This is a genomic window from Pseudomonas sp. 1L-E-NC-VB-C3 (genome assembly GCF_057291535.1).
The window spans coordinates 624436-737831 of record NZ_JBXAWD010000001.1; the positions used below are offsets into that span (position 1 = coordinate 624436).

The 113396-nt window shown below is 60.2% G+C and carries 107 protein-coding genes (2 of these 107 only partly in view); 45 read left to right on the plus strand and 62 right to left on the minus strand.

Features of this window, described 5'->3' with window-relative positions; genetic code table 11:
* The 7 genes in view from gmd to AC0Z5Z_RS02840 are tightly spaced (at most 3 nt apart) and all read left to right on the plus strand, a layout consistent with a single transcriptional unit that may run on beyond the window.
* Positions 1-298, plus strand: the end of a protein-coding gene (gene gmd / locus AC0Z5Z_RS02810; protein ID WP_105704732.1) for a GDP-mannose 4,6-dehydratase. The gene continues 674 nt to the left of window position 1, outside the view; the window shows 298 of its 972 coding nt (coding positions 675-972); the start codon falls outside the window, past its left edge; its stop codon occupies positions 296-298.
* Positions 299-301: 3 nt separating this feature from the next.
* Positions 302-1744, plus strand: coding sequence for a mannose-1-phosphate guanylyltransferase/mannose-6-phosphate isomerase (locus tag AC0Z5Z_RS02815; RefSeq protein ID WP_485610673.1), 1443 nt, complete (start codon positions 302-304; stop codon positions 1742-1744).
* Positions 1745-2542, plus strand: a complete 798-nt coding sequence (locus tag AC0Z5Z_RS02820; RefSeq protein WP_236167826.1) for an ABC transporter permease — start codon at positions 1745-1747, stop codon at positions 2540-2542. It abuts the gene before it with no gap.
* Positions 2542-3795 (plus strand): ABC transporter ATP-binding protein, encoded by a 1254-nt coding sequence (locus tag AC0Z5Z_RS02825; protein ID WP_485610674.1) that lies wholly within the window; start codon positions 2542-2544, stop codon positions 3793-3795. The genes AC0Z5Z_RS02820 and AC0Z5Z_RS02825 overlap by 1 nt, the downstream gene beginning before the upstream one ends.
* A complete protein-coding gene (locus tag AC0Z5Z_RS02830; protein WP_485610675.1) occupies positions 3792-5159 on the plus strand; it encodes a glycosyltransferase family 4 protein in 1368 nt (455 codons plus the stop codon). The genes AC0Z5Z_RS02825 and AC0Z5Z_RS02830 overlap by 4 nt, the downstream gene beginning before the upstream one ends.
* Positions 5143-6273 (plus strand): glycosyltransferase family 4 protein, encoded by a 1131-nt coding sequence (locus AC0Z5Z_RS02835; protein ID WP_252868515.1) that lies wholly within the window; start codon positions 5143-5145, stop codon positions 6271-6273. The genes AC0Z5Z_RS02830 and AC0Z5Z_RS02835 overlap by 17 nt, the downstream gene beginning before the upstream one ends.
* A complete protein-coding gene (locus tag AC0Z5Z_RS02840; RefSeq protein WP_476250028.1) occupies positions 6274-7404 on the plus strand; it encodes a glycosyltransferase in 1131 nt (376 codons plus the stop codon).
* Between the two features lie 7 nt (positions 7405-7411).
* On the opposite strand, the gene AC0Z5Z_RS02845 is transcribed toward AC0Z5Z_RS02840, so the two are convergent.
* The 23 genes from AC0Z5Z_RS02845 to rpmH form a co-directional block, all read right to left on the minus strand.
* Positions 7412-8038, minus strand: a complete 627-nt coding sequence (locus tag AC0Z5Z_RS02845; protein WP_076564722.1) for a glutathione S-transferase family protein — start codon at positions 8036-8038, stop codon at positions 7412-7414.
* A gap of 104 nt (positions 8039-8142) precedes the next feature.
* Positions 8143-9069 carry a LysR family transcriptional regulator gene (locus AC0Z5Z_RS02850; RefSeq protein ID WP_041476539.1) on the minus strand — a complete coding sequence of 309 codons (927 nt, stop codon included), beginning with the start codon at positions 9067-9069 and terminating at the stop codon, positions 8143-8145.
* 75 nt (positions 9070-9144) lie between these two features.
* Complete coding sequence (gene glmS, locus AC0Z5Z_RS02855) at positions 9145-10977, minus strand: glutamine--fructose-6-phosphate transaminase (isomerizing) (RefSeq protein ID WP_485610676.1); 1833 nt, start codon at positions 10975-10977, stop codon at positions 9145-9147.
* 2 nt (positions 10978-10979) lie between these two features.
* Positions 10980-11756 (minus strand): DeoR/GlpR family DNA-binding transcription regulator, encoded by a 777-nt coding sequence (locus AC0Z5Z_RS02860; protein WP_016772409.1) that lies wholly within the window; start codon positions 11754-11756, stop codon positions 10980-10982.
* 206 nt (positions 11757-11962) lie between these two features.
* The gene (gene glmU / locus AC0Z5Z_RS02865) at positions 11963-13330 is read right to left on the minus strand and encodes a bifunctional UDP-N-acetylglucosamine diphosphorylase/glucosamine-1-phosphate N-acetyltransferase GlmU (protein WP_056791096.1); all 1368 of its coding nucleotides are present in this window, start codon (positions 13328-13330) and stop codon (positions 11963-11965) included.
* Positions 13331-13446: 116 nt separating this feature from the next.
* Complete coding sequence (locus AC0Z5Z_RS02870) at positions 13447-13872, minus strand: F0F1 ATP synthase subunit epsilon (RefSeq protein ID WP_016772407.1); 426 nt, start codon at positions 13870-13872, stop codon at positions 13447-13449.
* Between the two features lie 45 nt (positions 13873-13917).
* On the minus strand, positions 13918-15297 hold the full coding sequence (gene atpD / locus AC0Z5Z_RS02875; RefSeq protein ID WP_016772406.1) for a F0F1 ATP synthase subunit beta: 1380 nt from the start codon (positions 15295-15297) through the stop codon (positions 13918-13920).
* Positions 15298-15324: 27 nt separating this feature from the next.
* On the minus strand, positions 15325-16185 hold the full coding sequence (gene atpG / locus AC0Z5Z_RS02880) for a F0F1 ATP synthase subunit gamma (protein WP_007911960.1): 861 nt from the start codon (positions 16183-16185) through the stop codon (positions 15325-15327).
* A 50-nt stretch (positions 16186-16235) separates the two neighbouring features.
* On the minus strand, positions 16236-17780 hold the full coding sequence (gene atpA, locus AC0Z5Z_RS02885) for a F0F1 ATP synthase subunit alpha (RefSeq protein ID WP_016772405.1): 1545 nt from the start codon (positions 17778-17780) through the stop codon (positions 16236-16238).
* Positions 17781-17801: 21 nt separating this feature from the next.
* The gene (locus AC0Z5Z_RS02890; protein ID WP_016772404.1) at positions 17802-18338 is read right to left on the minus strand and encodes a F0F1 ATP synthase subunit delta; all 537 of its coding nucleotides are present in this window, start codon (positions 18336-18338) and stop codon (positions 17802-17804) included.
* A gap of 12 nt (positions 18339-18350) precedes the next feature.
* Positions 18351-18821: a F0F1 ATP synthase subunit B gene (locus AC0Z5Z_RS02895; RefSeq protein ID WP_016772403.1), complete on the minus strand. Its 471-nt coding sequence runs from the start codon at positions 18819-18821 to the stop codon at positions 18351-18353.
* Positions 18822-18879: 58 nt separating this feature from the next.
* On the minus strand, positions 18880-19137 hold the full coding sequence (atpE, locus tag AC0Z5Z_RS02900) for a F0F1 ATP synthase subunit C (protein WP_003097235.1): 258 nt from the start codon (positions 19135-19137) through the stop codon (positions 18880-18882).
* Between the two features lie 133 nt (positions 19138-19270).
* Entirely contained in the window at positions 19271-20140 is an 870-nt protein-coding gene (gene atpB, locus AC0Z5Z_RS02905; RefSeq protein ID WP_016772402.1) for a F0F1 ATP synthase subunit A, read from the minus strand.
* Between the two features lie 16 nt (positions 20141-20156).
* The gene (locus AC0Z5Z_RS02910; protein WP_016772401.1) at positions 20157-20564 is read right to left on the minus strand and encodes a F0F1 ATP synthase subunit I; all 408 of its coding nucleotides are present in this window, start codon (positions 20562-20564) and stop codon (positions 20157-20159) included.
* 148 nt (positions 20565-20712) lie between these two features.
* Positions 20713-21585, minus strand: a complete 873-nt coding sequence (locus AC0Z5Z_RS02915; RefSeq protein ID WP_007960777.1) for a ParB/RepB/Spo0J family partition protein — start codon at positions 21583-21585, stop codon at positions 20713-20715.
* A gap of 9 nt (positions 21586-21594) precedes the next feature.
* Positions 21595-22392 carry a ParA family protein gene (locus tag AC0Z5Z_RS02920; RefSeq protein ID WP_016772400.1) on the minus strand — a complete coding sequence of 266 codons (798 nt, stop codon included), beginning with the start codon at positions 22390-22392 and terminating at the stop codon, positions 21595-21597.
* Positions 22393-22410: 18 nt separating this feature from the next.
* Complete coding sequence (gene rsmG, locus AC0Z5Z_RS02925; protein WP_095182341.1) at positions 22411-23055, minus strand: 16S rRNA (guanine(527)-N(7))-methyltransferase RsmG; 645 nt, start codon at positions 23053-23055, stop codon at positions 22411-22413.
* Positions 23052-24950 (minus strand): tRNA uridine-5-carboxymethylaminomethyl(34) synthesis enzyme MnmG, encoded by a 1899-nt coding sequence (gene mnmG / locus AC0Z5Z_RS02930; RefSeq protein ID WP_252877167.1) that lies wholly within the window; start codon positions 24948-24950, stop codon positions 23052-23054. Before mnmG ends, rsmG begins: the two co-directional genes overlap by 4 nt.
* Positions 24951-25501: 551 nt before the next feature.
* Positions 25502-26869 (minus strand): tRNA uridine-5-carboxymethylaminomethyl(34) synthesis GTPase MnmE, encoded by a 1368-nt coding sequence (gene mnmE, locus AC0Z5Z_RS02935; protein WP_041476524.1) that lies wholly within the window; start codon positions 26867-26869, stop codon positions 25502-25504.
* Positions 26870-26950: 81 nt separating this feature from the next.
* Positions 26951-28630 carry a membrane protein insertase YidC gene (gene yidC, locus AC0Z5Z_RS02940; protein ID WP_041476523.1) on the minus strand — a complete coding sequence of 560 codons (1680 nt, stop codon included), beginning with the start codon at positions 28628-28630 and terminating at the stop codon, positions 26951-26953.
* Between the two features lie 2 nt (positions 28631-28632).
* Positions 28633-28878, minus strand: a complete 246-nt coding sequence (yidD, locus tag AC0Z5Z_RS02945; RefSeq protein ID WP_027901580.1) for a membrane protein insertion efficiency factor YidD — start codon at positions 28876-28878, stop codon at positions 28633-28635.
* Entirely contained in the window at positions 28871-29272 is a 402-nt protein-coding gene (rnpA, locus tag AC0Z5Z_RS02950; RefSeq protein ID WP_024014946.1) for a ribonuclease P protein component, read from the minus strand. Before rnpA ends, yidD begins: the two co-directional genes overlap by 8 nt.
* A gap of 16 nt (positions 29273-29288) precedes the next feature.
* The gene (gene rpmH / locus AC0Z5Z_RS02955) at positions 29289-29423 is read right to left on the minus strand and encodes a 50S ribosomal protein L34 (protein ID WP_003213577.1); all 135 of its coding nucleotides are present in this window, start codon (positions 29421-29423) and stop codon (positions 29289-29291) included.
* A gap of 566 nt (positions 29424-29989) precedes the next feature.
* Between rpmH and dnaA the strand changes: the two genes are divergently transcribed.
* Genes dnaA through gyrB form a run of 4 tightly spaced genes read left to right on the plus strand, consistent with a single transcriptional unit; the run spans position 29990 to position 36197 of the window.
* A complete protein-coding gene (gene dnaA / locus AC0Z5Z_RS02960; protein WP_485610677.1) occupies positions 29990-31513 on the plus strand; it encodes a chromosomal replication initiator protein DnaA in 1524 nt (507 codons plus the stop codon).
* 39 nt (positions 31514-31552) lie between these two features.
* Positions 31553-32656, plus strand: coding sequence for a DNA polymerase III subunit beta (dnaN, locus tag AC0Z5Z_RS02965; protein ID WP_016772390.1), 1104 nt, complete (start codon positions 31553-31555; stop codon positions 32654-32656).
* Between the two features lie 14 nt (positions 32657-32670).
* Positions 32671-33774, plus strand: a complete 1104-nt coding sequence (gene recF / locus AC0Z5Z_RS02970; RefSeq protein ID WP_056791117.1) for a DNA replication/repair protein RecF — start codon at positions 32671-32673, stop codon at positions 33772-33774.
* Between the two features lie 5 nt (positions 33775-33779).
* Positions 33780-36197 (plus strand): DNA topoisomerase (ATP-hydrolyzing) subunit B, encoded by a 2418-nt coding sequence (gene gyrB, locus AC0Z5Z_RS02975; protein WP_024014948.1) that lies wholly within the window; start codon positions 33780-33782, stop codon positions 36195-36197.
* Between the two features lie 58 nt (positions 36198-36255).
* Here the strand turns inward: gyrB and AC0Z5Z_RS02980 are convergent, their stop codons facing one another.
* Positions 36256-36975: a response regulator transcription factor gene (locus tag AC0Z5Z_RS02980; RefSeq protein WP_073470814.1), complete on the minus strand. Its 720-nt coding sequence runs from the start codon at positions 36973-36975 to the stop codon at positions 36256-36258.
* 164 nt (positions 36976-37139) lie between these two features.
* Between AC0Z5Z_RS02980 and AC0Z5Z_RS02985 the strand changes: the two genes are divergently transcribed.
* Entirely contained in the window at positions 37140-38675 is a 1536-nt protein-coding gene (locus tag AC0Z5Z_RS02985) for a sensor histidine kinase (protein WP_485610678.1), read from the plus strand.
* 170 nt (positions 38676-38845) lie between these two features.
* Here the strand turns inward: AC0Z5Z_RS02985 and AC0Z5Z_RS02990 are convergent, their stop codons facing one another.
* The 4 genes from AC0Z5Z_RS02990 to glyQ form a co-directional block, all read right to left on the minus strand.
* On the minus strand, positions 38846-39625 hold the full coding sequence (locus AC0Z5Z_RS02990) for a lysophospholipid acyltransferase family protein (protein ID WP_041476517.1): 780 nt from the start codon (positions 39623-39625) through the stop codon (positions 38846-38848).
* An 84-nt stretch (positions 39626-39709) separates the two neighbouring features.
* The gene (gene gmhB, locus AC0Z5Z_RS02995; protein ID WP_177434238.1) at positions 39710-40249 is read right to left on the minus strand and encodes a D-glycero-beta-D-manno-heptose 1,7-bisphosphate 7-phosphatase; all 540 of its coding nucleotides are present in this window, start codon (positions 40247-40249) and stop codon (positions 39710-39712) included.
* A gap of 4 nt (positions 40250-40253) precedes the next feature.
* Positions 40254-42308 carry a glycine--tRNA ligase subunit beta gene (glyS, locus tag AC0Z5Z_RS03000; protein ID WP_485610679.1) on the minus strand — a complete coding sequence of 685 codons (2055 nt, stop codon included), beginning with the start codon at positions 42306-42308 and terminating at the stop codon, positions 40254-40256.
* Positions 42305-43258 carry a glycine--tRNA ligase subunit alpha gene (glyQ, locus tag AC0Z5Z_RS03005; RefSeq protein WP_003187265.1) on the minus strand — a complete coding sequence of 318 codons (954 nt, stop codon included), beginning with the start codon at positions 43256-43258 and terminating at the stop codon, positions 42305-42307. Before glyQ ends, glyS begins: the two co-directional genes overlap by 4 nt.
* An 81-nt stretch (positions 43259-43339) precedes the next feature.
* Between glyQ and AC0Z5Z_RS03010 the strand changes: the two genes are divergently transcribed.
* Entirely contained in the window at positions 43340-43897 is a 558-nt protein-coding gene (locus tag AC0Z5Z_RS03010; protein WP_095182325.1) for a DNA-3-methyladenine glycosylase I, read from the plus strand.
* 41 nt (positions 43898-43938) lie between these two features.
* The gene (locus AC0Z5Z_RS03015) at positions 43939-44826 is read left to right on the plus strand and encodes a lysophospholipid acyltransferase (protein ID WP_039757181.1); all 888 of its coding nucleotides are present in this window, start codon (positions 43939-43941) and stop codon (positions 44824-44826) included.
* A 51-nt stretch (positions 44827-44877) separates the two neighbouring features.
* Here AC0Z5Z_RS03015 and AC0Z5Z_RS03020 read toward each other — a convergent pair whose 3' ends face one another.
* The 5 genes from AC0Z5Z_RS03020 to def form a co-directional block, all read right to left on the minus strand.
* On the minus strand, positions 44878-45192 hold the full coding sequence (locus AC0Z5Z_RS03020) for a tetratricopeptide repeat protein (RefSeq protein WP_041476513.1): 315 nt from the start codon (positions 45190-45192) through the stop codon (positions 44878-44880).
* Positions 45193-45341: 149 nt separating this feature from the next.
* Positions 45342-46718 (minus strand): Trk system potassium transporter TrkA, encoded by a 1377-nt coding sequence (gene trkA, locus AC0Z5Z_RS03025; protein WP_041476512.1) that lies wholly within the window; start codon positions 46716-46718, stop codon positions 45342-45344.
* Positions 46719-46739: 21 nt separating this feature from the next.
* Positions 46740-48050: a 16S rRNA (cytosine(967)-C(5))-methyltransferase RsmB gene (gene rsmB, locus AC0Z5Z_RS03030; RefSeq protein ID WP_305381886.1), complete on the minus strand. Its 1311-nt coding sequence runs from the start codon at positions 48048-48050 to the stop codon at positions 46740-46742.
* Positions 48047-49006 carry a methionyl-tRNA formyltransferase gene (gene fmt, locus AC0Z5Z_RS03035; protein ID WP_252887063.1) on the minus strand — a complete coding sequence of 320 codons (960 nt, stop codon included), beginning with the start codon at positions 49004-49006 and terminating at the stop codon, positions 48047-48049. Before fmt ends, rsmB begins: the two co-directional genes overlap by 4 nt.
* Before the next feature lie 57 nt (positions 49007-49063).
* Positions 49064-49570: a peptide deformylase gene (gene def / locus AC0Z5Z_RS03040; protein WP_041476509.1), complete on the minus strand. Its 507-nt coding sequence runs from the start codon at positions 49568-49570 to the stop codon at positions 49064-49066.
* A gap of 159 nt (positions 49571-49729) precedes the next feature.
* On the opposite strand from def, the gene AC0Z5Z_RS03045 reads away from it, so the two are divergent.
* From AC0Z5Z_RS03045 to AC0Z5Z_RS03060, 4 genes are all read left to right on the plus strand, one after another.
* Positions 49730-50755, plus strand: a complete 1026-nt coding sequence (locus AC0Z5Z_RS03045) for a LysM peptidoglycan-binding domain-containing protein (protein ID WP_150743208.1) — start codon at positions 49730-49732, stop codon at positions 50753-50755.
* 84 nt (positions 50756-50839) lie between these two features.
* Positions 50840-51937: a DNA-processing protein DprA gene (dprA, locus tag AC0Z5Z_RS03050; protein ID WP_056791151.1), complete on the plus strand. Its 1098-nt coding sequence runs from the start codon at positions 50840-50842 to the stop codon at positions 51935-51937.
* Between the two features lie 54 nt (positions 51938-51991).
* Positions 51992-52549, plus strand: coding sequence for an L-threonylcarbamoyladenylate synthase type 1 TsaC (gene tsaC, locus AC0Z5Z_RS03055; protein ID WP_039757175.1), 558 nt, complete (start codon positions 51992-51994; stop codon positions 52547-52549).
* Between the two features lie 261 nt (positions 52550-52810).
* Positions 52811-53479, plus strand: coding sequence for a hypothetical protein (locus tag AC0Z5Z_RS03060; protein WP_052392118.1), 669 nt, complete (start codon positions 52811-52813; stop codon positions 53477-53479).
* Between the two features lie 179 nt (positions 53480-53658).
* Here the strand turns inward: AC0Z5Z_RS03060 and AC0Z5Z_RS03065 are convergent, their stop codons facing one another.
* Positions 53659-54636: a quinone oxidoreductase family protein gene (locus AC0Z5Z_RS03065; RefSeq protein ID WP_485610680.1), complete on the minus strand. Its 978-nt coding sequence runs from the start codon at positions 54634-54636 to the stop codon at positions 53659-53661.
* 150 nt (positions 54637-54786) lie between these two features.
* On the opposite strand from AC0Z5Z_RS03065, the gene hemF reads away from it, so the two are divergent.
* Positions 54787-55701 carry an oxygen-dependent coproporphyrinogen oxidase gene (gene hemF, locus AC0Z5Z_RS03070; protein ID WP_485610681.1) on the plus strand — a complete coding sequence of 305 codons (915 nt, stop codon included), beginning with the start codon at positions 54787-54789 and terminating at the stop codon, positions 55699-55701.
* Positions 55702-55710: 9 nt separating this feature from the next.
* Positions 55711-56532 (plus strand): shikimate dehydrogenase, encoded by an 822-nt coding sequence (aroE, locus tag AC0Z5Z_RS03075; protein WP_460059726.1) that lies wholly within the window; start codon positions 55711-55713, stop codon positions 56530-56532.
* Positions 56533-56609: 77 nt separating this feature from the next.
* Here the strand turns inward: aroE and AC0Z5Z_RS03080 are convergent, their stop codons facing one another.
* The 3 genes from AC0Z5Z_RS03080 to betC form a co-directional block, all read right to left on the minus strand.
* Positions 56610-58178, minus strand: coding sequence for a SulP family inorganic anion transporter (locus AC0Z5Z_RS03080; RefSeq protein ID WP_485610682.1), 1569 nt, complete (start codon positions 58176-58178; stop codon positions 56610-56612).
* A 256-nt stretch (positions 58179-58434) separates the two neighbouring features.
* On the minus strand, positions 58435-59355 hold the full coding sequence (choX, locus tag AC0Z5Z_RS03085; protein ID WP_041476503.1) for a choline ABC transporter substrate-binding protein: 921 nt from the start codon (positions 59353-59355) through the stop codon (positions 58435-58437).
* A 16-nt stretch (positions 59356-59371) separates the two neighbouring features.
* The gene (gene betC / locus AC0Z5Z_RS03090) at positions 59372-60886 is read right to left on the minus strand and encodes a choline-sulfatase (RefSeq protein WP_485610683.1); all 1515 of its coding nucleotides are present in this window, start codon (positions 60884-60886) and stop codon (positions 59372-59374) included.
* Positions 60887-61000: 114 nt separating this feature from the next.
* Between betC and AC0Z5Z_RS03095 the strand changes: the two genes are divergently transcribed.
* Positions 61001-61951 (plus strand): choline sulfate utilization transcriptional regulator, encoded by a 951-nt coding sequence (locus tag AC0Z5Z_RS03095; RefSeq protein WP_252877180.1) that lies wholly within the window; start codon positions 61001-61003, stop codon positions 61949-61951.
* A 23-nt stretch (positions 61952-61974) separates the two neighbouring features.
* Here AC0Z5Z_RS03095 and AC0Z5Z_RS03100 read toward each other — a convergent pair whose 3' ends face one another.
* Positions 61975-62640, minus strand: a complete 666-nt coding sequence (locus tag AC0Z5Z_RS03100; RefSeq protein ID WP_041476500.1) for an NAD(P)-dependent oxidoreductase — start codon at positions 62638-62640, stop codon at positions 61975-61977.
* Positions 62641-62721: 81 nt separating this feature from the next.
* Here AC0Z5Z_RS03100 and AC0Z5Z_RS03105 point away from each other — a divergent pair, with 81 nt between their 5' ends.
* The 10 genes from AC0Z5Z_RS03105 to AC0Z5Z_RS03150 all read left to right on the plus strand — a co-directional run bounded on the left by AC0Z5Z_RS03105 (position 62722) and on the right by AC0Z5Z_RS03150 (position 74080).
* Positions 62722-63048: a DOPA 4,5-dioxygenase family protein gene (locus tag AC0Z5Z_RS03105; RefSeq protein ID WP_252877181.1), complete on the plus strand. Its 327-nt coding sequence runs from the start codon at positions 62722-62724 to the stop codon at positions 63046-63048.
* Between the two features lie 403 nt (positions 63049-63451).
* Entirely contained in the window at positions 63452-64759 is a 1308-nt protein-coding gene (locus tag AC0Z5Z_RS03110) for a CitMHS family transporter (protein WP_056791180.1), read from the plus strand.
* A gap of 85 nt (positions 64760-64844) precedes the next feature.
* Positions 64845-65612 carry a TerC family protein gene (locus AC0Z5Z_RS03115; RefSeq protein WP_056791183.1) on the plus strand — a complete coding sequence of 256 codons (768 nt, stop codon included), beginning with the start codon at positions 64845-64847 and terminating at the stop codon, positions 65610-65612.
* A gap of 432 nt (positions 65613-66044) precedes the next feature.
* Positions 66045-67703: a Na/Pi cotransporter family protein gene (locus tag AC0Z5Z_RS03120; RefSeq protein ID WP_485610684.1), complete on the plus strand. Its 1659-nt coding sequence runs from the start codon at positions 66045-66047 to the stop codon at positions 67701-67703.
* A 176-nt stretch (positions 67704-67879) separates the two neighbouring features.
* The gene (locus tag AC0Z5Z_RS03125) at positions 67880-69274 is read left to right on the plus strand and encodes a M16 family metallopeptidase (RefSeq protein WP_252882932.1); all 1395 of its coding nucleotides are present in this window, start codon (positions 67880-67882) and stop codon (positions 69272-69274) included.
* A 211-nt stretch (positions 69275-69485) separates the two neighbouring features.
* Positions 69486-70514 (plus strand): DUF5924 family protein, encoded by a 1029-nt coding sequence (locus AC0Z5Z_RS03130; RefSeq protein WP_041476494.1) that lies wholly within the window; start codon positions 69486-69488, stop codon positions 70512-70514.
* A 54-nt stretch (positions 70515-70568) separates the two neighbouring features.
* Positions 70569-71717, plus strand: coding sequence for an ABC transporter permease (locus AC0Z5Z_RS03135; RefSeq protein WP_076564805.1), 1149 nt, complete (start codon positions 70569-70571; stop codon positions 71715-71717).
* Entirely contained in the window at positions 71714-72517 is an 804-nt protein-coding gene (locus tag AC0Z5Z_RS03140; protein ID WP_071173945.1) for an ABC transporter ATP-binding protein, read from the plus strand. The genes AC0Z5Z_RS03135 and AC0Z5Z_RS03140 overlap by 4 nt, the downstream gene beginning before the upstream one ends.
* Position 72518: 1 nt before the next feature.
* Complete coding sequence (locus AC0Z5Z_RS03145) at positions 72519-73457, plus strand: MlaD family protein (protein WP_016772359.1); 939 nt, start codon at positions 72519-72521, stop codon at positions 73455-73457.
* Entirely contained in the window at positions 73454-74080 is a 627-nt protein-coding gene (locus AC0Z5Z_RS03150) for an ABC-type transport auxiliary lipoprotein family protein (protein WP_485610685.1), read from the plus strand. Before AC0Z5Z_RS03145 ends, AC0Z5Z_RS03150 begins: the two co-directional genes overlap by 4 nt.
* A 115-nt stretch (positions 74081-74195) precedes the next feature.
* On the opposite strand, the gene AC0Z5Z_RS03155 is transcribed toward AC0Z5Z_RS03150, so the two are convergent.
* The 5 genes from AC0Z5Z_RS03155 to AC0Z5Z_RS03175 all read right to left on the minus strand — a co-directional run bounded on the left by AC0Z5Z_RS03155 (position 74196) and on the right by AC0Z5Z_RS03175 (position 78680).
* Positions 74196-75425 carry a nucleoside recognition domain-containing protein gene (locus AC0Z5Z_RS03155; protein WP_041476489.1) on the minus strand — a complete coding sequence of 410 codons (1230 nt, stop codon included), beginning with the start codon at positions 75423-75425 and terminating at the stop codon, positions 74196-74198.
* Positions 75426-75641: 216 nt separating this feature from the next.
* A complete protein-coding gene (gene gltP, locus AC0Z5Z_RS03160) occupies positions 75642-76973 on the minus strand; it encodes a glutamate/aspartate:proton symporter GltP (RefSeq protein ID WP_039757150.1) in 1332 nt (443 codons plus the stop codon).
* 716 nt (positions 76974-77689) lie between these two features.
* Entirely contained in the window at positions 77690-78154 is a 465-nt protein-coding gene (locus AC0Z5Z_RS03165) for an inhibitor of vertebrate lysozyme family protein (RefSeq protein WP_016772356.1), read from the minus strand.
* Between the two features lie 2 nt (positions 78155-78156).
* The gene (locus AC0Z5Z_RS03170; RefSeq protein ID WP_003177151.1) at positions 78157-78321 is read right to left on the minus strand and encodes a DUF1328 domain-containing protein; all 165 of its coding nucleotides are present in this window, start codon (positions 78319-78321) and stop codon (positions 78157-78159) included.
* Positions 78322-78395: 74 nt separating this feature from the next.
* Positions 78396-78680 carry a hypothetical protein gene (locus AC0Z5Z_RS03175; RefSeq protein WP_024014979.1) on the minus strand — a complete coding sequence of 95 codons (285 nt, stop codon included), beginning with the start codon at positions 78678-78680 and terminating at the stop codon, positions 78396-78398.
* A gap of 428 nt (positions 78681-79108) precedes the next feature.
* On the opposite strand from AC0Z5Z_RS03175, the gene algB reads away from it, so the two are divergent.
* Together algB and AC0Z5Z_RS03185 are read left to right on the plus strand one after the other, a co-directional pair.
* Positions 79109-80455, plus strand: a complete 1347-nt coding sequence (algB, locus tag AC0Z5Z_RS03180) for a sigma-54-dependent response regulator transcription factor AlgB (protein ID WP_024014980.1) — start codon at positions 79109-79111, stop codon at positions 80453-80455.
* Between the two features lie 10 nt (positions 80456-80465).
* A complete protein-coding gene (locus tag AC0Z5Z_RS03185; protein ID WP_056791205.1) occupies positions 80466-82256 on the plus strand; it encodes an ATP-binding protein in 1791 nt (596 codons plus the stop codon).
* Here the strand turns inward: AC0Z5Z_RS03185 and AC0Z5Z_RS03190 are convergent.
* The 7 genes from AC0Z5Z_RS03190 to AC0Z5Z_RS03220 form a co-directional block, all read right to left on the minus strand.
* Positions 82253-83866, minus strand: a complete 1614-nt coding sequence (locus AC0Z5Z_RS03190) for an EAL domain-containing protein (RefSeq protein ID WP_252868539.1) — start codon at positions 83864-83866, stop codon at positions 82253-82255. The two genes, AC0Z5Z_RS03185 and AC0Z5Z_RS03190, sit on opposite strands and share 4 nt — an antisense overlap.
* 75 nt (positions 83867-83941) lie before the next feature.
* Positions 83942-84724 (minus strand): N-acetylmuramoyl-L-alanine amidase, encoded by a 783-nt coding sequence (locus AC0Z5Z_RS03195; protein ID WP_150743221.1) that lies wholly within the window; start codon positions 84722-84724, stop codon positions 83942-83944.
* Between the two features lie 101 nt (positions 84725-84825).
* Complete coding sequence (locus tag AC0Z5Z_RS03200) at positions 84826-86841, minus strand: GGDEF domain-containing protein (protein WP_485610686.1); 2016 nt, start codon at positions 86839-86841, stop codon at positions 84826-84828.
* Positions 86838-87716, minus strand: a complete 879-nt coding sequence (locus tag AC0Z5Z_RS03205) for an endonuclease/exonuclease/phosphatase family protein (RefSeq protein ID WP_024014985.1) — start codon at positions 87714-87716, stop codon at positions 86838-86840. Before AC0Z5Z_RS03205 ends, AC0Z5Z_RS03200 begins: the two co-directional genes overlap by 4 nt.
* Before the next feature lie 14 nt (positions 87717-87730).
* Positions 87731-88372 (minus strand): thiol:disulfide interchange protein DsbA/DsbL, encoded by a 642-nt coding sequence (locus AC0Z5Z_RS03210; protein ID WP_016772349.1) that lies wholly within the window; start codon positions 88370-88372, stop codon positions 87731-87733.
* Positions 88373-88571: 199 nt separating this feature from the next.
* Positions 88572-89183 (minus strand): c-type cytochrome, encoded by a 612-nt coding sequence (locus AC0Z5Z_RS03215; protein ID WP_122506337.1) that lies wholly within the window; start codon positions 89181-89183, stop codon positions 88572-88574.
* 30 nt (positions 89184-89213) lie between these two features.
* Positions 89214-89519 carry a c-type cytochrome gene (locus tag AC0Z5Z_RS03220; RefSeq protein WP_016772347.1) on the minus strand — a complete coding sequence of 102 codons (306 nt, stop codon included), beginning with the start codon at positions 89517-89519 and terminating at the stop codon, positions 89214-89216.
* Between the two features lie 191 nt (positions 89520-89710).
* Here AC0Z5Z_RS03220 and yihA point away from each other — a divergent pair, with 191 nt between their 5' ends.
* On the plus strand, positions 89711-90355 hold the full coding sequence (gene yihA, locus AC0Z5Z_RS03225) for a ribosome biogenesis GTP-binding protein YihA/YsxC (protein ID WP_150637305.1): 645 nt from the start codon (positions 89711-89713) through the stop codon (positions 90353-90355).
* Between the two features lie 400 nt (positions 90356-90755).
* Here the strand turns inward: yihA and polA are convergent, their stop codons facing one another.
* Entirely contained in the window at positions 90756-93560 is a 2805-nt protein-coding gene (polA, locus tag AC0Z5Z_RS03230; RefSeq protein WP_252877188.1) for a DNA polymerase I, read from the minus strand.
* A 74-nt stretch (positions 93561-93634) separates the two neighbouring features.
* Here polA and AC0Z5Z_RS03235 point away from each other — a divergent pair, with 74 nt between their 5' ends.
* Both AC0Z5Z_RS03235 and AC0Z5Z_RS03240 read left to right on the plus strand, forming a co-directional pair.
* A complete protein-coding gene (locus AC0Z5Z_RS03235) occupies positions 93635-93925 on the plus strand; it encodes a DUF2782 domain-containing protein (protein ID WP_041476480.1) in 291 nt (96 codons plus the stop codon).
* Between the two features lie 55 nt (positions 93926-93980).
* Complete coding sequence (locus AC0Z5Z_RS03240) at positions 93981-94934, plus strand: homoserine kinase (RefSeq protein ID WP_252877189.1); 954 nt, start codon at positions 93981-93983, stop codon at positions 94932-94934.
* Positions 94935-95025: 91 nt separating this feature from the next.
* Here the strand turns inward: AC0Z5Z_RS03240 and AC0Z5Z_RS03245 are convergent, their stop codons facing one another.
* Positions 95026-95946: a zinc ABC transporter substrate-binding protein gene (locus AC0Z5Z_RS03245; RefSeq protein ID WP_252877190.1), complete on the minus strand. Its 921-nt coding sequence runs from the start codon at positions 95944-95946 to the stop codon at positions 95026-95028.
* A gap of 66 nt (positions 95947-96012) precedes the next feature.
* On the opposite strand from AC0Z5Z_RS03245, the gene AC0Z5Z_RS03250 reads away from it, so the two are divergent.
* From AC0Z5Z_RS03250 to AC0Z5Z_RS03265, 4 genes are read left to right on the plus strand one after another with little or no spacing between them, the layout of a single operon-like run.
* The gene (locus AC0Z5Z_RS03250; RefSeq protein WP_024014990.1) at positions 96013-96495 is read left to right on the plus strand and encodes a Fur family transcriptional regulator; all 483 of its coding nucleotides are present in this window, start codon (positions 96013-96015) and stop codon (positions 96493-96495) included.
* A complete protein-coding gene (znuC, locus tag AC0Z5Z_RS03255; RefSeq protein ID WP_024014991.1) occupies positions 96495-97280 on the plus strand; it encodes a zinc ABC transporter ATP-binding protein ZnuC in 786 nt (261 codons plus the stop codon). Before AC0Z5Z_RS03250 ends, znuC begins: the two co-directional genes overlap by 1 nt.
* Entirely contained in the window at positions 97273-98061 is a 789-nt protein-coding gene (gene znuB / locus AC0Z5Z_RS03260; RefSeq protein ID WP_056791234.1) for a zinc ABC transporter permease subunit ZnuB, read from the plus strand. Before znuC ends, znuB begins: the two co-directional genes overlap by 8 nt.
* A gap of 37 nt (positions 98062-98098) precedes the next feature.
* Positions 98099-98812: a PA5502 family lipoprotein gene (locus AC0Z5Z_RS03265; RefSeq protein ID WP_016772339.1), complete on the plus strand. Its 714-nt coding sequence runs from the start codon at positions 98099-98101 to the stop codon at positions 98810-98812.
* A gap of 94 nt (positions 98813-98906) precedes the next feature.
* Here AC0Z5Z_RS03265 and katE read toward each other — a convergent pair whose 3' ends face one another.
* Complete coding sequence (gene katE, locus AC0Z5Z_RS03270) at positions 98907-101048, minus strand: catalase HPII (RefSeq protein ID WP_024014993.1); 2142 nt, start codon at positions 101046-101048, stop codon at positions 98907-98909.
* A gap of 263 nt (positions 101049-101311) precedes the next feature.
* On the opposite strand from katE, the gene AC0Z5Z_RS03275 reads away from it, so the two are divergent.
* The 3 genes from AC0Z5Z_RS03275 to AC0Z5Z_RS03285 all read left to right on the plus strand — a co-directional run bounded on the left by AC0Z5Z_RS03275 (position 101312) and on the right by AC0Z5Z_RS03285 (position 103828).
* The gene (locus AC0Z5Z_RS03275) at positions 101312-102319 is read left to right on the plus strand and encodes a methionine ABC transporter ATP-binding protein (protein ID WP_016772338.1); all 1008 of its coding nucleotides are present in this window, start codon (positions 101312-101314) and stop codon (positions 102317-102319) included.
* Complete coding sequence (locus AC0Z5Z_RS03280) at positions 102319-102993, plus strand: methionine ABC transporter permease (protein ID WP_016772337.1); 675 nt, start codon at positions 102319-102321, stop codon at positions 102991-102993. The genes AC0Z5Z_RS03275 and AC0Z5Z_RS03280 overlap by 1 nt, the downstream gene beginning before the upstream one ends.
* A gap of 64 nt (positions 102994-103057) precedes the next feature.
* A complete protein-coding gene (locus tag AC0Z5Z_RS03285) occupies positions 103058-103828 on the plus strand; it encodes a MetQ/NlpA family ABC transporter substrate-binding protein (RefSeq protein ID WP_095182290.1) in 771 nt (256 codons plus the stop codon).
* Positions 103829-104109: 281 nt separating this feature from the next.
* Here AC0Z5Z_RS03285 and AC0Z5Z_RS03290 read toward each other — a convergent pair whose 3' ends face one another.
* Genes AC0Z5Z_RS03290 through AC0Z5Z_RS03310 form a run of 5 tightly spaced genes read right to left on the minus strand, consistent with a single transcriptional unit; the run spans position 104110 to position 108018 of the window.
* On the minus strand, positions 104110-104745 hold the full coding sequence (locus AC0Z5Z_RS03290; RefSeq protein WP_252877191.1) for an SCO family protein: 636 nt from the start codon (positions 104743-104745) through the stop codon (positions 104110-104112).
* Complete coding sequence (gene cyoE, locus AC0Z5Z_RS03295; protein ID WP_252877192.1) at positions 104742-105641, minus strand: heme o synthase; 900 nt, start codon at positions 105639-105641, stop codon at positions 104742-104744. The genes AC0Z5Z_RS03290 and cyoE overlap by 4 nt, the downstream gene beginning before the upstream one ends.
* Positions 105629-106708 carry a COX15/CtaA family protein gene (locus AC0Z5Z_RS03300; RefSeq protein WP_056791248.1) on the minus strand — a complete coding sequence of 360 codons (1080 nt, stop codon included), beginning with the start codon at positions 106706-106708 and terminating at the stop codon, positions 105629-105631. Before AC0Z5Z_RS03300 ends, cyoE begins: the two co-directional genes overlap by 13 nt.
* 10 nt (positions 106709-106718) lie before the next feature.
* A complete protein-coding gene (locus AC0Z5Z_RS03305) occupies positions 106719-107312 on the minus strand; it encodes a hypothetical protein (RefSeq protein ID WP_236167896.1) in 594 nt (197 codons plus the stop codon).
* On the minus strand, positions 107278-108018 hold the full coding sequence (locus tag AC0Z5Z_RS03310) for an SURF1 family protein (protein ID WP_252877193.1): 741 nt from the start codon (positions 108016-108018) through the stop codon (positions 107278-107280). The genes AC0Z5Z_RS03305 and AC0Z5Z_RS03310 overlap by 35 nt, the downstream gene beginning before the upstream one ends.
* Before the next feature lie 70 nt (positions 108019-108088).
* Here AC0Z5Z_RS03310 and AC0Z5Z_RS03315 point away from each other — a divergent pair, with 70 nt between their 5' ends.
* Entirely contained in the window at positions 108089-108292 is a 204-nt protein-coding gene (locus AC0Z5Z_RS03315) for a twin transmembrane helix small protein (protein WP_016772330.1), read from the plus strand.
* A gap of 9 nt (positions 108293-108301) precedes the next feature.
* Here the strand turns inward: AC0Z5Z_RS03315 and AC0Z5Z_RS03320 are convergent, their stop codons facing one another.
* The 4 genes from AC0Z5Z_RS03320 to coxB form a co-directional block, all read right to left on the minus strand.
* Positions 108302-109189, minus strand: a complete 888-nt coding sequence (locus tag AC0Z5Z_RS03320) for a cytochrome c oxidase subunit 3 (protein WP_095182286.1) — start codon at positions 109187-109189, stop codon at positions 108302-108304.
* Positions 109190-109214: 25 nt separating this feature from the next.
* Positions 109215-109766 (minus strand): cytochrome c oxidase assembly protein, encoded by a 552-nt coding sequence (locus tag AC0Z5Z_RS03325; RefSeq protein WP_252877194.1) that lies wholly within the window; start codon positions 109764-109766, stop codon positions 109215-109217.
* A gap of 258 nt (positions 109767-110024) precedes the next feature.
* Entirely contained in the window at positions 110025-111611 is a 1587-nt protein-coding gene (ctaD, locus tag AC0Z5Z_RS03330) for a cytochrome c oxidase subunit I (protein ID WP_016772327.1), read from the minus strand.
* 82 nt (positions 111612-111693) lie between these two features.
* Complete coding sequence (gene coxB, locus AC0Z5Z_RS03335) at positions 111694-112821, minus strand: cytochrome c oxidase subunit II (RefSeq protein WP_016772326.1); 1128 nt, start codon at positions 112819-112821, stop codon at positions 111694-111696.
* A gap of 370 nt (positions 112822-113191) precedes the next feature.
* Between coxB and AC0Z5Z_RS03340 the strand changes: the two genes are divergently transcribed.
* On the plus strand, positions 113192-113396 hold the beginning of the coding sequence (locus AC0Z5Z_RS03340) for a hypothetical protein (protein WP_041476468.1). The gene runs 446 nt beyond the window's last position; only the first 205 of its 651 coding nucleotides appear in the window; its start codon is at positions 113192-113194; the stop codon falls past the right edge of the window.

Sequence of the window (113396 nt, forward strand, 5' to 3'; positions counted from 1 at the left end):
TTACGTCGAAGCCATGTGGTTGATGCTGCAACAGGACAAACCCGACGATTTTGTGGTCGCCACGGGCGTCACCACCACCGTGCGCGAGATGTGCCGCATTGCCTTCGATCACGTCGGCCTGAACTACCGCGATTACGTGAAGATCGACCCGGCGTTCTTCCGCCCGGCCGAAGTCGAAGTGCTGCTCGGCAACCCGGCCAAGGCCCAGCGTGTGCTGGGCTGGAAACCGAAAACCGACCTGGATACCTTGATCCGCATGATGATGGATGCGGACATGAAACGCGTCGCCAAGGAGTAGGCCATGCTGATTCCGGTGATTCTGTCCGGCGGTGCCGGCACCCGTTTGTGGCCGGTGTCCCGTGAGGGCCACCCCAAGCCGTTCATGACCCTGCCCGACGGCCAGTCGCTGCTGGGCAAGACCTACCAGCGAGCGGCGGCGTTGCTGGACGGCTGGGGCGACATCGTCACGGTGACCAACCGCGAGTATTACTTCCAGAGCAAGGATCACTATTGCGCGGCGCAGGTGTCGCGCCATCGCGGGCACTTTCTGCTGGAGCCGAGCGGGCGCAATACCGCACCGGCGATCGCAGCGGCAGCGCTGTCATTGCAGGCGCTGCATGGTGACGACGCAATCATGGTGGTGATGCCGGCGGATCATTTGATCGTCAATCAGGACGCCTTGAAGTGTGCGGTCGAGCACGCAGTGAATCTGGCGAAGGACGGTTATCTGGTGACCTTCGGCGTGGTCCCTACCGCGCCGGAAACCGGCTTCGGCTATATCGAAACCGGTGCGCCGCTGGACGCCAGAGGCGCGGCCAAGGTGCAGCGCTTCGTCGAGAAACCCGACCTGCAGACCGCCACGCATTACCTGGAGAGCGGCAACTTCCTGTGGAATTCGGGGATGTTCTGCTTCACCACCGCGACGCTCATTGCCGAACTGCAACTGCACGCACCCGAGTTGCTGGAACAGACCCGCGCCTGCATGGCCGTCAGCGCACCGGTCGAAACGGTCGGCTGCCTGCAACAGGAGTTGTCGTCGACCCTGTTTGCCGAGATCACTGACATCTCCATCGATTACGTATTGATGGAGCGCTCGGAAAAAGTCGTGGTAGTGCCCGCCGGTTTCGATTGGAGCGACATCGGTTCGTGGAACGCGGTCGCCGCGCTGATTCCCGCCGATGCTGATAACAACCGCGCCAGCGGCGAAGCGATCTTCATCGACAGCCACAACAACTTCGTGCAGAGCGAAGGCCGGCTGGTGGCGACCGTCGGTGTGGATAACCTGATCATCGTCGACACCGCCGACGCGGTGCTCGTGGCCCATGCCGACCGCGCTCAGGATGTGCGGCGCGTCGCCAAGCAGCTCAAGGACAAATCCCACGAAGCCTATCGCCTGCACCGCACCGTCAGCCGGCCCTGGGGCACCTACACCGTTCTTGAAGAAGGCCCGCGCTTCAAGATCAAGCGCATCGTGGTCAAACCCGGTGGCAAATTGTCGTTGCAGATGCACCATCACCGCAACGAGCACTGGGTGGTGGTCGAAGGCATGGCCAAGGTCACCAACAACGGTTCCGGCACGACTCTGGTCGCCAAGAACGAATCGACGTTCATTGCCGCCGGCCACAAGCATCGCCTGGAGAACCCCGGGGTGATAGATCTGGTCATCATTGAAGTGCAAAGCGGCGAGTACCTGGGCGAGGACGATATCGTTCGCTTCGAAGATCAATACGGCAGGACGGTCTGAATGCTGCTTTCCCTGTACCGCTCGCTGCACAGCTACCGTGGATTCATCCTCGGCAGCGTGCAGCGCGAGTTTCAAGCGCGTTATCGCAATTCGCTGTTCGGCGCGCTATGGCCGATTTTCAATCCGCTGTCGATGATCATTGTCTACACGGTGATCTTTTCCCAGATCATGCGCGCGCGTTTACCGGGTGTGGACGACAGCATGGCCTACAGCGTCTACCTGTGCGCTGGTCTGCTGGCCTGGGGACTGTTTTCCGAAATAACCCTGCGCAGTCAGAACATGTTTCTGGAAAACGCCAACCTGCTGAAGAAAATCAGCTTCCCGAGGATCTGCCTGCCGGTGATTGTATTGATCAATGCCGGGATCAATTTCGCCATCATCATCAGTCTGTTTCTCGGTTTTCTGCTGATCACCGGGCGCTGGCCGGGAATGGCTTTGCTGGCGCTGATTCCGCTGATTGCTCTGCAAATGATGTTCTGCGCCGGGCTGGGTATGGTCCTTGGCGTGTTGAACGTGTTCTTTCGCGATGTCGGCCAGTTGTTCGGCATCTGCCTGCAGTTCTGGTTCTGGCTGACACCGATCGTCTACCCGATCACGATCCTGCCGGAATGGGTGCAGCGCCTGCTGCAACTCAACCCGCTGACCAAGCTGTTCAGCAGTTATCAGAACCTGTTTCTCTACGGTCAGTGGCCGGTATGGAGTTCGCTGCTGCCGGTATTCATTACTGGCGTGGTGTTCTGTCTGATCGGTCTGCGGCTGTTTCGCCAGCGCGTCGGCGAAATGGTGGATGAACTCTGATGGGACATATTCGCGTCACCGGCCTGGGCAAGGCCTATAAGCAATACCCAAACCGCTGGGCACGGCTGGCCGAGTGGCTGATTCCGTTTTCGCCGCTTCGGCATCAACAGCACTGGGTACTGCAAGATGTCGAATTCGAGATTGCTCCGGGTGAAGCGGTGGGTATCGTCGGCGCCAACGGAGCAGGCAAAAGCACCTTGCTGAAAATGATCACCGGCACCACTCAACCCACCCAAGGCAAGATTGAATTGCAAGGGCGCGTCGCAGCGCTGCTGGAGCTGGGCATGGGTTTCCATCCGGACTTTACCGGTCGGCAGAACGCAATCATGGCCGGTCAGTTACTGGGCATGCAGCTCGAGGAAATCGAAGCGCTGATGCCCGATATCGAGCACTTCGCTGAAATTGGCGATGCGATCGACCACCCGGTCCGCACTTACTCCAGCGGCATGCAGATGCGTTTAGCGTTCAGTGTCGCCACCGCCCGGCGCCCGGACATCCTGATCGTCGACGAAGCGCTGTCGGTGGGCGATGCCTATTTCCAGCACAAGAGCTTCGAACGCATCCGCAGCTTTCGCAAATCCGGCACGACGTTATTGATCGTGTCCCATGATCGCTTCGCGATTCAGTCGATTTGCGACTCGGCGATCCTGCTCAAGGATGGGTGCGTGGCCATGCGCGGCAAACCGGAGCCGGTTCTCGATTATTACAATGCGCTGATGGCCGAACGTGAGGGTCAGGTCGTTCGCCAGGAAACGCTCGCCGGCGGCGAGGTGCAAACGGTCTCCGGCACCGGCGAGGCAGCGATTCTGAGCGTACGCCTGCTCGATGAAAACCAGCGCAGCATTGAGGCTGTCGAAGTCGGCCAACCGGTGGTGCTCGAAGTGCAGGTCGAAGTGCGCAAGGACATCGAACGGCTGGTGCTGGGCTTCATTCTCAAGGATCGCCTCGGCCAGATGATGTACGGCATCAACACCCACCGGCTGAACAAGGCATTGACCGATCTGCGCGCCGGTGAACGCTTCACCTATCGCTTCGCCTTCATCATGGGCCTGGGCAAAGGCAACTATTCGGTGTCGCTGAGCCTGTCGCGTCTGGACTCACATCTGGATCGCAATTTCGAGTGGCGTGACTACGGGATGGTGTTCCAGGTGATCAACAGCCGTCGGGAAGACTTCGTCGGCTGTACCTGGCTGGACGCCAAAACCACCATCAGCCGCGACACCGAGGCCCTGTCTGTCGAGCGCGCGCCATGACCCGCCTGCTGGTCGAATGCACTCACGTATTCAAACACCCCAAGGTCAATTCCGGAATCCAGCGCGTGGTGCGCAACGTCATCAAGCAGCTGCCCGCCAGCGCTGAAGGCGTCGAGTGCATGCCGGTGGTGGTGATCAATAGCCAGCTCTACCGCGTGCTGCAACTGGCGCCACTCGATACACCGTTCTGGAACAGCCTCGAAACCTTCGGTGAACGCCTGGAGCGCCTCGCCCATCGTTTCTGGCAGTGGCATCAGCGCCGCGATGCGCTATGCACTTCGAAACTGGCGCGGCGGCTCCTTTACGCCAGCTATCGGTTGACCCAGTTTGCCGTGCTCGGCCTGCCGATTCGGCTCGTCAGACGGATCAATCGCAGGCAGCTGCTTAAACGTTGCTCGCCGCTTCAACACCACCCGGGCGATCAACTGGTGCTGCTGGATTCATCCTGGCACTCGGACTTTTTCGCCCATGTCGAGCAGCTCAAACGCGACGGCGTCGGCATGATCGCGGTGATCTACGACCTTATTCCGCTGACGCATCCGCAGTTTTACGACACGCGGCTGGTCGAAGTTTTCAATGAGTGGTTCGACTGGATCACCCGCACGGCCGATGGCTACATGGCGATTTCCGCCACAGTGCGTGATCAGGTGCGTGGTGAATTGCAACGCAGAGTCGGTGCCGAGCAGACTGAAAAGCGCTGGTTCGATTACTTTTATCTGGGGTCCGAGCTCGATCTGCAGCACAGCGAAGCCACGGTCGAACCGCGCCTGAGTGACCTGTTCACTGCGACCGAAGCGGTTTTTCTGATGGTCAGCACCATCGAGCCGCGCAAGAACCATGGGTACCTGCTCGACGCCTTCGAACGCGCCTGGGCTGCCGGTTCGACCGCACGCTTGTGCATCGCCGGGCGTATCGGCTGGAAATGCGAGGCGCTGCTTGAGCGAATCCGCAATCATCCGGAACTGAATCGGCGCCTGTTCATGTTCAATGACCTGAGCGACACCAGCCTCGAATACGCCTATGCGCAGGCCAGCGCGTTGGTGTTTCCTTCGGTTGTCGAAGGCTTCGGCCTGCCACTGGTAGAAGCCATGCAGCGCGGTTTGCCAGCGATGGGCAGCGACGTCGCGGTATTCCGCGAAATCGGTGGCGAGTTCATGGCGTATTTCGATCTGCTGGATCCACAAAGCCTTGCCGATCTGATCGAAACCTATCAGCGCAGCGGACAGTTTCCCGCCGCCCGCGACGTCGCTGACTGGCGCTGGATCGGCTGGCGCGAGGCCAGTGAGCAGTTGGCGACACGCAGCCTTGCCCATGTTCAGCAGGCCCTGCGCGTGCAAGCGAGGCCGCATGCGCATTGCTCTTAACGCCCGCATCCTGCAAGCGCCGCGCACCGGCATTGGCCACTACGTCGCCGAACTGGTCAACGCCTTGCGCAGCGAACCCGATGTGGACGTAAGCCTGTTTCACGGATGGGGCTGGAGTTCGGCCCTGCCGGACGCGGCCATGCCCGGCTACTCGCGCATGACGCCATTGCTGCGAAAAATTCCCGGGGCTTATCAGGCACGCCGCTGGCTGGAGCAGAAACGTTTCGATCAGGTGCGTGCACAAAAGATTGATCTTTATCACGAGCCAAGCCTGTGGCCGCTGGCCTTCGACGGTCCGACCGTGATCACCCTGCATGATCTGACGCACCTGCATTTTCCAGAGACCCAGCCACCAGCACGTTTGAGGGAAATCGAACGTCGTCTGGCCGCCGGCGTGGAGCAGGCGCGGGTCATTCTGACCGATTCGCAGGCGATCGCTGACGAGGCGCAGGCCTACTTTAATCTCCCTGCACAGCGATTCGTGGTGGCGCCGTTGGGTGTGTCCGAGCGCTTCCGTCCCCGGCCACTTGAGGAAATCGACAGTGTGCTCAAGGCTCACGCCGTCCAGGCACGGGAATATTTCCTCTGTGTCGGGACTCTGGAGCCGCGCAAGAACCTGAGCCTGGCGTTGCAGGCCCACGCCCTGCTGCCAGACGCCGTGCGCCAGCGCTTTCCCTTGTTGATTGCAGGCATGGCCGGATGGCAGCGCGAACAGTTCAACGAGCCACTGCGCCAGGCACTGGCCAGCGGCCACGTGTGCCTGCTCGGCTATCTGCCCGATGAGCAATTGGCGCAACTGCTGGCCGGCGCCCGGGCGCTGATATTTCCGTCGTTGTATGAGGGCTTTGGCTTGCCGGTGCTGGAAGCCATGGCCAGTGGCACGCCGGTGGTGACCACCCGTTCTTCGGCGATGCCGGAAGTGGCTGGCGCGGCTGGCAACTATATTGAAGCGGACGATGCCGAGGGTCTGCGTGATGCAATGGGCCGGTTGATCGACGACTCGCTGCATTGGCAGGCCTGCCGCGAAGCGGGATTGCAGCAGGCGGCACTTTTTTCCTGGCAACGTTGTGCACAGGCTACGGCTGGTGCCTACCGCCAGGCCATGGGAGGTTGAATGCGCGTTCTTCATTTCTTCAAGACGTACCTGCCCGATTCGGTCGGCGGCATCGAACAAGTCATCTTTCAGTTGTGCGAAAGCGGCGCTCAGCATGGCATCGATGGGCAAGTGCTGACCCTCAGCACCAATCCGACACCGCCCGTGGTGCAACTGGGTCAGCACGAAGTACATCGGGCGAAGCTGGATGTCCAGTTCGCCTCCACTGGCTTTTCCTGGAGTGTGTTCAAGCAGTTCCGTGAGCTGGCCGCCGAAGCCGACGTGATCAACTATCACTTCCCGTGGCCATTCATGGACCTGGTGCATTTCGCCAGCGCTGTGAACAAGCCGAGCGTAGTTACTTATCACTCGGACATCATTCGCCAGAAGCATCTGCTCAAGCTCTATCGGCCACTGATGAATCGCTTCCTCGCCAGCGCCGACCGCATCGTTGCTGCATCGCCGAACTATCTGCACACCAGCGATGTGCTGCAGCAGTTTCAGGACAAGACCCGCGTTATCCCCTACGGCCTGAATAAAGCAGGTTATCCACAGCCCGATATCGAACGCATGAACCGCTGGCGCCAACAGCTTGGGGATAAGTTTTTTCTGTTCGTCGGGGTAATGCGTTATTACAAGGGCCTGCACATCCTGCTCGACGCGCTCAAAGACATCGATTATCCCGTGGTGATTGTCGGTGCCGGTCCGCTGGAGCAGGAACTGCATGCACAGGCCGCCGCGCTGGGCCTGCGCAATATTCATTTCCTCGGCCGTCTGAGTGACGAGGACAAAGTGGCGTTGCTGCAATTGAGCTATGCGATTGTCTTTCCTTCGCACCTGCGCTCCGAGGCTTTCGGGATTTCGTTGCTCGAAGGCGCGATGTACGGCAAACCGATGATCTCCAGCGAAATCGGCACCGGCACCAGTTTCATCAATATCCACAACGAAACCGGACTGGTGGTGCCGCCGAGCAATCCACAGGCCTTTCGGGAAGCCATGCGTACGCTATGGGACAACCCTGAGCGTGCTGCCGAGATGGGGGTCAAAGCGGAAGCGCGCTATCGGCAGCTGTTCACCGCCGATGAGATGGGTCGCAAGTGGACAGAGCTGTATCAGGAACTGCTGGCTGAAAAGGCTCTGTCCTACGCTTGAGTGGAGGTCACGCGGTTTTCTGCAACCCGGCCACCGTGCGCGGCATAGCGACAAAACCCGGCAATGCTTCGATCCGTGCCAGCCAGGCGCGAACGTTGGCGTAGTCGTCCAGCGAGACATTGCCCTCCGGGGCATGCGCAATGTAGCTGTAGGCAGACACGTCAGCGATGGTCGGCTCTTCGCCCGCCAGATACGCAGTTTTACCCAACTCCAGCTCCATGACCTTGAGCAGGTTGTGCGCACGGCCAATGACTTCCTCGGCATTCAGTTGCGCACCAAACACCGTGATCAGGCGTGCCGCCGCCGGGCCAAATGCAATCGGTCCCGCCGCTGCCGACAGCCAGCGCTGCACATGCGCTGCGCCCACCGGGTCGGCCGGCAGCCAGCGTCCGTTGCCATATTTCTGCGCCAGATAAACCAGAATCGCGTTGGAATCGGCCAGCACCACGCCGTTGTCATCAATCGCCGGCACTTGGCCAAAGCTGTTGATCGCCAGGTACTGCGGCTGCTTGTGCTCACCTTTGGCCAAATCGACGAAGATCAGCTCGGTCGGCAGTTGCAGCAGCGACAGCATCAACTCGACGCGGTGGGCGTGACCGGAACGGGGAAAGTTGTAGAGTTTGATCGCTTGCATGGTCGACTCCGCTGAAAAGTGACGTCGCTACGGGAATGAGCGCGCCGATGGAGTCATCATCTATGGGTTGCCGGAACAACAGAATAACCAGCCGCTGCAATCGATTATTTCATCTCGTGCAATAACGCCGCTGCGCTCAAGGCCGGATGCTCGCGTAGCGCCTTCACGGCGAAGTCGACAAAACTGCGGATCCGCGCCGGTGCCTTGCGCCCGCCTTGATACACCACATGGATCGGCAACGGCGGCAATTCAAACTCGGCGAGGACGATTTCCAACTCCCCCGCCGCGACTTTGTCCGCCACTTGATAGGACAGCACTCGCGTCAGGCCCAGGCCTTTGCGCGCAGCGGTGATCGCCGACTGATTGGCCGTGACGGTCAGGCGCGGTTCGGTGCGCACACTGAGTGCTTCACCGCCGTCGAGAAACGGCCAGTTGCGTTGCTGACCGATCGCCGACGTCGCCACCACCGGCAGCCCGGCCAAGGCCTGCGGATGCTCCGGGCGGCCATGTTCAGCCAGAAACCCCGGCGAAGCGCAGATTACCCGCCGCACTTCCCCGACGCGAATCGCATGCTGATTGCTGTCCGGCAGCTCACCGATGCGTACCGCGACATCAATGCCCTCCTCGACCATGTTGACGACCCGGTCCAGCAACAGCGCGTTGATCGACACATCCGGATAACGACAAAGGTAATCGGCCATCACTGGCGTCACGAACAGATCGCCAAACAGCACCGGCGCAGTAATCGTCAACTGCCCGCGCGGCAAGGCATGGCTGCCTGCCGCCGAATCCTCGGCCTCCTGCACCTCGGCAAGAATCCGCCGGCAGTCATCGAAATAACGCTGCCCGGCTTCGGTGAGATGCACGGTGCGCGTGGTACGCACCAGCAGCTGCGTACCGATATGCTGCTCCAGCGCCGCCACCGCCCGGGTGACACTCGCCGCCGACAGACCCAGACGCCGCGACGCCGCCGAAAAGCCTTGCTCCTGGGCGACGACAACGAAGATCTGCATTTCCTGAAAGCGGTCCATGGGATTCCTCGGCGGCGGATACGACAATCGCAGCCGAGGCTGCGATTGTGGGAGCGTAGATCAACGGTGGATAACTTATTCCACGGTGACCGATTTCGCCAGGTTGCGCGGCTGATCAACGTCGGTGCCCTTGAGCACGGCGACGTAATACGACAGCAGTTGCAGCGGGATCGTATAAAGGATCGGCGAGAGAATGTCGTGGATGTGCGGCATTTGCACCACGTGGGTACCTTCGCCGTTGGTCATCGCAGCCTTCTCATCCGCGAACACGATCAACTCGCCGCCGCGAGCGCGGACTTCCTGCAGGTTGGATTTGAGCTTCTCCAGCAACTCGTTGTTCGGCGCGACGGTCACCACTGGCATGTCGTTATCCACAAGTGCCAGCGGCCCGTGTTTGAGCTCGCCGGCCGGGTAGGCTTCGGCATGGATGTAGGAGATCTCCTTGAGCTTCAAGGCACCTTCCATTGCTACCGGGAATTGCGCGCCGCGGCCGAGGAACAGGGTGTGGTTTTTCTCGGCAAACAGCTCGGCGATTTTTTCCACGGTGCTGTCCATCGCCAGCGCTTCGCCGAGGCGGGTCGGCAGGCGACGCAGTTCTTCGACGAGTGTGGCTTCGACGCCATTAGCCAGAGTGCCGCGCACCTGACCCAGCGATAGAGTCAGCAGCAACAGGCCAACCAGTTGCGTGGTGAAGGCTTTGGTCGAGGCCACGCCGATTTCGCGGCCGGCCTGGGTCAACAGGGTCAGATCGGATTCGCGCACCAGCGAGCTGATGCCGACGTTGCAGATCGCCAGGCTGGCGAGGAAGCCCAGCACCTTGGCATTGCGCAGGGCCGCGAGGGTGTCAGCGGTTTCGCCGGACTGCGAGATGGTCACAAACAGCGTGTCCGGCTGCACCACCACTTTGCGATAACGGAATTCGCTGGCGACTTCCACCTGGCACGGAATACCGGCCAGTTCTTCGAGCCAGTAACGCGCGACCATGCCGGCGTGATAGCTGGTGCCGCAGGCGACGATCTGCACGTTGCGTACTTTGGCAAACAGCTCGGCAGCTTGTGGACCGAAGGCCTCAACCAGCACTTGATTGTTGCCCAGGCGACCTTCGAGGGTGCGCTGGACCACGGCCGGCTGCTCGTGGATTTCCTTGAGCATGTAATGGCGGAACTCACCCTTGTCGGCGGCTTCGGCACCATCGGTGTACTGCACGGTCTGGCGCTCGACAGCGTTGCCGTTCACGTCCCAGATCTGCACGCTGTCGCGACGGATTTCAGCGATGTCGCCTTCTTCCAGGTACATGAAGCGGTCAGTGACCTGACGCAGAGCGAGTTGGTCGGAAGCGAGGAAGTTCTCGCCCAGACCCAGGCCGATCACCAATGGACTGCCACTGCGCGCGGCGACCAGACGATCCGGTTGCTGTGCGTTGATCACTGCGAGACCGTAGGCGCCATGCAGTTCCTTGACGGTCGCTTTGAGCGCGGCAGTCAGGTCCGGTTGTTCCTTGAGCTTGTGGGTCAGCAGGTGCGCGATGACTTCAGTGTCGGTGTCCGAGCTGAAAGAGTAACCCAAGGCTTTGAGTTGTTCGCGCAGAGCTTCGTGGTTCTCGATGATGCCGTTGTGCACCACTGCAATGTCACCGGAAAAATGCGGGTGAGCGTTGCGCTCGCACGGCGCGCCATGGGTCGCCCAACGGGTGTGGGCGATACCGAGACGACCGGACAGCGGCTGTTCGGTCAGGGCGGTTTCCAGCTCACTGACCTTGCCCGGACGGCGCATGCGTTCCAGGGTCTGGTCATTGGTATAAACCGCCACACCGGCGCTGTCATAGCCCCGGTATTCGAGGCGCTTCAGGCCTTCGAGAAGGATGGCGGTGATATTACGTTCAGCTACAGCGCCGACAATGCCACACATGGTTATTTCTCCTGACTGACAGCCGCACAGATCAAAGTGATCCCGCGGGCCTGAAGCTGATCGCGTGCCTCGACAGACAGGCGATCATCGGTAATGAGGGTATGGATGCTGCTCCAGGGCAGCTCCAGGTTGGGAATCTTGCGACCGATCTTGTCGGCCTCGACCATGACGATCACTTCTCGCGCAACGTCGGCCATCACCCGGCTGAGGCCGAGCAACTCGTTAAAGGTTGTGGTGCCGCGAACCAGATCGATACCGTCGGCGCCGATGAACAGTTGGTCGAAGTCGTAAGAGCGTAGTACCTGCTCGGCGACCTGGCCCTGAAAGGATTCCGAGTGCGGATCCCAGGTGCCACCGGTCATCAGCAGCACCGGCTCGTGTTCCAGTTCGCTCAAGGCGTTGGCAACATGCAGCGAGTTGGTCATCACCACCAGACCCGGTTGCTGGCCCAGCTCGGGAATCATCGCGGCGGTGGTGCTGCCGCTGTCGATGATGATGCGCGCGTGCTCGCGGATGCGTTTTACCGCCGCGCGAGCGATCGCCTGTTTGTATTTGGAAATACTCTGCGCCGTTTCTGCGACCAGCTCTTGCGGCATGGTGATCGCACCGCCGTAACGACGCAGCAATAGACCATGGGTTTCCAGCGCGGCGAGATCCTTGCGAATCGTAACTTCCGAAGTTTCGAAACGCTTGGCCAGCTCGTCGACACTGACTTCGCCCTGCTCATTGAGCAAGGCGAGGATGTTATGGCGACGTTGAGGAGTATTGCGCTTGGACATGGCAGCTTAAGTTTCGATTCGAAAGATAACGCAAGCAATGAAACTCTATCGAAAGGTTGCCGTCAAGACGCGGGGAGAAAAATTCAGAAAAATTGAAATGACTGTGGGGCGAGCCCGCTCGCGAAAGGGGAGTCCTAGCCACTCAAGACGTGACTGAGAGACCGCATTCGCGAGCAGGCTCGCTCCTACAGGGGATTGTGGATAAATCAGGATTTTTTGATTTTTTCCGGCCGCTTCCAGCCGTCGATGTTCTTCTGGCGGGCTCGGCCTACCGCCAACTGAGCGTTATCCACATTTTGCGTGATAGTCGATCCGGCCGCAGTGGTTGCACCGTTGGAGATATCCACAGGGGCGACCAGCGAGTTGTTGGAGCCGATGAAAACGTCAGCGCCCAACACGGTTTTCCACTTGTTCGCGCCATCGTAATTGCAGGTGATGGTGCCGGCGCCGATGTTGGTGCGTGCGCCGATTTCTGCATCGCCCAGATAGGTCAGGTGGCCAGCCTTGGCACCTTCGCCCATGTGTGCATTTTTCAGCTCAACGAAGTTACCCACATGGGCGCGCGCTTCGAGCACAGTGCCCGGGCGTAACCGCGCGAAGGGACCAGCGTCACTGCCTTCACCGAGAATGGCGCCTTCTATATGACTGTTGGCCTTGATTACCACGCCTTTGCGCAGGGTGCTGTCCTTGATCACGCAGTTCGGGCCGATCTGTACGTCGTCTTCGATGATGACCTTGCCTTCGAGGATCACGTTGATGTCGATCAGCACATCGCGACCGACGCTGACTTCGCCGCGTACGTCGAAGCGGGCCGGGTCACGCAGGGTCACGCCCTCAGCCATCAGGCGGCGGCCGGCGCGCAACTGGTAATGACGCTCCAGTTCAGAGAGCTGCTTGCGATCGTTGGCGCCCTGCACTTCCATCGGGTCGTGCGGCTGTTCGGTGGCAACCACCAGACCATCGCTGACCGCCATTTCGATCACGTCGGTAAGGTAGTACTCGCCCTGCGCGTTATTGTTCGACAGGCGACTCATCCAGTCCGCCAGGCGATTGGCCGGCACAGCGAGGATGCCGGTGTTGCCTTCGGTGATCGCACGTTGCGCTTCGCTGGCGTCTTTGTGCTCGACGATTGCCGCGACCTTGCCGTCAGCATCACGCACGATGCGGCCGTAACCGGTCGGGTCATCCAGCTCGACAGTGAGCAAACCCATCTGGCCCGGCACGACATGCTTGAGCAGACGTTGCAGGGTTTCGACTTCAATCAGCGGCACATCGCCGTAAAGAATCAGCACAGTGTCGGCATCAATGAACGGCACCGCCTGGGCGGTGGCATGGCCAGTGCCCAGTTGCTTGTCCTGCAACACGAAATTCAGGTCATCAGCTGCCAGACGCTCACGCACCACATCGGCACCGTGCCCGATCACTACGTGGATGCGCTGTGGATCAAGTTGCCGGGCGCTGTGGATAACATGGCCGAGCATGGAGTTGCCGGCAATCGGGTGCAGCACTTTGGGCAGCGCCGAGCGCATGCGAGTGCCTTGACCGGCCGCGAGGATAACGATTTCGAGAGACATGACTGGCTACCAATCCTGGGTGGTCAGCAACTGCGACCGGGTTTGAAATTCGGAAAAGAAAAAAGGGTAGCCGAGGCTACCCTTTTTTATCAATCGCACAACAAGCGGATGACGGATTAACCGCCAAACTTCTTGCGGATCTGCTGGACGGTGCGCAGCTGGGCTGCAGCCTCGGCCAGACGAGTGGCAGCGGCGCCGTAATCGAAGTCCGCGCCTTTTTCGTTCAGGGCATTCTCGGCAGCCTTGAGAGCTGCCTGAGCCTGAGCTTCATCCAGGTCGGCGGCACGTTGCACGGTATCGGCAAGTACCTTGACCATGTTCGGCTGAACCTCGAGGAAACCACCGGAGATGTAGAACACCTCGGCTTCCCCGCCTTGCTTGATCAGGCGGATCGGACCCGGCTTGAGATTAGTGATCAGCGGCGCGTGACCCAGAGCGATACCAAGATCACCCAGTGCACCGTGCGCAATCACCATCTCGACCAGGCCGGAAAAGATTTCCCCTTCCGCGCTGACGATATCGCAATGGACTGTCATAGCCATCTGATTGCCTCAACCTAAATTAGCGCCCGTTGCCGGGCGCCGGGATTACAGTTTCTTGGCTTTCTCGATCGCTTCTTCGATGCCGCCAACCATGTAGAACGCTTGTTCTGGCAGGTGGTCGTAGTCACCGTTGAGGATGCCTTTGAAGCCAGCAATGGTGTCTTTCAGGGAAACGTATTTACCCGAAGCACCGGTGAAGACTTCAGCCACGAAGAACGGCTGCGACAAGAAGCGCTGGATCTTACGAGCACGGTTAACCAACTGTTTGTCGGCTTCCGACAGCTCGTCCATACCCAGGATCGCGATGATGTCTTTCAGCTCTTTGTAACGCTGCAGAACATACTGAACGCCGCGAGCGGTGTCGTAGTGGTCCTGACCGATCACGTTCGGGTCCAGCTGGCGCGAAGTCGAATCCAGTGGATCTACCGCCGGGTAGATACCCAGGGAAGCGATGTCACGAGACAGAACGACGGTGGCGTCCAAGTGGGCGAAGGTGGTCGCTGGCGACGGGTCGGTCAAGTCGTCCGCAGGTACGTATACCGCCTGGATCGAGGTGATCGAACCTTCCTTGGTCGAAGTGATACGTTCCTGCAGAACGCCCATCTCTTCAGCCAGGGTCGGCTGGTAACCTACTGCCGAAGGCATACGGCCCAGCAGTGCGGATACTTCAGTACCGGCCAGGGTGTAACGATAGATGTTGTCGACGAACAGCAGAACGTCGTTACCTTCGTCACGGAACTTCTCGGCCATGGTCAGGCCAGTCAGAGCTACGCGCAGACGGTTTCCCGGCGGCTCGTTCATCTGACCGTAAACCAGTGCCACTTTGTCCAGAACGTTGGAGTCCTTCATCTCGTGGTAGAAGTCGTTACCCTCACGAGTACGCTCACCCACACCGGCGAACACGGAATAACCGCTGTGCTCGATGGCGATGTTACGGATCAGTTCCATCATGTTTACGGTTTTGCCTACACCGGCACCACCGAACAGACCGACTTTACCGCCCTTGGCGAACGGGCAGACCAGGTCGATAACCTTGATGCCGGTTTCCAGCAGGTCGTTGCCGCCTGCTTGCTCGGCGAACGAAGGTGCTGCGCGGTGAATGCCCCAGCGCTCTTCGGTGTCGATCGGGCCAGCTTCGTCGATCGGGTTACCGAGGACGTCCATGATCCGGCCCAGGGTCGCTTTACCGACCGGTACGGAGATGGCTGCGCCAGAGTCGGTGACTTCCAGACCGCGCTTCAAGCCCTCGGTGGAACCCATCGCAATGGTACGCACCACGCCGTCGCCCAGCTGCTGCTGAACTTCCAGGGTGGTTGCGGCCGCGCTTTGTACAGTCAGCGCGTTGTAGATGCTCGGTACGCTGTCGCGTGGAAATTCCACGTCGATAACGGCGCCGATGATTTGAACGATACGTCCGCTACTCATAGCTGGATCCTCTGAATATTTGAACCGTTAAACCGCGGCAGCGCCGCCGACGATTTCCGAGATCTCTTGGGTGATCGCAGCCTGACGCGCCTTGTTGTAGATCAGCTGCAAATCGCTGATCAAATCACCGGCGTTGTCGGTAGCGTTCTTCATCGCGATCATCCGCGCAGCCTGTTCAGCCGCGTTGTTCTCGACCACCGCCTGGTAGACCTGCGACTCGACGTAACGGACCATCAAGCCGTCAAGCAGCTCTTTGGCGTCCGGTTCGTAGAGATAGTCCCAGTGGTGCTTGAGATCCTGATCCGGGGTTGCCACCAGTGGAATCAACTGCTCCACGGTAGGCTGTTGTGTCATGGTGTTGATGAACTTGTTGGACACCACGGACAGGCGGTCGATACGGCCGTCCAGGTAGGCATCCAGCATCACCTTGACGCTGCCGATCAGATCATTGATCGACGGCTCTTCACCCAGGTGGCTGATAGCTGCAACGACGTTACCGCCGAAGTTGCGGAAAAAGGCCGCACCCTTGCTACCGACTACACACAGATCAATCTCGACGCCGTTTTCGCGGTTTACCGCCATGTCCTTGACCAGGGCCTTGAACAGGTTGGTGTTCAAGCCGCCGCACAGACCACGGTCACTGCTCACGACGACATAACCGACGCGCTTGATTTCGCGGTCGATCATGAACGGGTGGCGGTATTCCGGGTTGGCGTTGGCCAGATGCCCAATTACCTGGCGGATACGCTCCGCATAAGGACGGCTAGCAGCCATGCGCATTTGTGCCTTGCGCATTTTGCTGACCGCCACTTTTTCCATGGCGCTGGTAATCTTTTGCGTGCTTTTGATGCTCGCAATCTTACTGCGAATCTCTTTTGCGCCTGCCATGTAACACCTATCAGGTTAGCAAGCGGGAGCCTCGCGGCTCCCGCTGCGGCTTACCAGGTTTGGGTGGCCTTGAACTTCTCGATACCGGCTTTCATGCCAGCATCGATTTCGTCATTGAAGTCACCTTTAACGTTGATCTTGGCCATCAAATCGGCGTGATCGCGGTTGAAGAAAGCAATCAGCGCTTGTTCGAAGCTGCCGACCTTGGCGATTTCAATGTCAGTCAGGAACCCACGCTCAGCGGCATACAGCGACAGCGCCATGTCAGCGATCGACATTGGTGCGTATTGCTTCTGCTTCATCAGCTCGGTAACGCGCTGACCATGCTCAAGTTGCTTGCGGGTCGCTTCGTCCAGGTCAGAAGCGAACTGGGCGAATGCCGCCAGTTCACGGTACTGAGCCAGAGCGGTACGGATGCCACCGGAGAGCTTCTTGATGATCTTGGTCTGAGCGGCACCACCCACACGGGATACCGAAACACCGGCGTTCACTGCAGGGCGGATGCCCGAGTTGAACATGGCCGATTCCAGGAAGATCTGACCGTCGGTGATGGAAATCACGTTGGTCGGAACGAACGCGGAAACGTCGCCAGCCTGGGTTTCGATGATCGGCAGTGCGGTCAGGGAACCGGTTTTTCCGGTCACTGCGCCGTTGGTGAACTTCTCTACGTATTCTTCCGAAACGCGGGATGCGCGCTCCAGCAGACGGGAGTGGAGATAGAACACGTCGCCTGGGTAAGCTTCACGGCCTGGTGGACGGCGCAGCAGCAGGGAAATCTGGCGGTAAGCCACTGCCTGCTTGGACAGATCGTCATAAACGATCAGCGCGTCTTCACCGCGGTCGCGGAAGAATTCACCCATGGTGCAACCGGAGTACGGTGCCAGGAATTGCAGCGCAGGAGATTCCGAAGCACTGGCAGCCACGATGATCGTGTTGGCCAGGGCGCCGTTTTCTTCCAGCTTGCGAACCACGTTGGCGATGGTCGATTGCTTCTGACCGATGGCTACGTAGACGCAGAAAATGCCGCTGTCTTTCTGGTTGATGATCGCGTCGATCGCCAGAGCGGTTTTACCGATCTGACGGTCACCGATGATCAGCTCACGCTGGCCACGGCCGACAGGGATCATGGCATCGACAGCCTTGTAGCCAGTCTGTACAGGCTGGTCTACCGACTTACGCCAGATCACGCCTGGAGCAACTTTCTCGACCGCGTCGGTCTCGGTGTTGCCCAGTGGACCTTTGCCGTCAACAGGGTTACCCAGAGCATCGACGACGCGGCCCAGCAATTCCTTACCAACAGGAACTTCGAGGATGCGGCCGGTGCACTTGGCGCTCATGCCTTCAGCCAGCGACTGGTAGGAGCCCAATACCACGGCACCTACGGAGTCCTGCTCCAGGTTGAGAGCCATACCGTAGACGCCGCCCGGAAACTCGATCATCTCGCCGTACATGACGTCGGCCAGACCGTGAATCCGCACGATGCCGTCAGATACGCTGACGACAGTGCCTTCGTTACGGGCTTGGGAGGTCACATCGAGCTTGTCGATGCGGCCCTTGATAATTTCACTTATTTCGGAAGGATTGAGTTGCTGCATTGCTCTGCTGCCCCTTCAAACTCAAGATTTCAATGCTTCGGCAAGTTTCGCGATTTTGCCGCGAATCGAGCCATCGATAACCAGGTCGCCGGCGCGGATCACGACACCACCAATCAAGGCAGCGTCCTCCGCAACTTGCAGGCGCACTTCCCGGTTGAGTCGTGCACTGAGAACCTTGGCGAGTTTGTCTTGCTGTTCTTGGTTCAATGCAAATGCACTGGTCACTTCAACGTCTACCGATTTCTCTTGTTCGGCCTTGTACAGGTCGAACAGAGCGGCGATCTCCGGCAGAAGCAGGAGACGGTCGTTCTCGGCAACGACGTTGATGAAATTGCGTGCCTTTTCATCAAACTTGTCGCCGCACACGTCAATGAACGTGGCGGCCTTTTCTGCGCTCGTCAGTCGCGGGGCCTTGAGCACGCGCTGCAGGGTGTCGTCTTGCGACACCGCTGCTGCCAGGCCGAGCATGGCTGACCAATTGGCCAGTTGCTGGTGGGCCTGAGCGTGCTCGAAGGCCGCCTTAGCGTAAGGTCGGGCCAACGTGGTCAGTTCTGCCATGATCGCCCTCGCTTAGATTTCAGCAGCCAGTTGGTTAACCAGCTCTGCGTGCGCGTTTTGATCGATTGTGGCACCCAGGATCTTCTCGGCGCCGCCAACAGCCAGCAAGCCCACTTGGGCACGCAGCTTGTCTTTGACGCTGTTCAGTTCCTGTTCGATCTCGGCTTGAGCCTGAACCTTCACACGGTCAGCGTCGATACGGGCTTTTTCAACAGCCTCTTCGACGATCTGGTTACCGCGTTTCTTGGCTTGCTCGATGATTTCAGCTGCCTGAGCTTTCGCTTCGCGCAGTTGCTGACCCGCTTTCTCTTGGGCCAACTCCAGGTCGCGAGCTGCACGGCTGGCAGCGTCCAGACCATCAGCGATCTTCTTTTGACGTTCGTGCAGAGCAGCGATGACCGGAGGCCATACATACTTCATGCAGAACAGTACAAAAATCAGGAACGCAACGGACTGGCCAATCAGGGTCGCATTAATGTTCACGCCAACACCTCGCAGTTACGTTGTCCATCACACCAAATTACCCGGAAGATCCGAGTAATCAGCCAGCGATCTGACCAACGAACGGGTTCGCAAAGGTGAAGAACAGAGCGATACCAACACCGATCATGGTTACGGCGTCGAGCAGACCGGCAACGATGAACATTTTCACTTGCAGCATTGGAACCATTTCTGGCTGACGCGCTGCGCCTTCCAGGAACTTGCCGCCCAGCAGGCCGAAACCAATTGCGGTACCCAGTGCGCCCAGGCCGATCAACAGTGCAACAGCGATAGCGGTTAGACCAACTACAGTTTCCATCTTTCCTCCCGACTTTTACGTCGTATGGTTTAGGTTTTTTAGATTAAAGCGGTAAAACAAATCGTTTCAGCTGCCCCGCAAGGAGCTCCCTCCCGTTTGACCGGGAGGAACATCAGACTAGTCGAGACTGGTCTTAATGGTTTTCTTCGTGCGCCATCGACAGGTAGACGATGGTCAGCATCATGAAGATGAACGCCTGCAGGGTGATGATCAGGATGTGGAATACAGCCCACGCCCACTGCAGAACTACGCCCAGGCCGCTGAGCCAGAGCAGGCCGCTGCCGAACATCACAGCGATCAGAATGAACACCAGCTCGCCGGCATACATGTTGCCGAACAGACGCAGAGCCAGAGAGATCGGCTTGGCGATCAGGGTGACGAATTCCAGCAGGAAGTTCACCGGGATCAGCAGGGCCTGAACGAAGATGTTCTTGCTGCCGAACGGGTGCAGGGTCAGTTCGCCGATGAAGCCGCCGATGCCCTTGACCTTGATGCTGTAGAAAATGATCAGTGCGAACACCGAGAACGCCATGCCCAGAGTCGCGTTCGGGTCGGTAGTCGACACGGCGCGGAACGGGATGTGGGCATCGCCGGAGATCAGGATGGCCAGCTGAGGAATCCAGTCGACCGGTACCAGGTCGACGGCGTTCATCAGGAACACCCAGACGAAGATGGTCAGTGCCAGCGGTGCAATCACCGGGCTACGGCCATGGAAGCTGTCTTTCACGCTGCCATCGACGAATTCGACCAATACTTCAACGAAGTTCTGCAAGGCACCCGGCTGACCCGAAGTCGCTTTCTTTGCCGCCATGCGGAAAAGAAGAACGAAGATCAGACCCAGCGCGACCGACCAGCCGAGGGTATCGACGTGGAAAGCCCAGAAGCCCATTTCCTTGGCTTCTGCTGCGGTGTGGGCAAAGCCCCAGCCGCCGTTGGGTAGCTGACCGAAAGTCAGGTTCTGCAAGTGGTGCTGGATATAGCCCGAAGCGGTTGTCTCTGCCATGGTTGCCTCAAACGCCCTAAGGTCTCGAAAGTCTTGTTCTCATCAGCAGGGGAGCGAACCAGCTGACCGACTGCGTCAGCACGAACACGCCGAATACTGCGATCGGCGCCAGTGGCTTCACACCTGCGAACACCAGTGCAAACAGCACTGCCGTCAAAATAAGTTTGCCTGCCTCGCCGGCATAAAAAGACCGGACGATGGACTGGGCTGCTCGGGCGCCGGAAAACCGAAATGCCCTGTGAGCGAAATAAACATTGGGCAGCAAGGCTATCAGGCCTCCGCAAAGTCCCGAGTATCCGGCAACGACTCCATGCCATTGCCAGAGCGCCAAAGCGGCAATGAGCAGAATGACAAATTGAGCCATCAACACCGGAAAAACCGCCAGGCGATGGAAAGGCAAGCGGTTTGGCGTGCGGGTTTCCATCACAGTTGCTCTCCAATGGTCGGCTGCCGAAATTCAATAACTTGGCATAATTTGTGCCGACAAAATGCGCGCAGAGTATAGGGGCGGTTCTGCCCCTATTCAACTGTCAGGTAGTGATTTCCGACTGCGCGCTACATGAGGAAATGTTTCAGCGGATGTGTGCGAGCACACCTTGAAGCTCGTCGAGCGAGTTATAACCAATCACCAATTGGCCTTTGCCCTTCTTGCCATGGCGAATCTGCACCGCAGAGCCTAGGCGCTCGGCCAAACGCTGCTCGAGGCGAGCGATGTCCGGGTCAGGTTTTGCAGCTTCCACAGGCTCCGGTTTGCCACTCAACCACTGGCGAACCAGTGCCTCGGTTTGGCGCACAGTCAGTCCTCGTGCGACAACATGTCGCGCCCCTTCGACCTGCTGATTGTCCGGCAGACCGAGCAAGGCACGCGCGTGACCCATTTCCAGGTCACCGTGCGACAGCATTGTCTTGATCACTTCAGGCAGTGCAATAAGTCGCAACAGGTTAGCCACAGTCACCCGCGACTTACCCACAGCCTCGGCGACCTGCTGCTGAGTCAGCTGGAATTCCTGCTGCAAGCGCTGCAAGGCGACGGCTTCTTCGATCGGGTTGAGGTCTTCACGCTGGATGTTCTCGATCAGCGCAATCGCAATGGCGGTTTCATCCGGCACATCGCGAACCATCGCCGGGATGGTTTCCTGCCCGGCCTGCTGACTGGCGCGCCAGCGGCGTTCACCGGCAATGATCTCAAACCGGCCGCCACCAATCGGGCGTACCACGATCGGCTGCATCACGCCTTGGGCCTTGATCGACTGCGCCAGCTCTTCCAGGGCCTGCGGGTCCATGTCACGGCGCGGCTGATATTTGCCACGCTGCAGCAGGTCCAGCGGCAGGTGTTGCAGTTCGCGGGTGTCGGCCTGCGCGGCTTGTTCTTCCAGCGCGCTGACCGTCGGACCACTCAGCAGTGCATCCAGTCCACGTCCGAGACCTCGTTTCTTGACGGCCATGGGGATTCCTTAAGTTGGCTGAGCAGCAGCAATGCGTGAATTTTTGCGCTGACGACGAACCATCTCGCCTGCCAGAGCCAGATAGGCCAGGGCACCACGCGATTGCTTGTCGTAAGCCAGCGCCGGCATGCCGTAGCTCGGTGCTTCGGCCAAGCGAATGTTGCGCGGGATCACCGTGTCATACAGCTGATCGCCGAAGTGCTCCTTGAGCTGCGCCGAAACATCGTTCATCAGGCTCAAGCGCGGGTCGTACATGGTCCGCAGCAGGCCTTCGACTTTCAGGTTCGGGTTGAGCAGCTCGGCGATGCGCTTGATGTTATCCACAAGGTCGCTCAAACCTTCCAGCGCAAAGTATTCGCACTGCATGGGGATAATCACCCCGTCAGCGGCGACCAGTGCGTTGAGCGTGAGCATCGACAGCGACGGTGGGCAGTCGATCAAAATGTAATCGTAGTTGTCACGGATCGGCGCCAGCGCGCTGCGCAGACGGCTTTCCTTCATCTGCATTTCCAGCAGCACCACTTCGGCCGCGGTCAGATCGCGGTTGGCCGGCAGCAATTGATAACCGCCGTGCTCGGAGAAGTGCATGGCCTGACCCAGGTCGCATTCACCGATCAGCAGATCGTAGACCGAGTTTTCCAGACCATGTTTATCCACACCGCTACCCATGGTGGCGTTGCCCTGTGGATCGAGATCGATCAACAGCACCCGTCGCTTGGTCGCGACCAGGGATGCTGCGAGGTTGATGCAGGTGGTGGTTTTGCCCACACCACCCTTCTGGTTCGCTATCGCGAATACCTTAGCCATTCTTGCTTGTGTTCCCAATCATGCCGTGCGGCGCAGTATCAGCAGATGGCGTTGGCCTTGGCAACCGGGGACGGCCAGGGCGTGTTCGCTATCGAGTTTGAAATCTGCCGGCAATGCTACCAGCTCATCGGCCGGATGAACGCCCTTCATTGCCAGCCAGCGTGTATCGGCATCGCCCAAGTGGCGAGTCCAGTTGGTGAAGTTTTCCATGCTGCTGAAGGCCCGGGAAATGATCCCGTTGAATGGCTGCGCAGGCTGGAACGCTTCGACGCGACTGTGGATAACTTGCAGGTTATCCAGCTTCAGTTCGAGTTTGACCTGAGTCAGAAAGCGGGTTTTCTTGCCATTGCTGTCCAGACAGGTCACCTGCGAGTCCGGATACAGGATCGCCAGCGGAATACCAGGCATGCCACCACCACTGCCGACATCGAGCCAGCGACCGTTTTCGATAAACGACATCACGCTGAGACTATCGAGCAAGTGCCGCGAAACCATTTCGTCCGGATCGCGCACGGCGGTCAGGTTGTAGGCCTGGTTCCATTTGATCAACAGGGCCAGGTAACCCAGCAGCAATTTGTGCTGGGTTTCTGTGAGATTGACACCGAGCTCGCGGGCTCCTGTGGATAACTCTTCGGCGTGTTGCGAAGTGACCTTGGCACTCAAGCGCTTTGCTCCAACTGACGGCCCGCGCCGCGTTTTTTCAAATGAATCATCAACAGCGAAATCGCCGCCGGGGTTACGCCCGGGATCCGCGAAGCCTGGCCCAGCGTTTCGGGACGTGTGGCGCCGAGCTTGCTCTGGATCTCCTTGGACAGACCGGAGATGTTGGTGTAATCGATATCCACAGGCAATTTCGTGTCTTCGCTGGCGCGCAGACGGGCGATTTCGTCCTGTTGGCGGTCGATGTAACCGGCGTATTTGGTCTTGATCTCAACCTGCTCGGCGACCTGTGGATCTTCGGCGCCCTGCCCGGTCACTTCGACCAGACCGGCGTAGTCGATTTCCGGACGGCTCAACAGGTTGAGCAGGTTGTACTCGTGAGTCAGCGGCGTGCCGAACTTGTCAGCAATAGCATCGCCCTGCGGAGTATTTGGCCGTACCCAAGTGCTTTTCAGACGCTGTTCTTCAAGCTCGATGCTTTCGCGTTTCTTGCAGAAGGCCGCCCAGCGCGCGTCATCGACCAGACCGAGCTCGCGCCCTTTTTCGGTCAGACGCAGGTCGGCGTTGTCTTCGCGCAGAATCAGGCGGTACTCGGCGCGAGAGGTGAACATGCGGTACGGCTCTTGGGTACCGAGGGTGATCAGGTCGTCGACCAGAACGCCGATGTACGCTTCATCGCGGCGCGGACACCAGGCTTCTTTGCCCTTGGCCCGCAGCGCAGCGTTGGCGCCGGCGAGCAGACCTTGAGCGCCGGCTTCTTCGTAACCGGTGGTGCCGTTGATCTGCCCGGCGAAGAACAGACCGCCGATGACTTTGGTTTCCAGGCTGTACTTGAGGTCGCGGGGATCGAAGTAGTCGTACTCGATCGCATAACCCGGACGCACGATGTGCGCGTTTTCCATACCGCGGATCGACTGCACGATCTGCAATTGCACGTCGAACGGCAGGCTTGTGGATATCCCGTTCGGATACAGCTCATGGGTGGTCAGACCTTCCGGTTCGATGAACACCTGATGGCTTTCCTTGTCGGCAAAGCGATGAATCTTGTCTTCGATCGACGGGCAATAACGCGGGCCGACACCTTCGATCTCACCGGCAGCGGAATACATCGGCGAACGATCAAGGTTCGCCGCGATGATTTCGTGGGTACGCGCATTGGTATGGGTGATCCAGCAGCTGACCTGACGGGGATGCTGCTCCTTGCTGCCCATAAACGACATCACCGGGATCGGAGTGTCACCCGGCTGCTCAGTCATCACCGAGAAATCCACAGATTTGCCATCAATACGCGGCGGTGTACCGGTTTTCAGGCGCCCGACACGCAATGGCAACTCACGCAGACGGTGGGCCAGAGCAATCGACGGTGGATCACCGGCGCGACCGCCAGAGAAATTCTGCAAACCAATGTGGATAAGTCCACCGAGGAATGTACCGGTGGTCAACACCACGGAATCGGCGAAGAAACGCAGACCCATCTGTGTGACGACACCACGGACTTGCTCCTGCTCGACGATCAGGTCGTCAGCAGCCTGTTGAAATATCCACAGGTTTGGCTGGTTTTCCAGGATTTCGCGGACAGCGGCCTTATAGAGAATTCGGTCGGCTTGCGCACGGGTGGCCCGTACTGCCGGGCCTTTGCGGCTGTTCAACACACGAAACTGGATGCCGCCCTTGTCGGTAGCCATGGCCATCGCGCCGCCGAGGGCATCGATTTCCTTGACCAGATGGCTTTTGCCGATGCCACCGATGGCCGGGTTGCAACTCATGGCGCCGAGGGTTTCCACGTTATGCGTCAGCAACAGGGTTTTTGCCCCCATGCGTGCTGACGCCAGTGCTGCCTCGGTACCGGCATGACCGCCGCCGATGACGATCACTTCAAAACGGGAAGGGAAATCCACCACGCACCTCGTGCCTGCTTAAGTAGGTCATTCAGGAAATATTGAAACCAGGTTTCTGGACCTGGTCGGCAAGTATAGGGACTTCGCCCTTTCTAAAGAACCCTTTGCACAAAATTTAACCAGCTGTGGAGAACTCGAGGTTAAAAGAATAAAAAAAAGAGAAATTTATAAAACCTTTGTTTTTATGTTTATTCTTACTGAGCACCATTTCTGTGGATAGATCTCTACAGGCCATGTTTTACAATGTGTACAGAGATTAAAAACCCTGTGCTCATGTGGCAATGAGGCCCTTGGATAACCGGTGTAAGCCTGTGGATGAAAGGGGTGGTTATCCACAGCGTGGGTTATCTCCAGTTTTGAGGCCCTGTTATCAACTGCCCTCAGTGGCAGTTATTCACAGGGCTTAATCCACAGAAATTTGATGGAGGAAGAGGTACCGGGCAGCCGAAAACCGCTCAGGGAGAAAAAATCTGCCCGGCACTCTTGGAGGATTTTAGAAAAGAGGGAAGCAGACAGGTCGCGAACGGACCTGTCTGTGAATAGCAGGAGGGTTATTTGCCGATGCAGAAGCTGGAGAAAATCCTTCCGAGCAAATCATCAGAGCTGAACGCCCCGGTAATTTCACCCAGGGAATGTTGAGCCTGGCGCAAATCCTCAGCGAGCAACTCCCCAGCGCCCGCCAGGGTCAGTTGCGCGCGGCCATGTTCCAATGCCGCGCTGGCGTGGCGCAGTGCCTCCAGATGCCGCCGACGTGCGCTGAAGCTGCTCTCCGAGGTCTGCTCGTAACCCATGCACGCCTTTAGATGATCACGCAGCAGATCGAGGCCTTCAGCGGACTTGGCGCTGAGACTGATGGTCACGTGGCCGTCGTCACTGGTTTCCAGAGCAATCGCTTCACCGGTCAGATCGGCTTTGTTCCGGATCAGGGTGACTTTCGCCGGATCCGGTCGTGATTCGAGGAATTCTGGCCATAAGGCAAAAGGATCCAGTGCCTCCGGTGCGGTCGCATCGACCACCAGCAAAACCCGATCCGCTTCACCGATGGCTTTCAACGCCCGTTCCACACCGATCTTTTCCACATGATCATCGGTGTCACGCAGCCCTGCAGTATCGACCACATGCAACGGCATCCCGTCGATGTGGATATGTTCGCGCAAAATATCCCGCGTAGTACCGGCAATTTCGGTGACGATGGCGGCTTCGCGACCGGCCAATGCATTCAACAGGCTGGATTTACCGGCATTCGGCCGCCCAGCGATGACGACTGTCATACCATCACGCAACAATGCGCCCTGCCCCGCTTCGCGCAGCACTGTGGATAACTCATCGCGTACCTTATCGAGCATGCCCAATACATGACCGTCGGCGAGAAAGTCGATTTCCTCTTCCGGGAAGTCGATGGCGGCTTCGACGTAGATACGCAAACCGATCAGCTGCTCGGTCAAGTTATGCACACGCTGGGAAAACGCACCCTGCAATGAACGCAGCGCATTGCGCGCAGCCTGTGCAGAACTGGCTTCGATCAAATCGGCTATTGCTTCGGCCTGGGCCAGATCGAGTTTGTCATTGAGGAAGGCGCGCTCGCTGAATTCACCTGGACGGGCCAGACGGCAGCCCAGTTCCAGACAACGCTTGAGCAACATGTCCAGAACGATCGGGCCGCCATGGCCCTGCAATTCCAAGACGTCTTCGCCGGTGAACGAGTTCGGCCCCGGGAAATACAAAGCCAGACCTTCGTCCAGCACCTGCTGGTCGTCACTGAAAAACGGTCCGTAATGGGCGTAACGTGGTTTCAGTTCTCGGCCGCTGATGGCTATTGCCGCAACGCTGGCCAACGGCCCGGAAATACGGACGATGCCCACACCGCCGCGCCCTTGAGCGGTGGCGACAGCGGCGATGGTTTCACGGGGTGTGCTCATAAAGCGGCATCCAGACAAAAGTGGCAGATAGCAAAACGCCCCACTAGGGGGCGCTTTGAGTGGTGTTATCCACAGTGCAAGTTACGCCTCGGCTTTTTTCGTCGCCGCTTCGATCTTACGCGTGATGTACCACTGTTGTGCAATCGACAGGCAGTTGTTCACAACCCAGTACAGCACCAGGCCCGCCGGGAACCACAGGAAGAAGAAGGTGAAGATGATTGGCATCATTTTCATGACCTTCGCCTGCATCGGATCCGGAGGCGTCGGGTTCAGCTGCTGCTGGATGAACATGGTTGCGCCCATGATGATCGGCAGAATGAAGAACGGATCCTTGATCGACAGGTCAGTGATCCACAGCATGAACGGCGCCTGGCGCATTTCCACGCTTTCCAGCAGAACCCAGTACAGCGACAGGAAGACCGGCATCTGCACGAGGATCGGCAAGCAGCCGCCCAGTGGATTGATCTTCTCTTTCTTGTACAGCTCCATCATGGCCTGCGACATTTTCTGCCGGTCATCGCCATGTTGCTCTTTCAGCGCAGCCAGTTTCGGAGCCACGGCACGCATGCGCGCCATCGATTTGTAGCTGGCGGCCGACAGCGGGAAGAAAATCCCTTTGATCAGCATGGTCAGGAAGATGATCGACCATCCCCAGTTACCGACAATGGCGTGGATATGTTGCAGCAGCCAGAAGATCGGCTGGGCAATGAACCACAGAATGCCGTAGTCGACGGTCAGTTCCAGACCTGGGGACAACTCTTTCAGTACAGCCTGACTCTTCGGACCGGCGTACAGCACAGCACTGGTTTCAACTTTCGCACCCGGAGCAGCGGTCAGAGTCGGACCGGTGTAACCAATGATGTAGTTGCCTTTGCTGTCTTTACGGGTCTGGACGATGTTGTTTTCGCCCTTGGCCGGAATCCACGCGGTCACGAAGTAGTGCTGCAACCAGGCTACCCAACCACCGGTGACCGTTTCCTTGAGCTGCGCCTTGTCCATGTCCTTCATCGACACTTTCTTGTACGGCTCGGAACTTGTCCACAGGGCGGCGCCCAGGTAAGTCGCGGTGCCAGTAGCCGTGGTCGACGAAGGATCAGCGCTGGCGTCGCGCTTCAACTGGGCAAACATTGCGCCGTTCCAGGGCTGAGCGCTCTGGTTATCCACAATGTAGGAGACAGCGACGTCGTACAGGCCACGTTTCATGGTGAAACGCTTGATGTAGTTGACGCCGTCCTTGCTGAATTTCAGGTCAACGACGAGTTGATCCTGACCGTCAGCCAGTTGGTAAACCTTCTTCTCCGAGGAATAAACCGGACGACCGGCCGGGTTTGCATCCGGGCCGTTGGTACCGATCAGACCGCTTTGCGCCAGATATACACGTTCGCCGCCGTTATCGAACAGCTGGAACGGAACGTCAGGACGATCCTGACGACGTGGATACAAAGGCAGAGTCAGTTGCGCAACGTCGCCACCCTGTGGATCGATCGCCAGATCGAGCACATCGGTCTTGACCTGAATCAGATCCTTGCTGGCGGCGACCGGCGTTTCGGCAGGTGCGCTGGTATCGCTGGCGGCGCGCGGAATATCGTCACTGGCAGCATTTGTGCCAGTGGCGGTGTCCGGCAAACCGGATGTAGTCGTACTGGAAGCAACATTCTGAGTCGGCAGGGCAGCCTGGCCATAATCCTGGTTCCATTTAAGAACCATGACGTAGGACACGATTGCCAGGGCGACGATCAGGATCGTGCGTTTGATATCCATGATTACTCGGCCATCGAAGAAGAACGGGAGGTAGGGACAGGTGGAACCGGGTCATAACCACCGGGATTCCACGGATGACAGCGACCTAAACGACGAAAGGTCAGCCAGCCACCGCGCAGAAGGCCATGATTTTCAATGGCTTCATACGCGTAGCAGGAACAACTGGGGTAGAAGCGACAGTGGCTGGCCATTAAAGGACTAATGGCATAGCGATAAAACTGGATCGGAACGAGGGCCAGTTTACGCATCGGTACTGTCTACCCCTACAGTTTCGGTTTTGACTGCCGGAACGGGCTTGTTGCGTGCCAGACGCTTCCAGAGTTTGCCGAAATGCTGAATCAATTCGGGGTTTTCTACATCACCCAAACCTTTGCGCGCGACGATAACGATGTCCCAGCCGACCAGTGAATCCTGGTGCAGACGGAACGATTCGCGCATCAGACGTTTGAGGCGATTGCGCTCAACGGAGAGCTTCACGCTCTTTTTCCCGATAACCAGCCCGAGACGGGGGTGATCAAGATCGTTGTTGCGTGCAAGGAGCAGGAGATTTTTCCCCGGAACCTTGCCGGTAGGGGAGTCAAAGACTGCCTTGAAATGCCGGGGGGTAAGCAGACGCTTTTCCCGACTGAAGTCCTGACTCACCTCCAGTACCGGATTATCAAACTGCCAGACGCGCACGACCTTTGGCGCGACGACGCGACAGGACTGCGCGGCCGTTCTTGGTAGCCATGCGAGCACGGAAACCGTGGGTACGAGCGCGTTTGATAGTGCTTGGTTGGAAAGTACGTTTCATGTCGTGTTACCTGGTTCGTCCACAACGGGCCGGAATGGCCCCCGTTTTAAGAGACCGGGGATTCTAGAGAAAGCAAGCCTTCAGGTCAATTTCCAACCAGCGTTTCCTTATAAATAGATCAGGGCAGGGTTTGAGCTCGAAAGCCTGTCAGCCAGATATAGAAATAAAGAAGGGAATTATTTAAAGCTTTTCTGTAAAGCTTGTAAAAGCTAGACACGTCATCTTCTGTGGATAACTGCTATCAGGCCTTATTTTGTGTGGTGTACAGAGAATGACAACTACAGTGGAAAACCGTGTTCAGCCTGTGCTGCGCTATCGGAAAAGCTGTGTGTGAAAGGGCTTGTTATCCACAGGCTGGTTATCCACCGGGTTTAGCCCCCAGTTGTCCAGTGCCCTCAGAGGTGTTTATCCACAGGGCTTATTCATGTGCCGTTGGTCGCCTTTTAATGCTTTAACGCATTGATAAATGATGGAGATGGACCTACCTGCATGTGGATAAGTGAACCGCTCGCCGCTACAATGGCCGCTTGTTTTTGCCTCACCGGCTTTCAACTTAGGGGATATCCGTGTCAGTGGAACTTTGGCAGCAGTGCGTGGAGCTTTTGCGCGAAGAGCTGCCTGCCCAACAATTCAACACCTGGATCCGTCCACTACAGGTCGAAGCCGAAGGCGACGAGTTGCGCGTCTACGCACCGAATCGTTTCGTGCTGGACTGGGTCAACGAAAAGTACCTGGGCCGCGTCCTTGAATTGCTGGATGAGCACGGCAATGGCTCGACGCCGGCGCTGTCCTTGTTAATAGGCAGCAAGCGCAGCTCGGCACCTCGTGCCGCACCCAATGCGCCGCTGGCGGCCGCGCAGGTTGCTCAGGCGCAGGCCAATAATGTGCCGCCGAGCAATCCGCCACCGACGCCAGCCCCTGCTCCGGCCAAACGTTCCACACAGAAGGCCGCTGAAGTCAGCGAAGAACCTTCCCGCGACAGCTTCGACCCGATGGCCGGCGCCGCTTCGCAGCAGGCCCCGGTTCGCGCGGAGCAGCGCACCGTGCAGGTAGAAGGTGCGCTCAAGCACACCAGTTACCTGAACCGCACGTTCACCTTCGAGAATTTTGTTGAAGGTAAATCCAACCAGCTCGCCCGTGCGGCGGCCTGGCAGGTGGCGGACAATCCCAAGCACGGCTATAACCCGCTGTTCCTTTATGGTGGCGTCGGCCTGGGTAAAACCCACTTGATGCACGCAGTGGGCAACCATCTATTAAAGAAGAATCCGAATGCCAAGGTCGTGTACCTGCATTCCGAGCGCTTCGTGGCCGACATGGTCAAGGCGTTGCAACTGAACGCCATCAACGAATTCAAGCGTTTCTACCGTTCGGTGGATGCCTTGCTGATCGACGATATTCAGTTCTTCGCCCGCAAGGAGCGTTCCCAGGAAGAGTTTTTCCACACCTTCAACGCGCTGCTTGAGGGTGGTCAGCAGGTCATTCTCACCAGTGACCGCTACCCGAAAGAAATCGAAGGCCTTGAAGAACGCCTCAAATCCCGCTTCGGCTGGGGCCTGACCGTTGCGGTCGAGCCGCCTGAGCTGGAAACCCGCGTGGCGATCCTGATGAAGAAGGCCGATCAGGCCAAAGTCGAGTTGCCTCACGATGCCGCATTCTTCATTGCCCAGCGCATTCGCTCCAACGTCCGTGAGCTGGAAGGTGCGCTGAAACGCGTAATCGCCCACTCGCACTTCATGGGCCGCGACATCACCATCGAGCTGATCCGCGAATCCCTGAAAGACTTGCTGGCGTTGCAGGACAAACTTGTTTCTGTGGATAACATTCAGCGCACCGTCGCCGAGTATTACAAGATCAAGATTTCCGACCTGCTGTCCAAGCGCCGTTCGCGCTCGGTGGCTCGTCCGCGTCAGGTGGCCATGGCGTTGTCCAAGGAACTGACCAACCACAGCCTGCCGGAAATCGGCGATGTGTTTGGCGGCCGCGACCACACCACCGTGCTGCACGCCTGCCGCAAGATCAACGAACTTAAGGAATCCGACGCGGACATCCGCGAGGACTACAAGAACCTGCTGCGTACACTGACCACTTGATGAACACCAGCGCAGCTTATTAAGGCAAGGGACTAGACCATGCATTTCACCATTCAACGCGAAGCCCTGTTGAAACCCCTGCAACTGGTCGCAGGCGTCGTCGAGCGCCGACAGACCTTGCCGGTACTGTCCAACGTGCTGTTGGTCGTCGAAGGCCAGCAACTGTCGCTGACCGGTACCGACCTGGAAGTCGAGCTGGTCGGTCGTGTGCAACTCGAAGAGCCGGCCGAAACCGGTTCCATCACCGTGCCGGCGCGCAAGCTGATGGATATCTGCAAAAGCCTGCCCAACGATGCGCTGATCGACATCAAGGTCGACGAGCAGAAGCTGGTGGTAAAGGCCGGCCGTAGCCGCTTCACCCTGTCGACCCTGCCGGCCAACGATTTCCCGACCGTCGAAGAAGGCCCGGGCTCGCTGACCTGCAGCCTGGAGCAAAGCAAACTGCGTCGTCTGATCGAACGCACCAGCTTCGCCATGGCCCAGCAGGACGTGCGTTACTACCTCAACGGCATGCTGCTGGAAGTTTCCGCTGGTGTGATCCGCGCCGTGGCCACCGACGGACACCGTCTGGCGATGTGCTCGATGCAGGCCGATATCGGTCAGCCGGATCGCCATCAGGTGATCGTGCCGCGCAAAGGTATCCTCGAGCTGGCGCGTCTGCTCACCGAGCCGGATGGCAATGTCAGCATCGTCCTCGGCCAGCACCACATCCGCGCCACCACTGGCGAGTTCACTTTCACCTCGAAACTGGTCGACGGTAAATTCCCGGATTACGAGCGCGTCCTGCCGAAAGGTGGTGACAAGCTGGTACTCGGCGATCGTCAGGCGTTGCGTGAAGCGTTCAGCCGTACCGCGATTCTGTCCAACGAGAAGTACCGCGGTATCCGTCTGCAACTGGCCAGCGGTCAGTTGAAGATCCAGGCCAACAACCCGGAGCAGGAAGAAGCGGAAGAAGAAGTGGGCGTTGAATACAACGGCGGCTCGCTGGAGATCGGCTTCAACGTCAGCTACCTGCTCGACGTGCTGGGCGTGATGACCACCGAGCAGGTTCGCCTGATCCTGTCCGACTCCAACAGCAGTGCGCTGGTGCAAGAGTCCGACAATGACGATTCGGCTTACGTTGTCATGCCGATGCGTCTGTAATCAGCTGATCCTGAATGTCGTTAAGTCGTGTTTCGGTCACCGCGGTGCGCAATCTGCACCCGGTGACCTTCTCCCCCTCCCCCCGCATCAACATTCTTTACGGCGCCAACGGCAGCGGCAAAACCAGTGTTCTGGAAGCCATTCATCTGCTGGGGCTTGCCCGTTCGTTTCGCAGTACGCGGCTGTTGCCTGTCATTCAGTACGAACAGCTCGCCTGTACCGTATTCGGTCAGGTTGAACTGGCTGAAGGCGGACACAGTGCGCTGGGGATTTCCCGCGACCGTCAGGGCGAGTTCCAGATTCGCATCGACGGCCAGAACGCCCGTAGCGCTGCGCAGCTGGCGGAGATCCTGCCGCTGCAGTTGATCAACCCGGACAGCTTCCGTCTGCTGGAAGGCGCACCGAAGATTCGCCGGCAGTTTCTCGACTGGGGCGTGTTCCACGTCGAACCGCGTTTCATGGCCACTTGGCAGCGTTTGCAGAAGGCGCTGCGCCAGAGAAACTCCTGGCTGCGGCATGGTACACTTGACGCCGTTTCGCAAGCGGTTTGGGACAGGGAACTGTGCCAGGCCAGCGCTGAAATCGATGAATACCGCCGCGCTTACATCACAGCCTTGAAACCGGTCTTCGAACAGACCTTGAGCGAACTGGTTGAGCTCGAGGGTTTGACGCTCAGCTATTACCGAGGCTGGGACAAGGACCGCGAATTGAGCGCCGTACTCGCCGCTTCCGTACAACGGGACCAGCAGATGGGGCACACTCAGGCCGGACCGCAACGAGCTGATTTGCGTCTCAGATTGGGCGCACACAATGCCGCGGACATTTTGTCCCGGGGTCAGCAGAAGTTGGTGGTGTGTGCACTGCGGATTGCCCAAGGGCACCTGGTCAGCCAGGCCCGTCGCGGACAGTGTATTTATCTGGTGGATGATTTGCCGTCCGAGCTGGACGAGAGCCACCGCCGCGCGCTGTGCCGCTTGCTGGAAGACTTACGCTGCCAGGTGTTTATCACCTGTGTAGATCACGAATTACTGAGGGAAGGCTGGCAGACGGAAACGCCAGTCGCTTTGTTCCACGTGGAACAGGGCCGTATCACCCAGACCCACGACCATCGGGAGTGAAGGCATTGAGCGAAGAAAATACGTACGACTCAACGAGCATTAAAGTGCTGAAAGGCCTGGATGCCGTACGCAAACGTCCCGGTATGTACATTGGTGACACCGACGATGGCAGCGGTCTGCACCACATGGTGTTCGAGGTGGTCGACAACTCGATCGACGAAGCCCTCGCCGGCCATTGCGACGACATCAGCATCATCATTCACCCGGACGAATCCATCACCGTTAAAGACAACGGTCGTGGCATCCCGGTAGACGTGCATAAAGAGGAAGGCGTTTCCGCCGCAGAGGTCATCATGACCGTCCTCCACGCTGGCGGTAAGTTCGACGACAACTCCTACAAAGTATCCGGCGGTCTGCATGGCGTAGGTGTGTCGGTGGTGAACGCGCTGTCCGAAGAACTGGTCCTTACCGTTCGCCGCAGTGGCAAGATCTGGGAACAGACCTACGTCCACGGCGTTCCTCAGGCACCGATGGCCATCGTTGGCGACAGCGAAACCACCGGTACCCAGATCCACTTCAAGGCTTCCAGCGAAACCTTCAAGAACATTCACTTCAGCTGGGACATCCTCGCCAAGCGCATTCGTGAACTGTCCTTCCTCAACTCCGGTGTCGGCATCGTCCTCAAGGACGAGCGCAGCGGCAAGGAAGAGCTGTTCAAGTACGAAGGCGGCCTGCGTGCGTTCGTTGAATACCTGAACACCAACAAGACTGCGGTCAATCAGGTGTTCCACTTCAACATCCAGCGTGAAGACGGCATCGGCGTGGAAATCGCCCTGCAGTGGAACGACAGCTTCAACGAGAACCTGTTGTGCTTCACCAACAACATTCCGCAGCGCGACGGCGGCACTCACCTGGTGGGCTTCCGCTCGGCACTGACGCGTAACCTGAACAACTACATCGAGCAGGAAGGTCTGGCGAAGAAGCACAAAGTCGCCACCACCGGTGACGACGCTCGTGAAGGCCTGACCGCGATCATCTCGGTGAAAGTGCCGGATCCGAAGTTCAGCTCGCAGACTAAAGACAAGCTGGTGTCTTCCGAAGTGAAGACTGCAGTGGAACAGGAGATGGGCAAATACTTCTCCGACTTCCTTCTGGAGAACCCGAACGAAGCCAAGCTGGTAGTCGGCAAGATGATCGACGCCGCCCGTGCCCGTGAAGCCGCGCGCAAGGCCCGTGAGATGACCCGCCGCAAAGGCGCGCTGGACATCGCCGGTCTGCCGGGCAAGCTCGCCGACTGCCAGGAAAAAGACCCGGCGCTGTCCGAACTGTACCTGGTGGAGGGTGACTCCGCGGGCGGTTCTGCGAAGCAGGGACGTAACCGCAAGACCCAGGCGATCCTGCCGTTGAAGGGCAAGATCCTCAACGTCGAGAAAGCCCGTTTCGACAAGATGATCTCGTCCCAGGAAGTGGGCACGCTGATCACCGCGCTGGGCTGTGGCATCGGTCGCGAAGAGTACAACATCGACAAGCTGCGCTATCACAACATCATCATCATGACCGATGCTGACGTCGACGGTTCGCACATCCGTACCCTGCTGCTGACCTTCTTCTTCCGTCAGTTGCCCGAGCTGATCGAGCGTGGCTACATCTACATCGCCCAGCCACCGCTGTACAAAGTCAAAAAAGGCAAGCAAGAGCAATACATCAAAGACGACGACGCCATGGAAGAGTACATGACGCAGTCGGCCCTGGAAGATGCAAGCCTGCACCTGAACGAAGAAGCCCCGGGCATTTCCGGCGAAGCGCTGGAACGTCTGGTGAACGACTTCCGCATGGTGATGAAGACCCTCAAGCGTCTGTCGCGTCTGTACCCTCAGGAGCTGACCGAGCACTTCATCTATCTGCCGGCCGTCAGTCTGGAAACCCTGGGCGACCACGCGGCGATGCAAGAGTGGCTGGCGCAGTATGAAGTCCGTCTGCGTACCAACGAGAAGTCGGGTCTGGTCTACAAGGCCAGCCTGCGTGAGGATCGCGAACGTGGCGTCTGGCTGCCAGAGGTCGAACTGATCTCCCACGGTCTGTCGAACTACGTCACCTTCAACCGCGACTTCTTCGGCAGCAACGACTACAAAACCGTGGTCACCCTGGGCGCGCAACTGAGCACCCTGCTCGATGAAGGCGCGTACATCCAGCGTGGCGAGCGCAAGAAAGCCGTTACCGAGTTCAAGGAAGCCCTCGACTGGCTGATGGCCGAAAGCACCAAGCGCCACACCATCCAGCGCTACAAAGGTCTGGGCGAAATGAACCCGGATCAGCTGTGGGAAACCACCATGGACCCAAGCGTGCGGCGCATGCTGAAAGTCACCATCGAAGACGCCATCGGTGCAGACCAGATCTTCAACACCCTGATGGGTGATGCGGTCGAACCTCGCCGAGATTTCATCGAGAGCAACGCACTGGCGGTTTCCAACCTGGACTTCTGATCCTGTTTGCTACCCGCTCATGGAAAACCCCGGCCAATGCCGGGGTTTTTTTGTTGCCTCACTCATTCCCAGTGCCGACACTCTCCAACCGATACCCATACCCATAAATTGTCAGCAACTGCCAACCCCGATCCGCTGTCAGCCCGAGCTTGTTGCGCAATCGGTAGATATGCGTATCCAGTGGCCGCGAGGAAGTTGTCTCCTCGTTCGGCCAGAAGCGCTCGTACAAGTAATCCCGCGACAATGGCCGCCCCAGGTTGCTGAACAGGCAGCGCGCCAAGCGGTATTCGCGTTCGGTCATGAGGATCGGTTTGCCTTCACGGGTGACGGTCAGTTCGGCGTCGTCGAAAGTCAGATCGTGAAACGTCTGTATTTCGCCCGCCGCGCTGCGCGGTTGGCTATGCCGACGCAATACCGCTGCCACCCTCGCCTTCAACTCATTGGGGCGAAACGGCTTGCTGACATAATCGTCAGCCCCGGCATTCAAGGCTTGAACGATATCGCTCTCGCCATCGCGGCTGGTGAGCATGATTGCAGCGGGTGGCGCGTCCATGTGTTCGCGGGTCCAGCGCAGCAGTGCCAGACCCGTGAGATCAGGAAGTTGCCAATCGAGAATCAACAGGTCGAAGGTTTCCCGGCGCAGCTGGCGCAACAAGTCTTCGCCGCGCTCGAAGCTGTGCAGTGACCACGGCTGCTCGCCCGCTTCGGCCATTTGCTCCAGGGTTTGCTCGACCCGGCGCAGTTCGGCGGGTTCGTCGTCCAGAATGGCAACGCGCATCGGCGGTGTTCCTTGTCGCTGGGGCTGGGATGTCGACAATAGCGACTCCCCGGCCGCGATGAAAGAAGCAGCCCGTCGGTGGTCGACGTCCGCTATGATTCTTCGGGTCTACGCCTCCGACCCGAGACCTATGAAACCCTATCCACTGCCCTGCCCTTTGCCTCATGCGTAACCCTCAACGCCGACGTGAAAGTCGTGAGCCGAGCCAGGTCCAGCGTCTGTTCCGGCGGCTGGTGCGCGAGTGGTTGTGGATAAGTCTAGTGCTGTTGCCGCTGACTGCCTTGTTGTCTTATCGCGCCCAGATCAATCTGCACAATCCGTCGCCAGCGCCCGGCGCTCTGTTGTCCGTGGCGATGGTCGCGGGTGTGCTGGGATTATTGCTGTGGCGGCCGCGTTGGGCGCTTTGGGTAACCTTGGCCGGTATGGCCTGTGCGCTGATCGCCAGCGCCCTGCTGGCCGAAGTCCGCTACTGGTGGTCGCCAACGCCAGCAGCCCTGGGGATGTTGTTCGGTTACCTGATCTGGAACTGGCGACGCTTGAGTGTTGTGCTGACGTATTTCGGCTGGGAGCTGGCACGTCTGGACAGCGAACCGAAAGTCTTCCCTGAACGTCGGCGGACCCGCTTCACCGGTGCCGACCGTTTGCAGGGCCAGATCATGGCGCTCGAACAAGCCATGAGCCGCACCCGCGACACCCGGCGCTTCATTGCCGATGGCCTGGAATACCTGCCGGTGGCGACGCTGATCAGTGATCCGCAGGGCAAGATCCTGCTGGGTAATCGCAAAGCTCGAGAGTTGTTCGAGGTTCCGCTGGTGGGCGATGACGTACTCGATCAACTGGCACGGCTCGGCTATCCGGAATTATCCACAGCGCCGCGGCCGCCGCTGGCCACCCTGCCGCTGCTGGAATTTCGCGATCACAAGGAACGCAGTCTGCGCCTGGAAAGAGCGGCGCTGCTGCCGGTCGACGGCGATACGCCGATCGGTTGGCTGCTCAGCCTGACGGACTTGAGTGCCGAGCGTGCGGCTGAGGAGCAGCGCGGCGTCCTGCTGCGTTTTCTTTCCCACGACCTGCGAGCCCCCCATTCGGCGATCCTCGCCCTGCTGGATGTGCATCGTCATCAGGCGGGTGCTGATGCGCCGCTGTTCGAGCAGATTGAGCGCCAGGTGCGCCGCGCGCTGGATCTGACCGATGGTTTTGTCTTGTTGGCGCGGGCTGAATCCGAGACCTACCAGTTCCGCCCGACATTGTTCGCCATGCTGGTACTGGACGTGCTGGATCAGGCCCTGCCGATCGCTCAGCAGAAACGCATCGAGCTGCTCAACGAGGTCGATGAGCAATGCCAGGAGCGGCTGATTCTGGCCGATCAGGGATTGCTGACGCGCGCCCTGTTCAACCTGCTGGAAAACGCGATCAAGTACAGCCCCGCAGACAGCACTGTGCAACTGAAGGTCAGCTGTGATGGACAGTGGCTGCGCTGCGAATTGACCGATCAGGGCAAGGGCATTGCCGCCGATGAATTGCCTGACCTGTTCAGCCAGTATCGGCGTTTCTCTTCGGCCCAGGGCATCGACGGCGTGGGCTTGGGTCTATCGATGGTCAAAGCCGTGATTGATCATCATGGCGGTACGATCGAGTGTCGTAGTGTGGTCGATGCGGGAACCACTTTCCTTATTGAGTTGCCGCTGCTTGCTGAATGAAAAAGGGGCACAAAAAAACCGGCTATAACGGCCGGTTTTTTTACATCCGAATAAAACTTATGCACGGATTTTGTTCAATTCATAAATTTATAAATATCTATGAAAATCAATAAGTTAGAAAACAATTGCGGTCTTTTTTAGCAAAAGCGTACACAGGTTATCCACAAAATTCAAACAGCCAGCTGGTCACTCGCGGCCGGTGCCTGTGGCGCCGGTGGCAGCGAACCCATTTCGCGCTGGGTCTTTTCGTTCCACGCCTGCACACGGTCATTCAGATCAGCGATGGCGCGCGGCCCGCTGCCTTCGGCATACATCGGTTCGCCAATGACCACGGTGATCACTCCGGCCTGTTTGCCCCAGCCGATTTTTGGCCAGAATTTGCCGGCATTGTGTGCAATCGGCAGCACCGGAAGCGCCGCATTCACCGCCAATGCGCTGCCACTGCGGGAGAATTTTCCGACAGTGCCGTAGGGGACTCGTGTGCCTTCGGGGAAGATCAGCACCCAGACGTTATCCTTGAGCAGCTCGTCGCCTTTGGCCGCAACTTGTTTGAGCGCGGCCTTCGGGTTGTCGCGGTCGATGGCGATCGGGCGCAGCATTGCCATGGCCCAGCCGAAGAACGGCACGTAGAGCAATTCGCGCTTGAGCACTTGGCTCAATGGCGAGAAATAAGCGGAGAGAAAGAAGGTCTCCCAAGTGCTCTGATGGTTCGATTGAATCACGCAGGGCCGGTCAGGCACGTTTTCCGCGCCTTTGATTTCGTAGCGGATGCCAAGGAAAACCTTGGTCAGCCACAGGGCGCAACGGCACCAGTACACGTTGATGAAACGATAGCGCGCCTTGAAGGACAGAAACGGCGCGATGAAAAAGCTCAGACTGCACCACAGCAACGCTGTTGTGCCCAGCAGCAGGTAAAAAACAAAGATTCTGAAGGCCCGCAGTATCGACATGGCGACGGTTACCGTTACGGGGCAATGCCCCGACTGTTCAAGCGCACTCCCGAGCAATCCCTGGCCAGGAAATTCAGAAGTACTCTAGTTGTGGATAAGTTCTGCGGCAATCGCCGCCAGATCGTCAAAAATCAGGGTGCCAACCGGCAGGGTTTTACCCTGAGTCTTTTCGCCTTTCCCGGTCTTCACCAAAACTGGCTGTGAATCGACGGCTTTGGCGGCCTCCAGGTCACCAAGGCTGTCGCCGACGAACCAGACGTTGGTCAACGGCACCGTGTAATGCTCGGCAATGGTTTTGAGCATTCCCGGTTTCGGTTTGCGACACTCGCAACCTTCATCCGGGCCATGCGGGCAATACACGATCAAACCGACTTCACCGCCCTGCTCCGCGACCAGCTCGCGCAGGCGCGCGTGCATGGCCTCGAGGGTGGCGAGGTCGTAATAGCCGCGAGCAATGCCCGACTGGTTGGTGGCTACCGCCACCGTCCAGCCGGCCTTGCTCAACTGCGCAATCGCTTCGATCGAGCCGGGCAGCGGAATCCACTCCTCCACCGACTTGATGTAGGCATCGGAGTCGTAATTGATCACGCCGTCACGATCGAGAATCAGCAGTTTCAACAGCAATCCCTCAACCCAGCAGCGAAATGTCGGCAACACCGAGGAACAGGCCACGCAGGCGCGCCAGCAGCGCGTAGCGGTTAGCTCGCACATTGGCATCGTCGGCATTGACCATCACCGCGTCGAAGAACGCGTCGACCGGCTCGCGCAGTGCCGCCAGGCGTGCCAGCGATTCGTTGTACTGACGCGCCGCGGCCATTGGCTGCACCGCCTGATCCGCTTGCTGGATCGCCGAATAAAGCGAGAACTCGTTGGCATTGTCGAAATACTTCGCCTCGACCACGGTCGGTACCGAGCCTTCGACTTTGCTCAACAGGTTCGACACCCGCTTGTTCACCGCCGCCAGCGCTGCCGCTTCCGGCAGTTTGCGGAAGGCCTGCACCGCCTGCACACGCTGGTCGAAGTCCAGCGCCGAACCCGGCTTCAGTGCACGTACCGACAGGTAGGTGGCGACGTCGACGCCTTCGTCTTCATAACGCGCACGCAGACGGTCGAAGATGAATTCCAGCACGGCTTCGTTGAGACCGGCCGCCTTGACCTTGCCGCCGAATGCAGTCACGGCGAACGCCACGGCGTCGTTCAGGTCGAGATCGAGTTTCTTTTCGATCAGGATACGCAGCACGCCCAGTGCCGCACGGCGCAGGGCATAAGGGTCTTTGCTGCCGGTTGGCAGCATGCCGATACCGAAGATGCCGACCAGAGTGTCGAGCTTGTCGGCGATGGCGACGGCTGCACCGGTCAGGGTCGCCGGCAATTCGGCACCGGCACCGCGTGGCATGTATTGCTCGTTCAGCGCCAGCGCGACGTCCTGCGGCTCGCCGTCATTGAGGGCGTAGTAGTAACCGGCGACACCTTGCATCTCCGGGAACTCGCCAACCATTTCGGTGGCCAGGTCGCACTTCGACAGCAGGCCCGCACGGGCAGCCCACGAGGCGTTGCCGCCGATGCGCGCGGCGATGTACGCGGCCAGTTTGGAAACGCGCTCGGCCTTGTCGTAGACGCTGCCGAGTTTTTCCTGGAACACCACGTTTTGCAGGCGCAGGTTGAAGTCTTCGAGTTTCTGCTTCTTGTCCTGCTTGAAGAAGAACTCGGCGTCGGTCAGGCGTGGGCGAACCACTTTCTCGTTACCGGCAATGATCTGCTGCGGGTCTTTGCTTTCGATGTTGGCCACGGTAATGAAACGTGGCAGCAACTTGCCGTCGGCATCCAGCAGGCAGAAATACTTCTGGTTGTCCTGCATGGTGGTGATCAGCGCTTCCTGCGGCACGTCGAGGAAGCGTTCTTCGAACGAGCACACCAGCGGCACCGGCCATTCGACCAGCGCAGTCACTTCGTCGAGCAGTGCCGGCGGCACGATCGCCGTGCCTTCCTGACGGGTGGCCAGCTCTTCGGTGCGCTTGCTGATGATCTCGCGACGCTCGTTGGCATCGGCCAATACATACGCGGCACGCAGGTCGGCGAGGTAGCTCGACGGCGAACCGAAGCGCACGCTCTCCGGATGATGAAAACGGTGACCACGGGATTCACGGCCAGCCTTCTGCGCGAGGATCGTGCAGTCGATGACCTGGTCACCGAGCAGCATCACCAGCCACTGGGTCGGACGCACGAATTCTTCCTTGCGCGCACCCCAACGCATGCGTTTCGGGATCGGCAGGTCGTTCAGCGAATCTTCGACGATGGTCGGCAGCAGGCTCGCGGTCGGCTTGCCGGCGATGTTCTGGCTATAACGCAGTTTCGGACCGCTCTGGTCGATTTCGCTCAGCTCGACGCCGCACTTCTTGGCAAAGCCCAGGGCGGCCTGAGTCGGATTGCCGTCAGCGTCGAACGCGGCCTGACGTGGCGGGCCATCGAGGTTGATGCTGCGATCCGGCTGCTGAGTGGCCAGCGCAGTGATCAGCACAGCCAGACGACGTGGCGCGGCATAAACGGTTTTGCTTTCGTAGCTCAGGCCAGCGGCTTGCAGGCCCTTGTCGATACCGGCGAGGAACGCATCAGCCAAAGTGTTCAGAGCTTTGGGTGGCAGTTCTTCGGTGCCCAGTTCAACCAGAAAATCTTGCGCACTCATTGTGCAGCCTCCAGCTTGGCCAGTACTTCGTCACGCAGGTCCGGGGTCGCCATCGGGAAGCCCAGCTTGGCGCGGGCCAGCAGGTAGGCTTGCGCAACGGAACGCGCCAGGGTGCGCACGCGCAGAATGTATTGCTGACGCGCGGTCACCGAGATTGCCCGGCGCGCATCCAGCAGGTTGAAGGTGTGCGACGCCTTCAGCACCATTTCGTAGCTCGGCAACGGTAGCGGCTGGTCGAGTTCGATCAGGCGCTTGGCTTCGCTTTCATAGAAGTCGAACAGCTCGAACAGTTTGTCGACATTGGCGTGTTCGAAGTTGTAGGTGGATTGCTCCACTTCGTTCTGGTGGAACACATCGCCGTAGGTGACTTTGCCGAACGGGCCGTCAGCCCAGACCAGGTCGTAGACCGAATCGACGCCTTGCAGGTACATCGCCAGGCGCTCGAGACCGTAGGTGATCTCGCCGGTCACCGGGTAGCACTCGATGCCGCCCGCTTGCTGGAAGTAGGTGAACTGGGTGACTTCCATGCCATTGAGCCAGACTTCCCAGCCCAGACCCCAGGCGCCGAGGGTCGGCGATTCCCAGTTGTCTTCGACGAAGCGGATGTCGTGCACCAGCGGGTCGAGGCCGACATGCTTGAGCGAGCCCAGGTACAGTTCCTGGAAGTTGTCCGGGTTCGGCTTCAGGACTACCTGGAACTGGTAGTAGTGCTGCAGACGGTTCGGGTTTTCGCCGTAACGGCCGTCAGTCGGACGGCGGCTTGGCTGCACGTACGCGGCGTTCCAGGTTTCCGGGCCGATGGCGCGCAGGAAGGTCGCGGTGTGGAAAGTGCCGGCGCCTACTTCCATATCGTAGGGCTGAAGTACCACACAACCTTGCTCGGCCCAGTATTGCTGGAGCGCGAGGATCAAGTCTTGGAAGGTACGCACGGCTGGCGTAGGCTGGCTCACGAAATTCACCTGTTTCTTGGGCTGCGATTTAAAGAGCGGGAGTATACCCGATTCGTTGCTGCGCACGCCCCCTGGAGCCTTATGCCACGCTGCTTTTGGTGTACCGAAGATCCGTTGTACATGGCTTATCACGATCAGGAGTGGGGCACGCCGCTGCGCGATGCGCAGGGTTTGTTCGAGTTGCTTTTGCTCGAAGGGTTCCAGGCCGGGTTGTCGTGGATCACTGTGCTGCGCAAACGCGAGCGTTACCGTCAGGTGCTGTTCGGCTTCGATGTGCAGCGCGTGGCGCAGATGAGTGACGCCGAGATCGACGAACTGATGCTCGACCCGGGCATCATCCGCAATCGCCTGAAACTCAACGCCGCCCGGCGCAATGCCCAGGCGTGGCTGGCGCTGGAGGATCCGGTGGCATTTCTGTGGTCGTTTGTTGGCGACCAACCGATCATCAATCATTTCAAGGATCGCAGCGAAGTCCCGGCGATCACCCCCGAAGCGCTGGCGATGAGCAAGGCGCTGAAAAAAGCCGGCTTCACCTTCGTCGGTCCGACCATTTGCTACGCGCTGATGCAGGCCTCGGGCATGGTCATGGACCACACCCAGGATTGCGACCGCTACGCGCAGCTCGCCAACGCCGGTTAGAATGCCCGCCTCGCGCACAGCACAAAGATCAGGAGTGACCTGTGGAAAAGTTTAAAGGCGCCTTGCTGGTAGGCGCTCTGCGGCTGTTTGCCCTGCTGCCATGGCGGGCCGTGCAGGCCGTGGGTTCGGCGATCGGCTGGATCATGTGGAAAACCCCCAATCGTTCCCGCGACGTGGTGCGGATCAACCTGTCCAAGTGTTTTCCGCAGATGGATGCGGCCGAACGTGAGCGTCTGGTCGGGCAGAGTCTGAAGGACATCGGCAAGTCGCTGACCGAAAGCGCCTGCGCGTGGATCTGGCCGGCGCAGCGCTCGATCGATCTGGTCCGCGAAGTCGAAGGCCTCGATGTGTTGAAAGACGCGCTGGCCTCGGGCAAAGGCGTGGTTGGCATCACCAGCCACCTCGGCAACTGGGAAGTGCTCAACCACTTCTATTGCAGCCAGTGCAAACCGATCATTTTCTATCGTCCGCCGAAGCTCAAGGCAGTGGATGAATTGCTGCGCAAACAGCGCGTGCAGCTGGGCAACAAGGTCGCGGCGTCGACCAAGGAAGGCATTCTCAGCGTCATCAAGGAAGTGCGTAAGGGTGGTGCCGTGGGCATTCCCGCCGACCCGGAACCGGCCGAATCCGCCGGGATTTTCGTGCCGTTCTTCGCAACTCAGGCGCTGACCAGCAAATTCGTGCCGAACATGTTGGCCGGCGGCAAAGCGGTCGGTGTGTTCCTGCACGCCCTGCGCCTGCCTGACGGCTCGGGCTACAAAGTGATTCTCGAAGCCGCGCCAGAAGCCATGTACAGCACCGATACCGCAGAGTCCTGCGCGGCGATGAGCAAGGTAGTGGAACGTTATGTTGCGGCGTATCCGAGCCAGTACATGTGGAGCATGAAACGCTTCAAGAAGCGTCCGCCGGGCGAGGCGCGCTGGTACTGAGCGGCTTCGATCTGATGACGGTCAATGGAGACGCCTTGTGCTGTCTATAGCTCAAGGCGCCTGTCGCTCGAGCTTTTTCAGGAACACCGTCATCTCCTTTTCGGCCTGTTTGTCACCGTGGGCGCGGGCCGCTTCCAGGCCTTGTTCCCAGGCCTGACGCGCAGCGGCATGATCGCCTAGCGCCAGCTGCGCCTTGCCCAGCAGCTTCCACGCTGCCGAGTATTTCGGATCGAAAGCGACACAACGCTGAAAATGCTCGGCAGCCTTGGCGTTTTCACCCAAGTCCAGATAACCCTTGCCCAGACCGAAGCGCAACAGCGCGTTATCCACACCCTTGGCGAGCATTTTTTCCAGGGATTCGAGCATTGGCGGATTCCTTTCTATTGTTCGTCAGAGAACCTGCGAGTCTGTCAAACCGCTTTCGCGAGCAGGCTCGCTCCCACATTTGGAATGCATTCCACTGTGGGAGCGAGCCTGCTCGCGAAGGGGCCATCACGGGCAACGCTGTCTTCAGGTCAGAAGAAGCTCAACCCCACATGAAACAGCTTCTCCACATCGCGAATATGCTTTTTATCCACAAGGAACAGAATCACATGGTCACCCGCTTCGATCACCGTGTCGTCGTGGGCGATGATCACGTTCTCGTTGCGGATCACCGCGCCGATGGTGGTGCCTGGTGGCAGGCCGATCTTCTCGATCGGTTTGCCGATGACCTTGCTCGATTTCGCATCACCGTGGGCAATCGCCTCGATCGCTTCCGCCGCGCCGCGCCGCAGTGAGTGCACGCTGACGATATCGCCACGGCGCACGTGGGCGAGCAAGGTGCCGATGGTCGCCAGTTGCGGGCTGATGGCGATATCAATGTCGCCGCCCTGGATCAGGTCGACGTAGGCCGGGTTGTTGATGATCGTCATGACCTTCTTCGCCCCCAGCCGTTTCGCCAGCAGCGACGACATGATGTTGGCTTCGTCATCGTTGGTCAGGGCGAGGAAGATATCGGCGTCGGCGATGTTCTCTTCCAGCAGCAGATCGCGGTCCGAGGCACTGCCCTGCAACACTACAGTGCTGTCGAGGGTATCGGAGAGGTAGCGGCAGCGCGCCGGGCTCATCTCGATGATCTTCACCTGATAGCGGCTTTCGATGGCCTCGGCCAGGCGCTCGCCGATCTGCCCGCCCCCGGCGATAACGATGCGTTTGTAGGTTTCGTCGAGGCGACGCATTTCGCTCATCACCGCGCGAATGTCCTCACGGGCAGCGATGAAGAACACCTCGTCATCGGCCTCGATCACCGTGTCGCCCTGCGGCAAAATCGGCCGGTCACGGCGGAAGATCGCCGCTACGCGGGTTTCGACATTCGGCATGTGCTCGCGCAACTGGCGCAGTTGCTGGCCGACCAAAGGCCCGCCGTAATAGGCGCGCACCGCCACCAGTTGCGCCGCGCCTTCGGCGAAGTCGATCACCTGCAAGGCGCCGGGATGCTGGATCAGGCGCTTGATGTAGTTGGTCACGACCTGCTCGGGACTGATCAGCACGTCGACCGGAATCGCTTCGTTCTGGAACAGCTGTTCCTCGCGATTGAGGTACGACGCTTCGCGCACGCGAGCGATCTTGGTCGGCGTGTGGAACAGCGTGTGCGCGACCTGGCAGGCAACCATGTTGGTTTCGTCGCTGTTGGTCACCGCTACCAGCATGTCGGCGTCGTCGGCACCGGCCTGACGCAGCACCGACGGCAGCGAGCCCCGGCCCTGCACGGTGCGGATGTCGAGGCGGTCGCCGAGGTCGCGCAGGCGCTCGCCATCGGTGTCGACCACAGTGATGTCGTTGGCCTCGCTGGCCAGATGTTCGGCCAGCGAACCGCCGACCTGTCCCGCACCGAGGATGATGATTTTCATCCAGTCACTCCATGAATCCGTTTAGCCGCGCGCGGCGGCGATCTTGATCAGCTTGGCGTAGTAGAACCCGTCATGCCCACCCTGCTGGGCCAACAACTGGCGGCCGTGGGGCTGCTTGATGCCGGCCGCTGTGGCCAGATCCAGTTCACGGGCGCCGGGGGTGCGCTCGAGGAATGCGGCGATGACTTCGGTGTTCTCGGTCGGCAGCGTCGAGCACGTGGCGTAGAGCAGGATGCCGCCGACTTCGAGGGTTTTCCACATGGCGTCGAGCAGTTCGCCTTGCAGTTGCGCGAGGGCGACGATGTCGTCCGGCTGGCGGGTCAGCTTGATGTCCGGATGGCGGCGGATCACCCCGGTGGCCGAGCATGGCGCATCGAGCAGGATGCGCTGGAACGGTTTGCCGTCCCACCATTTGTCGATATCGCGACCGTCGGCGGCGATCAGTTCAGCGTCGAGGCCGAGGCGCTCAAGGTTTTCCTTCACCCGCACCAGACGCTTGGCTTCCAGATCCACCGCTACCACGCCAGCGAGCGCCGGTTCGGCTTCGAGGATGTGGCAGGTCTTGCCGCCAGGGGCGCAGCAGGCGTCGAGTACGCGCTGGCCCGGGGCCAGATCGAGCAGGTCGGCGGCCAGTTGCGCGGCTTCGTCCTGCACGCTGATCCAGCCTTCGGCGAAACCCGGCAGGCTGCGCACGTCGGCAGCGGCTTCGAGGACGATGCCGTCGCGGCTGTAAACGCACGGTGTCGCGGCGATCCCGGTTTCGCCCAGCAACGCAAGATAAGCATCGCGGCCGTGATGACGACGGTTGACCCGCAGGATCATTGGCGGATGCGCGTTGTTCGCTGCGCAGATCGCTTCCCACTGCTCGGGCCAAAATGCCTTCAGGGATTTTTGCAGCCAGCGCGGGTGAGCTGTGCGCACCACCGGGTCGCGTTCCAGTTCGGCGAAGATCGTCTCGCTTTCGCGCTGGGCATTGCGCAGCACGGCGTTGAGCAGACCTTTGGCCCAGGGCTTTTTCAGCTTGTCTGCGCAGCCGACGGTTTCGCCGATCGCGGCATGGGCCGGTACCCGGGTGTATAGCAGTTGATACAGACCGACCAGCAGCAACGCCTCGACATCAGCGTCGGCGGCTTTGAACGGTTTCTGCAGGAGTTTTTCCGCCAATGCCGACAGGCGTGGCTGCCAGCGTGCGGTACCGAAGGCCAGATCCTGAGTGAAACCGCGATCACGATCCTCGACCTTGTCCAGTTGCGTCGGCAGGGAGCTGTTCAGCGAAGCCTTGCCGCTGAGTACGGCGGCGAGCGCCTTGGCGGCGGCCAGACGCGGGTTCATTGCGCTTCCACCGCAGCGCCGAGGACGCTGCCGACGGCGAATTTCTCGCGGCGGCTGTTGAACAGGTCGCTGAAGTTCAGCGCCTTGCCGCCGGGCAATTGCAGGCGGGTCAGGCACAGCGCTTGTGCACCGCAGGCGACAATCAGGCCGTCCTTGCTGGCGCTGAGGATTTCACCCGGAGCGCCAGTGCCTTCGGCCACGGTCGCGGCCAGCACTTTCAACGCTTCGCCATTGAGCGTGCTGTGGGTGATCGGCCATGGATTGAAGGCGCGGACCAGACGTTCCAGCTCCACCGCCGGGCGGCTCCAGTCGATGCGTGCTTCGTCTTTGTTCAGTTTGTGCGCGTAAGTGGCGAGCTCATCGTTCTGCACCTCACCTTGCAGGGTGCCGGCAGCCAGACCGGCAATCGCCTGCACCACTGCGGGCGGACCCATCTCGGCGAGGCGATCATGCAGGGTGCCGCCAGTGTCTTGCGCGCTGATCGGCGTGACGACCTTGAGCAGCATCGGCCCGGTATCCAGCCCGGCCTCCATGCGCATCACCGTTACACCGCTTTCGGCATCGCCGTGTTCGACCGCGCGCTGGATCGGCGCCGCACCGCGCCAGCGCGGCAGCAACGACGCATGGCTGTTGATGCAACCCAGACGCGGAATATCCAGCACCGCTTGCGGCAGGATCAAACCGTAGGCGACCACCACCATCAAGTCCGGCTTCAGCGCGGCCAGCTCCGCCTGGGCCTCGGCATTGCGCAAGGTCGGCGGCTGCAACACCTGGATATTATTTTCCAGGGCGAGTTGTTTGACCGGGCTTGGCATCAGTTTTTGCCCACGGCCGGCCGGGCGATCCGGCTGGGTGTAGATCGCGACGATCTCGTACGGGCTGCTCAGCAGGGCCTTGAGGTGTTCGGCGGCGAATTCCGGGGTGCCGGCAAAAACAATGCGCAGTGGCTCAGTCATGAAAGGCGTCTCATAAAAAGAAAAAGGCTTGCCGCAGCAAGCCTTTGAAGAGGGGCATCAAGCGTTCTGGCGGTGCAGCTTTTCCAGCTTCTTCTTGATCCGGTCGCGTTTGAGCGTGGACAGGTAATCGACGAACAATTTGCCGTTGAGGTGGTCGCATTCGTGCTGGATGCACACCGCGAGCAGGCCTTCGGCGATCAGCTCATAGGGCTTGCCGTCGCGGTCCAGCGCCTTGATTTTGACCTTCTGCGGGCGGTCGACGTTTTCGTAGAAGCCCGGTACCGAGAGGCAGCCTTCCTGATACTGGTCCATCTCCTCGGTCAGCGATTCGAACTCGGGGTTGATGAACACCCGTGGCTCGGTGCGGTCTTCGGACAGGTCCATCACGACGATACGTTTGTGCACGTTGACCTGGGTCGCGGCAAGGCCGATGCCCGGCGCTTCATACATTGTTTCAAACATGTCGTCGACCAACTGACGCACTTCGTCGTCCACTACAGCCACTGGTTTGGCGATAGTGCGCAGACGCGGGTCCGGAAATTCGAGGATGTTTAAAATGGCCATAGGCTTCGATTGCTGCACACGTTGAGTAAAGTCGGGTCGATGGCCTGGCGGGTCCGAAGATGCAGGCTACCGTTGTGAAGCGTAGCTTCTGAAAAACAGAAGCGAGCCACGGGGGCTCTGACGATTCACGCGAATGCACATGATAAAGGGATTCACTGCATGAGGAAAACACTACTCGCCCTGCTGCTTCTGGCTTCGGCCGGCGCCGCGCAAGGGCAAGTGCAACTCAGGGATGGTTTTCCACAGCAATACACGGTGGTTTCCGGAGACACGCTCTGGGACATTTCCGGCAAATACCTGCGCGAGCCGTGGCAGTGGCCACAACTGTGGCGGGCCAACCCGCAGATCGAAAACCCCAACCTGATCTATCCCGGCGACACGCTGACACTCAGCTACGTCAACGGCCAGCCGCAGTTGACCGTCCAGCGTGGCGAGTCGCGCGGCACCATCAAGCTCTCGCCACGGATTCGCACCAGCCCGGTGGCCGAGGCGATTCCGAGCATTCCGCTGAAATCGATCAACAGTTTTCTGCTGAGCAATCGCATCGTCGACAAGGCCGAAGACTTCGACAAGGCGCCGTACATCGTCGCCGGCGATGCCGAACGGGTGCTCAGCGGTACCGGTGACCGCATCTTCGCCCGTGGCCATTTCGATCCGGAGCAACCGGTGTACGGCATCTTCCGCCAGGGCAAGGTCTACACTGACCCGCAGACCAAGGAATTCCTCGGCATCAACGCCGACGATATCGGCGGCGGCGAGGTTGTTGCCACCGAAGGCGACGTCGCCACTCTCGCCTTGCAACGCACCACCCAGGAAGTGCGCCTCGGTGACCGCTTGTTCGGCGGTGAAGAACGCTCGATCAATTCGACTTTCATGCCCAGCGCGCCGAAGCGTTCCATCGACGGCCTGATCATCGACGTGCCACGCGGCGTCACGCAGATCGGTGTGATGGACGTGGTTACCCTGAACAAAGGCAAACGTGACGGTCTGGCCGAAGGCAATGTCCTGGCGGTGATGAAAACCGGCGAAACGGTGCGCGACCGGATTACCGGCCAACCGCTGAAGATTCCCGATGAACGAGCCGGCCTGCTGATGGTGTTCCGCACCTACGACAAACTCAGTTACGGCCTGGTCCTCAATGCTTCACGCTCGCTGGCGGTGCTCGACAAGGTGCGAAATCCGTAAGCTTGCTTAACAAGTTACCAACAGAGTTATCCACAGCTTGTTCCGAATGGTTCGGAGCATCGAACGATCAAGGATGATCCATTCATGTTGTCTGTCAGTACAGCCATTTCCCCGGCGGAACTGGAGGCGCGTCTGCGCCTGCACCGCATGCCGGATATCGGCCCCAAGCGTTTTGCCAAACTGCTCGAAGCCTTCGGCTCGGCGTCCAAAGCCCTCAGCGCGCCGGCCAGTGCCTGGCGCTCGCTGGGATTGCCGGCGGCGTGCGCCGAGGCACGGCGTTGTCCGACGGTGCGCGACGGCGCCAGCCACGCAATGCGCTGGCTAGAGCGCCCCGGTCAACATTTGCTGATGTGGGACCAGGCGGACTATCCAGCGTTGCTGGCGCAGATTCCTGACCCGCCGCCACTGTTATTCGTCGCCGGCGATCCGTCGATTCTGGAAAAACCGCAACTGGCGATGGTCGGCAGCCGCCGCGCTTCGCGCCCGGGCATGGACACGGCGGCGGCGTTTTCTCGCAGTCTGGCCGGGGCCGGTTTTGTCATCACCAGTGGTCTGGCGCTGGGCATCGATGCGGCTGCCCATCAGGCCGCACTGGACGTTGGCGGCTTGACCGTGGGGGTGCTTGGCACGGGCCTGGAAAATTTTTATCCACAACGCAATAAACGCTTGGCTGAGGCGATGATTGCGTCGGGCAGCGCGGTGCTCTCCGAATTTCCGCTGGACGCCGGGCCAACCGCGAGCAACTTCCCCCGGCGTAACCGCATCATCAGCGGTTTGTCCCTCGGCGTGCTGGTGGTCGAGGCCAGTGTTGCCAGCGGTTCGTTGATTACCGCGCGGCTGGCGGCAGAGCAAGGGCGCGAGGTTTATGCCATTCCAGGCTCTATCCATCACCCCGGCGCGCGCGGTTGTCATCAGTTGATTCGCGACGGGGCGGTGTTGGTGGAGACTATTGAACATATCCTCGAAGCGCTGCGCGGCTGGCAGCAACCGTTGTTATCCACAGCGCCGCCGCAGGCCGATCACCCGTTGCTGGCGCTGCTTCACGCCGCGCCGCACACCAGCGAGGCGTTGGCCGCGAGCTGTGGCTGGGCGTTGCCGAAAGTGCTGGCAACGTTGACCGAGCTGGAAATCGAAGGCCGTGCGGTATGCGAAAACGGTCGCTGGCTGGCGCGGTCGAGCTAGGTTTTACGATGAAGATCGGTAAACTGCGCGAAACCTGTTTGTGGAGAGTTTTTCATGGTCAACAGTTGGCGTGTGCAACAAGCCGCGCGTGAAGTTCGCGCCGGCGCGGTGATTGCCTATCCAACCGAAGCCGTCTGGGGGCTGGGTTGCGACCCGTGGAACGAAGACGCAGTGGACCGCTTGCTGGCGATCAAGAATCGCTCGGTGAGCAAAGGGCTGATCCTGGTCGCCGACAATATCCGCCAGTTCGATTTCCTCTTCGAGGACTTCCCGCAGGACTGGATCGACCGCATGGCCAGCACCTGGCCTGGGCCGAACACCTGGCTGGTGCCGCACCAGAACCTGTTGCCGGAGTGGGTCACAGGCGTGCATGACACCGTAGCGCTGCGAGTCAGCGATCACCCGCAGGTGCGCGACTTGTGCTCGCTGGTCGGGCCGCTGATCTCGACATCAGCCAATCCACAGGGGCGACCGCCCGCGCGCACGCGTTTGCGCATCGAGCAGTATTTCCGTGGGCAGGTCGATCTGGTGCTCGGCGGGAGCCTTGGCGGGCGCAAGAATCCCAGCGTGATCCGCGACCTGGCCACCGGTAACGTCGTTCGTCCTGACTGACGCCATTCTTTTTATTTTTTGCGGACTCCTCGGCGCTATCGACGAGGAGTTCTGCGCATGCCTGCAGTTTATTCCTGCACTCGCTTAAAACTTATCCGTTGCCATTGTTCTTGCATGCGTCAGACGGTTCTTCGACTCTGGAATATCTGTAAGTTTTCCCACGCGATTATCAGAACGCGTGCAGTGGCGAGATTTTCAAAAGCATCCATTCTTTCAATGTGCTTGATACAACTTCGAAATGTTAATGGCTGCGGAGAAGTAATGGATATTACGGATTTACACCTCAAGGATTATCTGCAGGGCTTTCAGGAGACACTCAAGAATCAACAGGCCGACTATCGAGTGGCCATTCTTGAGGCGGGGTCGGACGCCGGAGAATTCGAGCGTTTCATTGGTCGGCAGTTTCGCCTGCGATTGCAGCATTACATGCTCACCTCCAGAGCCCGGGCGCTGGAAACCCGCTTGGCGATCACCTCGCGCAGTACGCACTTCCTGCTCTACCAGCGAGATCAACTCATTGCAGTGCTGCGGGCAACCCCGGCGCCGTTCGAATGGGCCTCACTGGCGCAGCATCATGTGTCTCCCACTGTGGCATTGGCGCGGCATGTCGAATTCAGTCGCTTGATTACCCATTCCCAGCAGCACCGGCCGGTGTCGATCAATGGCTTGCTCGCCACCGCCGCCGAATGGGCGATCGATCGCGGATATCAGGGGGTGACGGCCTTGTGCAGATCGCCACAGCGGCAACTGTTTCAGCGCTTCGGCCTGACACCGATCGCTTCGCACGCCATGCATATCGAGCAGCGTGCCCGGGGCGATTATTGGCTGTTGTCCGCCGAATGGCGGCAAATTCTGATGGCCCTGGATCAGCCAGTGAACATGAACGTGCATCAGCCGGAGTATCGTGATGTTCATAACCGTCAGTATTGATCCGCCAATAATCGAAGAGTGGGCAGAGAAATGGCTTGTATACGAGTCGAAGAAGTTGCGCAGGAAGTTTTCCGGTCGTAGGCCAGCGGCGAAGAAACTTCACCGGAAGATGTACTTGATATAGCTGAAAGATACTCGGCGAACTCATGGAAGAGTTCACCGAGTATCAACTTGAAGCGTTATGGCAACAGAATCGTGGAACCGGTAGTGCGCCGTGCCGACAGTTCGGTTTGTGCTTTTGCCGCATCGGCCAATGCATGGCGCTGGCTGATGTCGACCTTCAGCTTGCCGCTGATGATCATCTCGAACAGCTCGTCGGCCATGCGCTGCAGGTTCTCGGCGTTGTTGGCGTAGGTCGCCAGCGTAGGCCGGGTGACGTACAACGAGCCCTTCGCGGCAAGAATGCCCAGGTTGACGCCGTCGACTGCGCCCGAAGCATTGCCGAAACTCACCACCAGGCCACGTGGTGCCACGCTGTCCAGGGACGTGAGCCAGGTGTCCTTGCCGACGCCGTCATACACCACCGGGACTTTCTTGCCGTCAGTCAGCGCCAGCACGCGCTCGGCAACGTTTTCATGGCTGTAGTCGATGGTGGCCCAGGCGCCGTTGGTCTTGGCCAGTTCGGCTTTCTCCTTCGAGCTGACGGTGCCGATCAGCTTCACGCCCAGCGCTTTGGCCCATTGGCAGGCCAGAGAGCCGACTCCACCGGCTGCGGCGTGGAACAGAATGGTTTCGCCGCCCTGCAGTTGGTAGGTCTGGCGCAGCAGGTATTGCACGGTCAGACCCTTGAGCATGACCCCGGCGGCAGTTTCGAAACTGATTTCATCGGGCAGGTGCACCAGATTGTCCTGCGGCAGAACATGCAGCTGGCTGTAGGCACCGAGTGGGCCGCTGCCGTATGCCACGCGATCGCCGACCTTGAAACGGGTGACTTCGCTGCCTACCGCTTCGACCGTGCCGGCGCCTTCCGAACCCAGGCCGGACGGCAACGCGGGTGGTGCATAGAGGCCGCTGCGGTAATAGGTGTCGATGAAGTTCAGGCCGATTGCCTGATTGGCCACGCGCACCTGATTCGGCCCGGGCGCAGCCGGTTCGTAGTCTACATATTCGAGCACTTCGGGACCGCCGTGGGCGCGGAACTGGATACGCTTTGCCATCTGTCTGCTCTCCTTGGGTCGTTGCTAAGCCCTCTATCCAACTCCCCTGCTTGATCTTCGTCAACTGCGGCGCGCCGGTCTGCGATGGTATGCTACGCGCCCATTTGCGCCGCCCGCCTGCCGGGGCGCCGCCCGATTCAAGGTGAAGCCATGACGACCCGCACCGACGCCGTAAAGGCCTATCTGCTCGATCTGCAAGACCGCATCTGCGCTGCACTGGAAACCGAAGACGGCGGCAAATGCTTCGTCGAAGACGCCTGGGCCCGGCCGGCGGGCGGTGGCGGGCGCACCCGCGTGCTGGAAAACGGCACGCTGATCGAAAAGGGCGGGGTCAACTTTTCCCACGTATTCGGCAGCGGCCTGCCGCCCTCGGCCAGCGCCCATCGGCCGGAACTGGCCGGGCGTGGTTTCGAGGCGCTCGGCGTGTCGCTGGTGATCCACCCGCACAACCCGCATGTGCCGACCTCCCACGCCAACGTGCGTTTTTTCATTGCTGAAAAAGAAGGCGAAGAACCGGTCTGGTGGTTCGGCGGCGGTTTCGATCTGACGCCCTACTACGGCAACGAAGAAGACTGCATCCACTGGCACCGCGTCGCCGAGCAAGCCTGTGCGCCGTTCGGTGCGGACGTCTATCCGCGTTACAAGGCCTGGTGCGACACCTATTTCCATATCAAGCATCGTCATGAGCCACGGGGCATTGGCGGTCTGTTCTTCGACGATCTGAACGAGTGGGATTTCGACACCAGTTTCGCCTTCATGCGCGCCATCGGCGATGCCTATATCGAGGCCTACCTGCCGATCGTGCAGCGGCGCAAGAATGACGCCTTCACCGCTCAGCAGCGCGAATTCCAGGAATTCCGCCGAGGCCGCTACGTCGAATTCAACCTGGTTTACGACCGTGGCACGCTGTTCGGTCTGCAATCGGGTGGCCGCACTGAATCGATTCTGATGTCGCTGCCACCGCAAGTGCGCTGGGGCTATGACTGGAAGGCCGAGCCGGGCAGCGCAGAAGCGCGCCTGACCGATTACTTCCTGCAGGATCGCGACTGGCTGGCCGAGGCCTGAGGACGGGTGATGGATCGTTACGTCGTTTTCGGTAATCCGATCGGCCACAGCAAGTCGCCGATGATTCACCAGTTGTTCGCCGAACAGACCGGCCAGCGCCTCGACTACAGCACGCTGCTGGCGCCGCTGGATGATTTTGTCGGCTACGCCAAGGCGTTCTTTCGCGAAGGGCGCGGCGCCAATGTGACGGTGCCGTTCAAGGAAGACGCCTACCGTCTGGCCGACAGTCTGACCGCCCGCGCGCAGCGCGCCGGTGCGGTGAACACCTTGAGCAAACTGGACGATGGCTCACTGCTCGGCGACAACACCGATGGCGCAGGCCTGGTCCGCGATCTGACGGTGAATGCCGGGTTCAGCCTGACCGGTAAGCGCATCCTTTTGCTCGGCGCTGGCGGCGCGGTGCGCGGTGCGCTGGAGCCATTGCTGGCGGAGAAGCCGGCCTCGGTGATCATCGCCAATCGCACCGTGGACAAGGCTGAACTGCTGGCCGAGTTGTTCTGCGACCTCGGGCCGGTGTCGGCCAGTGGTTTCGACTGGCTGCGCGAACCGGTGGACGTGATCATCAACGCCACCTCCGCCAGCCTGACGGGTGACGTGCCGCCGATTGCGCCAAGCCTGATCGAGCCAGGCCAGACGCTGTGCTACGACATGATGTACGGCAAGGAACCGACCGCGTTTTGCCGCTGGGCCACTGAGCACGGCGCGGCGCTGGCGATGGATGGTTTGGGCATGCTCGCCGAACAGGCGGCAGAGGCATTCTGGCTGTGGCGCGGCGTGCGCCCGGATACCGCGCCGGTACTCGCCGAGCTGCGCCGCCAACTGGCCCTTTAAGCTTTGCTCCCACATTGAAATACGATCAATGTGGGAGCGAGCGTGCTCGCGAATCGCATCACCACCGCGATATCAGATCAATCCTCAAACCTGATTGGGCACTTCTCCGCCCCCTCCAGCTTCCTCAACTCCTCCACCACCGGCGGCCGCGCCCGGCGCAGGGTCAGGCTGCGACCCTGGCTCAGCAGGCGTCGCGCTTCCTGGTGCAGCATTTCCACCCCCGAATAATCGATGAAGTTGATCTGCTGCGCCTCGATCACCACCCGTGCGCCATGCAGGCGTTGCAGGCGCACTTGCAGGTAATGGCTGGCGCCGAAGAAGATCGAACCACCCACGCGCAACACATCGTCGTCACCATCGCGCCAATGCTGCACCCGTGGTTGCGAGGTGCGCTTGAGGTAGAAAAACAATGACGCCAGCACCCCGGCGTAGATCGCCGTCTGCAATTCCAGCAGCAGAGTCGCCAGGCAAGTCAGGGCCATCACCACGAACTCGGCGCGGCTGACCCGCAGCAAGGCGCGAATGCCCCGGTGATCGACCAGACCCCAGGCAATCAACAGGATGCTGCCGGCCATGGCCGGGATCGGGATGTGCGCGATCAGCCCTGCGCCGAACACCGCAAACAGCGCCACCCAGAGCGCCGAAAACACCCCGGCCAGCGGCGAGCAGGCACCCGCCTCGTAACTCAATCCCGAGCGGGTAAACGATCCGGCTGAGAGCGACCCGGAAAAGAACGCACCGACGATGTTCGACAAACCCTGCGCGCGGACTTCCTGATTGGCATCAAGCAACTGCTGCGACCGCGCCGAAATCGAGCGGGCAATCGACAGGCTGGTGACCAGCCCGAGCATGCCCACTGCCACCGCGCTTGGCAGCAGGCGCAGGATAACCTCCAGATCCAGCGGCAGCGTACTGAACGGCGGCAGGCGTCCGACGAAAGCGCTGACCAGATGCACATGGCCGAACATCGCTGGCCAGATCCACACCAGCAGACTGGCCAGCACCAGCGTGAGCAACAGCGTCGGCCAGCGCGGCAGAAGTTTTTTCAGGGCCACGCCGACGATCACTGTAGCGACGCCGAGCATCAGCGAGGGCTTATCCACAGCCCCCAGATGCCGCAACAGGTCCATCAGGCTGGCGAGCGCTGTGGTGTTGGCCGGCAATTCCAGCCCGAGCAGATTGGGCAATTGCCCGATGGCGATCACCACGGCGGCACCGAGGGTGAAGCCGAGCACCACCGAATGCGAAACGAAATTCACCAGTGCGCCAAAGCGCAGCAAGCCGAGCAACCATTGGAAAATCCCGGCGAGAAACGTCAGCAGCAGGATCAGAGTGATGTAGTCCTCGGAAGCCGGCACCGCGAGCGGGCTTACGCTGGCGTACAGGACAATCGAAATCGCCGCCGTCGGGCCGCAGATCAGATGCCATGACGACCCCCACAGGCACGCGACCAATACCGGAATGATTGCGGCGTATAGACCGTATTCCGGTGGCAGCCCGGCAATCAGCGCGTAGGCAATCGACTGGGGCAAGGCGAGAATCGCACCGCTGAGGCCGACGATCAGGTCCCGCCCGACGCTGGCGCGGGTTTGCCGTGGCAACCAGCTCAGAAAAGGAAAAAGTGAATGGCGGCTGGGGAAGGCCATGGGTCCTCGCGGTTGGGGTTTTGTTCAAGGTTATCAGGGTGTCAGGTGTAAAAGCCCCTCACCCTAGCCCTCTCCCTGAGGGAGAGGGGACTGACCGAGCTGTTTGTTGAAGATTCACCGACCTGCGATTTCGGCGTTGAACGCAAGTTTTGATTCAACAGCGATCGGCTCCCTTTCCCCCTCGCCCCCTTGGGGGAGAGGGCTGGGGTGAGGGGGAAAAAATCTCCAGCCGAATGCTATCCCAGCAACCCTGAGATCAAAGCTTGGCCTTCACCGCCACCAACGCATCCTTGCCATCCACCGTTTTCACCCCATCCAGCCACTTGTCCAGCACCGCCGGATTGGCCTTGATCCATGCCTTCGCCGCTTCGGCATTGCTGATCTTCTTGTTCACCACCTCGGCCATGATGCTGTTTTCCATGTCCTGGGTGAACGCCAGATTGGTCAGCAATTTACCCACATTCGGGCAGGCCTCGGCGTAGCCCTTACGGGTCAGTGTGAATACGCTGCCGGTGTCGCCGAAGTATTTTTCGCCGCCCTTCAGGTAACGCATTTTCAACTGCACGTTCATCGGGTGCGGGGTCCAGCCGAGGAAGGTGACGAATTTCTGTTTCTTCACCGCCCGCGACACTTCGGCGAGCATCGCCTGTTCGCTGGACTCGATCAGCTTCCACTGGCCCATGTTGAAGTCGTTCTTCTTGATGATCTCCTGCAGCGAAATGTTCGCCGGCGCGCCTGAGCCGATGCCGTAGATCTTCTTGTCGAACTTGTCGGCGAATTTGTTCAGGTCGGCAAAATCATGCACACCCGCCTCCCAGACATAGTCGGGGACGGCGAGGGTGAATTCGGTGCCTTCCAGGTTCTTGGCCAATTGCGTCACATCACCGGTGGCGACGAACTTGTCATAGAAGCCCTGCTGCGCCGGCATCCAGTTGCCGAGGAACACGTCAACCTGGCCATCCTTCAAGCCGCCGAAGGTGATCGGCACCGCAAGGGTGTCGACTTTCGCCTTATAGCCCATGCCGTCCAGCAGAAACCCGGTGATGGCATTGGTTGCGGCGATGTCGCTCCAGCCCGGATCGGCCATCTTCACGGTTTCGCAGCTTTGCTCGGCGAAGGCCGAGGCGCTGCTCAATGCGATCAGGCCAACGGTGACAGCTGTGGATAACTTGCGCATGGACTTCCCCTTAACGTTATTGGTTTTGGCAGGGTTGTGGATAACGGGCCTTGCGCTCCAGATCATCAAGGTCGATGTGGTTGCGCATGTACTGCTGACTGGCATCGACCAGCGGCTGGTGGTCCCAGCTCTTCAGCTTGCCGATGGTTAACGCATCGGCGACGAAACGGCGTCGGCGCTGGCTGGCCAGCACGTCCCGATGGATTGCCGGAATGTCCCACTTGGCCCGCGCTTCGGCGAGAAAGTCTTCGAACAGCGGACGATGTTGCGGCGATTGGCTCAGCTCTTCTTCTTCGCGCGGATCGTTATCCACATCGAAGAGTAGGCATGGGTCGCTTTCGCTGTAGATAAATTTGTAGGCGCCCCGGCGGATCATCATCAGCGGGCTCACAGTGCCTTCGGCCATGTATTCGCCGAACACCTCGTCATGCCCGCCCTGCCCTTGCAGGTGCGGCAGCAAGGAACGGCCGTCCAGTGGCAGGCCCGGCTCAAGCGTGCCACCGGCCAGATCCACGAAGGTCGGCAGCAGGTCGGCGGTGGATACGGCGGCGCTGACCCGGCCCGCCTCGAATTGTCCCGGTGCGCTGATCAGCAGCGGCACTCGCGCGGCCATCTCGAACCAGTGCATTTTGTACCAGAGGCCCTTCTCGCCGAGCATGTCGCCATGGTCACCGGAGAAGACGACGACGGTGTCGTCGATCAGCCCGGTTTCCTCAAGGGTTTGCAGCAGTTTGCCGACATTGGCGTCAATATAGCTGCAAGCACCGAAGTAGGCGCGACGGGCATCGCGGATCTTATCCACAGGCAGCGGCTTGTCCCACAGGTCGTAAACCTTGAGCAGACGTTGCGAGTGCGGATCGAGTTCGTCCTGGTTCAAGGCTGTAGGCAACGGAATATCAGCATCGTCATACAGATCCCAGAAAGTCTTGGGAATCGTGTACGGGTCGTGCGGGTGGGTCATCGACACAGTCAGGCAGAAAGGCTGGTCGCCGTCCTCGCGGATGTGATCGAACAGATATTGCTGCGCCTTGAACACCACCTCTTCGTCGAAATCCAGCTGATTGGTGCGCACGCACGGCCCGGCCTGCAGTACCGAAGACATGTTGTGATACCAGCTCGGCCGCACGTCCGGCTCGTCCCAGTTCACCGCCCAACCGTAATCGGCCGGGTAGATATCGCTGGTCAGGCGTTCTTCATAACCGTGCAACTGGTCCGGCCCGCAGAAATGCATCTTGCCCGACAGCGCGGTGCGGTAGCCGAGACGCCGCAGGTAATGCGCGTAAGTTGGAATGTCGGCGGGGAAATCGGCCGCGTTGTCGTAGGCGCCGATCTTGCTCGGCAACTGGCCACTGACCAGGGTGAAGCGCGACGGCGCGCACAGCGGGCTGTTGCAGTAAGCAGCATCGAACACCACGCCTTGGGCGGCGAGGCGGGACAGATTCGGCAGTTTGATCGGCGATGGGCCGTAGAACGGCAACATTGGCGCGGCCATTTGATCGGCCATGATGAAAAGAATGTTCTTGCGCTTCATGTGATCGCGGCATTCCATGTTGAATATTTATGCGAGAGTGCTGCGATCGAGCATGGATTCCATGCCTGTTCCGGTAAAGCCCGCGCCGGACAATGACTAGGATAAGTACAGCTTATGTATGACGCCCTCGGTGACCTTTCCCTCGATCTGCTGCGCGCTTTTGAAGCGGCGGCCCGCCATCGCAGTTTTACCGCTGCTGCGGTGGAGCTTGGCACCACGCAGCCGGCGATCAGCCAGCAAATGAAACGTCTGGAAGAGCAGCTCGGTACGCGCCTGTTCGATCGGATCTACCGGGGCATCGAATTGACTGAGGTGGGCAGCCTGCTTTTCCAGCAAGTTGCCCTCGGTTTGCAGAATATCGACGCAGGATTAAGCGCAATCAGCACTCAGCAGCAACATGAGGTGCTGCAAGTGGCCACGGATTTCGCTTTTGCCGCTTATTGGTTGATGCCGCGCCTGCATCGCTTCCATGAGGCCAATCCGCATATCGATGTCAGCCTGGTCACCAGCGAGCGCAACCACAACATGCTGCGCACCGACATCGACGTGGCGATCCTGTTTGGCGATGGTCGATTCAAGCAGGGTGAGAGCCACTGGCTGTTCAGCGAAGAAGTGTTCCCGGTGTGCAGCCCGCTGCTGCTCAAGGAGCGTTCATTGCCGTTGCCCGCGCAGGCCCTGCTGGAATTGCCGCTGCTGCATCTGCGTGGTGAAAACAGCAGCAACTGGTTCGACTGGAGCGGGCTGTTCCGTCAACTTGGCCTGACCACGCCGCCGGCGCCGGGGCAGCTGCGCTTCGACAATTACACGTTATTGATCCAAGCGGCGATCGGCGGGCAAGGCGTGGCAATCGGTTGGCGCCACCTTGTGGATAACTTGCTGGTGCAGGGTTTGCTGTGCCGACCGCTGGCGGAAACCACGCTGTCGCGGCTGGGGTATTACGTGGTGTTACCGCAACGCAAACGTCGAGGTTTGTTGATTCAAGAATTTGTTGATTGGTTGATGGCGGAACAGGCCAGCAGTGCCGAATCGCTTAACGGTCTGGCCCTGCCCTCGATTGCGGTGTGAAGAGCAAAAGATCGTCCGATCTTTTACGAATCAGAAGCCGCCACAAAATTCACATGCTGCCCCACATGCAGGTTCAACCGCAGTTCATCGGCAATCCCCACCGCGACACGGTTCAAGCGTTCCAGCGGTTCGGCCAATCCCGGTTCGAGATTGCCGCCGACCTGACTGAAGTGCTCGATGGTCAATCCGGCCACTCCATGGGGCGCATTGACCAAGGTCCAGCGCAGTGAGCTGCTTTGTACCGCCTCGAGGATTTCTTCGGCAGCGTGACGTTGCAGGCGCTCGTCATTGTCAGGCTCGTCGAGCACACCGAAGTTGCCGACCAGAAACAGGCGCGGCACGCTGGCCAGTTGCAAACCTTCGACCAAGGCGTCGACTGCCAGCACCTGCTCCACCGGGCCGAGCGTCACCGAGCGCTCAACGTGGTCGCTGCTGAACGGCAGCCCCGGCGCGTCCAGCAGGCAGATCACCGCCGAACTGCCGGCGACGCTCTGATTGACCCGCTCGGCATCGAATAGATCGCCGGTCTTGGTGCGCAACCCCGGACGCGGCGCGAGTGCGGTGAGATCGTCGAGAATGGCGATGACTTCGTGTTGGCGACGCAGCAATTCAGCCATCAATGCACCGCCCAGGCTGGCCATGGCACCATAAAGCACCACTTTGACCACTGGGGTCTCGGCATTTTTCATGGCTGTTTTCCTTATTGTTGTCCTATATGACCTGTGACGGTGTAAACAGCCAAGGGTTCGAACCGATTGAGAGGCGACACGATGCAAGGGATCAAGGGTTATCACGCCCATGTCTATTTCGACGCACAAAGCATCGACCAGGCGCGGGCCTTGTGCGAGCAGGCCGCGCAGTTGTTTGCGCTGAAAATGGGCCGCGTGCACGAACGCCCGGTGGGGCCGCACCCCGACTGGAGCTGCCAACTGGCTTTCGGTCCCGAGCTGATCGGCGAGGTGCTGCCGTGGCTGGCGCTTAACCGCAAGGGGTTGGTGGTGTTCCTGCATCCGGACACTGGCAACGACCTGCTCGACCACACCGAACACGCGATCTGGATGGGCGCGGTGCGGCCGCTGGACCTGTCGATTTTTTAACCAGATGCTGACGCTGAACTGATAACGAATATGTCCAGACTGCCAGCCAGCGTTGTCTGTCCGTTCCCTCGCATCGCTTCTTGGCCCGTATTCATTGGCTGTCGCTGCATCCGACCGCCGGTTGACCATTCATTCATCGCTTTCGGTCGCGAAAGGTAGCTGAAAGCTTCCCCGATTAGGATCGCCCCACTCCCGGCAACAGACCGGTTGGCCCAAGCCCTGTGTTTTTTCCACAGGCCCGGCCCAATTAACAACAACAATGGTGATTCTGATGTCTTCTGCAACCCGCCGTTTCTCTCGCTTCCTGCTGGTCACTCCGCCCGTACGCCTCGCGCCTCCCGTTCTGCGCTGATCCCGCCCGATCCGCTCATTCAACTAGCCGCGCTACGCCTGGAGTATTCCCATGCTGACTTTCCTTGGCTTCGCCATGGTCATCACGTTCATGTTCCTGATCATGACCAAGCGCCTGTCCGCGCTGATCGCCCTGATCATCATCCCGATCCTGTTCGCCCTGTTCGGTGGTTTCGCGCCGAAGATCGGCCCGATGATGCTTGAAGGCATCACCAAACTGGCGCCGACCGGCGTGATGTTGATGTTCGCCATTCTGTATTTCGCCCTGATGATCGACTCCGGTCTGTTCGACCCGGCCGTGCGCAAGATCCTCAAACTGGTCAAGGGCGACCCGTTGAAAGTTTCGGTCGGTACCGCCGTTCTGGCGCTCGTCGTTTCCCTCGATGGTGACGGCGCGACCACTTACATGATCTGCGTGGCTGCGATGCTGCCGCTGTACAGCCGCATCGGCATGAGCCCGCGAATCATGGCCGGTCTGATCATCCTCGCCGGTGGCGTAATGAACATGACCCCGTGGGGCGGCCCGACCGCCCGCGCGGCGAGTGCCCTGCATGTGGATCCTTCGGACATTTTCGTACCGATGATCCCGGCCATGGCCGCCGGTGTCTTGGCGATCCTGGTGATTGCCTACTTCTACGGCAAGCGTGAACGTGCCCGCCTCGGCGAGCTGCACCTGGTTGGCGACGAGATCGATCACAGTGAAATCAGCGTCTCGCAATTCCCCGACGCACGCCGTCCGAAGCTGATCTGGTTCAATGCCGCACTGACTTTCGGCCTGATGTGCACGCTGATCGGCGGCCTGTTGCCGCTGCCGGTGCTGTTCATGGTGGCGTTCAGTATTGCGATGATCGTCAACTACCCATGCCTGCAAATGCAGAAGGATCGCGTCGCCGCGCATTCCGGCAGCGTGCTGGCAGTGGTCGGGCTGATCTTTGCGGCCGGTATCTTCACCGGTATCCTGTCGGGCACCGGCATGGTCGATGCGATGTCGAAGAGCCTGTTGGCGGTGATCCCGGAATTCCTCGGCCCGTACCTGGCGGTGATTACGGCGCTGGTGAGCATGCCCTTCACCTTCTTCATGTCCAACGATGCGTTCTATTACGGTGTATTGCCGGTGCTGACCGAAGCGGCCAGCCACTATGGGATCACTGCGGTGGAAATGGCCCGTGCCTCGATCGTCGGCCAGCCCGTCCACTTGCTGAGCCCGTTGGTGCCGTCGACCTATCTGTTGGTGGCGCTGGCCGGCATCGATTTCGGTGATCACCAGCGTTTCACCCTGAAATGGGCGATCCTGGTGTGCATCTGCATTCTGATTGCTGCACTGCTGTTGGGGACTTTCCCGCTGTTCAGCACTCTATAAGCCCAAGACTCACCGTTACGGGTCCCGGCTTCGCGGTTTGAAGCCCGGACCTTTTTCGGTTTAACACTCGCTCAAAGGAATACACATGGATTGGCTGACCAACCCCGAAATCTGGGTTGCCTTTTTTACCCTGACCGCCCTGGAAATCGTCCTCGGTATCGATAACATCATCATGATTTCGATCCTGGTCAGCCGCATGCCGAAACACATGCAGCAGCGCACACGGATCTTCGGTCTTGGCCTGGCCATGGTCACGCGGATCCTGTTACTGCTGTCGATTACCTGGGTCATGCGCCTCACTGCCGACCTGTTCGAAGTGTTCGGCCAGGGCATCTCCGGCCGCGACCTGATCCTGTTCTTCGGTGGCCTGTTCCTGTTGTGGAAGAGTTCGCAGGAGATGTACCACGCGCTGGAAGGTGAAGATGAAAGCGACGACGCGCCATCGGGCAAGGGCGGCAACTTCCTCTACACCATCATCCAGATCGCGATCATCGATATCGTCTTCTCGCTGGACTCGGTGATCACTGCCGTCGGCATGGTTTCCCACGTCCCGGTCATGGTCGCGGCGATCGTCGTGGCAGTGCTGGTGATGATGCTGGCGTCGGGCAAGATCAGCGAATTCATCGACAAGCACCCGTCGCTGAAAATGCTCGCGCTGTCGTTCCTGCTGGTGGTCGGTACCGTGCTGATCGCCGAATCGTTCGACGTGCACGTGCCAAAAGGCTACGTCTACTTCGCCATGGCGTTCTCGCTGGCGGTGGAAGCGATCAACATCAAACTGCGCGGCGCGATGGCCCGGAAAAAGAAACAGCAGGATCCGGTGAAACTGCGCAAGGATGTGCCGGGCCAGTAACCCGGTAGTCCCGGCAGCACGCTACACCCCTGTGGGAGCGGGCCTGCTCGCGAAGACGGAGTGCCAGTCGACAACAATGTTGGCTGGCCCACCGCTTTCGCGAGCAGGCTCGCTCCCACATTTGTTTGTGCAACATTCAGTCACTGCGGACCTTGTGGGAGCTGGCTTGCCAGCGATAGCGGAGTGTCAGGCGACATCAATGTTGGTTGTGCTGACGCCATCGCTGGCAAGCCAGCTCCCACAGGAGACGGCGTTGATTTAAAGGGAGTGTATGAAGCGCTTTTCATGACACTTTTGTTTCAATCCACGCTTTAGCTGTGCAATGCTGGCGCCGAGGCCGTTAGCCAACTACAGCTTAAGTATCAAGAACGTAGAAACCGCGCGGTGCCTTCCACTTGCCCCTCTGGGGCGCTGCTACTACAGGGGGTCTGCATGCTCACCCTGCTCAATCTGTTGTCCGCCGTCGCCCTGTTGATCTGGGGCACGCACATCGTCCGAACCGGCATCCTGCGGGTTTATGGCACCAATCTGCGACATGTCATCGGCCAGAACATGTCGAAGAGATGGCTGGCGTTCATCGCCGGTATTCTCGTCACCGCCATGGTGCAGAGCAGCAACGCCACGGCGATGCTGGTCACTTCGTTTGTCGGTCAGGGTTTGATGGCGCTGACCCCGGCGCTGGCGACCATGCTGGGCGCCGATGTCGGTACCGCGTTGATGGCGCGGGTGCTGACCCTCGATCTGTCGTGGCTATCGCCGCTGCTGATTTTCCTCGGGGTGATTTTCTTTCTGTCGCGCAAACAGACGCGGCTCGGGCAAATGGGCCGGGTGTCGATCGGGCTGGGGCTGATCATTCTCGCCCTGCAATTGATCGTCGAGGCCGCTGCGCCGATTACTCATGCGCAGGGGGTGAAGGTGATTTTCGCCTCGCTGACCGGCGACATCCTCCTCGACGCCCTAATTGGCGCCCTGTTCGCGATGATTTCCTACTCCAGCCTCGCCGCCGTGCTGCTCACCGCCACGCTGGCCGGGGCTGCGGTGATCAGCTTGCCGGTGGCGATCGGTCTGGTGATCGGCGCCAACATCGGCAGTGGCGTTCTCGCCTTCATGAGCACCAGCATGCAGAACGCTGCCGGCCGCCAGGTTGCGCTGGGCAGTCTGCTGTACAAACTGATCGGCCTGCTGCTGATCATCCCGGTACTCGACCCGCTGGTGCACTGGATCGACAGCCTCGATTTCAGCCCGCAGGAAATGGTCATCGGCTTCCACCTGCTCTACAACACCGCGCGCTGCCTGATCCTGCTGCCGAGCGTCGGGCCGATGGCGCGGCTTTGTGCGTGGCTGCTGCCAGAGCGGCCGGAGGTCAACGGCGCCGCCAAACCACGCCATCTCGACCCGACCGCGCTGGTCACGCCGAGCCTGGCGCTGGCCAATGCCGCGCGGGAAACCCTGCGCATGGGCGATCTGCTCGACAACATGCTCGACGCCTCCCTCGATGTGCTGCGCGGCAAGCAGACCGCCGTCACGCAGGAGATGCGCCGACTGACCGATGACGTCGAGGCGCTGTACAGCGCGATCAAGCTGTATCTGGCGCAGATGCCCCGCGAGGATCTCGGCGAGCACGACAGTCGGCGCTGGGCCGAGATCATCGAACTGGCGATCAACCTGAAACTCGCCGCCGACCTGATCGAGCGAATGCTGCGCAAGATCCAGCAGCAGAAGACCTCGCAGCGCCGTTCGTTTTCCGAAGAAGGCCTGGAAGATCTTGCCGGGCTGCAACAGCAACTGATCGCCAACCTGCGCCTGGGCCTGTCGGTGTTTCTCAGCGGCGACCGCGAAAGCGCGCGGCAGTTGTTACGGGAGAAACGCCGCTTTCGTGCGCAGGAACGGCGTCTGGCCCATGCGCATGTCAGCCGTTTGCAACGCAAGATCGTTCAGAGCCTGGAGACCAGCTCGCTGCATCTGGAGTTGATCGCCGACATGAAACGGCTCAATTCTTTGTTCTGCAGCAGCGCCTATGTGGTGCTGGAAACGGCGGACACCGGCGCGCTGGCGGTGGATGACATGGCCGACATTACGCATTCGCCTTGAACGTCTGGGGCTGGGGCCAGTCAGTTACAGTGGTTCAGCCTTGAGACCGTCATCGCTGGCAAGCCAGCTCCCACAGGGTTTTGTAAGCGCCGCAGATCCTTGTGGGAGCTGGCTTGCCAGCGATGGGGCCCTGACTGACGACACGGATCTCCAAATCAGCCGTATGGAAGCCTGTTATGCGTTGCCTGTTGTTCGCCTGTCTGTTGCTCGGTTCCCTGCCCGCTTTTGCCCTGGATCGGTTTCAGGTCGAAGGCTATGCGCTGCCCAATGGTTTACAGCTGATGCTCAAACCCGGCACCGAGCGTGGGCATGTGGCGATCCGGCTGGTGGTCGGCGTCGGCCTCGATGACTTCGACTGCGACGAAAAAGAGCTGCCGCATTTGCTCGAACACTTGCTGTTCAGCGGTATCGACGCCACTGGCGAAGGCGGCCTGGAAGAACGCATGCAGGCGCTGGGCGGGGACTGGAATGCGTTCACCAGCAATGCCGACACCACGTTCGTCATCGAGGCCCCGGCAAAAAACCAGCGCAAGGTGCTCGACCTGCTGCTCGCGCTGCTGACCCAGACACGCATCGACGACAACGCAATCAACGCGGCGAAACGAGTGGTCGAGCGTGAGGACGGCGGGCATTACACCAGGCTGCAACGTTTCCTCGACCGTCAGGACCTCGGTCATACCGCGAGCAATCAACTGGCTGTCGAGCTGGGACTGAAATGCCCGCAGCGCGCCGAGGTCGGCCATCTGACCCAGGAGCAATTGGAGAAGGTGCGCAAGGCCTGGTATGCGCCGAACAACATGACCCTGATCGTCGTCGGCGAACTCGACAAACTGCTGCCGGCCTATCTGGAGCGTACCTGGGGTGAGCTGGAGCCGGTCGAGCCGAGCGAGCATCGGGCGCTGCCGGACATCCGCACCAGCGCCGCCCATGAACGCACCCTCACCCGTGGCTTTATCGGCGACAGCGCCAAGCTGCACTGGCTGGTGCCGGAACCGGTGCTCGACGATCAGTACGATCAGACGTTCGACATTCTCAAGGATTACCTCGACTGGGCGCTGTACCGGCAGATTCGCCTCAACCATGGCTTGTCGTACGGGCCGTGGGCCGAGCGCGAAGTGTTCGGCGGTGTCGGCTTCATGAGCCTCAACGCTGACCTGGATCGCGATGACGTCGACGAAGCCATCCAGGTGCTTGAAGACCTCAAGGCCGACCTGCTGCAAAACGGCCTCGACCCGAGCACCTTCGCCCGCATCAAACAAGCCGCCATCGCCCATCAAGCTTGGGCCGTACAAGGCAACAGCGCACTGGCGGACTATTACTGGAGCGCGCTGGCCGACTATCAGGATGGCCGCTTTGCCAATCCCGCGCGCGAGCTGCAAGGGGTGACGCTGGAAGCGGCGAACAAGGCGATGCGCGAACTGTTGCTGCAGCCGGGGTATATCCGGATCGAGAAGCCGTTGATCAGTGATGATCAGGTGTTGTGGCTGGCTGCAGGCGGGGTCGGTCTGGTGCTGCTGATGTTGATCGGCTGGCGTGTGTATCGCCGCCACAAAATTGCTGGAAGCCATTAATCCTGTGGTGAGTGAGCACTTGTGGCGTGGGGATTTGTCGCCGATGGGCTGCGCAGCAGCCCCAATAAGGGCAGCTCGGTATATCCAGACAAAATTCGCTTGCAGGATCTACGACGGCGGCGCCGCCGATCGGGGATAAATCCCCTCGCCACAGGGGGCATGCGGCGTTAACCTTTCCGGGATTTTCCCCATATCGTCGTGAACCGCCAAAATGCCAAAACTGACCCTCCTTATCCAGCGCCTTCTCGAGCTGATGAAGCGCTACCCCGGGTTGATCGCGGCGGGTGGTTTCATTTCCGGGGTCGGCAGTTTCATCCTCGTCGATCGCCAACAGGGCCTGGCCAGCTGGATCACGGTGATCATGCTGCTCAGCTGGATCTGGCTGATGCTGGAAAACACCCTGACCGGGTTGTTCACACGGATCTTCAAGCGCGAGATTCCCCAGCCGCTGCTGCGCTACGCGACGCAGATGATCCATCAGGAAAGCCTGTTTTTCGTTCTGCCATTCTTCTTCATCACCACCACGTGGAACAGCGGCCAGTTTGTCTTTACGGGACTGCTCAGCGTTGCCGCACTGATCTCTATCGTCGATCCGCTGTACTACAAATGGCTGGCGCCACGGCGCTGGGCGTTTCTCGCGCTGCACACCCTGACCCTGTTCGCCGCCCTGCTCACTGCGTTGCCGGTGATCATGCACCTGACCACTGCGCAGAGTTTCAAATGGGCGCTGGGGATTGCCGTGCTGCTGTCGTTCCCGAGCCTGGCGTCGATCTTCCCGATCCGCACGGTGCGCAATGCCCTGGCGATTCTGTTCATTACCTTCGGCATCGGCGGCGTCGGTTGGGCGCTGCGTTCGTGGGTGCCGCCGGCAACGCTGTGGATGACCGACGTAGCGATCAGCACGCAGTTGCAGGATCGCACCCCCGGCGCCAGCCTCGACACCGTCAGTGCCGAGCAGATCCGCAGCGGCGGACTCTACGCCTACACTGCGATCAACGCGCCGCGCGGTCTCGACGAGCGGATTTATCACGTGTGGACCTTCAACGGCAAAGAGGTCGACCGCATCGCCCTCGACATCCATGGCGGGCGCAAGGAAGGCTACCGGGCGTGGACGCACAAACAGAATTTCCCCGGCAACCCGGCGGGCAAGTGGCAGGTGCGGGTGCTGACCGAGGATGGCCAGTTGATCGGCGTGCTGCGTTTCGCAATTACCGACAGCACACCGGCCAAAGAAAAGTAATCCGGTTCGTGCTATTACGTAGGATCTCGTAACGGCCGTACAAGCACGGAGCTTATGACCAGCAGCCCAACCCCCGGCAGTGCCCACCTGGACACCGCGCTCAGCCCTGCCCGTCTGCGGGTCAGCGGCGACTGGACGCTCGCCCACTACACCGCGCTCAAGCATCTGAGCGAAAAGCTCCGCGGCCAGTACGACGCCAACACTTCCATCGATCTGAACGGCCTCGGAGCCCTGGACACCGCCGGCGCCTCGTTGCTGGTCGAGCTGCTCGGTTCCGAGCGCTTGGGCAAAACCGCCGAACACCCCGATTGCACCCTTTCAACTGCCGACCGCGCCTTGCTGCAAACCGTGTACTGCTCGCTGAGTGATTTCTGCGTGCCGATCAAGGAGCCGGAAGTCAGCGTCAGCGTGCAACTGCTGACGCGCATCGGCCGCGCGGTGGACAAGGTCTGGACCGACACGCTGCAACTGCTCGGCTTCGTCGGCCTGATTCTCGAAGTCATCGCCCGTGGTCTGTTGCGGCCCAAGCGCTGGCGGATCACGCCGATGATCGCGCACATCGAGCAGACCGGCCTCGACGCTGCGCCGATCGTGGCCTTGCTGACGTTTCTGGTCGGTGCGGTGGTGGCGTTTCTTGGCGCCACGGTGCTGGCCAGTTTCGGCGCGACGATTTTCACCGTGGACCTGGTCGGCTTCTCGTTCCTGCGCGAATTCGGCGTGTTGCTCACGGCGATCCTGATGGCCGGGCGCACCGCCAGTGCATTCACCGCGCAGATCGGCTCGATGAAGGCCAACGAAGAAATCGACGCGATCCGCACCCTTGGCCTCGACCCGATCGAATTGCTGGTGGTGCCGCGTGTGCTGGCGCTGCTGGTGGCGCTGCCGATGCTGACGTTTCTGGCGATGCTCTCGGGGATCGTCGGCGGCGGTGTGGTTTGTGCGGTGTCGCTGGACATCTCGCCGGCGATGTTCCTCTCGCTGCTGCAATCGGACATCGGCATTCAGCATTTTCTGGTCGGGCTGGTGAAGGCGCCGATCTTCGCCTTCCTGATCGCGGCGATCGGTTGCCTGGAAGGCTTCAAGGTCAGCGGCAGCGCCGAATCGGTCGGCGCGCACACCACCTCCAGCGTGGTGCAGTCGATTTTCGTGGTGATCGTGCTTGATGCGGTGGCCGCGCTGTTTTTCATGGAGATGGGCTGGTGAGTCGTCTACCCCGCGCGCCCTCGGAGGCGGTGATCGAAGTCCGTGGCCTGTGCAATCGCTTCGGCCCGCAGAGCGTGCACGAGAACCTTGATCTGGACGTGTACAAGGGCGAGATCCTCGCCGTGGTGGGTGGCTCCGGTACCGGCAAATCGGTGCTGCTGCGCAGCATTGTCGGGCTGAATCGGCCCAGCGAGGGCATGGTCAAGGTCTTCGGCCAGAACCTGCCGAATCTGCCCGAGCATGAGCGCTCGCTGATCGAAAGGCGCTTTGGTGTGTTGTTCCAGAAGGGCGCGCTGTTCTCGTCGCTGACCGTGACCGAGAACGTCGCCCTGCCCCTGATCGAACACGCCGGCCTCAGCCGTCACGACGCCGAGCATCTGGCGGCGGTGAAACTGGCGCTGGCCGGGCTGCCGTTGTCGGCGGCGGACAAATACCCGGCGTCGCTGTCCGGCGGCATGATCAAGCGCGCGGCGCTGGCGCGGGCCTTGGCGCTGGATCCGGACATTCTGTTTCTCGACGAACCCACCGCCGGCCTTGATCCGATTGGCGCGGCGCAGTTCGATCAGTTGATCCTGACCCTGCGTGACGCGTTGGGTCTGAGTGTGTTTCTGGTCACCCACGACCTCGACACGCTGTACACCATCACCGATCGCGTGGCGGTGCTGGCGCAGAAGAAAGTGCTGGTTGCCGGCCCTATCGACGTCGTCTCGGAAACCGCCGACGCGTGGATTCACGAATACTTCCACGGCCCGCGCGGCCGCTCGGCGCTGGACGCCGCCAAACTGCTCAACGAGGTCTGATATGGAAACCCGAGCCCATCATGTGTTGATCGGCCTGTTCACGGTGATCGTCGTGGCCGGCGCCCTGCTCTTCGGCCTGTTTCTGGCAAAGTCCAGCGTCGACACCGAGTTCAAGGATTACGAAGTGGTGTTCAACGAGGCGGTCAGCGGTCTGTCCAAGGGCAGCTCGGTGCAGTACAGCGGGATCAAGGTCGGTGACGTGGTCAGCCTGCGCCTTGACCCGCAGGACCCGCGCCGGGTGCTGGCGCGGATTCGTCTGGCGGGCGACACGCCGGTCAAGGAAGACACCCAGGCCAAGCTGGCACTGACCGGCATTACTGGCACGTCGATCATCCAGCTCAGCGGTGGTACGCCAGAGAGCCCGAAATTGCGCGGGCATGACGGCAAGCTGCCAACGCTGGTCGCCTCGCCCTCGCCTATTTCGCGTCTGCTCAACGACAGCAGCGATTTGATGACCGGCATCAGCGCCCTGCTGCAGAACGCCAACCACATGTTCTCCGCGGAAAACGTCGAGCGCGTGAGCAAGACCCTCGCCCATCTGGAACAGACCACCGGCACCATCAACGACCAGCGCGGCGACATCAAACAAGCCATGCAGCAACTGGCGACCGTCGGCAAACAGGCCGGCAGCATGCTCGAGCAGACCTCACTGCTGATGCGCAACGCTAACGGCCTGCTCAACGATCAGGGCAAACAGGCCCTTGGCAGTGCCGAACAGGCGATGAAGTCGCTGGAGCAAAGCAGCGTGACCATCAACGGCTTGCTCAGCAAAAACCAGAATTCGCTGGATAACGGCATGCAGGGCCTCAACGGCCTGGCCCCGGCGATTCGCGAACTGCGCGAGACGCTGACCTCGCTGCGCGCGATTTCCCAGCGCCTTGAGGCCAACCCCAGCGGCTACCTGCTGGGCAGCGACAAGAACAAGGAATTCACCCCATGAAACTGACTCGAATCGCCCTGCTCGGCGCTGGCCTGACCCTGATCGGCGCGTGCTCGATCTTGCCCCAGTCGGAACCTTCGGATGTCTACCGCCTGCCCGCCGCGCAAGCGCCCGCCTCGGCCAGCCCGGCGGCGGCGCAGTCGTGGTCGCTGCGCTTGAATAAATTGCAGGCCAGCGAAGCACTGAACCGGCCGAGCATTGCCGTGATTCCGCAGGGCGATGTGATCAGCAGCTACAAGGGCTCGCGCTGGAGCGATCCGGCGCCGGTACTGCTGCGCAATCGCTTGCTCGATGGATTCCAGCGTGATGGTCGGGTGACGCTGCTGAGCACCGACGACAGCAACTTCCAGGCGGATCTTGAACTGGGCGGCAGTTTGCAGGCCTTCCAGACCGAATATCAGGGCACCCAGGCCGGCGTCGTGGTGCGGGTCGATGCGTTGCTGGTGCGTGGCTATGACCAGCGAATTCTGGCCAGTCGCCGCTTTGAAGAGCGCCAGGCGCTGAATGATGTGCAGGTGCCAGCGGTGGTCGCCGGGTTTGGCCAGGCCAGTGATCGCCTTACGGCCAAGGTCGTCGCGTGGGCCGTCGACCAAGGCCAAAAGCTCGCCCCCCCAAAACCTTAAGCCCGACACAACCCCTGTGGGAGCGAGCCTGCTCGCGAATGCGGAGTGTCATTCACATTGATGTGGCTGACACGACGCCTTCGCGAGCAGGCTCGCTCCCACAGTGGATTTGTGGTTAGCCGAAGAACCAGTAGCAGACCCCGATAGCGCCCACCACACCAGCAAACTCCGCCAGCAACGCACACCCCACCGCATGCCGTGCGCGCTGAATCCCCACCGCGCCGAAGTACACCGCCAGCACATAGAACGTGGTTTCGGTACTGCCCTGCACCGTCGCCGCGACCAGCGCCGGGAAGCTGTCGACGCCGGAAGTCTGCATGGTCTCGATGAGCATCGCCCGCGCGGCGCTGCCGGAGAACGGTTTGACCATCGCCGTCGGCAGCGCATCGACGAAGCGCGTGTCCCAGCCGGCCCACTCGACCAGATGACGAATACCGTCCAGGCCGAAATCCAGCGCACCAGAGGCGCGCAACACGCCAACCGCACAGAGCATCGCCACCAGATACGGCAAGAGGTTCTTCGCCACATCGAAGCCCTCTTTCGCGCCTTCGACGAACGCCTCGTACACCTTGACCTTGCGCAGCGCGCCGATCAGCAAGAACAGCATGATCAAGCCGAACAGCGTGAGATTGCCGAGGATCGACGACAATCCCGCCAGTGCTGTCGCAGAAAGCGTCCCAAGCAGGGCCATGAAGCCGCCGAGGATCAGCGCGCCGGGCACCAGATAGGCGAGCACCACCGGGTCCCAGATGCGCAGGCGTTGCATGAAGGCAACGGAGAGGAAGCCGACGATGGTCGAGCAACTGGTCGCCAGCAGAATCGGCAGGAACACCAGCGTCGGATCCGGCGCGCCTTGCTGGGCGCGGTACATGAAGATGGTCACGGGCAGCAGGGTCAGCGACGAGGCGTTGAGCACCAGAAACAGGATCTGCGCGTTGCTGGCGATGGTGGCGCTGGGGTTCAGCTCCTGCAGCGCTTTCATGGCCTTGAGGCCGATCGGCGTGGCGGCGTTGTCCAGGCCCAGACCGTTGGCGGCGAAGTTCAGCGTGATCAGGCCAAGGGCAGGGTGGCCGGCCGGGACTTCCGGCATCAGCCGCAGAAACAGCGGACCGAGCACCTTGGCCAGCCACTCGACGATCCCGGCCTTTTCGGCGATGCGCAGAAAGCCCAGCCACAGGGTGAGGGTGCCGAACAGCAGCACCATGACTTCGACCGACAGCTTGGCCATGGCGAAAATGCTTTCCACCATCGCCGCAAAGATCCCGGCGTTGCCGCCGATCAGCCACTGCGCCAGCGCCGACACGGCTGCCACGATGAAGAAGCCAAGCCACAGGCCATTAAGCATCAGTCAAATCCCCCGAAGAATGCGGCGAATGATAGCGGGGTCACCAGAAACGACAAACCCCGGATTGCTCCGGGGTTCGTATGGATCTGCCGCCCCCCGATTTACTGGGTGGCCTCAATCTACTGTAGGAGCTGCCGAAGGCTGCGATCTTTTGATTTTGTTTTTTAAAAGCAAGATCAAAAGATCGCAGCCTGCGCCAGCTCCTACAGGGGGGTGTCAGTTCTTGGAAATCTCGCCAGCCGGCAGTTTTTCCTTGCTGCGCCAGTGCGGCAGGGAATTCCAGTAACGCTCGCCCTTGGCGTCGTCGTACATGCCTTCCCAGCGCGCGATAACCAGCACTGCCAAGGCATTACCGATCACGTTCAGTGCAGTACGCGCCATGTCCATGATGCGATCGACACCAGCGATGAACGCCAGGCCTTCGAGCGGGATGCCAACGCTGCCCAGAGTGGCCAGCAGCACCACGAAGGACACACCCGGTACGCCGGCGATGCCTTTGGAGGTGACCATCAGCGTCAACACCAGCAGCAGTTGCTGGCTGATCGACAGGTCAATGCCGTACAGCTGGGCAATGAAGATCGCCGCGATCGACTGGTACAGGGTCGAGCCGTCGAGGTTGAACGAGTAACCGGTCGGTACCACGAAGCTGCAGATGGCTTTCGGCGCGCCGTAGGCTTCCATCTTCTCGATGACACGTGGCAGCACGGTTTCCGAGGAGGCGGTGGAGTAGGCCAGCACCAGCTCATCCTTGAAGATGCGCATCAGCTTGAGCACGGAGAAGCCGAACAGCTTGGCGATCAGGCCCAGCACGACGAAGGCGAAGAAAGCGATGGCGACATAAACCAGGATCACCAGTTTTGCCAGCGGCAACAGCGAAGCGAAGCCGAAGTTGGCGACGGTCACCGCGATCAGTGCGAATACGCCAATCGGAGCGTAGTTCATGATCATGTGGGTGACTTTGAACATGCTTTCCGAAACGCCCTGGAACATCTTTACCAGCGGCTCGCGCAGGTCCGACTGCAGGCTCGACAGGCCGAGACCGAACAGTACGGAGAAGAAGATGATCGGCAGCATTTCGCCGCGAGCCATGGCCGCGAAGATGTTCGACGGGATCAGGTTGAGGATGGTCTCGATGAACGCATGTTCATGCTGCACTTCGGCGGCGGTAGCCTGGTACTTGGAGATGTCCACCGTGCCCAGGGTGCTCATGTCGATGCCGGTGCCCGGATGGAACACGTTGGCCAGCACCAGGCCGACGACGATGGCGATGGTGGTGACGATCTCGAAGTAGATGATGGTCTTCAGGCCGATACGCCCGAGCTTCTTGGCGTCGCCCACGCCAGCGATGCCGACGATCAGCGAGGAAATGACGATCGGGATCACGATCATCTTGATCAGACGGATAAAGATATCGCCTGCCGGTTGCAGGACGTTGCTGATCCACCAGGCCTTCTCGGCGCTGAAGTGGTTGAGCAACGCACCCAGTGCAATCCCCAGAACCAGACCGATGAGGATCTGCCAGGCGAGGCTGATTTTTGCCTTCTTCATTATCTTTACCCTTACTTGCGTTTGACTCAGGCACATGCAGGAACTGGAACGCTCATCAGCGGAAAAGTCTGTGCATCTGCCTCCGTATAAGGTGCCCCGAAGCGCGTGTTTACGGCTCTTCGGCAGGCGAAAAAAGGCGCAACTATTCCGATGCAAGGTGGCGCCGTCTAATGCCGTAAACGCCTACCCTATGCCGAATCGGCATGAGCTTTTTCAATTGAAACTGGCGTCCCAAGCGGTTCGATTGTGACATTTCGGCCGGCATAAGTGCCGTGAACCGGCCATTACAGCTTAGGGTGGTCAAATTTTGTACAGCGGGAATTGGCGGAAATTTCCAGAAAAACTCCAAATCGAAAGACTAGGAGTCACACGAATCGAGCGCGATCTTTGTCGATATACGGTCGTCAGGAAACACCGCGAAATGTTTTTCCGCACAGTGTCGACGATTCTAAGAAGGGGATTGGCGCGCTGGATCAATGGTTTAGCTGATTCAAAGCCCAGCGCAGATTCGTCGGACCATCGGGTCGACGAACCTGCGGCGCAGCTTTTACCCTGACCCGGCCCTTGCGCAGGTACTCCCTGTACCCGTAGGTCACTCCGACTCTGCATCAGTCAGAACGTCCCGGCCCCCTGGTCATGCACCGACCGTCATCGGGCGGCGCAATGGAAAGCAGCGGGGCGCTGCTTTCGTGTTCGAAACCTTTGCGCGTCCTGCGTCAGTACCACTTCGGATCTTTCTTCAGGGTTTCCATCAGCAGATCCTGCATGCCCTGATCAGGTTTGCCGAAGAAGCGATAAGTCGCGTGTCGCGTCGGCGACTTGTCCTGCGGCAGACCTTCCGGCACATCGACCAGCATGGCGTAGGCGTCATCCTTGTCGAAGCTGAAGGCCACGATCAACCGGTGATTCAGGCACTTGTCCTGACTCTCGCAGAGCGGGCCGACCAGATACTGATCACCATCTTCCGTAACGGCGTGCATCTGTTGCTCGGAAGTGCCGGACAGGTTGATCACCCATTCCGGTACGCGCTCTTCCTTTTTGATCACGCCTTCCCAGGTTTCACGGTACTGCGCGTCGGAGGCGAGCAGTTCGTTGACCCGAGTCTGGCCATCATTGGCCGCCATGGCCATGGCACTGCCGCCCAGAAGCAGGGCGGCGGCCAATGTCTTGAGACCGATCATCGTTAACCTCGGCCGCGACGGCCAAAGAAGAAGGAAGCGATGAACATCACCAGGAACACGACAAAGAGAATCTTGGCGATACCCGTGGCGGTGCCCGCGATACCACCGAAGCCCAGAACGGCGGCGATGATGGCAATGATCAAGAATGTAATTGCCCAGCTCAACATGGTGATTCTCCTTACTTCTCTATTTAGGGGTGTTTCCGGTTTCCGGCGCTACGCGCCCGAATGTATTCACTGACTTAGAAAACCCAGCGCTCTTCCCGTGGCAATTGATCCAGCGGTTGCGCCTGGTCGACATCGATCATGTGCATCGAAGCGTTCTCGGCCTGGCTGCTGCTCACGGCACTGAAGTGCGTCTGAGTGCTGTGCTGCATCGAAATCAATGGCTCGGGTTTACGGCTGTTTTCCCAGCTCATGTACTGCTGGCAGACGATCAGGGTGATCAGCAACGCCAGTACACCGAACAGACCTTGCTGGATCTGCAGTGGCGAAATACGTACTTGGGCGGCGATTGGGCGAGTCATCCTGTGTTCCTCACGCTTGTTCTGTTGGGGCAGTGCTGTTCTGCCCGGGCTGAGTGAGGTATTGCAGCCTGCATGCCAGTTTTTTGATGTCAGAAATTATCAATAAAAACAATAAGTTACGTACTCTTCGGAAATTTCCTGCGACGCATCCTGCACGATGGCTCTTCTGCGGTCGTGCGCAATGCACGATTATTTCGTGGGAAATTTCGATGATATGGAATTGCTACCGGTACGCAGATGTCAGAAGAGGACGCAGGATCTGCCCTGCAAAACGCCGAATGTTTTAAAACTCAACGAAATCAATGAATTGGCCGTTATGGCAGTAGAGAGCTACCCTCCTATGGCTGGTATCGTTCAGAATCAACCATGCAACTTGCCCGATTTTTCCGGGACTAACCCAAGACTAATCACTATGGAGCGTAGGAAAAATGGAATCTGCCACTGAGCAACAAGGCCGCATTCTGCTGGTGGACGATGAATCCGCCATCCTGCGTACGTTTCGTTATTGCCTCGAAGACGAAGGCTATACGGTAGCCACCGCCAATAGCGCGGCCCAAGCCGATGCTTTGCTGCAACGTCAGGTCTTCGACCTGTGCTTCCTCGATTTGCGTCTGGGCGAGGACAACGGTCTCGACGTTCTTGCACAGATGCGCATTCAGGCGCCGTGGATGCGCGTAGTGATCGTCACTGCCCATTCGGCGGTCGACACCGCTGTTGATGCCATCCAGGCTGGCGCCGCCGATTATCTGGTCAAGCCGTGCAGCCCTGATCAACTGCGCTTGGCCACCGCCAAGCAACTGGAAGTGCGCCAGCTCTCCGCGCGCCTTGAAGCGCTGGAAGGCGAGATCCGCAAACCGAAAGACGGTCTTGATTCCCACAGCCCGGCGATGAAAGTCGTGCTGGAAACGGCCCGTCAGGTCGCAAGCACCGACGCCAACATTCTTATCCTTGGCGAGTCCGGCACGGGTAAAGGTGAACTGGCCCGTGCGATCCACGGCTGGAGCAAGCGCGAGAAGAAATCCTGCGTCACTATCAACTGCCCGTCGCTGACTGCCGAGCTGATGGAAAGCGAACTGTTCGGCCATAGTCGTGGCGCGTTTACCGGTGCCAGTGAAAGCACCTTGGGGCGTGTTAATCAGGCTGATGGCGGCACGCTGTTTCTCGACGAGATCGGCGACTTTCCTCTGACGTTGCAACCAAAATTGCTGCGCTTCATCCAGGACAAGGAATACGAGCGGGTCGGCGATCCGGTCACTCGCCGCGCCGATGTGCGCATCCTCGCCGCCACCAACCTCAACCTCGAAGACATGGTCCGCGACGGACGCTTCCGCGAAGACCTGCTCTATCGTCTCAACGTCATCACCCTGCATCTGCCGCCATTGCGCGAGCGCGCCGAAGACATCCTGACCCTTGCCGATCGCTTCCTCGCACGTTTCGTCAAAGAGTACGCGCGTCCGGCGCGGGGCTTCAGCGACGAGGCCCGCGAAGCACTGCTCGGTTATCGCTGGCCGGGCAACATTCGCGAACTGCGCAACGTGGTCGAGCGAGCGAGCATCATCTGCCCGCAGGAACGCGTGGAAATCAGCCACCTGGGCATGGCCGAACAACCGGCCAACAACGCGCCACGGGTCGGCGCGGCGCTGAGCCTGGACGAGCTGGAGAAAGCGCACATCGGCGCGGTTCTGGCCACCGCCGGCACTCTGGATCAAGCGGCGAAAACCCTCGGCATCGACGCCTCGACCCTGTATCGCAAACGCAAGCAGTACAACCTGTGAGCACTGCGCGATGAAACTGGCGATCAAGCTGCGCACGCGCCTGTTCCTGAGCATTTCTGCGTTGATCACCGTGGCCTTGCTCGGGCTCTTGCTCGGGCTGGTCAGCGTGATGCAGATGGCCGGGTCGCAGGAAGCGCTGGTGCGCAGCAACTTTGTCACTCTGGATCTGGGCCTCAAGCTGCGCCAGACCCTCGGTGATCAATTGATCATCATGCTCGCCGAGAAGCCCGACCCCGTCGCGTTCGAAGCGTCCAAGCAGCACTACTTCGAGTTGCTCGACCAAGGCATCGCCCAGCAGCAGGAGGGCGATGGCCAGCCTTACGGTTTCCGCCAGGCCAAGGCCGATTACCTGAACTTCCTCGCCTCATTCGACGTCACCGCCGAAGCGGCAAAGAACGCCAGCACCAGCGCGGATTTCCGCGAGCGCTTCAATATCCTGCGTAATGGGTTGATTGCTGAGCACAAGCACGCGCTGGACAGTATCAATGAGGTGCAGCACGCCGCTCGCGAACGCGCCCTGCTGATAGCCGGGCTGCTTGGCCTGGTCGGGCTGGCAGTGCTGATCATCGGTTTTGTCACGGCGCAGGGCATTGCTCGGCGCTTCGGCGCACCGATCGAAGCGCTGGCCAAGGCTGCCGACAACATCGGCCAGGGCAACTATGACGTGACTCTGCCGATTTCCACGGCCATGGAAGTCAACCTGCTGTCGCGCCGCTTCGGCCTGATGGCCGAGGCGTTGCGCGAACACCAGGCGATGAATGTCGACGAACTGTTGGCCGGTCAGCAGCGCTTGCAAGCGGTGCTCGACAGCATCGACGACGGTTTATTGATGATTGATCGCCAGGGCCAGCTCGAGCACCTCAACCCTGTTGCTCAGCGCCAGTTGGGCTGGGAAGACGATCGACTGGGCCAAGGCTTGGGCACCGCGCTCGGCCGCCCGGAACTGGATGCACAACTGCAATTGGTCCTGCGCGGCGGCACGCTGGAGCGCGCGCCGGAAGATCTGAGTATCGAAGTCGATGGCGAATCGCGCCTGCTGACTTACAGCCTGACGCCGGTCAGTCATACCCAGGGGCATATACTCGGCGCGGTGATGGTGCTGCACGACGTCACCGAGCAACGCGCGTTCGAGCGCGTGCGCAGTGAGTTTGTCTTGCGCGCTTCCCATGAGCTGCGCACGCCGGTCACCGGCATGCACATGGCCTTCGGACTGTTTCGCGAGAGGGCGAAATTCCCGGCTGAATCGCGCGAAGCTGACCTGCTGGATACGGTCAACGAAGAAATGCAGCGGCTGATGCAATTGATCAACGACTTGCTGAATTTCTCGCGCTACCAGAACGGTCTACAGAAACTCACCCTGGCGCCATGTTCCATTGAGGACCTGCTGGAGCAGGCGCAACTGCGCTTTGCCGACGTGGCTGCGGCCAAAGGTGTTGCGCTGAACGTCGAGATTCAAGGCCCGCTGCCGAGGTTGCAGGCTGATCAGGCGCAACTCGATCGCGTCCTCGACAACCTGATCGACAACGCCTTGCGCCACACCGCCCGCGACGGCCAGATCCGTCTGCAGGCGCGCCGCCATGGCGAGCGGGTGATCATCAGCGTCGAAGACAATGGCGAAGGCATTGCCTACGGCCAGCAGGGGCGGATTTTCGAGCCGTTCGTGCAGGTCGGGCGCAAGAAGGGCGGCGCCGGGCTCGGCCTGGCGCTGTGCAAGGAAATCGTCCAGTTGCACGGCGGGCGCATGGGCGTCTACTCGCGGCCTGGGCAGGGCACCCAGTTCTACATGGCGCTGGCCGTTTAAGCCTCGTCGTCCATACGCCGCCCGGCCAGGCGTCGACCTCGGGTGATCAGTTCGATGAATTGCACGGCGCTCAAGGCGTGGGCGAACAGCCAGCCCTGACCGAACTTGACCCCCTCACTGCTGAGCAGCGCTGCCTGGGATTCCAGCTCGATGCCTTCGGCAATCACTTTCAGATCCAGCGCCTGCGCCATGTGAATGATGTGCGGAGCGACGCCGCTGCTCGCCGCGTCATGGCCCAGCGCATCGATGAACGCCTTGTCGATCTTCAGGCAGTCCACCGGCAAAGTCTGCAGATAGGCAAGGCTGCAATAGCCGGTGCCGAAATCATCGATCAGCACCTGATGGCCGACGTCGCGCAAGGCTTGCAGGTTTTCCCGCGCCACCACCACATCAATCAGGCCGCGCTCGGTGACTTCGAAGGCTATCTGCCGCGCGGCGACACGGTGCAGGGCAAGCAGCCGCGCCATGACCTGGCCGATGCGCGGCACCATGACGTCGCAGGCCGCGAGGTTCACCGAGATATACAGCTGCGGATTGGCGCGCAGTAACTGGCCCAGTTGTTCGAGCAGACGCTGCAACACGAAGTCGGTCATCTGCCGGATCTGCCCGGTGTTCTCGGCCATGGGAATGAACAGGTCGGGGCTGGTCAGGGTGCCGTCCGGGCGCCGCCAGCGCAGCAGCGCTTCGGCGCCGACGCAGTGGCGGCTGTCGAGGTCGAAGATCGGCTGATACAGCACCTGCAACTCACCCCGGCGGATCGCACCGTGCAGCTCGGCATCCAGTGACTGGCGCTGACGCACCAGCAGCAAGGTCAGAAAGCCGACAACGGCGCCGGCGATCAGGCACACCGGCAACAGCCACCACCACACAGCCGGGACGTGCATGCCCGTGCGCGGCGTGATCAGCACCAATTGATATTCCGGGTTGTCGGTGGGCATGCGATAGATCAGCCGCGTTTGCGTGACTTGCAGCGCATCACGGCTCTTCGGTGGCCAGGGTTCGGTCGGTGGCCAGGTCTGTGCGGTGCCGAGCACCGGAATCGCGCGAGTGCCGTGATCGAGTACCACCAGCAGGCTGCTGCCGGGCGACAGATCGACCATGTCGGTCAAATGGCCGCGCGAGGTAGCGACACGAAAGTTACCGCGCCCGAGCATCAGTGCCGCGCGGTTTTCATCGGGTTCGGTGGTGGTGTTCAGCCAATAGCTGTAGGTCGGGCCCTGAATGTCCGGCGCGCGCACCAATGACAGACCTTCCTGGCGCGGACGGTTGGAGCAGAATCGCGAAGCGTCCATATATGCCGCTTCATAGACGAAGCGGTAGTTGAAGGTGACTTGCTGCAGAGTCGCGATCATTTCTTCGTCGCAGCCACGCAAGGGCTGGGCTTCAAGATCGTCGAGACTTTCGCGCAACTGGCCGAACAATTGTTCGAGGCGAGCGAGGAAACGCTCGCCCTGGGCGTTCATTTCCTGGCTCTCGCGCACTTCCATCTGGCGTATCGCCGCGAACATACCGCCGGCGATCAACAGGCTGGCGCTGAGGACAGCCGCGATCATCGCCAAAAAAACAGGGCGATAAAACCAGCTACGCAGCGTCTCTCGGGTCGCAGCCATCAAGGATTTTCCGAAGAATTACCATGAGTTATAGCTGCTGATTGCGATTTCGCCCTGACCGTCGGGCGGGCGTCATTATTTTGTCTGATTGAGGACCAGAAGAAGTGCTGCGGTTTGCGCATCCGGCGTCCCGTCGAAGCGAGCAGGGCGGTAATGCATTTGGAACGCTGCGAGGACATGGCGCGTGGCGACGTCCAGCTCGCCGGTCTGCGGTGTGTCGTAACCCAGACGCGCGAGTTGCGCCTGGAACCAGCCGATCTCCGGCAGCGGATTGGTGTTGAACACCGCCTGCTGACGCGCCACCGCTTGCTCGTTCGGCCACAGGCCAAGGCCTTCGGCGGCGAGACGTTTCCACGGAAACAGTGGCCCCGGATCAAGCTTGCGCAGCGGCGCGATGTCGCTGTGACCGATGATGTGCCGCGGGCTGATGCCGTTGCGCTTGCTGATGTCCTTGAGCAGCGTAATAAGCGACTGGATCTGCGCTTCGCTGTACGGATACCACAGGCGCCCGGTCGGGGTGTCCTTGTAGCCGGGATTGACGATTTCGATGCCGATGGAGCTGGAGTTCAACCAGGTGCGGCCCTGCCATTGACTCTCGCCGGCGTGCCAGGCCCGTTGGTTTTCGTCCATCAGCTTGTAGATTGTGGCGTTGTTGTCATCGCCGATCAGGTAATGGCTGCTGACGTCGCCATGGGTCAGCAATTGCAGCGAACGCTCCAGCGACGCCGAGGTGTAATGCACCACGACAAACTGGATGCGGCTGTCGTAATTGGCCGAAGGGTGGCTGGTGTCGTAACGCGGGCCGCTGGCGCAACCAGCGAGGACGAACAGCGAGGCAACAAGGGCAAAGAATTTCATGGCAGAGGACAATACGCAGAAGACAGTAATGCAACAGTGTAACGTACCGGTTTGGCCAGCGTTCGCCAGCGGGCGGAATTAAACAAAATGGAACAATTGCCTTAGCCGAGCTCCACTCGGTTGCGTCCGGCGTTTTTTGCCCGATACAGCGCCTGATCGGCTCTTTTCAACACTAGATCGCTGTGTTCTCCGACCCTGAACGATGCCAGTCCCATGGAAATCGTAATGGTCACTCGCTCGCCCTTGAAATGAAACGGGCAGGCTTCGATCGCCGCGCGCAGGGTTTCCAGCAGCTTTGCGCCAACCGCTGGCGGCGTCGCCGGCAGCAACAGCACAAACTCTTCACCGCCGAAACGGGCGATGAAATCCGAGCCGCGCAGGCGCTTGCGCAGCACAGTGGCGATGATCTTCAGGACTTTGTCGCCCGCCAGGTGGCCGTAGCTGTCGTTGATCCGCTTGAAGTGATCGAGGTCGAGCATGGCCAGGCTAAGGGTGTTGCCGTGCTGCTGCCATTGCTGGATTTCATGCTCCAGGCGTTCGCTCCACGCCGCGCGGTTAGGCAGGCCGGTCAACGGATCGATCAGGGCTTTCTGCCGCTGTTCCTCAAGGTGTTCGCGGAAACCCAAGGCTTCCTGCTCCATATGCGCGACCCGCTCCGACAGGCTCTTCAATCTGGCGGCGACTTCCTGTTCGCGTGCGTCGCGCTGCTTCTGGTGCTGGTCCATCGTTCCCAGCAGGCCTTCCAGATGATTCTCCAGCACATGCTTGAGGTCATCGAGGTCGGCTGCTTGCTGGACGCTGCTCTGCAAGCCGTCGACCTGCTCGCGAATCTGCGTGTCCATGGCCCGCGCCGCCGAGCTGTTGTCGGCATGCCCTTCGCTGGCCGCTTGCAGGTTGCTCTGGAACGCTTCAAGGCGTTCGTTGAGCTGTTGCAGATAGGCTTCGAATTCGTGCTGACCGCTATCGGTAATCGCCAGCATCAAGGTTGCAAGATCGTCGAGGATTGGCAGCAGTTCGTACCAGTTCAACCCGTGTTTGAGCCGTTCGCGCATGGCTTCGGCTTGCGGCCGGTGACGCTCGGGCAGGGTCAGGTCATCGAGCAGGCCGATCAGCGTGTCTTCGATGTGTCTGGCCACGGAGCTGTAGGACGGCTCCGGGGAATCCGGCAGAGCGAAGAGGATGTCGTGTTCCGACTGCTCCGGGTCGATAGCGGCCAATGCTTGAGCGATTGGCTCGGGCAAGGGCAGGCTGTCGAGGAGCAGCGGCGAGGGATCGCCGGGGTGGATCAGTTCATCGGGGTTGAACGCCTCGGTTGCTGGCGCAGCGACGGTCATCTCGGCGTCCGCGGCGGGTTCAACTTGCGCTGGCTCGGCTTCAACGACGACCACAGGCGCAGCGAACGCAACGACTTGCGGCTCATCAGGCGGCGTCTGGGCGGACGTTTCGATGATGGTCTCGGGCGCTGCGATCGCTGGCTCCGCGTTGGCCACCGGTGCCGATTGCGCAGGCTCCGGTTCAGGCTGCTGAGCTTCGACCAGCTGCGGCACTGGTGTTGCTGGTATGTCGGCCGCCGGTGCAACGGTTTCTTCACTGTCGCGACTACCAAACAAACGCTGCAACAACCCCGGCCGACCCGGCTCGGCAGGCGTCTCCAACTGACTCAAGGCCTTGCCCTGCAAGCCACTGAGCTCGCTCAGCAGCAGTGGCATTTCCCGCGCCTGACCGACGCGGCTGTCCAGTTGTTTGGCGAATTTCTTCAGCGGTTGCGCGACTTCGCGCGGCAATGGCAAAGCCTGCAACTGGGTGACCAGCGCGGTCAGCGCGGTGCTGACCTGATCAATGCGGGTCTCACGGCGCTGCTCGGAGTCGAGCACGGCTTTTTCCAGACGCGGCAGCAGGGCGGCGAGGCCGGCGTCCATGTCATCGGTGCGCACCACTTCGCGCATTTCTTTCATGCACTGATCGACAGCCTTGTCGGTGCCTTCGGCCGCCAGCGTGCTGCGCACCAGACCGCGCCGCAGCAGGTCGAGTCGCGCGGCCCAGCGGCGTTCGAGCTTGTCCTGCTGTTCGATGCTCTTGAGGTACTTCTCTTTCCAGCGCTGGGCGTCGTCGCTCATTCACAGGTTCCGCGAGGGGCAGGGCTCAACGCGGGCAATGCGTCGGCCGTGAGCGAACCCGGCAGACGAATTTCCACCGCGACCGGCAGGTGATCGGAAATGGGCTGGGCCAGTACCTCGACCTTTTCCAGGGTCAGGGTCGGGCTGAGCAGAATATGATCAAGGCAACGCTGTGGGCGCCAGCTGGGGAAGGTCGCTTCCACCTGCGGGGCCAGCAGGCCGAGATCGCGTAATGGCGAGTGTTCGAGCAGGTCGCTGGCATGGGTATTCATGTCGCCCATCAGCACCTGATGCTTGTAGCCGCTGATCAAATCACGAATGTAGGCCAGTTGCAGGCTGCGCGTCCGCGCGCCGAGGGCCAGGTGCATCATTACCACCACCAACGCTTCCGGACCTTCGCCGAAGCGCAGCAGGATCGCGCCGCGACCTTTCGGGCCGGGCAGCGGATGATCCTCGATCGCCCACGGCTTCAGGCGACTGAGCACGCCATTGCTGTGCTGGGCCAGTCGACCGAGGTTGCGATTGAGTTGTTGATACCAGTAGGGAAAGGCGCCGAGGTGGGCCAGATGTTCGACCTGATTGACGTAGCCCGAACGCAGGCTGCCGCCATCGGCTTCCTGCAGCGCGACCAGATCGAAGTCGCCGAGCAGGTCACCGATCTTCTGTAGATTGCCGGAACGCCCGGTGTGCGGCAGCAGATGCTGCCAGCTGCGGGTCAGGTAATGCCGATAGCGCTCGGTGCTGATGCCGACCTGAATGTTGAAACTGAGCAAGCGCAGACGCTGGTCTGCGGGCAGGCCCGTAGACGCCAGGTGATGCTCGTTGACCTGCGGATCATGCAGGCCAACGATGCGTTCGGACTTCCAGCGGCGCATGGCGAATGCCGCGCTTAGTTGGCAGCAGCCTTGTTCGCCGCTCGCTCTTTGGCGACCAGATCGTCAGCCAGCTTCAATGCTTGCTCGGCACCACCGGCAGAGCCGATGTCGAAGCGGTATTTACCATTGACGATCATGGTTGGCACGCCAGTAATTTCGTACTTCTTCGCCAGCTCACGGGCCTTGACGATCTGGCCTTTGATAGCGAACGAGTCGAAAGTGGCGAGGAACTTGTCCTTGTCCACGCCTTGAGTGGCGAGGAAGTCAGCCATGTCGTTCTTGTCGGTGAGCTTCTTGTGTTCTTTCTGGATCGCGTTGAACACGGCGTTGTGTACCTGATGCTCGACACCCATGGCTTCCAGAGTCAGGAACATCTGGCCGTGAGCGTCCCATGGGCCGCCGAACATGGCGGGAATGCGCACGAAGTTGACGTCGGACGGCAATTTTTCAACCCATGGATTGATCACTGGCTCAAAAGCGTAGCAATGCGGGCAGCCGTACCAGAACAGCTCGACCACTTCGATCTTGCCAGGCTTTGCAACCGGCACCGGATTGGCCAGTTCGACATAAGGGGCGGCAGGGGCTTCAGCGGCCTGGGCGGTGACGCCGAACAGGCTGGCAGCGACGAGGGCGGCGCTGATGATCAGATTACGCATGCTTTACTCCTGAACAATTTGGGTCGCCTCGCTCGACCTGTTGCGACACAGATCCTGGCGGGCATGAGTGCTGTAGTGTAACGGCAGCGGCCACAAAAAAGGGCGGCCAAAGCCACCCTTTTTATACTTGCTGCGAAGGATTAATCGAGCGTTAACGTGGCCGGCGCTGCGCGCCTCGTTCAGCCCTCGATTCAGGGCCTCAGTGCAGGCCCTGGATGTAGCTGGAAACCGCAGCGATGTCTTCATCGCTCAGCTTGCGCGCGATGGTGCGCATGGTCATCGCGTCGCCGTCGTTGGCGCGACCGCCTTCTTCCTTGCGGAAATCGGTCAGCTGCTTGGCGATGTATTGCGCATGCTGGCCACCCAGATGGGGGAAGCCTGCTGCAGCATTGCCGGCGCCGTTCGGCGAATGGCAGCCGGTGCAGGCTGGCAGGCCTTTTTCCAGGTTGCCGCCACGGAACAGCGCTTCACCGCGAGCGACGATCTTCGGATCGGCGGCGCCGACGCTGCCTTTCTGGCTGGCGAAGTACGCAGCGATGTCGGCCAGATCCTGGTCATTCAGGTTGGTCAGCAGCCCGGTCATTTCCAGCACCACGCGCTTGCCCGACTTGATGTCGTGCAATTGCTTGTCGAGGTAGCGTTCACCTTGACCGGCCAGTTTCGGAAAGTTTGGCGCCATGCTGTTGCCGTCCGGGCCATGGCAGGCTCCGCACACGGCAGCTTTGGCCTGGCCTGCTGCGGCATCGCCGGCAGCATGGGCGACACCTGAAATTCCCACGGTCAACAGCAGACTCACGATCAATTTGTTCATCAGCTAATCCAACTACGGCTAAGGGTTAAGTTATGGACCGGGCTTACTCTCGCTCATCCAAAGGATGATGGCCTGGTAATCCTCGGCACTGCAGTCCATGCACAAACCACGCGGCGGCATCGCCTTGAAACCCTGGGTCACGTGTTGCACCAGCGTCCCCATACCTTTCGCCAACCTCGGCGTCCAAGCTTCCTGATCGCCTCTTGCGGGCGCCATGGGTAGTTGGCCGGAATGACAGGCACCACAAACACGGTTGTACACAGCTTCCGGATCCTGTGTAGCCTGTGCGCTGTAAAGCGGCATCAAGACTCCGGCAGCCAGCAGCCATTTCGTCATAAAACGACCTTTTCAGGGTTGAGAGCGTTCTGCGTTCTAATGCGCAATCAAAGTCTGTCGCTCTCGTGAACTTCATCCTTCGCTGGGACAAAGCACACACAAAATCTGCGGCATTATATACTGGCGTCACTGAAACGGAAGCGACACCGCGTTCCGCGCCCAATCCCGGCGCCGCCCACATCGGAAATCCCATGCAACTCAAGAATCCCATCCTCGGCCTGTGCCAACAGTCCACGTTCATGCTCAGTGCCGCCAAAGTCGATCAATGCCCTGACGACGAAGGCTTCGAAGTGGCGTTTGCCGGTCGTTCCAACGCCGGCAAGTCCAGCGCGCTGAACACCCTGACCCACGCCAGCCTGGCGCGCACCTCGAAAACTCCGGGCCGCACACAGCTGTTGAACTTCTTCAAGCTAGACGAAGATCGCCGTCTGGTCGACCTGCCGGGCTACGGTTATGCAAAAGTGCCGATCCCGCTCAAGCAACACTGGCAGCGCCACCTCGAGGCTTACCTCGGTGGTCGGGAGAGTTTGAAAGGTCTGATTCTGATGATGGACATCCGCCATCCGATGACCGACTTCGACCTGCTGATGCTCGACTGGGCCGTCGCCGCTGGCATGCCGATGCACATCCTGCTGACCAAAGCCGACAAACTCACCTACGGCGCAGCCAAGAACACCCTGCTGAAAGTACAGTCGGAAATCCGCAAAGGCTGGGGCGACTCGATCACCATCCAACTGTTCTCGGCACCAAAACGCATGGGCCTGGAAGAGGCCTACACCGTATTGGCCGACTGGATGGAACTGGCAGACAAAAACACCGAGGCGGCAGCCGAGTAAGACAATTTCAAAACTGACTGTGGTGCTGTCAGGCAAGGCGAAAGCACCGCTAAAAAGCGGAGTTTAGGGTACCTAAATGAGCATTTTTAGCGGTGCTTTTAACGCAGCATGACGGCATCACAGCCAGTTTTGGGGCAAAAAAAGCCCCGGACTTCATTGGGGAGGGAGAAGTTCCGGGGTTTAAGTTCCGAACCGCTAGGGCGGGGTTCAGATATCTGCCAACACTTAACACAACATAGGAGCATCGAAGGGCTTCACCAGCCATTCAGTATCTCTGAGTGTTCGGTCGACAGATTAGTTCAGATTTTTTTCAAAAAGCTTTGGAATAGCCTCAGCATTTATCGTTCTAAGCCGGTTTACGGGACTTGCCGCGACGTCGCGTCGCGGCACCTTTACAAACTCAGTGCGCCTCATCCCAGTTGTTGCCCACGCCAACTTCCACCAGCAGCGGCACATCCAGTTTCGCCGCTTCGCTCATGTGCGTACGAATTTCGGCACTGACCTGCTCGACCAGATCCTCGCGAACCTCCAGCACCAGTTCGTCGTGCACTTGCAGGATGACCCGGGCATCCAGCCCCGACGTGGCCAGCCAGTTATCCACAGCCACCATCGCTTTCTTGATGATGTCCGCTGCCGTGCCCTGCATCGGCGCGTTGATCGCTGTGCGTTCTGCAGCGGCGCGTTCCTGCGGCTTGTTCGAGTTGATCTCCGGCAAGTACAGGCGACGACCGAAGAAAGTTTCGACGTAACCCTGATCCGCCGCTTGCGCGCGGGTACGCTCCATGTATTCGCGCACGCCTGGATAACGGGCGAAGTAGGTGTCGATGTAAGCCTTGGCGGTCTTGGTGTCGACGCCGATGTCCTTGCCGAGCTTCTGCGCGCCCATGCCGTAGATCAGACCGAAGTTGATCGCCTTGGCGCTGCGGCGCTGGTCCGAGGTCACTTGATCAAGCTCGACCTTGAATACTTCGGCAGCGGTTGCAGTGTGCACGTCGAGATTGTTGCGAAAGGCGTTCATCAGGCCTTCGTCGCGGGACAGGTGGGCCATGATCCGCAGTTCGATCTGCGAATAGTCCGCCGCCAGCAGTTTGTAACCCTTCGGTGCGACGAACGCCTGACGAATGCGTCGGCCTTCGGCGGTGCGCACCGGAATGTTCTGCAGGTTCGGATCACTGGAAGACAGGCGCCCGGTCGAAGCCACGGCCTGATGATACGAGGTGTGGATGCGCCCGGTGCGCGGGTTGATCTGTTCGGGCAGGCGATCGGTGTAGGTGCTTTTCAGCTTGCTCATCGAACGGTGCTCCATCAGCACCTTCGGCAAGCGGTGATCGTCTTCGGCGAGTTTCGCCAGCACTTCTTCAGCGGTGGACGGCTGGCCCTTGGCGGTTTTCTTCAGCACCGGCAGGCCGAGCTTTTCATAGAGAATCACGCCCAGCTGCTTCGGCGAGCCGAGGTTGAATTCCTCCCCGGCAATTTCGAAGGCTTCACGCTCCAGCGCGACCATTTTGTTGCCCAGCTCAATGCTCTGAATGCCGAGCAGTTCGGCATCGACGAACGCGCCCTGGCGTTCGATGCGCGCCAATACCGGTACCAGTGGGATTTCGATGTCGGTCAAGACGCTGGCCAGGCTCGGAATCGCGCTGAGCTTGTCGAACAGGATCTGGTGCAGGCGCAGAGTGATGTCGGCGTCTTCGGCGGCATACGGCCCGGCCTGTTCCAGAGCGATCTGGTCGAAGGTCAGTTGCTTGGCACCTTTGCCGGCGATGTCCTGGAAGCTCACCGTGGTGTGGTCAAGGTACTTCTGGGCGAGGCTGTCCATGTCGTGACGGGTCGCGGTGGAATTGAGTACGTAGGACTCGAGCATGGTGTCGAAGGCGATGCCGCGCACGCTGATGCCTTCACTCTGATCGCCGCCAATGGCGCAGTTGGCCAGAATGTTCATGTCGAACTTGGCGTGCTGGCCAACCTTGAGTTTGCTCGGGTCTTCCAGAATCGGCTTGAGTGCGCGCAGCACGGTGTCGCGATCCAGCTGCTCCGGCACGCCGATGTAGGAGTGGGTCAGCGGGATGTACGCAGCTTCGTTGGCCTGTACGGCGAACGACAGACCGACCAGTTGCGCTCGCTGCGCGTCGATGCCGGTGGTTTCGGTGTCGAAGGCGATCAGCTTGGCGTTGCGCAGTTTTTCCAGCCAGACGTCGAAGCGAGCCTGATCGAGGATGGTTTCGTAGGCGGCTTCGGCAGGGGCAGCAGGTGCCTCGGCTTGCGGGGCGCTGAACAGATCATGGGCGAGCGCAGGTTCGGCCGCCGCGCTCAGTTCCAGACGCTTGGCATGGCGATCCAGATCATTGAGCCAGCTCTTGAATTCCAGCAGGGTGTACAGCTCGTAGAGTTTGGCCGGATCTTCCTGGCCCATCTGCAGATCATCGAGGCCGATATCCAGCGGCACGTCGACCTTGATAGTCGCCAGTTGATAGGACAGGAAAGCCATTTCCTTGTGCTCTTCGAGCTTGGCCGGCAGGGTTTTTGCGCCACGGATCGGCAGGGTCGGCACGATGTCGAGGTTGGCGTACAGCTCGGTCAGACCGCCGTTGACGCCGACCAACAGGCCGGACGCCGTCTTCGGGCCGATGCCCGGAACGCCCGGAATGTTGTCGGAGGAATCGCCCATCAGTGCCAGATAATCGATGATCTGCTCCGGTGCGACGCCGAATTTCTCCTTCACGCCCTCCACATCCATCGAGCTACCGGACATGGTGTTGACCAAGGTAATGTGGCCGTCGACCAGTTGCGCCATGTCCTTGTCACCGGTGGAGATGATCACCGGGCGATCGGCCGCCGCACTGCTGCGGGCGAGGGTGCCGATCACGTCGTCGGCCTCGACGCCGTCGACGCACAGCAGCGGGAAGCCGAGGGCGATCACACTCTGGTGCAGCGGCTCGATCTGCACGCGCATGTCATCGGGCATGCTCGGCCGGTTGGCCTTGTATTCGGCGTACATCTCGTCACGAAATGTTCCGCCCTTGGCGTCGAACACCACGGCGAAGGGGCTGTCCGGGTACTGCTTGCGCAGACTCTTGAGCATGTTCAGCACGCCTTTGACCGCACCGGTCGGCAGGCCTTTGGACGTGGTCAGTGGTGGCAGTGCATGAAAGGCGCGGTACAGGTAAGACGAACCGTCCACCAGGACGAGGGGGGCTTGGCTCATGAGCAGGATCAACCTTTTCGGCGGGTCCGGCGCTAGAATAGCGGGACCGTTGACGACAAAGGGACAAGGTTATCATGCGTACGTTAAATCGCTTGCTGCTGGTCGGGTTGATCGCTGTCTCACCACTGGCCGCGATTGCGGCGGATGATGCGCCGGGCGGCGACCCCGAGGTCACCATCCGCACGGAGGGCGACAAGACTATTCAGGAGTACCGTCAGAACGGTTTCCTGTATGCGATCAAGGTCACGCCGAAGGGCGCGCCGCCGTACTTTCTGGTGCGCGCCGACGGAACGGATGCCAACTTCATCCGCTCGGACCAGCCGGATATGCTGATCCCGTCATGGAAGATCTTCGAATGGAAGTAGGTTTTTAATTCACTTGTGGCGCCGCCGTTGCGGCGCCCGTACTGGCAGTCAAGACATGTCTGTGTTCACTCCCCTGGCTCGGCCCGAGCTGGAAACCTTTCTCGCCCCTTACGGGCTCGGCCGCCTGCTCGATTTCCAGGGGATCGCCGCCGGCAGCGAAAACACCAATTTCTTCATCAGTCTGGAGCAGGGCGAGTTTGTCCTGACCCTGGTCGAACGCGGCCCGGTGCAGGAGATGCCGTTCTTCATCGACCTGCTCGACGTGCTGCACGAAGCCGAACTGCCGGTGCCTTACGCCCTGCGCACCACCGACGGCTTGGCCCTGCGTGAGCTCAAAGGCAAACCGGCGCTGCTGCAACCGCGTCTGTCGGGCAAGCACATCAAGGTCGCCAACGCCCAGCATTGCGCGCAGGTCGGCGAGTTGCAGGCGCATCTGCATCTGGCAACCCAGGGCGAGCGCATGATCAAGCGCAAGACCGATCGCGGCCTGGACTGGATGCTGGAGGAGGGCACTGAATTTCTCTCGCACCTGAGCGATGAGCCGCGTGCCTTGCTGCAAAAGGCGCTGGATGAGATCACCGAGCGCAAAGAGAAGATTCTTGCGCTACCTCGCGCCAATATTCACGCCGATCTGTTCCGCGACAACGCCATGTTCGAAGGCACCCATCTGACCGGGTTGATCGACTTCTACAACGCCTGCTCGGGGCCGATGCTGTACGACGTGGCGATCGCGTTGAATGACTGGTGTTCGGACGAGGAGGGCGTGATCGATGGCCCGCGCGCCCGGGCATTCCTCGGTGCCTACGCGGCGCTGCGCCCGTTCACGGCGGCGGAGGCTGAGCTCTGGCCAACGATGTTGCGTGTGGCTTGTGTGCGGTTCTGGCTGTCACGCCTGATCGCCGCCGAGCAGTTCGCCGGGCAGGACGTGTTGATTCACGATCCGCAGGAATTCGAGCAGCGCCTGGCGCAGCGGCAGCAGGTGCACACACCGTTGCCTTTCGCCCTTTAAGATCAAAAGATCGCAGCCTTCGGCAGCTCCTACAAGGGATTGATGTACACCCTGTAGGAACTGCCGAAGGCTGCGATCTTTTTCTATGGGGTTACAGAGATTCCAGGCATCCCGCCAAATCATTGCCCAACTTTTCCAGCACCTGCTCATAGCCCTGAGCCGTCGCCGGGGTGTACCCGCCCAACGCATCCAGTTCCGCCAGCTTCACCGGCAGGCCAGCCACCAGTGTTTCTGCCAGGCGCGGACGCAACGGCGGCTCGCTGAACACACAGGTCTTGCCCACTTCCTGCAAGCGCTTGCGCATCGCCGCCACATGCTGGGCGCCGGGCTGTACTTCGGCGGCCACCGCGAACACCCCGGCGTGCTTCAGGCCGTAAGCGTCTTCGAAATAATCAAACGCCTCATGAAACACGAAGTACGGCTTGCCTTCGACATTGGCCAGACGCTTCTTCAAGCGCTGATCCAGCGCATCCAGACGTTCATCGAAGGCTTTGGCATTGCTCTGATAGCGCTGGGCATTGGCCGGGTCGGCGGCGCTGAGGTCGGCGGCCATTTTGTCAGCGATCACCCGCGCGTTGGCCGGTGACAACCACAGGTGTGCGTCCAGCGAGCCGGGGCGATGGTCGTGATCATGCTCATCGGCCTCTTCGGCGTGGGAATGGTTGTCCGCGCCGAAATGCCGCAGCTTGAGCCCCGGCAGATCCTGCACGGCGACGCTCGGCAGGCTGCGACCGCCGAGTACGCGCGGCAGGAAACCTTCCATGTCCGGGCCGATCCAGTAGAGCAGATCGACTGACTGCACCTTCCGTACGTCGGATGGGCGCAGGGCGTAATTGTGTGGGGAGGCACCCGGCGGCAGCAGCACCTCGGGAATCGCCACGCCGTCCTGCACGGCAGCGGCAATCAGCTGCAACGGTTTGATACTGGTGAGCACTTTGACCTCGGCCTGGGCCGTACCGATCAGCAGAAAACTGGCAACACAAGCCACAAAAACAGAAAAAAGTCGGGACACGATGACCACTCAAGGAAGCGAGAACGGGTAACATAATAACGTCTCCAGCAAATCTCGTCGCCGCTCATGCCTATTACACCGATTGCCAGCCGTCCCCACGACCACTCCCATTGCGTGCACAGCGCTCTGTCCGAGGCCGATACCTTGTGCGCGCAGAAAGGTTTGCGTCTGACTGCCCTGCGCCGCCGCGTGCTGGAACTGGTCTGGCAAAGCCACAAGCCGCTGGGAGCCTACGACATCCTCGCGGTGCTCAGCGAGCAGGACGGCCGCCGCGCCGCGCCGCCTACCGTGTACCGCGCACTGGATTTCCTGCTCGAAAACGGCCTGGTCCATCGCATCTCGTCGCTCAACGCCTTCGTTGGCTGCGTGCATCCTGAACACGCGCATCAAGGCCAGTTCCTGATCTGCCGCGAGTGCCACGCCGCCATCGAACTTGAGCAAAAAGTGATCAGCGACGCGATCATCAGCAGCGCCAAAGATGTCGGTTTCATCGTCGAAGCGCAGACGGTCGAAGTGGTTGGTCTGTGCGCCGGTTGCCAGGGGGCCTGATGAGCAACGCGCTGATCCGTCTGGAGCAGGTCGCCGTCACGTTTGCCGGGCAGACCGTGCTGGACAACATCGAGCTGAGCGTCGAGCCGGGGCAGATCGTCACCCTGATCGGCCCCAATGGCGCCGGCAAGACCACGCTGGTACGCGCCGTGCTCGGGCTGTTGAAGCCGAACAGTGGCAGCGTCTGGCGCAAGCCGAAATTGCGCGTCGGTTACATGCCGCAGAAACTGCATGTCGACCCGACGCTGCCGCTGTCAGTGCTGCGCTTCCTGCGCCTGGTGCCTGGCGTCGATCGTTCGCGTGCCTTGGCCGCGTTGAAGGAAGTTGGCGCCGAACACGTGATCGACAGCCCGGTGCAGAGCGTTTCCGGCGGCGAAATGCAGCGTGTGCTGCTGGCTCGGGCACTGCTGCGTGAGCCGGAACTGTTGGTGCTGGATGAACCGGTGCAGGGCGTCGACGTGGCCGGGCAGGCCGAGCTGTACAGCCTGATCACCCGTCTGCGTGACCGCCACGGTTGCGGCGTGCTGATGGTGTCCCACGATTTGCATCTGGTGATGAGCACTACCGATCAGGTGGTCTGCCTCAATCGTCACGTCTGCTGCTCCGGGCATCCCGAGCAGGTCAGCGGCGATCCGGCATTTGTCGAGTTGTTCGGCAAGAACGCGCCGAGTCTGGCGATCTATCACCACCATCACGACCACGCCCACGACCTGCACGGTTCGGTGGTCAAAGGCCCGCTCGGCGGGCAACCTCATGTTCATGGAGACGGCTGCAAGCATGGCTGATTTTCTTTTGTATGCCCTGCTTGCAGGTCTGGCCCTGGCGCTGGTGGCCGGACCGCTCGGCTCATTTGTGGTGTGGCGGCGCATGGCCTATTTCGGCGATACCCTGTCCCACGCCGCATTGCTCGGCGTGGCACTGGGCTTTTTGCTGGACGTCAGCCCGACCGTGGCGGTGACGGTCGGTTGCCTGCTGCTGGCGGTGCTCTTGGTGACGCTGCAACAGCGTCAGCCACTGGCGTCCGACACACTATTGGGAATTCTTGCACCGAGCACGCTCTCTCTCGGCCTGGTGGTACTAAGCTTCATGCATGAAGTGCGGATCGACCTGATGGCCTATCTGTTCGGCGACTTGCTGGCGATCAGTCCGAGCGATCTTGCGTGGATTCTCGGTGGCACCGCGGCGGTGCTGTTGTTGCTGGTGACGCTGTGGCGACCGCTGCTGGCGGTCACCGTGCACGAAGAACTGGCGCGGGTCGAAGGCCTGCCGGTTGCGGGTTTGCGCTTGGCGCTGATGCTGTTGATCGCGGTGGTGATCGCCGTGGCGATGAAAATCGTCGGGGTGTTGCTGATTACATCGCTACTGATCATCCCGGCGGCTGCGGCACAGCGTCACGCCCGTTCGCCGGAGCAGATGGCCTTGGGCGCGAGCCTGCTGGGCATGCTCGCGGTGTGCGGCGGGCTGGCGTTGTCGTGGTTCAAGGACACTCCGGCGGGGCCGTCTATCGTTGTGACGGCAGCCGCGCTGTTTCTGTTGAGTTTTGTTCTGCCCCGTCGTGGGGTGTAGACTTGGCCGCTTTTTGCGCAATTAGAGAGTCGCAGGAATGAAGCCGTTCGCCTCCCGTTATCTGCTCCTTGTCGCATTTTCAGTGCTGCTGGGCGCCTGCCAAAGCACGCCGCCGGTGGCTGAAGTCCCCGATGCGCGGGCTACGGCCATCGCACAGCTGGAGCAAAGCCTGGCCAGCAGCGAACTGGCCACCGCCGAAGACCAGTTGGCCGCGTTGCAGGCCGCGACCCCCAACGATCAGTCCCTTGAGCAGTACCAGCGGCAGCTGGCCGAGGCGTACCTGCGCCGCAGCCAGATCGTTCTGCAAAAGGGCGATGTCAACGCTGCCGCCACCGCGCTCAGCCGCGCCCGTGCTCTGATGCCCAAGGCGCCAGCGCTGACCGGCGGCGTCAACGGCGCGATCACCGAAGCGCGCAAGGCCGAGCTGGAAAAGGCCGAGGCCGCGTTGCTGGCTGCCGAAGCCAGGCCGAAAGCCAAGGTCATCGACCCGACCGCCGAGAGCACCACTGTTGCGTTGAACATCGGCGATATTCACAAGCTGCAACGACAACTCGATGCTATCGCCGCCGATGTGGTGAATTACGAATGCGCCGTCAGCATCCAGGCGCCGCGCACCGCGGATTATCCGTGGCTGGCGACGTTGCTGAGCAAGCGAGTAAAGAAGCTCGATCCTGATTTTGATTTGCAGATCGAGAAGCAGATCTTGCGCACGGTTCCGGCGCAGATGGTTTTAAGTCCGCGCAAGCCATAAAAAGCTTCGCGAGCAGGCTCGCTCCCACAGGTGCAACAGCGTACCTGTGGGAGCGAGCCTGCTCGCGAAAGCGTCCTCTCAACCAATAAAGATCTTAAGCCGGAATAGCCTTGGCCTTAGGCTCCCGCGCCCAGACCCGATGCTCGCCGATCGCGGCGAAGAACGGTTTGGTCAACGCCCCTACATCCGCGCCCTGCAGCAGCCCAGCATCCGCATCCAGCTTCAGCAAGTCCTGCAATTGCTTGGCCTCGCCGTGCAGCGCGATCGCCTTCAGGTGCTTGTAGGCCTCGAGCAGGTAGTGCAACGCCACGCCGTCACCGCTCAACGCGGTAATCGACGCCGCGCCACCCGGTACGAACACCGCATCGAACGCAATTGAAGGCATGCCTTCCATCGACGCATCCACCGGCAATGCCTTGCCGTCAGCGGTCTTCACTGGCGCCGAGGTCGGGCCGAGCAGTTTCGCGTGGGCGCCTTCGGCTTCAAGTGCTTTCTTCATCGCATCGATGGCCGCAGCATCAACGCCGTTGGCCGCGAGAATCGCCACTTTGCGCGTCTTGATGTTGCCTGGCAGCAGGTTGGCCTGGCTCAGCGCTGGCGATTGCTCCAGCGAGGTCTTGCGCACTTCGACCGTGCCTTTGGCGGGTGCCGGCAAACCAAGGTTTTCAGCCACACGTTTGGCCAGGGTCAGGTCGATATTGGCGAGGATCTCGTTCACTTCACGGGCACGGATGAACTCACGCTCGACCTTGCCCAGCTCGAAGCTGTAGGCAGCGATGATGTGCTCTTTTTCGTGGTCGCTCATGCTGTTGAAGAACAAGCGGGCCTGGGAGAAGTGATCGCTGAACGACTCGCTGCGCTGACGGATCTTCGCCGCATCGATGCGCTCCGGGTAGCTCTCGAAACCACCGTCCTGTGCCGCTGGCGGGGTTTCTTTTGGCCAACCGCCGTCGATCGAGTTCGGCTCGTACGAGGCACGCCCCTTGTCGATGGTGGTGCGGTGTTGCGCATCGCGCTGGCCGTTGTGGAACGGCGCCACCGGACGATTGATCGGCAGCTCATGGAAGTTCGGCCCGCCGAGTCGGCTGATCTGCGTGTCGGTATAGGAAAACAGCCGACCTTGCAGCAACGGGTCATTGGAGAAGTCGATACCCGGCACAATGTGGCCAGGGCAGAAGGCGACCTGCTCGGTTTCGGCGAAGAAGTTGTCCGGGTTGCGGTTCAGGGTCATTTTGCCCAGCGGCGTAATCGGGACGATTTCTTCTGGAATGATCTTGGTCGGGTCGAGGATGTCGAAGTCGAAATCGTGTTCGTTCTCTTCTTCGACGATCTGCACGCCCAGTTCCCATTCCGGGTAATCGCCCATCTCGATCGCTTCCCACAGGTCGCGGCGGTGGTAGTCGGTGTCCTTACCGGCGAGCTTCTGCGCCTCGTCCCACACCAGCGAGCAAGTGCCGGCGGTAGGGCGCCAGTGGAATTTGACGAAGCGTGATTTGCCCTCGGCGTTGATCAGGCGGAAGGTGTGTACGCCAAAGCCCTGCATGCTGCGCAGGCTTTTCGGGATCGCCCGGTCGGACATCGCCCAGATGACCATGTGCGCCGATTCCGGCACCAGCGAGACGAAGTCCCAGAACGTGTCGTGAGCCGAGCCGCCGGTCGGGATTTCGTTGTGCGGCTCGGGTTTCACCGCGTGGACGAAGTCCGGGAACTTGATCGCGTCCTGAATGAAGAACACCGGCATGTTGTTGCCGACCAGGTCGAAGTTACCCTCGTCGGTAAAGAATTTCACCGCAAAGCCGCGCACGTCACGCACGGTATCGCCGGAACCCCGTGGCCCCTGCACCGTGGAAAAACGCACGAACACCGGGGTTTTCTTACCCGGATCCTGCAGGAAACCGGCCTTGGTCAGCGCTGCATGGTTCTCGTAGGTCTGAAAGAAACCGTGGGCGCCGGTACCGCGCGCATGGACGATACGCTCCGGAATGCGCTCATGGTCAAAGTGCGTGATCTTTTCACGCATGATGAAGTCTTCCAGCAGCGATGGCCCGCGCGGCCCGGCTTTGAGGGTGTTCTGGTTGTCGGCGATCTTCACGCCCTGATTGGTCCGCAGTGCCTGACCGGTGGCGTCGGAACGGAATTCTTCCAGGCTGTCGAGCTTGGCGTTGGTGTTGGCGCGATCCGGGGTATCGGTCCCGGCCATTTCGCTTTTATCAGGTGCAGGCTTTTTGATGCTCATCAGACGTAAACTCCTCGTTTGGCCCCGGATGCCTTCCGAAGACCCTTGAGTGATTCCCGGGCACGGCACCCAGGGGTTTCAAGTCGCTTAAGTAGTGACTGATGAGCGTTTCAGCCGTTCCGTTTATCTGACCTTTGATCGCGTTATTGCCAAATTGAAGGTTAATTGCGAAATAAATGCTAAGAACCTCTATACGGACAGGCTAAAATGCGCGCCCGGCTAACCGCTGATCCTTTTCCAACGCGCCCCACAAGGTTCGCTACGTGATCGAGTTTCAAAACGTCCACAAGACTTACCGCGTTGCCGGTAAGGATATTCCCGCGCTGCACCCGACCAGTCTCGCCATCGAGAACGGTCAGGTGTTCGGCCTGATTGGCCATTCCGGTGCGGGCAAAAGTACCCTGCTGCGTCTGATCAATCGCCTGGAAGACTCCAGTGGCGGCAAGATCATCGTCGACGGCGAAGAAGTCACCGCACTGGACGCCAACGGCCTGCGCCGTTTCCGCCAGCAGGTCGGGATGATCTTCCAGCACTTCAACCTGCTCGCCTCCAAGACCGTCGCCGACAACGTGGCCCTGCCGCTGACCCTGGCCGGTGAGTTGTCGAGCAGTGAAATCAATCAACGCGTGGCCGAGCTGCTGGCGCGGGTCGGTTTGTCCGACCACGCGAAAAAGTACCCGGCGCAACTGTCCGGCGGTCAGAAGCAGCGCGTCGGCATCGCTCGTGCGTTGGCGACCAAGCCGAAGATTCTGCTGTGCGACGAGGCCACCAGCGCCCTCGACCCGCAGACCACCGCATCGGTCCTGCAACTGCTGGCGGAAATCAATCGCGAGCTGAAACTGACCATTGTCCTGATCACCCACGAAATGGACGTGATCCGTCGAGTCTGCGATCAGGTCGCGGTGATGGACGCTGGCGTGATCGTCGAGCAGGGGCCGGTGGCCGATGTGTTCCTGCATCCGCAGCACCCGACCACCAAGCGTTTCGTGCAGGAAAGCGAGCAGATTGACGAGAGCGAGCAGCGTGACGATTTCGCCCACGTGCCCGGGCGCATCGTGCGTCTGACCTTCCAGGGCGAGGCGACCTATGCGCCGTTGCTCGGCACCGTCGCCCGGGAAACCGGCGTCGACTACAGCATCCTTGCCGGTCGCATCGACCGCATCAAAGACATTCCGTACGGGCAACTGACCCTCGCTGTCACCGGTGGCGACATGGAGGCGGCGTTCGCCCGCTTCACCGCCGCTGACGTTCACATGGAGGTGTTGCGCTAATGGCTGACCTGATGAGTTTCTTCGCCAATATCGACTGGTACGAAATCTGGCTGGCGACTGGCGACACCATGCTGATGCTCGGCGGTTCGCTGCTGTTCACCGTGCTGCTCGGCCTGCCGCTGGGGGTGCTGCTGTTTCTCTGCAGCCCGCGTCAGTTGCTGGAGAACCGTGGCCTCTACGCCGTGCTGTCGCTGGTGGTGAACATCTTGCGTTCGCTGCCGTTCATTATTCTGCTGATTGTGATGATCCCGTTCACCGTGCTGATCACCGGCACCTCGCTGGGTGTGGCCGGGGCGATCCCGCCGCTGGTGGTGGGCGCCACGCCGTTCTTCGCGCGTCTGGTGGAAACCGCGCTGCGCGAAGTCGATCGCGGCATCATCGAAGCGACCCAGTCGATGGGCGCGACCACGCGGCAGATCATCATGAACGCCTTGCTGCCGGAAGCCCGGCCGGGCATCTTCGCAGCGATTACGGTGACAGCGATTACACTGGTGTCCTACACGGCGATGGCCGGTGTGGTCGGCGCCGGTGGTCTGGGCGACCTGGCGATCCGTTTCGGCTACCAGCGTTTCCAGACCGACGTGATGATCGTCACCGTGGTGCTGCTGTTGATTCTGGTGCAAGTGCTGCAAATGGTTGGCGACCGTCTGGTCGTGCATTTCTCGCGCAAATAAGCGGTTTTTTAATCAAGAGGCGCGGGCCATTCGCTGGCGGGCGCCCTCACAAGGAGTTAGCTGAATGAAAAAACTGATCGCTGCTTTCGCCGCTGTTGCGGCGTTTTCGGCCCACGCCGAGACCCTGACCGTTGCCGCCACTCCGGTGCCGCACGCGGAAATCCTCGAGTTCGTCAAACCGGCCCTGGCCAAGGAAGGCGTGGATCTGAAGGTCAAGGTCTTCACCGACTACATTCAGCCGAACGTACAGGTCGCGGAAAAGCGTCTGGACGCGAACTTCTTCCAGCACCAGCCGTATCTTGATGAATTCAACAAGGCCAAGGGCACTGATCTGGTCGCTGTGACAGGCGTGCATCTGGAGCCACTGGGCGCTTATTCGAGCAAGATCAAGGATCTGAAAGACCTGCCCGGCGGTGCCAACGTGGTGATCCCGAACGACGCCACCAACGGCGGCCGTGCGCTGTTGCTGCTGGACAAGGCTGGCGTGATCAAGCTCAAGGATTCGAAGAACATTCTGTCGACCGTCAAAGACATCGCCGAGAATCCGAAAGACCTGAAGATCCGTGAACTGGAAGCCGCGACCATTCCGCGCGTGCTGACCCAGGTCGATCTGGCGCTGATCAACACCAACTACGCGCTGGAAGCCAAGCTTGATCCGTCCAAGGATGCGCTGGTGATCGAAGGCAACGACTCGCCGTACGTGAACATCCTCGTGTCCCGCGCTGACAACAAGGACAGCGACGCGATGAAGAAACTGGCGGCTGCGCTGCACAGCCCGCAAGTGAAGCAGTTCATTACCGAGAAGTACAAAGGCGCGGTATTGCCGGCGTTCTGATTTGGATGGCTGCAATGAAAAAGGGGACGCCAATGGCGTCCCCTTTTTTGTGTCTGGTGTCTGGCTTTGGACCTGCTTTGAAGCTGCCCCTCACCCCAGCCCTCTCCCAGAGGGAGAGGGGGCCGACCGAGGTGTCTGGCGCTATGCATCGACATGAAAGATCCAGTCGATTATGGATTCAGCACAGCGCTTACAAGTCGGCGTATTGCTTCAGCATCCCCCGATCAGTCCCCTCTCCCTCTGGGAGAGGGTTAGGGTGAGGGGTTTTTCGCTTTCTGCGTTTATTTGCGGTTGAGCATCACCGGCAATTGCGCCACCAGTTTTGTGTTATTCAACGGCGCCCGAATAAACCCACGCTGCGTACCATCCGGCCCGATCACCGCCAGATTGCCGCTATGGTCCACCGTGTAATTCGGCTTACTCGTATCCGCCGGAATAAATGGAATACTCACCGCGTTCGCCAGCTTCTGCAGCTGTTCGATCGATGTCGGCGTCAGGCCAATGAACTGCGGATCGAAGTAGCCCAGGTACTGTTTCAACTGCTTCGGCGTATCGCGGTTGGGGTCAACGCTGACCAGCACGATCTGCAATTTATCCACAGCCTCTTTCGGCAGTTCACTCTTGATCTGTCGCAGTTGCGCCAGGGTGGTCGGGCAGATGTCCGGACAGAAGGTGTAGCCGAAGAACAACAGACTCCATTTGCCTTTCAACTCATCGATTGCAACCGGTTTGCCGTCCTGATCGGTCATGGTCACGTCCGGCAGGTTGCGGCTCTGCGGCAGCAGGATGATCCCGGCGTCGATCAGCGCAGTCGGGTCGCCCTGGCCTTTGCCGCTGAGCACTTTGTTGACGGTAAGCCCGAGGATCAGCGCGATCACGGCGACGAGGATGAAGACGGTTTTCTGGGTTCGGGTCATAGGTTCAACAGTAAGTAGTGGTCTACGAGCAGGGCGATGAACAACAGGAACAAGTACCAGATTGAGTACTTGAAGGTATTGATCGCCGCGTGCGGCCGAGTGCCACGGTACAGCACCACGGCCCATTGCAGAAACCTTGCGCCCAACGCCAGCGCACAGACCAGATACAGCACGCCGCTCATGTGAATCACGTAGGGCAAGAGGCTCACTGCCAGCAGCGCGAAGGTGTAGAGCAGAATGTGCACTTTGGTGTAGTGCTCGCCATGGGTCACCGGCAGCATCGGAATGTCGGCCTTGGCGTATTCCTCCTTGCGATGAATCGCCAGCGCCCAGAAATGCGGCGGGGTCCAGGCGAAGATGATCAGCACCAGCAACAGCGGTTCGGCGCTGACATGGCCGGTGGCGGCGGTCCAGCCGAGCAGCGGTGGCGCCGCGCCAGCGAGGCCGCCGATGACGATGTTCTGCGGCGTCGCACGCTTGAGAAAACCGGTGTAGACCACCGCGTAACCGAGCAGCGAGGCGAGGGTCAGCCACGCGGTCAGCTGATTGGTGAAAGTCAGCAGCAGCGCCTGACCGAGCAGCGCCAGCACCAAGGCGAAGGTCAGCGCCGCCGCAGGTGAAACCCGGCCTTCGGCCAAGGGACGTTTGTGCGTGCGCGCCATTACCGCATCGATGCGCCGATCGACCACATGATTGACCGCCGCCGCACCGCCGGCACACAACGCAATGCCCAGATTGCCAAACACCAGCACTGTCCACGGTACGCCCGCGCGGGTGGCGAGGAACATGCCGACCAGCGAGGTGATCAGCATCAGCACCACGACTTTCGGTTTGGTCAGCTCCAGATAATCGCGCCACAGCGCTTGCGCCGCACGCTCGCCGGTCAGACTCGCCATGGCGTTTCTCCTTTCAATGCGATGGGCGCAACGGCAGGTTTGTGCGCACTCAAGCGCCAGCGCGCCAGCACCGGTTGGCTCACCCGCAGCAGGCTGGTGCGGGCGTGGTAATTGACCAGTACCAGCGTCAGCAACAGCGCCGCACCGCCAGCGTTATGGGCGACGGCCACCGGCAGCGGCAGATGAAACAGCACGTTGCTGATGCCGAGGGTGATCTGCGCGGCAAGGGCGATCAGCAGCAAACCGGCCAGTCGGGTCATGCCCACCACTTTCAACTGCCAGGCCAGACCGAGCAGTACGACCGTCACCAGCAGAGCGCCGATGCGGTGTGTCAGATGAATGGCCGTGCGCGCGTCGCTATCGAGTTGTCCGCCGAGATAATTCGGGCCGATGTGCTGGGTCAGGTGGAAACCGTTGGCGAAGTCCGCCGGCGGCAGCCATTGGCCGTGGCAGGTGGGGAAGTCGATGCAGGCCACCGCTGCGTAGTTGGAACTGACCCAGCCGCCCAAGGCGATCTGGCCGATCACCAGCAGCAGCCCCGCCGTCGCCCAATATTGCAGGCGCTTCGGTACCGTCAGCGCCGGCAGCACGCCGGATAACCTCAGCGTCAACAGAAACAGCAGACTCAACGTGGCAAAGCCGCCGAGCAAATGTCCGGTGACCACTTGTGGCCAGAGCTTGAGCGTCACCGTCCACATACCGAACGCCGCTTGGGCGATGACCACCGCCAGCAGAAACAGCGGCAGTTTCAGCGGCTGGCCCGGATGGCGCCGGTTGACCCACGCGCGCCCGGCCAGCACTGAAATCAGCAAACCGAGGGTGCCGGCGAAGTAGCGGTGAATCATCTCGTTCCAGCCCTTGTGCGCCTCCACTGGCGCGTCAGGGAAGTGCAGTTCGGCATGGGCCAGTTGCGCCTCGCTTTTCGGCACGCTGATAAAGCCGTAGCAGCCTGGCCAGTCCGGGCAGCCGAGGCCGGCGTGGGTCAGGCGGGTGTAGGCGCCGAGCAGCACTACAATCAGTGCCAGCAGGGTGGCAAACAGCGCGAGGCGAAATCCAGGTTTGGCCATGACGATGCCCTCATCCGATGTTCGACAGTTTCAGCAGATGCCGCAGGTCGTTAAGCAGATCCTTGCCCTTCACATTCGGCTCGTAACGCAGCACCAGATTGCCGTGTGGGTCGACGATCCACAGCTGCGGCACGGCTTTGTCGCCGGTGGTCTTGTTGAACACCCCGGCATCCAGCGGATAGCGCTGCAGCTGCGGATATTCACGGTCGAGCTTGGCGGCGTAATCGGCGCTCAGTGGTTGCGCGGCGGCGAGGGCGTGGCTGGCGCGGCCGGCTTCGCGGCCGAGGCTGATCTGGATCTGCCGCGCCAGATAAACCAGTTGCTGGCAATCGACGGCGCAATCCTTCGGCGCCGTGACCAGAATCTGCCAGCGCTGCTCGTCGGCCTGCACGCCGAGGTCGGCGCGGGTCTGGCCGTTGCCGATCAGCTCGCCGTGATAGCTGCGTCCTTCCGGCACCCAGAACTGCAATTTGTACATGCCGGTGGCGAGCAGCATCGGCCCGACCACGCCAAGCACGATCAGCAACAACTGAATGCGCCCGCGCCGGCGGCTGGGAACGGGTTTGGCCTCAGACATGCTGGGTGGATTCATGGCGCTTCCCATGGCGTTTCTCCTTTGCGTTGTGCCAGCCCAAATAGAGGTAAAGACCGAGCAGGGCCGTGGCCATGGCGAACCATTGCACGGCGTAGCCGAGGTGTTTTTCCGGACCCATCGCGACTACCGGCCAATCGGTCTGATAGCTGACCGGGCCGGGTTCGGCCCGTAATTCGTAGGCGAAGCCGTCGCGCTCCAGGGTTTGCCACAATTTGCCCGGCTCGACGGCGGTGATGGTCTGCGGCCAGACACTGCTGACCGGATCGGCGTGCAACTGGAACGTTGCGCCGGGGGCGACATAGACCCAGGCGTCGAGCGTCAGCGCCTCGGCGGGTGTCGTGAATTGCGGCGGCACACGCCGGTCGGGCCAAGGCAGCCAGCCGCGATTGACCAGCAGCCAGAGACCGCTGCGTTGATCCTGAAACGGTTGCAGCAGTTCAACGCCGACCTTGCCGCCACGCTGGCGGTTGTCGAGCAACAGGGTATGGGCGGGGTCGAACTGGCCGTGCAGGCGCACGCGGCGGTAAGCCGGGTCGGCGCTGGCGAGCAGTTCACTGCTGGCCAGCGGTTCGGCCACGCGACGTTCGGCATAACTGGCCAGCAGCGCGGTTTTCTCCGCGCCCCGGCCCAGTTGCCAGAAGCCCAGCGCAACCATCAGCGGCAGCAACAGCGCCACCACGACAGTGGGAATCACGCCCGGGCGAAAGCGCTTCATGGGCGCGCCATAAAGTCAGTCATCGCGATCGCTATACTCAATTGCATCGCCTGTCCCCCGGAGTCTTGCCATGTTCAAAGCAGCGATCGTCCTGATGCTGATTGCCACGGTCGTCAGCCTGTTCAGCGGCCTGTTTTTCCTGGTCAAGGACGACAGCAGCTCCAATCGCCTGGTCATCGCCTTGAGTGTTCGGGTGGCACTGGCCGTGGTCACCGTCGGCCTGATGGCCTGGGGTTTCTATAGCGGCCAGTTGGTGTCCCATGCGCCCTGGTAGCGCCAGCAGTCAGAGGACGTAAACGAAGAAGAACAAACCGATCCACACCACATCGACGAAGTGCCAGTACCAGCTCGCCGCCTCGAAACCGAACTGGTGCTCGTTGTCGAAGTGGCCTTTCATGATGCGCATCAGCATCACGAACAGGATGATCGTGCCGATGGTCACGTGGGCGCCGTGGAATCCGGTGAGCATGAAGAACGTCGCGCCGTAGATGCCCGAGCCGAGGGTCAACCCCAGCTCTTTATAGGCGTGGATGTATTCCTCGGCCTGGAAACCGAGGAACGCGATGCCCAGCAGTACGGTGATCGCCAGCCACAGTTTCAGTGCACCGCGATGGCCTTTCTTCAGCGCATGGTGGGCGATGGTGATGGTCACGCTGGAGCTGACCAGCAGAATGGTGTTGATCAGCGGCAGGCCCCACGGGCTGATGACTTCTTTTGGCGGCGGGAACAGTTTCGGATCAGGTGTGTGCAGCAGCGGCCAGACAAATTCGAAGTTCGGCCAGAGCATGTGCGCGATGCCTTTCGGCCCCTCACCGCCCAGCGCCGGCCCGGACACATGGCGCACATAGAACAGCGCGCCGAAGAAGGCGACGAAGAACATCACCTCGGAAAAGATGAACCAGCTCATGCCCCAGCGGAACGAGCGGTCCAGCTGCGGGCTGTACAGCCCCGCGCGACTTTCCTTGATCACCGCACCGAACCAGCCGAACAGCATGTACGCCAGCAGCAGGCCGCCGACGAAAAAGATCAGCGGGCCATGGGAATCCGGGCGTGCGGCCTTGAGATCGTTGAACCAGGTGGCGAGGCCGTACACGGTGACGAACATCCCGAGCGTGGCGATGATCGGCCATTTGCTCTGGGCCGGGACGTAATAATGCTCATGAGTTGCCATTTATTGTTCTCCTTATCGGCCACGCTCAACCGCCAGTGTTAACAGCCACCGGCGGATGTCGGGCGGTGATATCGAACAGCGTGTAGGACAGCGTCAGGTGCTTCACTTCCTTGGGCATGTCGCGGTCAACGATGAAACGCACCGGCATCTCGATCTGTTCACCGGGTTGCAGCACCTGCTGGGTAAAGCAAAAGCATTCGGTCTTGTGGAAAAACGCCGCGGCGTTGCTCGGCGCAATACTCGGCACCGCTTGCGCACTCATCGGTTTGTCGGTGGGATTGCGTGCGATGAAGACCATCTCGTTCACGGCGCCGGGATTGGCGGTCATCTCGTCGTGTTTCGGGTAAAAGTCCCACGGCATGTCGGCGGTGTTGGTCGAGAGAAACTGCACGCGCACCTGGCGCGACGTGTCCACTACTTGCTCCCCCGCATACTGGCCGCCGGTCTTGCCGTTGATGCCGAAGGCTTTGCACATCACGTCGTAGATCGGCACCAAGGCGAAACCGAAGACGAACATCGCCACCACCACCAGCAGCAGGCGGGTGACGAGCTTCTCCAGCGAGATCGAGTCAGCCATGGTTCATGCCTCCCTCGTGTTCCCTGGTGGCCGGTGATGCTGTGGTGAGGGGATTTATCCCCGACCGGCTGCGCAGCAGTCGTAAACCCGGCGCATGCGGTGTGCCTGATACACCCCGATTGCAGATTTTGGGGCTGCTGCGCAGCCCAACGGGGATAAATCCCCTCGCCACGGGGGATCTGTGTACATCCACAGAAGATATGTGAGCATCCACTGGGGATCTGTGCCTCTGTACACATTGCAAAAAACAGGAGGTGTTCATTTCACTTCCGGCGGCGTGGTGAAGGTGTGATACGGCGCCGGCGACGGCACGCTCCACTCCAGCCCTTCGGCGCCGTCCCACGGTTTGGCCGGGGCCGGTGCGCCGCCACGGATGGTCTTGATGACGATGAACAGGAAGAAGATCTGCGTGGCGCCGAACATGAACGCGCCGATCGACGAGACCATGTTGAAGTCGGCGAACTGCAGGTTGTAGTCCGGAATCCGTCGCGGCATCCCCGCAAGGCCGACGAAGTGCATCGGGAAAAAGGTCAGGTTCATGCCCACGAACGACAGCCAGAAATGCAGCTTGCCGAGGGTTTCGTCGTACATGTGCCCGGTCCACTTCGGCAGCCAGTAATAGGCCGAGGCGAAGATGCCGAAGATCGCCCCGGGCACCAGCACGTAGTGGAAGTGCGCGACAACGAAGTAGGTGTCCTGGTACTGGAAGTCCGCCGGGGCGATCGCCAGCATCAGCCCGGAAAAACCACCGATCGAGAACAGGATGACGAACGCCACGGCAAACAGCATCGGCGTCTCGAAGGTCATCGAGCCTTGCCACATGGTGCTGGCCCAGTTGAACACTTTCACACCCGTCGGCACGGCGATCAGCATGGTCGCGTACATGAAGAACAACTCGCCCACCAGCGGGATGCCGACCACGAACATGTGGTGCGCCCAGACGATGAACGACAGGAACGCGATGCTCGCCGTGGCATAGACCATCGAGGTGTAGCCGAACAGCGGCTTGCGCGCGAAGGTCGGGATGATCTGGCTGACCGCGCCGAACGCCGGCAGGATCATGATGTACACCTCGGGGTGGCCGAAGAACCAGAACACATGCTGGAACAGCACCGGGTCACCGCCGCCGGCAGCACTGAAGAAACTGGTGCCGAAGTGGATGTCCATGAGCATCATCGTCACGCAGCCAGCGAGCACCGGCATCACTGCGATCAGCAGAAACGCGGTGATCAGCCAGGTCCACACGAACAGCGGCATTTTCATCAGGGTCATGCCGGGTGCGCGCAGGTTGAGGATGGTCGCGACTACGTTGATCGCGCCCATGATCGAACTGATGCCCATCAAGTGGATGGCGAAGATGAAGAACGTAACGCTCTCCGGTGCATAAGTCGTCGACAGCGGCGCGTAGAACGTCCAGCCGAAATTCGGCCCGCCACCGGGGGTGAACAGGGTCGAGACCAGCAGCAGAAACGCGGCCGGCAACAGCCAGAAACTGAAGTTGTTCATCCGTGGCAGGGCCATGTCGGGCGCGCCGACCATCAGCGGGATCATCCAGTTGGCGAGGCCGACGAAGGCCGGCATCACCGCACCGAACACCATGACCAGACCGTGCATGGTGGTCATCTGGTTGAAGAATTCCGGCTGCACGATCTGCAGGCCGGGCTGGAACAGCTCGGCGCGAATGACCATGGCGAACGAGCCGCCCAGCAGGAACATGCAGAAGGCAAACCACAGGTACAGCGTGCCGATGTCCTTGTGGTTGGTGGTCAGCACCCAGCGCATCAGGCCTTTGGCGGGGCCGTGGGCGTGGTCGGCGTGACCGTGGTCATCGATGACAGCGCTCATGGCCGGTCTCCTTTACGAAGTTGGACGGGGCGGGCCGGGGCGCGCTGCCCCGACCGGTTCACTGAATACGCAATTGACCGGCTCATTTGCTTTCCGCCTGTTTCAGCTCCAGCACTTCTTTTGGCGTGACCATGTCGCCCTTGTTGTTGCCCCAGGCGTTACGTTCGTAAGTCACGACCGCTGCGATATCGACTTCCGACAGCTGTTTGCCGAACGCCGCCATGGCGGTGCCCGGTTTGCCGTGGTAGACGATGCTCAGGTGATCCTTGATCGGCCCGGTGGCGATTTTCGAGCCCTTGAGTGCCGGGAACATCGGCGGCAGGCCCTGGCCTTCGGCCTGGTGACAGGCCACGCAAGTGGTGTGGTAAACCTTGTCGCCGCGCTCCTTGAGCTCGTCGAGGGTCCATTCCTTGCTGGTCAGTTCTTTGAGCTGTGCGGCTTCGGCCTTGCGCTCGGCGAGCCATTTTTCGTAGTCGGCCTGCTCCTTGACCTCGACCACGATCGGCATGAAGCCGTGATCCTTGCCGCACAATTCGGCGCACTGGCCACGGTAGAGGCCGGGTTTGTCGATGCGCGTCCAGGCCTCGTTGACGAACCCGGGAATCGCATCGCGCTTGACTGCAAATGCCGGCACCCACCAGGAGTGAATGACGTCGGCGGAGGTCACCAGAAAGCGCACCTTGGCGCCGATCGGCAGCACCAGCGGCTTGTCGACTTCGAGCAGGTAGTGCTCGCCCTTGGCTTCTTTGTTGTGAATCTGTTCGGCGGGGGTGGCCAGGTTGCTGAAGAACTCAACGTCCTGGCCCAGGTATTTGTAGTGCCACTTCCACTGATAACCGGTGATCTGGATATCGATGTCCGGCTCGCTGGTGTCGTACATCTTGATCAGCGTCGCAGTGGCCGGGACGGCCATGGCCACCAGAATCAGCAGCGGCACGATGGTCCACATGATCTCGACGCCGGTGCTTTCGTGGAATTTGGCCGCGACCTGGCCGGTAGAGCGGCGGTGCACCATCATCGACCAGAACATGGCGCCGAAGACGATGATCCCGATCACCACACAGATCCAGAAAATGGTCATGTGCAGGTCGAATACTGCGTGACTGATTTCAGTCGCTCCAGGCGCCATATTCACAGTCCAGGCCGCGTTGGCCGGGCTGAAAATCGACCACAACAGGAGGCCCATCCAGACATGTGGATGTCGCATCATTGCGGGTTCCCCTTATCGTTCTTGTTATCCCGCCGGCGTATCGCCTGCGGCAAGGGAGCGGCTGCATCAGACTACGAACTTGAATCGCCGGGCCTTGCTGCGGGTGCAGTCGGGCGTCATCAGCTAACTCCATTCATTGGCGAGTATAGACAGCGCCCGGGATTTGCAACCCGGGCACGTAAATGAGCTGAAACACCCGGCGCTTGCGTTCAAGTGCCCGAATGGAGAAGGATGCAGACGAGTGGTGGCGAATGGATATAACGCAGCTGCATCAAGGATGAAATAATTATGACAAATGCGTCTTAGCGTTTTTCGTAAGCCAGCTAAGTTATGTCTTCCCTATTTCATTGCCTTGTTTCCTGGAGTTTTCATGAACACCGCCGCATTGCGCGAGCAGATCCAACAAGCCCAACAGCACGAAAAAGACACCGGCCTGCTGACCCGTCAGCTGGAAAGCAAGCTGCCTCACCTGCACCCGGCGATCCAGTTGCCGGAAGCCGACGCCCAGGGCGTTCTGACACGTTTTGTCGCCGCCTACATCGATGAAGTACCAGACCTGCTGGATGCAGCCAATG

What these genes read in the sequence shown, in the direction of transcription:
- AC0Z5Z_RS02870 (WP_016772407.1), bottom strand. Translation starts at nt 13,872, where the DNA reads ATGGCTATGACAGTCCATTGCGATATCGTCAGCGCGGAAGGGGAAATC.
- glmS (WP_485610676.1), bottom strand. Translation starts at nt 10,977, where the DNA reads ATGTGTGGCATTGTCGGCGCTGTAGCTGAACGTAATATCACCGCCATC.
- atpG (WP_007911960.1), bottom strand. Translation starts at nt 16,185, where the DNA reads ATGGCAGGCGCAAAAGAGATTCGCAGTAAGATTGCGAGCATCAAAAGC.
- rsmB (WP_305381886.1), bottom strand. Translation starts at nt 48,050, where the DNA reads ATGAACCCGCGTCTGGCCGCCGCCAAGGCGCTCGCCGCCGTACTCAGC.
- AC0Z5Z_RS03130 (WP_041476494.1), top strand. Translation starts at nt 69,486, where the DNA reads ATGCCAAAACTGACCCTCCTTATCCAGCGCCTTCTCGAGCTGATGAAG.
- recF (WP_056791117.1), top strand. Translation starts at nt 32,671, where the DNA reads ATGTCGTTAAGTCGTGTTTCGGTCACCGCGGTGCGCAATCTGCACCCG.
- AC0Z5Z_RS02920 (WP_016772400.1), bottom strand. Translation starts at nt 22,392, where the DNA reads ATGGCTAAGGTATTCGCGATAGCGAACCAGAAGGGTGGTGTGGGCAAA.
- AC0Z5Z_RS02980 (WP_073470814.1), bottom strand. Translation starts at nt 36,975, where the DNA reads ATGCGCGTTGCCATTCTGGACGACGAACCCGCCGAACTGCGCCGGGTC.
- AC0Z5Z_RS03285 (WP_095182290.1), top strand. Translation starts at nt 103,058, where the DNA reads ATGAAAAAACTGATCGCTGCTTTCGCCGCTGTTGCGGCGTTTTCGGCC.
- yidC (WP_041476523.1), bottom strand. Translation starts at nt 28,630, where the DNA reads ATGGATATCAAACGCACGATCCTGATCGTCGCCCTGGCAATCGTGTCC.
- atpD (WP_016772406.1), bottom strand. Translation starts at nt 15,297, where the DNA reads ATGAGTAGCGGACGTATCGTTCAAATCATCGGCGCCGTTATCGACGTG.
- atpB (WP_016772402.1), bottom strand. Translation starts at nt 20,140, where the DNA reads ATGGCAGAGACAACCGCTTCGGGCTATATCCAGCACCACTTGCAGAAC.
- AC0Z5Z_RS03080 (WP_485610682.1), bottom strand. Translation starts at nt 58,178, where the DNA reads ATGGCCTTCCCCAGCCGCCATTCACTTTTTCCTTTTCTGAGCTGGTTG.
- AC0Z5Z_RS03115 (WP_056791183.1), top strand. Translation starts at nt 64,845, where the DNA reads ATGGATTGGCTGACCAACCCCGAAATCTGGGTTGCCTTTTTTACCCTG.
- AC0Z5Z_RS03200 (WP_485610686.1), bottom strand. Translation starts at nt 86,841, where the DNA reads ATGAGCGACGACGCCCAGCGCTGGAAAGAGAAGTACCTCAAGAGCATC.
- atpA (WP_016772405.1), bottom strand. Translation starts at nt 17,780, where the DNA reads ATGCAGCAACTCAATCCTTCCGAAATAAGTGAAATTATCAAGGGCCGC.
- AC0Z5Z_RS03105 (WP_252877181.1), top strand. Translation starts at nt 62,722, where the DNA reads ATGCAAGGGATCAAGGGTTATCACGCCCATGTCTATTTCGACGCACAA.
- AC0Z5Z_RS03205 (WP_024014985.1), bottom strand. Translation starts at nt 87,716, where the DNA reads ATGCGCCGCTGGAAGTCCGAACGCATCGTTGGCCTGCATGATCCGCAG.
- aroE (WP_460059726.1), top strand. Translation starts at nt 55,711, where the DNA reads ATGGATCGTTACGTCGTTTTCGGTAATCCGATCGGCCACAGCAAGTCG.
- choX (WP_041476503.1), bottom strand. Translation starts at nt 59,355, where the DNA reads ATGCGCAAGTTATCCACAGCTGTCACCGTTGGCCTGATCGCATTGAGC.
- yihA (WP_150637305.1), top strand. Translation starts at nt 89,711, where the DNA reads ATGCAACTCAAGAATCCCATCCTCGGCCTGTGCCAACAGTCCACGTTC.
- AC0Z5Z_RS03175 (WP_024014979.1), bottom strand. Translation starts at nt 78,680, where the DNA reads ATGACTCGCCCAATCGCCGCCCAAGTACGTATTTCGCCACTGCAGATC.
- AC0Z5Z_RS02890 (WP_016772404.1), bottom strand. Translation starts at nt 18,338, where the DNA reads ATGGCAGAACTGACCACGTTGGCCCGACCTTACGCTAAGGCGGCCTTC.
- AC0Z5Z_RS02830 (WP_485610675.1), top strand. Translation starts at nt 3,792, where the DNA reads ATGACCCGCCTGCTGGTCGAATGCACTCACGTATTCAAACACCCCAAG.
- tsaC (WP_039757175.1), top strand. Translation starts at nt 51,992, where the DNA reads ATGGTCAACAGTTGGCGTGTGCAACAAGCCGCGCGTGAAGTTCGCGCC.
- katE (WP_024014993.1), bottom strand. Translation starts at nt 101,048, where the DNA reads ATGAGCATCAAAAAGCCTGCACCTGATAAAAGCGAAATGGCCGGGACC.
- AC0Z5Z_RS03110 (WP_056791180.1), top strand. Translation starts at nt 63,452, where the DNA reads ATGCTGACTTTCCTTGGCTTCGCCATGGTCATCACGTTCATGTTCCTG.
- AC0Z5Z_RS03095 (WP_252877180.1), top strand. Translation starts at nt 61,001, where the DNA reads ATGTATGACGCCCTCGGTGACCTTTCCCTCGATCTGCTGCGCGCTTTT.
- AC0Z5Z_RS02840 (WP_476250028.1), top strand. Translation starts at nt 6,274, where the DNA reads ATGCGCGTTCTTCATTTCTTCAAGACGTACCTGCCCGATTCGGTCGGC.
- AC0Z5Z_RS03305 (WP_236167896.1), bottom strand. Translation starts at nt 107,312, where the DNA reads ATGGGAAGCGCCATGAATCCACCCAGCATGTCTGAGGCCAAACCCGTT.
- AC0Z5Z_RS03010 (WP_095182325.1), top strand. Translation starts at nt 43,340, where the DNA reads ATGCCACGCTGCTTTTGGTGTACCGAAGATCCGTTGTACATGGCTTAT.
- AC0Z5Z_RS03020 (WP_041476513.1), bottom strand. Translation starts at nt 45,192, where the DNA reads ATGCTCGAATCCCTGGAAAAAATGCTCGCCAAGGGTGTGGATAACGCG.
- AC0Z5Z_RS03065 (WP_485610680.1), bottom strand. Translation starts at nt 54,636, where the DNA reads ATGGCAAAGCGTATCCAGTTCCGCGCCCACGGCGGTCCCGAAGTGCTC.
- AC0Z5Z_RS03215 (WP_122506337.1), bottom strand. Translation starts at nt 89,183, where the DNA reads ATGAACAAATTGATCGTGAGTCTGCTGTTGACCGTGGGAATTTCAGGT.
- AC0Z5Z_RS02820 (WP_236167826.1), top strand. Translation starts at nt 1,745, where the DNA reads ATGCTGCTTTCCCTGTACCGCTCGCTGCACAGCTACCGTGGATTCATC.
- AC0Z5Z_RS02815 (WP_485610673.1), top strand. Translation starts at nt 302, where the DNA reads ATGCTGATTCCGGTGATTCTGTCCGGCGGTGCCGGCACCCGTTTGTGG.
- AC0Z5Z_RS02845 (WP_076564722.1), bottom strand. Translation starts at nt 8,038, where the DNA reads ATGCAAGCGATCAAACTCTACAACTTTCCCCGTTCCGGTCACGCCCAC.
- hemF (WP_485610681.1), top strand. Translation starts at nt 54,787, where the DNA reads ATGACGACCCGCACCGACGCCGTAAAGGCCTATCTGCTCGATCTGCAA.
- coxB (WP_016772326.1), bottom strand. Translation starts at nt 112,821, where the DNA reads ATGATGCGACATCCACATGTCTGGATGGGCCTCCTGTTGTGGTCGATT.
- AC0Z5Z_RS03310 (WP_252877193.1), bottom strand. Translation starts at nt 108,018, where the DNA reads ATGAAGCGCTTTCGCCCGGGCGTGATTCCCACTGTCGTGGTGGCGCTG.
- cyoE (WP_252877192.1), bottom strand. Translation starts at nt 105,641, where the DNA reads ATGGCGAGTCTGACCGGCGAGCGTGCGGCGCAAGCGCTGTGGCGCGAT.
- AC0Z5Z_RS02985 (WP_485610678.1), top strand. Translation starts at nt 37,140, where the DNA reads ATGCGTAACCCTCAACGCCGACGTGAAAGTCGTGAGCCGAGCCAGGTC.
- AC0Z5Z_RS03325 (WP_252877194.1), bottom strand. Translation starts at nt 109,766, where the DNA reads ATGGCTGACTCGATCTCGCTGGAGAAGCTCGTCACCCGCCTGCTGCTG.
- rpmH (WP_003213577.1), bottom strand. Translation starts at nt 29,423, where the DNA reads ATGAAACGTACTTTCCAACCAAGCACTATCAAACGCGCTCGTACCCAC.
- AC0Z5Z_RS03235 (WP_041476480.1), top strand. Translation starts at nt 93,635, where the DNA reads ATGCGTACGTTAAATCGCTTGCTGCTGGTCGGGTTGATCGCTGTCTCA.
- glyS (WP_485610679.1), bottom strand. Translation starts at nt 42,308, where the DNA reads ATGAGTGCGCAAGATTTTCTGGTTGAACTGGGCACCGAAGAACTGCCA.
- AC0Z5Z_RS02915 (WP_007960777.1), bottom strand. Translation starts at nt 21,585, where the DNA reads ATGGCCGTCAAGAAACGAGGTCTCGGACGTGGACTGGATGCACTGCTG.
- AC0Z5Z_RS02825 (WP_485610674.1), top strand. Translation starts at nt 2,542, where the DNA reads ATGGGACATATTCGCGTCACCGGCCTGGGCAAGGCCTATAAGCAATAC.
- AC0Z5Z_RS03145 (WP_016772359.1), top strand. Translation starts at nt 72,519, where the DNA reads ATGGAAACCCGAGCCCATCATGTGTTGATCGGCCTGTTCACGGTGATC.
- AC0Z5Z_RS03060 (WP_052392118.1), top strand. Translation starts at nt 52,811, where the DNA reads ATGGATATTACGGATTTACACCTCAAGGATTATCTGCAGGGCTTTCAG.
- atpE (WP_003097235.1), bottom strand. Translation starts at nt 19,137, where the DNA reads ATGGAAACTGTAGTTGGTCTAACCGCTATCGCTGTTGCACTGTTGATC.
- glmU (WP_056791096.1), bottom strand. Translation starts at nt 13,330, where the DNA reads ATGTCTCTCGAAATCGTTATCCTCGCGGCCGGTCAAGGCACTCGCATG.
- AC0Z5Z_RS03165 (WP_016772356.1), bottom strand. Translation starts at nt 78,154, where the DNA reads ATGATCGGTCTCAAGACATTGGCCGCCGCCCTGCTTCTGGGCGGCAGT.
- fmt (WP_252887063.1), bottom strand. Translation starts at nt 49,006, where the DNA reads ATGACTGAGCCACTGCGCATTGTTTTTGCCGGCACCCCGGAATTCGCC.
- AC0Z5Z_RS03125 (WP_252882932.1), top strand. Translation starts at nt 67,880, where the DNA reads ATGCGTTGCCTGTTGTTCGCCTGTCTGTTGCTCGGTTCCCTGCCCGCT.
- AC0Z5Z_RS03300 (WP_056791248.1), bottom strand. Translation starts at nt 106,708, where the DNA reads ATGGCCAAACCTGGATTTCGCCTCGCGCTGTTTGCCACCCTGCTGGCA.
- AC0Z5Z_RS03100 (WP_041476500.1), bottom strand. Translation starts at nt 62,640, where the DNA reads ATGAAAAATGCCGAGACCCCAGTGGTCAAAGTGGTGCTTTATGGTGCC.
- AC0Z5Z_RS03135 (WP_076564805.1), top strand. Translation starts at nt 70,569, where the DNA reads ATGACCAGCAGCCCAACCCCCGGCAGTGCCCACCTGGACACCGCGCTC.
- AC0Z5Z_RS03045 (WP_150743208.1), top strand. Translation starts at nt 49,730, where the DNA reads ATGAGGAAAACACTACTCGCCCTGCTGCTTCTGGCTTCGGCCGGCGCC.
- AC0Z5Z_RS03155 (WP_041476489.1), bottom strand. Translation starts at nt 75,425, where the DNA reads ATGCTTAATGGCCTGTGGCTTGGCTTCTTCATCGTGGCAGCCGTGTCG.
- def (WP_041476509.1), bottom strand. Translation starts at nt 49,570, where the DNA reads ATGGCCATTTTAAACATCCTCGAATTTCCGGACCCGCGTCTGCGCACT.
- AC0Z5Z_RS03250 (WP_024014990.1), top strand. Translation starts at nt 96,013, where the DNA reads ATGCCTATTACACCGATTGCCAGCCGTCCCCACGACCACTCCCATTGC.
- AC0Z5Z_RS03320 (WP_095182286.1), bottom strand. Translation starts at nt 109,189, where the DNA reads ATGGCAACTCATGAGCATTATTACGTCCCGGCCCAGAGCAAATGGCCG.
- AC0Z5Z_RS02990 (WP_041476517.1), bottom strand. Translation starts at nt 39,625, where the DNA reads ATGTCGATACTGCGGGCCTTCAGAATCTTTGTTTTTTACCTGCTGCTG.
- AC0Z5Z_RS03185 (WP_056791205.1), top strand. Translation starts at nt 80,466, where the DNA reads ATGAAACTGGCGATCAAGCTGCGCACGCGCCTGTTCCTGAGCATTTCT.
- gltP (WP_039757150.1), bottom strand. Translation starts at nt 76,973, where the DNA reads ATGAAGAAGGCAAAAATCAGCCTCGCCTGGCAGATCCTCATCGGTCTG.
- AC0Z5Z_RS03315 (WP_016772330.1), top strand. Translation starts at nt 108,089, where the DNA reads ATGTTCAAAGCAGCGATCGTCCTGATGCTGATTGCCACGGTCGTCAGC.
- AC0Z5Z_RS02835 (WP_252868515.1), top strand. Translation starts at nt 5,143, where the DNA reads ATGCGCATTGCTCTTAACGCCCGCATCCTGCAAGCGCCGCGCACCGGC.
- AC0Z5Z_RS03265 (WP_016772339.1), top strand. Translation starts at nt 98,099, where the DNA reads ATGAAGCCGTTCGCCTCCCGTTATCTGCTCCTTGTCGCATTTTCAGTG.
- AC0Z5Z_RS03150 (WP_485610685.1), top strand. Translation starts at nt 73,454, where the DNA reads ATGAAACTGACTCGAATCGCCCTGCTCGGCGCTGGCCTGACCCTGATC.
- trkA (WP_041476512.1), bottom strand. Translation starts at nt 46,718, where the DNA reads ATGAAAATCATCATCCTCGGTGCGGGACAGGTCGGCGGTTCGCTGGCC.
- AC0Z5Z_RS03170 (WP_003177151.1), bottom strand. Translation starts at nt 78,321, where the DNA reads ATGTTGAGCTGGGCAATTACATTCTTGATCATTGCCATCATCGCCGCC.
- AC0Z5Z_RS02850 (WP_041476539.1), bottom strand. Translation starts at nt 9,069, where the DNA reads ATGGACCGCTTTCAGGAAATGCAGATCTTCGTTGTCGTCGCCCAGGAG.
- AC0Z5Z_RS03120 (WP_485610684.1), top strand. Translation starts at nt 66,045, where the DNA reads ATGCTCACCCTGCTCAATCTGTTGTCCGCCGTCGCCCTGTTGATCTGG.
- mnmE (WP_041476524.1), bottom strand. Translation starts at nt 26,869, where the DNA reads ATGAGCACACCCCGTGAAACCATCGCCGCTGTCGCCACCGCTCAAGGG.
- AC0Z5Z_RS02910 (WP_016772401.1), bottom strand. Translation starts at nt 20,564, where the DNA reads ATGGAAACCCGCACGCCAAACCGCTTGCCTTTCCATCGCCTGGCGGTT.
- algB (WP_024014980.1), top strand. Translation starts at nt 79,109, where the DNA reads ATGGAATCTGCCACTGAGCAACAAGGCCGCATTCTGCTGGTGGACGAT.
- polA (WP_252877188.1), bottom strand. Translation starts at nt 93,560, where the DNA reads ATGAGCCAAGCCCCCCTCGTCCTGGTGGACGGTTCGTCTTACCTGTAC.
- znuB (WP_056791234.1), top strand. Translation starts at nt 97,273, where the DNA reads ATGGCTGATTTTCTTTTGTATGCCCTGCTTGCAGGTCTGGCCCTGGCG.
- AC0Z5Z_RS02860 (WP_016772409.1), bottom strand. Translation starts at nt 11,756, where the DNA reads ATGTCCAAGCGCAATACTCCTCAACGTCGCCATAACATCCTCGCCTTG.
- AC0Z5Z_RS03240 (WP_252877189.1), top strand. Translation starts at nt 93,981, where the DNA reads ATGTCTGTGTTCACTCCCCTGGCTCGGCCCGAGCTGGAAACCTTTCTC.
- dprA (WP_056791151.1), top strand. Translation starts at nt 50,840, where the DNA reads ATGTTGTCTGTCAGTACAGCCATTTCCCCGGCGGAACTGGAGGCGCGT.
- dnaN (WP_016772390.1), top strand. Translation starts at nt 31,553, where the DNA reads ATGCATTTCACCATTCAACGCGAAGCCCTGTTGAAACCCCTGCAACTG.
- znuC (WP_024014991.1), top strand. Translation starts at nt 96,495, where the DNA reads ATGAGCAACGCGCTGATCCGTCTGGAGCAGGTCGCCGTCACGTTTGCC.
- AC0Z5Z_RS03290 (WP_252877191.1), bottom strand. Translation starts at nt 104,745, where the DNA reads ATGACCCGAACCCAGAAAACCGTCTTCATCCTCGTCGCCGTGATCGCG.
- AC0Z5Z_RS03220 (WP_016772347.1), bottom strand. Translation starts at nt 89,519, where the DNA reads ATGACGAAATGGCTGCTGGCTGCCGGAGTCTTGATGCCGCTTTACAGC.
- AC0Z5Z_RS03195 (WP_150743221.1), bottom strand. Translation starts at nt 84,724, where the DNA reads ATGAAATTCTTTGCCCTTGTTGCCTCGCTGTTCGTCCTCGCTGGTTGC.
- betC (WP_485610683.1), bottom strand. Translation starts at nt 60,886, where the DNA reads ATGAAGCGCAAGAACATTCTTTTCATCATGGCCGATCAAATGGCCGCG.
- AC0Z5Z_RS03280 (WP_016772337.1), top strand. Translation starts at nt 102,319, where the DNA reads ATGGCTGACCTGATGAGTTTCTTCGCCAATATCGACTGGTACGAAATC.
- ctaD (WP_016772327.1), bottom strand. Translation starts at nt 111,611, where the DNA reads ATGAGCGCTGTCATCGATGACCACGGTCACGCCGACCACGCCCACGGC.
- AC0Z5Z_RS03190 (WP_252868539.1), bottom strand. Translation starts at nt 83,866, where the DNA reads ATGGCTGCGACCCGAGAGACGCTGCGTAGCTGGTTTTATCGCCCTGTT.
- yidD (WP_027901580.1), bottom strand. Translation starts at nt 28,878, where the DNA reads ATGCGTAAACTGGCCCTCGTTCCGATCCAGTTTTATCGCTATGCCATT.
- AC0Z5Z_RS03210 (WP_016772349.1), bottom strand. Translation starts at nt 88,372, where the DNA reads ATGCGTAATCTGATCATCAGCGCCGCCCTCGTCGCTGCCAGCCTGTTC.